93 protein-coding genes and 1 pseudogene (2 of these 94 running past the window's edge) are annotated in these 115,343 nt (G+C 63.0%); 53 read left to right on the top strand and 41 right to left on the bottom strand.

The features are described from left to right. From ACQKPZ_RS08445 to ACQKPZ_RS08425, 5 genes are all read left to right on the top strand, one after another. On the top strand, positions 1-120 hold the 3' portion of the coding sequence (locus ACQKPZ_RS08445; protein WP_427536887.1) for a hydroxymethylglutaryl-CoA lyase. Its footprint begins 780 nt before the window's first position; only the last 120 of its 900 coding nucleotides appear in the window; its start codon lies off the left edge, out of view; its stop codon occupies positions 118-120. Positions 121-756: 636 nt separating this feature from the next. After that, entirely contained in the window at positions 757-996 is a 240-nt protein-coding gene (locus ACQKPZ_RS08440; protein WP_427536885.1) for a DUF3203 family protein, read from the top strand. Positions 997-1,117: 121 nt separating this feature from the next. Continuing rightward, positions 1,118-2,521, top strand: a complete 1,404-nt coding sequence (gene ccoG / locus ACQKPZ_RS08435) for a cytochrome c oxidase accessory protein CcoG (RefSeq protein WP_427536883.1) — start codon at positions 1,118-1,120, stop codon at positions 2,519-2,521. A gap of 50 nt (positions 2,522-2,571) precedes the next feature. After that, positions 2,572-3,981, top strand: coding sequence for a GntR family transcriptional regulator MpaR (gene mapR / locus ACQKPZ_RS08430; protein ID WP_427536881.1), 1,410 nt, complete (start codon positions 2,572-2,574; stop codon positions 3,979-3,981). Positions 3,982-4,062: 81 nt separating this feature from the next. Then, complete coding sequence (locus ACQKPZ_RS08425) at positions 4,063-6,129, top strand: PAS domain-containing protein (RefSeq protein WP_427536879.1); 2,067 nt, start codon at positions 4,063-4,065, stop codon at positions 6,127-6,129. Between the two features lie 9 nt (positions 6,130-6,138). Here the strand turns inward: ACQKPZ_RS08425 and ACQKPZ_RS08420 are convergent, their stop codons facing one another. From ACQKPZ_RS08420 to ACQKPZ_RS08405, 4 genes are all read right to left on the bottom strand, one after another. Further along, the gene (locus tag ACQKPZ_RS08420; protein ID WP_427536877.1) at positions 6,139-6,885 is read right to left on the bottom strand and encodes an SDR family oxidoreductase; all 747 of its coding nucleotides are present in this window, start codon (positions 6,883-6,885) and stop codon (positions 6,139-6,141) included. A 497-nt stretch (positions 6,886-7,382) separates the two neighbouring features. Next, the gene (locus tag ACQKPZ_RS08415; RefSeq protein ID WP_427536875.1) at positions 7,383-8,918 is read right to left on the bottom strand and encodes a DHA2 family efflux MFS transporter permease subunit; all 1,536 of its coding nucleotides are present in this window, start codon (positions 8,916-8,918) and stop codon (positions 7,383-7,385) included. Beyond that, positions 8,915-10,108, bottom strand: a complete 1,194-nt coding sequence (locus ACQKPZ_RS08410) for an HlyD family efflux transporter periplasmic adaptor subunit (protein WP_427536873.1) — start codon at positions 10,106-10,108, stop codon at positions 8,915-8,917. Before ACQKPZ_RS08410 ends, ACQKPZ_RS08415 begins: the two co-directional genes overlap by 4 nt. 30 nt (positions 10,109-10,138) lie before the next feature. Beyond that, the gene (locus ACQKPZ_RS08405) at positions 10,139-10,612 is read right to left on the bottom strand and encodes a MarR family winged helix-turn-helix transcriptional regulator (protein ID WP_012272018.1); all 474 of its coding nucleotides are present in this window, start codon (positions 10,610-10,612) and stop codon (positions 10,139-10,141) included. Between the two features lie 314 nt (positions 10,613-10,926). On the opposite strand from ACQKPZ_RS08405, the gene ACQKPZ_RS08400 reads away from it, so the two are divergent. After that, the gene (locus ACQKPZ_RS08400; protein WP_427536871.1) at positions 10,927-11,934 is read left to right on the top strand and encodes a FecR family protein; all 1,008 of its coding nucleotides are present in this window, start codon (positions 10,927-10,929) and stop codon (positions 11,932-11,934) included. Between the two features lie 13 nt (positions 11,935-11,947). Here ACQKPZ_RS08400 and ACQKPZ_RS08395 read toward each other — a convergent pair whose 3' ends face one another. Then, entirely contained in the window at positions 11,948-13,267 is a 1,320-nt protein-coding gene (locus ACQKPZ_RS08395; RefSeq protein ID WP_391133877.1) for a Na+/H+ antiporter family protein, read from the bottom strand. 208 nt (positions 13,268-13,475) lie between these two features. Between ACQKPZ_RS08395 and ACQKPZ_RS08390 the strand changes: the two are divergent. The 7 genes and pseudogenes from ACQKPZ_RS08390 to ACQKPZ_RS08360 form a co-directional block, all read left to right on the top strand. Beyond that, positions 13,476-14,762 (top strand): annotated as a pseudogene (locus ACQKPZ_RS08390) (HAMP domain-containing protein); the annotation flags it as partial. A gap of 102 nt (positions 14,763-14,864) precedes the next feature. Continuing rightward, positions 14,865-15,620: a methyl-accepting chemotaxis protein gene (locus ACQKPZ_RS08385; protein WP_391134077.1), complete on the top strand. Its 756-nt coding sequence runs from the start codon at positions 14,865-14,867 to the stop codon at positions 15,618-15,620. A 96-nt stretch (positions 15,621-15,716) separates the two neighbouring features. Then, a complete protein-coding gene (locus tag ACQKPZ_RS08380; protein WP_427536869.1) occupies positions 15,717-16,733 on the top strand; it encodes an ABC transporter substrate-binding protein in 1,017 nt (338 codons plus the stop codon). Beyond that, entirely contained in the window at positions 16,730-17,584 is an 855-nt protein-coding gene (locus ACQKPZ_RS08375) for an ABC transporter permease (RefSeq protein WP_427536867.1), read from the top strand. The genes ACQKPZ_RS08380 and ACQKPZ_RS08375 overlap by 4 nt, the downstream gene beginning before the upstream one ends. 189 nt (positions 17,585-17,773) lie before the next feature. Continuing rightward, complete coding sequence (locus tag ACQKPZ_RS08370; RefSeq protein ID WP_427536865.1) at positions 17,774-18,637, top strand: LysR family transcriptional regulator; 864 nt, start codon at positions 17,774-17,776, stop codon at positions 18,635-18,637. Positions 18,638-18,870: 233 nt separating this feature from the next. Beyond that, the gene (locus ACQKPZ_RS08365; RefSeq protein ID WP_427536863.1) at positions 18,871-19,788 is read left to right on the top strand and encodes an AEC family transporter; all 918 of its coding nucleotides are present in this window, start codon (positions 18,871-18,873) and stop codon (positions 19,786-19,788) included. Between the two features lie 34 nt (positions 19,789-19,822). Further along, on the top strand, positions 19,823-20,434 hold the full coding sequence (locus ACQKPZ_RS08360; protein WP_427536861.1) for a cell wall hydrolase: 612 nt from the start codon (positions 19,823-19,825) through the stop codon (positions 20,432-20,434). Between the two features lies 1 nt (position 20,435). On the opposite strand, the gene ACQKPZ_RS08355 is transcribed toward ACQKPZ_RS08360, so the two are convergent. Further along, positions 20,436-22,604 (bottom strand): TonB-dependent receptor, encoded by a 2,169-nt coding sequence (locus ACQKPZ_RS08355; RefSeq protein ID WP_427536859.1) that lies wholly within the window; start codon positions 22,602-22,604, stop codon positions 20,436-20,438. A 260-nt stretch (positions 22,605-22,864) separates the two neighbouring features. On the opposite strand from ACQKPZ_RS08355, the gene ACQKPZ_RS08350 reads away from it, so the two are divergent. Further along, the gene (locus ACQKPZ_RS08350) at positions 22,865-23,716 is read left to right on the top strand and encodes a CAP domain-containing protein (RefSeq protein WP_427536857.1); all 852 of its coding nucleotides are present in this window, start codon (positions 22,865-22,867) and stop codon (positions 23,714-23,716) included. Here the strand turns inward: ACQKPZ_RS08350 and ACQKPZ_RS08345 are convergent. After that, positions 23,683-24,687 carry a GlxA family transcriptional regulator gene (locus tag ACQKPZ_RS08345; RefSeq protein ID WP_427536855.1) on the bottom strand — a complete coding sequence of 335 codons (1,005 nt, stop codon included), beginning with the start codon at positions 24,685-24,687 and terminating at the stop codon, positions 23,683-23,685. The genes ACQKPZ_RS08350 and ACQKPZ_RS08345 overlap by 34 nt on opposite strands. A 105-nt stretch (positions 24,688-24,792) precedes the next feature. Here ACQKPZ_RS08345 and ACQKPZ_RS08340 point away from each other — a divergent pair, with 105 nt between their 5' ends. Beyond that, on the top strand, positions 24,793-25,404 hold the full coding sequence (locus ACQKPZ_RS08340; protein ID WP_427536854.1) for a LysE family translocator: 612 nt from the start codon (positions 24,793-24,795) through the stop codon (positions 25,402-25,404). 155 nt (positions 25,405-25,559) lie between these two features. Here the strand turns inward: ACQKPZ_RS08340 and ACQKPZ_RS08335 are convergent, their stop codons facing one another. Both ACQKPZ_RS08335 and ACQKPZ_RS08330 read right to left on the bottom strand, forming a co-directional pair. After that, positions 25,560-26,759 (bottom strand): MFS transporter, encoded by a 1,200-nt coding sequence (locus ACQKPZ_RS08335; protein ID WP_427536852.1) that lies wholly within the window; start codon positions 26,757-26,759, stop codon positions 25,560-25,562. A 105-nt stretch (positions 26,760-26,864) separates the two neighbouring features. Further along, positions 26,865-27,770 (bottom strand): LysR family transcriptional regulator, encoded by a 906-nt coding sequence (locus tag ACQKPZ_RS08330; protein WP_427536850.1) that lies wholly within the window; start codon positions 27,768-27,770, stop codon positions 26,865-26,867. 117 nt (positions 27,771-27,887) lie between these two features. Between ACQKPZ_RS08330 and ACQKPZ_RS08325 the strand changes: the two genes are divergently transcribed. The 4 genes from ACQKPZ_RS08325 to ACQKPZ_RS08310 all read left to right on the top strand — a co-directional run bounded on the left by ACQKPZ_RS08325 (position 27,888) and on the right by ACQKPZ_RS08310 (position 33,924). Continuing rightward, positions 27,888-28,238, top strand: coding sequence for a cupin (locus ACQKPZ_RS08325; protein ID WP_427536848.1), 351 nt, complete (start codon positions 27,888-27,890; stop codon positions 28,236-28,238). Between the two features lie 211 nt (positions 28,239-28,449). Continuing rightward, positions 28,450-30,867 carry a glucose/quinate/shikimate family membrane-bound PQQ-dependent dehydrogenase gene (locus ACQKPZ_RS08320; RefSeq protein ID WP_427536846.1) on the top strand — a complete coding sequence of 806 codons (2,418 nt, stop codon included), beginning with the start codon at positions 28,450-28,452 and terminating at the stop codon, positions 30,865-30,867. Positions 30,868-30,975: 108 nt separating this feature from the next. Beyond that, positions 30,976-32,244, top strand: a complete 1,269-nt coding sequence (locus ACQKPZ_RS08315; protein WP_427536844.1) for a carbohydrate porin — start codon at positions 30,976-30,978, stop codon at positions 32,242-32,244. 177 nt (positions 32,245-32,421) lie between these two features. Next, a complete protein-coding gene (locus tag ACQKPZ_RS08310) occupies positions 32,422-33,924 on the top strand; it encodes an amino acid permease (RefSeq protein ID WP_427536842.1) in 1,503 nt (500 codons plus the stop codon). 114 nt (positions 33,925-34,038) lie between these two features. On the opposite strand, the gene argE is transcribed toward ACQKPZ_RS08310, so the two are convergent. Together argE and ACQKPZ_RS08300 are read right to left on the bottom strand one after the other, a co-directional pair. Continuing rightward, positions 34,039-35,199, bottom strand: coding sequence for an acetylornithine deacetylase (gene argE, locus ACQKPZ_RS08305; RefSeq protein WP_427536840.1), 1,161 nt, complete (start codon positions 35,197-35,199; stop codon positions 34,039-34,041). After that, positions 35,192-35,869 (bottom strand): DUF1028 domain-containing protein, encoded by a 678-nt coding sequence (locus tag ACQKPZ_RS08300; RefSeq protein WP_427536838.1) that lies wholly within the window; start codon positions 35,867-35,869, stop codon positions 35,192-35,194. The genes argE and ACQKPZ_RS08300 overlap by 8 nt, the downstream gene beginning before the upstream one ends. A gap of 337 nt (positions 35,870-36,206) precedes the next feature. On the opposite strand from ACQKPZ_RS08300, the gene ACQKPZ_RS08295 reads away from it, so the two are divergent. Then, a complete protein-coding gene (locus tag ACQKPZ_RS08295) occupies positions 36,207-37,526 on the top strand; it encodes a flavin-containing monooxygenase (protein WP_427536836.1) in 1,320 nt (439 codons plus the stop codon). Next, positions 37,526-37,942: a RidA family protein gene (locus ACQKPZ_RS08290; protein ID WP_016713864.1), complete on the top strand. Its 417-nt coding sequence runs from the start codon at positions 37,526-37,528 to the stop codon at positions 37,940-37,942. The genes ACQKPZ_RS08295 and ACQKPZ_RS08290 overlap by 1 nt, the downstream gene beginning before the upstream one ends. On the opposite strand, the gene ACQKPZ_RS08285 is transcribed toward ACQKPZ_RS08290, so the two are convergent. From ACQKPZ_RS08285 to ACQKPZ_RS08270, 4 genes are all read right to left on the bottom strand, one after another. Next, positions 37,933-38,763, bottom strand: coding sequence for a sugar phosphate isomerase/epimerase family protein (locus ACQKPZ_RS08285; RefSeq protein ID WP_427536834.1), 831 nt, complete (start codon positions 38,761-38,763; stop codon positions 37,933-37,935). The genes ACQKPZ_RS08290 and ACQKPZ_RS08285 overlap by 10 nt on opposite strands. Next, positions 38,760-39,500 carry an SDR family NAD(P)-dependent oxidoreductase gene (locus ACQKPZ_RS08280; RefSeq protein WP_427536832.1) on the bottom strand — a complete coding sequence of 247 codons (741 nt, stop codon included), beginning with the start codon at positions 39,498-39,500 and terminating at the stop codon, positions 38,760-38,762. The genes ACQKPZ_RS08285 and ACQKPZ_RS08280 overlap by 4 nt, the downstream gene beginning before the upstream one ends. Then, positions 39,497-40,846: an MFS transporter gene (locus tag ACQKPZ_RS08275; RefSeq protein ID WP_427536830.1), complete on the bottom strand. Its 1,350-nt coding sequence runs from the start codon at positions 40,844-40,846 to the stop codon at positions 39,497-39,499. The genes ACQKPZ_RS08280 and ACQKPZ_RS08275 overlap by 4 nt, the downstream gene beginning before the upstream one ends. 274 nt (positions 40,847-41,120) lie before the next feature. Beyond that, positions 41,121-41,948, bottom strand: a complete 828-nt coding sequence (locus tag ACQKPZ_RS08270) for an amidohydrolase family protein (RefSeq protein WP_427536828.1) — start codon at positions 41,946-41,948, stop codon at positions 41,121-41,123. Between the two features lie 147 nt (positions 41,949-42,095). Between ACQKPZ_RS08270 and ACQKPZ_RS08265 the strand changes: the two genes are divergently transcribed. Beyond that, positions 42,096-43,034: a LysR family transcriptional regulator gene (locus ACQKPZ_RS08265; protein WP_427536826.1), complete on the top strand. Its 939-nt coding sequence runs from the start codon at positions 42,096-42,098 to the stop codon at positions 43,032-43,034. 146 nt (positions 43,035-43,180) lie between these two features. On the opposite strand, the gene ACQKPZ_RS08260 is transcribed toward ACQKPZ_RS08265, so the two are convergent. The 4 genes from ACQKPZ_RS08260 to pgm form a co-directional block, all read right to left on the bottom strand. Next, positions 43,181-45,586: a TonB-dependent siderophore receptor gene (locus tag ACQKPZ_RS08260; RefSeq protein ID WP_427536824.1), complete on the bottom strand. Its 2,406-nt coding sequence runs from the start codon at positions 45,584-45,586 to the stop codon at positions 43,181-43,183. A 66-nt stretch (positions 45,587-45,652) separates the two neighbouring features. Further along, the gene (locus ACQKPZ_RS08255; protein WP_427536822.1) at positions 45,653-46,597 is read right to left on the bottom strand and encodes a FecR domain-containing protein; all 945 of its coding nucleotides are present in this window, start codon (positions 46,595-46,597) and stop codon (positions 45,653-45,655) included. Further along, positions 46,594-47,106, bottom strand: coding sequence for a sigma-70 family RNA polymerase sigma factor (locus ACQKPZ_RS08250; RefSeq protein WP_391133960.1), 513 nt, complete (start codon positions 47,104-47,106; stop codon positions 46,594-46,596). The genes ACQKPZ_RS08255 and ACQKPZ_RS08250 overlap by 4 nt, the downstream gene beginning before the upstream one ends. A gap of 78 nt (positions 47,107-47,184) precedes the next feature. Then, positions 47,185-48,822 carry a phosphoglucomutase (alpha-D-glucose-1,6-bisphosphate-dependent) gene (gene pgm / locus ACQKPZ_RS08245; protein ID WP_427536820.1) on the bottom strand — a complete coding sequence of 546 codons (1,638 nt, stop codon included), beginning with the start codon at positions 48,820-48,822 and terminating at the stop codon, positions 47,185-47,187. A gap of 318 nt (positions 48,823-49,140) precedes the next feature. On the opposite strand from pgm, the gene ACQKPZ_RS08240 reads away from it, so the two are divergent. After that, complete coding sequence (locus ACQKPZ_RS08240) at positions 49,141-49,788, top strand: DUF1345 domain-containing protein (RefSeq protein WP_427536818.1); 648 nt, start codon at positions 49,141-49,143, stop codon at positions 49,786-49,788. A gap of 273 nt (positions 49,789-50,061) precedes the next feature. Beyond that, entirely contained in the window at positions 50,062-50,322 is a 261-nt protein-coding gene (locus tag ACQKPZ_RS08235) for a DUF1652 domain-containing protein (RefSeq protein ID WP_391133969.1), read from the top strand. Here the strand turns inward: ACQKPZ_RS08235 and ACQKPZ_RS08230 are convergent. The 6 genes from ACQKPZ_RS08230 to tpx all read right to left on the bottom strand — a co-directional run bounded on the left by ACQKPZ_RS08230 (position 50,319) and on the right by tpx (position 62,522). Next, positions 50,319-52,406, bottom strand: a complete 2,088-nt coding sequence (locus tag ACQKPZ_RS08230) for a putative bifunctional diguanylate cyclase/phosphodiesterase (protein WP_427536816.1) — start codon at positions 52,404-52,406, stop codon at positions 50,319-50,321. The genes ACQKPZ_RS08235 and ACQKPZ_RS08230 overlap by 4 nt on opposite strands. Before the next feature lie 275 nt (positions 52,407-52,681). Beyond that, positions 52,682-54,172, bottom strand: a complete 1,491-nt coding sequence (locus ACQKPZ_RS08225; protein ID WP_427536814.1) for an efflux transporter outer membrane subunit — start codon at positions 54,170-54,172, stop codon at positions 52,682-52,684. Then, positions 54,169-57,276, bottom strand: coding sequence for an efflux RND transporter permease subunit (locus ACQKPZ_RS08220; protein WP_427536812.1), 3,108 nt, complete (start codon positions 57,274-57,276; stop codon positions 54,169-54,171). Before ACQKPZ_RS08220 ends, ACQKPZ_RS08225 begins: the two co-directional genes overlap by 4 nt. Then, on the bottom strand, positions 57,273-60,371 hold the full coding sequence (locus ACQKPZ_RS08215) for an MdtB/MuxB family multidrug efflux RND transporter permease subunit (RefSeq protein ID WP_391133980.1): 3,099 nt from the start codon (positions 60,369-60,371) through the stop codon (positions 57,273-57,275). Before ACQKPZ_RS08215 ends, ACQKPZ_RS08220 begins: the two co-directional genes overlap by 4 nt. After that, positions 60,368-61,678, bottom strand: coding sequence for an MdtA/MuxA family multidrug efflux RND transporter periplasmic adaptor subunit (locus tag ACQKPZ_RS08210; protein ID WP_427536810.1), 1,311 nt, complete (start codon positions 61,676-61,678; stop codon positions 60,368-60,370). Before ACQKPZ_RS08210 ends, ACQKPZ_RS08215 begins: the two co-directional genes overlap by 4 nt. Positions 61,679-62,021: 343 nt before the next feature. Then, on the bottom strand, positions 62,022-62,522 hold the full coding sequence (gene tpx / locus ACQKPZ_RS08205) for a thiol peroxidase (RefSeq protein WP_427536808.1): 501 nt from the start codon (positions 62,520-62,522) through the stop codon (positions 62,022-62,024). 538 nt (positions 62,523-63,060) lie between these two features. Between tpx and ACQKPZ_RS08200 the strand changes: the two genes are divergently transcribed. The 3 genes from ACQKPZ_RS08200 to ACQKPZ_RS08190 are packed head-to-tail and all read left to right on the top strand — an operon-like array spanning position 63,061 to position 66,234. Beyond that, entirely contained in the window at positions 63,061-64,110 is a 1,050-nt protein-coding gene (locus ACQKPZ_RS08200) for a SagB family peptide dehydrogenase (RefSeq protein ID WP_427536806.1), read from the top strand. 13 nt (positions 64,111-64,123) lie between these two features. Next, complete coding sequence (locus ACQKPZ_RS08195) at positions 64,124-65,050, top strand: diiron oxygenase (protein WP_427536804.1); 927 nt, start codon at positions 64,124-64,126, stop codon at positions 65,048-65,050. Continuing rightward, complete coding sequence (locus ACQKPZ_RS08190) at positions 65,047-66,234, top strand: Bcr/CflA family efflux MFS transporter (RefSeq protein ID WP_427536802.1); 1,188 nt, start codon at positions 65,047-65,049, stop codon at positions 66,232-66,234. The genes ACQKPZ_RS08195 and ACQKPZ_RS08190 overlap by 4 nt, the downstream gene beginning before the upstream one ends. A gap of 73 nt (positions 66,235-66,307) precedes the next feature. Here ACQKPZ_RS08190 and ACQKPZ_RS08185 read toward each other — a convergent pair whose 3' ends face one another. From ACQKPZ_RS08185 to ACQKPZ_RS08175, 3 genes are all read right to left on the bottom strand, one after another. Continuing rightward, the gene (locus ACQKPZ_RS08185; RefSeq protein ID WP_427536800.1) at positions 66,308-67,588 is read right to left on the bottom strand and encodes a serine/threonine transporter; all 1,281 of its coding nucleotides are present in this window, start codon (positions 67,586-67,588) and stop codon (positions 66,308-66,310) included. A 207-nt stretch (positions 67,589-67,795) separates the two neighbouring features. Then, positions 67,796-68,992, bottom strand: a complete 1,197-nt coding sequence (locus ACQKPZ_RS08180) for an aromatic amino acid transaminase (protein ID WP_427536798.1) — start codon at positions 68,990-68,992, stop codon at positions 67,796-67,798. A gap of 288 nt (positions 68,993-69,280) precedes the next feature. After that, positions 69,281-70,306 carry an Ldh family oxidoreductase gene (locus tag ACQKPZ_RS08175; RefSeq protein WP_427536796.1) on the bottom strand — a complete coding sequence of 342 codons (1,026 nt, stop codon included), beginning with the start codon at positions 70,304-70,306 and terminating at the stop codon, positions 69,281-69,283. Positions 70,307-70,450: 144 nt separating this feature from the next. On the opposite strand from ACQKPZ_RS08175, the gene ACQKPZ_RS08170 reads away from it, so the two are divergent. The 11 genes from ACQKPZ_RS08170 to ACQKPZ_RS08120 all read left to right on the top strand — a co-directional run bounded on the left by ACQKPZ_RS08170 (position 70,451) and on the right by ACQKPZ_RS08120 (position 83,228). Next, entirely contained in the window at positions 70,451-71,323 is an 873-nt protein-coding gene (locus tag ACQKPZ_RS08170) for a MurR/RpiR family transcriptional regulator (protein WP_391134009.1), read from the top strand. 22 nt (positions 71,324-71,345) lie between these two features. Continuing rightward, the gene (locus ACQKPZ_RS08165) at positions 71,346-72,098 is read left to right on the top strand and encodes a transporter substrate-binding domain-containing protein (protein ID WP_391134012.1); all 753 of its coding nucleotides are present in this window, start codon (positions 71,346-71,348) and stop codon (positions 72,096-72,098) included. Between the two features lie 171 nt (positions 72,099-72,269). Continuing rightward, positions 72,270-72,989 carry an ABC transporter permease gene (locus tag ACQKPZ_RS08160; protein WP_391134015.1) on the top strand — a complete coding sequence of 240 codons (720 nt, stop codon included), beginning with the start codon at positions 72,270-72,272 and terminating at the stop codon, positions 72,987-72,989. Beyond that, positions 72,986-73,696, top strand: coding sequence for an ABC transporter permease (locus ACQKPZ_RS08155; RefSeq protein WP_427536794.1), 711 nt, complete (start codon positions 72,986-72,988; stop codon positions 73,694-73,696). Before ACQKPZ_RS08160 ends, ACQKPZ_RS08155 begins: the two co-directional genes overlap by 4 nt. 16 nt (positions 73,697-73,712) lie before the next feature. Beyond that, positions 73,713-74,957 carry an FAD-dependent oxidoreductase gene (locus ACQKPZ_RS08150; RefSeq protein WP_427536792.1) on the top strand — a complete coding sequence of 415 codons (1,245 nt, stop codon included), beginning with the start codon at positions 73,713-73,715 and terminating at the stop codon, positions 74,955-74,957. Between the two features lie 22 nt (positions 74,958-74,979). Next, positions 74,980-75,762: an amino acid ABC transporter ATP-binding protein gene (locus ACQKPZ_RS08145; RefSeq protein ID WP_403197103.1), complete on the top strand. Its 783-nt coding sequence runs from the start codon at positions 74,980-74,982 to the stop codon at positions 75,760-75,762. A gap of 472 nt (positions 75,763-76,234) precedes the next feature. Continuing rightward, positions 76,235-77,044 (top strand): gamma-glutamyl-gamma-aminobutyrate hydrolase family protein, encoded by an 810-nt coding sequence (locus ACQKPZ_RS08140; protein WP_403197100.1) that lies wholly within the window; start codon positions 76,235-76,237, stop codon positions 77,042-77,044. A gap of 433 nt (positions 77,045-77,477) precedes the next feature. Further along, positions 77,478-78,389, top strand: coding sequence for a 5-dehydro-4-deoxyglucarate dehydratase (kdgD, locus tag ACQKPZ_RS08135; protein WP_427536790.1), 912 nt, complete (start codon positions 77,478-77,480; stop codon positions 78,387-78,389). A 105-nt stretch (positions 78,390-78,494) separates the two neighbouring features. Then, complete coding sequence (locus tag ACQKPZ_RS08130; protein ID WP_427536788.1) at positions 78,495-79,859, top strand: MFS transporter; 1,365 nt, start codon at positions 78,495-78,497, stop codon at positions 79,857-79,859. 78 nt (positions 79,860-79,937) lie between these two features. Further along, positions 79,938-81,491, top strand: coding sequence for a galactarate dehydratase (garD, locus tag ACQKPZ_RS08125; RefSeq protein WP_427536786.1), 1,554 nt, complete (start codon positions 79,938-79,940; stop codon positions 81,489-81,491). A 156-nt stretch (positions 81,492-81,647) separates the two neighbouring features. After that, positions 81,648-83,228 (top strand): aldehyde dehydrogenase (NADP(+)), encoded by a 1,581-nt coding sequence (locus ACQKPZ_RS08120; RefSeq protein ID WP_427536784.1) that lies wholly within the window; start codon positions 81,648-81,650, stop codon positions 83,226-83,228. 172 nt (positions 83,229-83,400) lie between these two features. Here ACQKPZ_RS08120 and ACQKPZ_RS08115 read toward each other — a convergent pair whose 3' ends face one another. After that, positions 83,401-84,150, bottom strand: coding sequence for a FadR/GntR family transcriptional regulator (locus tag ACQKPZ_RS08115; RefSeq protein ID WP_391134040.1), 750 nt, complete (start codon positions 84,148-84,150; stop codon positions 83,401-83,403). A gap of 198 nt (positions 84,151-84,348) precedes the next feature. On the opposite strand from ACQKPZ_RS08115, the gene ACQKPZ_RS08110 reads away from it, so the two are divergent. Continuing rightward, positions 84,349-84,999 carry a DUF998 domain-containing protein gene (locus ACQKPZ_RS08110; protein WP_427536782.1) on the top strand — a complete coding sequence of 217 codons (651 nt, stop codon included), beginning with the start codon at positions 84,349-84,351 and terminating at the stop codon, positions 84,997-84,999. A gap of 74 nt (positions 85,000-85,073) precedes the next feature. Beyond that, entirely contained in the window at positions 85,074-85,403 is a 330-nt protein-coding gene (locus ACQKPZ_RS08105; RefSeq protein ID WP_403197088.1) for a hypothetical protein, read from the top strand. 23 nt (positions 85,404-85,426) lie between these two features. Here the strand turns inward: ACQKPZ_RS08105 and ACQKPZ_RS08100 are convergent, their stop codons facing one another. The 3 genes from ACQKPZ_RS08100 to ACQKPZ_RS08090 all read right to left on the bottom strand — a co-directional run bounded on the left by ACQKPZ_RS08100 (position 85,427) and on the right by ACQKPZ_RS08090 (position 88,677). Next, positions 85,427-86,347 (bottom strand): LysR family transcriptional regulator, encoded by a 921-nt coding sequence (locus tag ACQKPZ_RS08100; protein WP_427536780.1) that lies wholly within the window; start codon positions 86,345-86,347, stop codon positions 85,427-85,429. A 27-nt stretch (positions 86,348-86,374) separates the two neighbouring features. Then, entirely contained in the window at positions 86,375-87,349 is a 975-nt protein-coding gene (locus ACQKPZ_RS08095; protein ID WP_427536778.1) for a quinone oxidoreductase family protein, read from the bottom strand. A gap of 113 nt (positions 87,350-87,462) precedes the next feature. Then, entirely contained in the window at positions 87,463-88,677 is a 1,215-nt protein-coding gene (locus tag ACQKPZ_RS08090) for a YeeE/YedE family protein (RefSeq protein WP_427536776.1), read from the bottom strand. 144 nt (positions 88,678-88,821) lie between these two features. On the opposite strand from ACQKPZ_RS08090, the gene ACQKPZ_RS08085 reads away from it, so the two are divergent. Beyond that, the gene (locus ACQKPZ_RS08085; RefSeq protein ID WP_427536774.1) at positions 88,822-89,730 is read left to right on the top strand and encodes a LysR family transcriptional regulator; all 909 of its coding nucleotides are present in this window, start codon (positions 88,822-88,824) and stop codon (positions 89,728-89,730) included. On the opposite strand, the gene ACQKPZ_RS08080 is transcribed toward ACQKPZ_RS08085, so the two are convergent. Then, on the bottom strand, positions 89,731-90,249 hold the full coding sequence (locus ACQKPZ_RS08080; RefSeq protein WP_427536772.1) for a DMT family transporter: 519 nt from the start codon (positions 90,247-90,249) through the stop codon (positions 89,731-89,733). Between the two features lie 215 nt (positions 90,250-90,464). On the opposite strand from ACQKPZ_RS08080, the gene ACQKPZ_RS08075 reads away from it, so the two are divergent. After that, positions 90,465-91,229: a hypothetical protein gene (locus ACQKPZ_RS08075; RefSeq protein WP_427536770.1), complete on the top strand. Its 765-nt coding sequence runs from the start codon at positions 90,465-90,467 to the stop codon at positions 91,227-91,229. 8 nt (positions 91,230-91,237) lie between these two features. On the opposite strand, the gene ACQKPZ_RS08070 is transcribed toward ACQKPZ_RS08075, so the two are convergent. Beyond that, positions 91,238-91,819 carry a hypothetical protein gene (locus ACQKPZ_RS08070; protein ID WP_427536768.1) on the bottom strand — a complete coding sequence of 194 codons (582 nt, stop codon included), beginning with the start codon at positions 91,817-91,819 and terminating at the stop codon, positions 91,238-91,240. Positions 91,820-92,042: 223 nt separating this feature from the next. Between ACQKPZ_RS08070 and ACQKPZ_RS08065 the strand changes: the two genes are divergently transcribed. After that, positions 92,043-94,175, top strand: a complete 2,133-nt coding sequence (locus tag ACQKPZ_RS08065) for a TonB-dependent receptor (protein WP_427536766.1) — start codon at positions 92,043-92,045, stop codon at positions 94,173-94,175. A gap of 275 nt (positions 94,176-94,450) precedes the next feature. Here the strand turns inward: ACQKPZ_RS08065 and ACQKPZ_RS08060 are convergent, their stop codons facing one another. After that, the gene (locus tag ACQKPZ_RS08060) at positions 94,451-95,743 is read right to left on the bottom strand and encodes a PQQ-dependent sugar dehydrogenase (protein ID WP_427536764.1); all 1,293 of its coding nucleotides are present in this window, start codon (positions 95,741-95,743) and stop codon (positions 94,451-94,453) included. After that, positions 95,740-96,168 carry a DUF2231 domain-containing protein gene (locus ACQKPZ_RS08055; protein ID WP_391134068.1) on the bottom strand — a complete coding sequence of 143 codons (429 nt, stop codon included), beginning with the start codon at positions 96,166-96,168 and terminating at the stop codon, positions 95,740-95,742. Before ACQKPZ_RS08055 ends, ACQKPZ_RS08060 begins: the two co-directional genes overlap by 4 nt. Before the next feature lie 162 nt (positions 96,169-96,330). On the opposite strand from ACQKPZ_RS08055, the gene ACQKPZ_RS08050 reads away from it, so the two are divergent. The 7 genes from ACQKPZ_RS08050 (at position 96,331) to ACQKPZ_RS08020 (ending at position 104,055) form a co-directional block, all read left to right on the top strand. Beyond that, positions 96,331-96,630 (top strand): hypothetical protein, encoded by a 300-nt coding sequence (locus ACQKPZ_RS08050; protein ID WP_391134071.1) that lies wholly within the window; start codon positions 96,331-96,333, stop codon positions 96,628-96,630. Between the two features lie 301 nt (positions 96,631-96,931). Next, complete coding sequence (locus tag ACQKPZ_RS08045) at positions 96,932-99,919, top strand: T6SS effector BTH_I2691 family protein (RefSeq protein WP_427536762.1); 2,988 nt, start codon at positions 96,932-96,934, stop codon at positions 99,917-99,919. Positions 99,920-99,921: 2 nt separating this feature from the next. Beyond that, complete coding sequence (locus tag ACQKPZ_RS08040; RefSeq protein ID WP_427536760.1) at positions 99,922-100,818, top strand: DUF6708 domain-containing protein; 897 nt, start codon at positions 99,922-99,924, stop codon at positions 100,816-100,818. Beyond that, complete coding sequence (locus tag ACQKPZ_RS08035) at positions 100,811-100,972, top strand: hypothetical protein (protein WP_427536758.1); 162 nt, start codon at positions 100,811-100,813, stop codon at positions 100,970-100,972. Before ACQKPZ_RS08040 ends, ACQKPZ_RS08035 begins: the two co-directional genes overlap by 8 nt. A 2-nt stretch (positions 100,973-100,974) precedes the next feature. Beyond that, on the top strand, positions 100,975-101,868 hold the full coding sequence (locus ACQKPZ_RS08030) for a hypothetical protein (RefSeq protein WP_427536756.1): 894 nt from the start codon (positions 100,975-100,977) through the stop codon (positions 101,866-101,868). A 208-nt stretch (positions 101,869-102,076) separates the two neighbouring features. After that, entirely contained in the window at positions 102,077-102,466 is a 390-nt protein-coding gene (locus ACQKPZ_RS08025; protein ID WP_427536754.1) for a histone-like nucleoid-structuring protein, MvaT/MvaU family, read from the top strand. A gap of 299 nt (positions 102,467-102,765) precedes the next feature. Continuing rightward, a complete protein-coding gene (locus ACQKPZ_RS08020; RefSeq protein WP_427536915.1) occupies positions 102,766-104,055 on the top strand; it encodes an MFS transporter in 1,290 nt (429 codons plus the stop codon). Positions 104,056-104,135: 80 nt separating this feature from the next. On the opposite strand, the gene ACQKPZ_RS08015 is transcribed toward ACQKPZ_RS08020, so the two are convergent. From ACQKPZ_RS08015 to ACQKPZ_RS08005, 3 genes are all read right to left on the bottom strand, one after another. After that, the gene (locus tag ACQKPZ_RS08015) at positions 104,136-104,951 is read right to left on the bottom strand and encodes a sugar phosphate isomerase/epimerase family protein (protein ID WP_427536752.1); all 816 of its coding nucleotides are present in this window, start codon (positions 104,949-104,951) and stop codon (positions 104,136-104,138) included. 27 nt (positions 104,952-104,978) lie between these two features. After that, positions 104,979-106,031, bottom strand: coding sequence for a Gfo/Idh/MocA family protein (locus tag ACQKPZ_RS08010; protein ID WP_427536750.1), 1,053 nt, complete (start codon positions 106,029-106,031; stop codon positions 104,979-104,981). Between the two features lie 140 nt (positions 106,032-106,171). After that, positions 106,172-106,948 (bottom strand): IclR family transcriptional regulator, encoded by a 777-nt coding sequence (locus ACQKPZ_RS08005; RefSeq protein WP_427536748.1) that lies wholly within the window; start codon positions 106,946-106,948, stop codon positions 106,172-106,174. Between the two features lie 195 nt (positions 106,949-107,143). Between ACQKPZ_RS08005 and ACQKPZ_RS08000 the strand changes: the two genes are divergently transcribed. Next, positions 107,144-108,856 (top strand): FAD-dependent oxidoreductase, encoded by a 1,713-nt coding sequence (locus ACQKPZ_RS08000; protein ID WP_427536746.1) that lies wholly within the window; start codon positions 107,144-107,146, stop codon positions 108,854-108,856. Positions 108,857-109,046: 190 nt separating this feature from the next. On the opposite strand, the gene ACQKPZ_RS07995 is transcribed toward ACQKPZ_RS08000, so the two are convergent. Together ACQKPZ_RS07995 and ACQKPZ_RS07990 are read right to left on the bottom strand one after the other, a co-directional pair. Next, on the bottom strand, positions 109,047-111,935 hold the full coding sequence (locus tag ACQKPZ_RS07995) for an HD domain-containing phosphohydrolase (RefSeq protein WP_427536744.1): 2,889 nt from the start codon (positions 111,933-111,935) through the stop codon (positions 109,047-109,049). 332 nt (positions 111,936-112,267) lie between these two features. Further along, on the bottom strand, positions 112,268-112,885 hold the full coding sequence (locus tag ACQKPZ_RS07990; protein WP_427536742.1) for a TetR/AcrR family transcriptional regulator: 618 nt from the start codon (positions 112,883-112,885) through the stop codon (positions 112,268-112,270). Positions 112,886-112,994: 109 nt separating this feature from the next. Here ACQKPZ_RS07990 and ACQKPZ_RS07985 point away from each other — a divergent pair, with 109 nt between their 5' ends. Further along, complete coding sequence (locus ACQKPZ_RS07985) at positions 112,995-114,785, top strand: ABC transporter ATP-binding protein (RefSeq protein ID WP_427536740.1); 1,791 nt, start codon at positions 112,995-112,997, stop codon at positions 114,783-114,785. Beyond that, on the top strand, positions 114,779-115,343 hold the 5' portion of the coding sequence (locus ACQKPZ_RS07980) for an ABC transporter ATP-binding protein (protein WP_427536738.1). Its footprint extends 1,193 nt past the window's final position; the window shows 565 of its 1,758 coding nt (coding positions 1-565); it begins with the start codon at positions 114,779-114,781; the stop codon falls past the right edge of the window. Before ACQKPZ_RS07985 ends, ACQKPZ_RS07980 begins: the two co-directional genes overlap by 7 nt.

Raw genomic sequence — 115,343 nt, 5'->3', positions numbered from 1 at the left:
GGGCTGGGGATTCACACCGGCATCGACCTGGACCGACTGATTGCCGCTGGCCAGCGGATCAGCAGCGTGCTGGGCCGCGGCAACGGGTCGCGGGTAGCACGAGCGCGTAGCGCGCAGTGAGTCACACGAGTGTCACAAAGGTGTGGGCGGAGTGTTACCGCCCCCCACGTTTCACAGCAAAAAATCGGGTAACAGGGAAACAAATCGACAGAATTTCAGGCCTGGCCATTTTGACTTCACAGGCTAAGTGCTTGATTTAAAATGATTTTCAAAAGTTGGCACGCACCCTGCTATATCTTTGGTACAAGAACAAAAAAAACAACGTGACACCCAATAAAAACAACATGTAACGGCTCTGACATAACAAGAACAACACGGCAGAGGCGCAGCAAGCAGATCTTTTTGGAGTCGACACGCTTTTCAGGGGTACGCCCCCGCGGTCTGGCACAGAACAATAAAACTACCTCAAGGTAGCAGCAGCCAGGTTCGGATCAGCAATGATGAAGGCAGGTCAGCGCTCAAAAAAATACGTTTGCTCTTGACCCCGCATGGGGGTCGCCCGCAACACCAAGGCAGGCTTACAAAAACAACAAAAAGCCCGTCTCAATAATAAAAAAGAGCAAGCAACAACGCTTTGGGGGGAGCTTCGGCTCCCCTTAGTGCTTCCTGTCTCCCCCTTCCCCTCCGTTCAGCCTGCTGATGCAGCAATCTGCCTTGTACTGCGGTCCACCCTGTAACCTACAGGAGGACAACGCCATGCCGGTTGAAATCGATGAAACCACTCGCCGCTGTACGCTGATCGGTGAAGACTCGCGCATCGAGGGTGATGGCCCTGATATTGAAATCATCACCGACGAACAGCTGCGCATGTCGGTGGCCTTGCTCGCGGGCCAACGCGTGCCCATCACCGAAGCCGAGGCCGATGCGCTGACCGTGGCGGGTGCGGTGGATAGCCGCAGGCATCTGAAGGCTAGCGTGCCAGGCTCGGTAATCTAAGGGCTGGCGGGGTGAGGCGAACAATCTGATACGGTTTTTATCGCGAAACCTGAGCCTGTGCTGATAACAGCCTCAGGGCCATAGTGCTCATGCCTGATAGAGGCCTGATGAGCACCTAGCCATGAACAATAGAATCCCTTTCACAGAGATCGCCACCGCCCCAGCCAGTTCTCAACCGCGACGCACCGACAGCGGCATCCACACCCGCAGCTTCACCGGGCTGTACCGCAGCCTGCGCATCGGCTTTGCCGGCGCCCTGTTCGTGCTGTTCTTCGGCACGGCCTGGCTGAACTGGAACGGCCGCCAGGCAGTGCTGTGGGATTTGGCCAACAGCAAATTCCATATCTTTGCTGCCACCTTCTGGCCGCAAGACTTCATCCTGCTGTCGGCGCTACTGATCATCTGCGCCTTCGGCCTGTTCGCCATCACCGTGTACGCTGGCCGCGTGTGGTGTGGCTACAGTTGCCCGCAGAGCACCTGGACCTGGCTGTACATGTGGTGCGAAAAGGTTACCGAGGGTGATCGCAACCAGCGTATCAAGCTGGCCGCCGCCCCCTGGAGCCTGAACAAACTGGCGCGTCGCGCCCTGAAGCACAGCCTGTGGCTGGCCATCGGTGTCGCCACTGCCCTCACCTTCGTTGGCTACTTCACGCCCATCCGCCCGCTGGCCGCGGAACTGTTCACCCTGCAACTGGGCGGCGTGGCGCTGTTCTGGGTGCTGTTCTTCACTGCCGCCACCTACATCAATGCCGGCCTGCTGCGTGAAGCGGTGTGCCTGCACATGTGCCCGTATGCGCGCTTCCAGAGCGTGATGTTCGACAAGGACACCCTGGCGGTTGCCTACGACCCGCGCCGCGGTGAGGCCCGCGGCCCGCGCAAGAAAGGCAGTGACGTACAAGCCCAAGGCCTCGGCGACTGCATCGACTGCACGCTGTGTGTGCAGGTATGCCCCACTGGCATCGATATCCGCGATGGCCTGCAAATGGCCTGCATCGGCTGCGCAGCGTGCATCGACGCCTGCGACGGGGTGATGGACAAGATGGGCTACGCCCGCGGCCTGATTGGCTACAAGTCCGAGCACAGCTTGCAGGGCGGTACTACCCACTGGCTGCGCCCACGCCTGATCGGCTACGCGGTCGCGCTGGTGGTGATGATCGGTGGGCTGGTGGTGGCCTTGCAACTGCGCCCGATGGTATCGCTGGACGTCATCAAGGACCGCGGCCTGTTCCGCGAGAATGCCCAGGGCCAGATCGAGAACATCTACCTGCTCAAGGTCATCAACAAGACCGAGCGTACCCAGCACTACGAACTGCGCCTGCTGGACGCAGAAGGTTTCACCTTGCAGGGCAACACCACCCTGGTGATCCCCGCTGGCGAAATGAGCGAACTGCCGGTGTCGGTCGCGATGCTGGCCGAACGCCCGGCCAGCAGCTCGCAAGCGCTGAGCTTCGAAATTCGCGAGCACGACGACCCCGCCATCCGCAGCGTTGCCCAAAGCCGCTTCGTCGCACCGATGAACCGCTGATCCCTTACACTGACTCCACCTTGCCTGCCAGGCTTCGACAGAAGGCCAGAATGAAACGCTACGAACGCTTCGCCGACGACATTGCCGAACTGATCCGCTCCGGGGTACTGGGCCCCGGCCAGCGCGTGCCTTCGGTGCGCTATGCCAGCCAGACCCACGGGGTCAGCCCGTCCACCGTGTTCCAGGCCTATTACCTGCTGGAGCGACGCGGGCTGATCCGCGCCCGGCCGCGCTCGGGTTATTTCGTCAACGCCCACGCCCCGCGCCAGTTCAGCGAGCCCCAGGCGTTGCAGCCCGTCAGCGAATCCACTGACGTGGACGTCAGCGCACTGGTGTTCTCGATCCTCGACTCGATCAAGGACCCCAACACCATCCCGTTCGGCTCAGCGTTCCCCAGCCCCGAGCTGTTCCCGCTACAGCGCCTGTCGCGCTCGCTGGCCAGCGCCAGCCGCAGCATGGACCCGCGCATGGTGGTGACCGACCTGTCGCCCGGCAACCCGCAGCTGCGCCGGCAAATTGCCCTGCGCTACATGGTCGGTGGGCTGATGCTGCCGATGGAGGAGTTGCTGATCACCAACGGTGCACTGGAAGCCCTGAACCTGTGCCTGCAGGCGGTGACCCAGCCAGGCGATCTGGTGGCCATCGAAGCCCCTGCCTTCTACGCCTGCCTGCAAGTACTGGAGCGTCTCAAGCTCAAGGCGGTGGAAATCCCGGTGCACCCGCGCGAAGGCATGGACCTCGGGGTACTGGCACAAACGCTGGAAAAGCATCCGGTGAAAGCCGTCTGGTGCATGACCAACTTCCAGAACCCGGTTGGCGCGAGCATGCCGGAGGCGAAGAAGCAGGCGCTGGTGGAGCTGCTGACGCGTCACCAGGTGCCGTTGATCGAGGACGATGTATACGCCGAGTTGTATTACGCGCAACAGGCACCCAAACCCGCCAAGGCCTTCGACACGCAAGGCCTGGTGATGCATTGCGGTTCGTTCGCCAAAAGCCTTGCGCCCGGTTACCGCATCGGCTGGGTGGCGGCCGGGCGCTTTGCGCAGAAAATCGAGCGGCTCAAGCTGATGACCTCGCTGTGCGCCTCGATGCCAGCCCAGGCAGCCATCGCCGACTACCTGCAGCATGGTGGTTACGACCGCCACCTGCGCAAGCTGCGCTATGCACTTGAAGGCCAACAGGCCAACATGCTGGCGGCCATCACCCGCTACTTCCCTGCACACACCCAGGTCAGCCAGCCGTCGGGTGGCTACTTCCTGTGGCTGGAGCTGCCCGAGCAGATGGACGCGCTGAAGTTGTTCCACATGGCCCTGGCCCAGGGCATCAGCATCGCCCCCGGGCCGATCTTCTCGCCTACCCGGCGCTTCGGCAATTGCATCCGCCTGAACTATGGCAGCCCCTGGCATGACGGCGCCGAACGGGCCATGGACACCCTCGGGCGGATCATTCGTTCGTTCTGATGGCTGATGGCCCGGCGGGCGGCTATTCGCTTGAAGGCGAACGCGATAAAGTCTGTGTCTCCCCTTTTGTCGGACGTCGGCATGCCCTCCCGCGACCTGCTTTCACTGCGCCAACAAGTCGAAGCCCTTCAGCGGCAGAACGCGCAATTGCAATCACAGCTTGCCGGCCATCAGGCCCACGACCAGAACTTTTATCGTTCGCTGTTCGACACCATGGACGAGGGCTTTTGCATCATCGAATTCTTCGACGGCCCACACGGCCCGTTGAGTGACTATGTGCATGTGCTGGCCAACGCAGCCTACGCCAAGCATGCCGGCATCCCCAACGTGGTCGGGCAGAAGCTGCGCGAAATGGTGCCCGATGAAGCCGATGACTGGGTGGCTCGTTATGGCGCGGTGTTGCGCACGGGAGAGCCGCTGCACTTCGAGCAGGAACTGGTTGCCACCGGCCATGTGCTGTCCGTTACCACGTTTCGCGTAGAACCTGCCGAAAAACGCCAGGTAGCCGTGCTGTTCAAGGACGTTACCGAACGCCGGCAGGCAGAGCAGGCCCTGCAGCGCCTGAACGAAGAGCTTGAACAGCGGGTGAGCGCCGCACTGGCAGAGCGCCGGCTGTTTGCCGAACTGGTCGACCATAGCATGGTGAATGTGCATGTGATCGACAAGGACATGCGCTGGCTGGCCATCAATCGCCAGGCCAAGCATGACTTTCAACTGCTGTTCGGGCATACGCCTGAAATCGGTGATTACTTGCCAGCGCTGATCGGTCATGAGCCCGAAGTCCAGGCGCTGAGCGTGGCCATGTGGCAGCGTGCCCTGGCAGGCGAGCAGTTCGTCGAGATCGGCACCTTCGGCAAGGGGCCCGGGCAACGCCACTATGAACTGCGCTTCAATGCCTTGCGCGACCATGAAGGGGAAATACAAGGCGCCTTCCTGTTCGCTTATGACATCAGCGAGCGGGTGCAGGAGCAAGACCGCCTGGCCAAAGCCGAAGAGGCCCTGCGCCAGGCCCAGAAAATGGAAGCGGTGGGCCAGCTCAGTGGCGGCATCGCCCACGACTTCAACAACCTGCTGGGCGGTATTCTGGGCGCTCAGGAGCTGATGCGCCAACGCCTGGACCAGTCTCGTTTCGACACCCTGGAACCCCTGCTGGAGCTGTCCAGCGGCTCGGCGCAACGTGCATCCTCACTGGTACACAGGCTGCTGGCGTTCTCTCGCCAGCAAACCTTGCAACCTTGCTCCACGCAGGTGGCCACGCTGGTGGCCGGCATGGAAGAGCTGCTACGCCGTACCATAGGCCCGGCCATTACCCTGGGCAGCCAGTTCCCCAGCCAGCTATGGCCGACCTTCATCGACCCGCCGCAGCTTGAAAGTGCGCTGCTCAACCTGTGCATCAACGCCCGCGATGCCATGCCGGCAGGCGGGGTGATCGAGATCATCGGCGACAACCTGCTGCTAGACGGGGTACAGGCTCAGGCGCTGGAACTGCCAGCCGGCGAGTACGTGCGCCTGAGCATCTCCGACAACGGCAATGGCATGTCGGCAGAGGTGGCCGAGCGTGCCGTCGACCCGTTCTTCACCACCAAACCCATGGGCCAGGGCACCGGCCTGGGTTTGTCGATGACCTACGGTTTCGTCCGCCAGTCGGGCGGCCAACTGCGCGTCCTGTCCACGCTGGGTGAAGGCACGCGCATCGAGTTGCTGCTCCCCCGCCACTACGAGCAACCCAAGGCACCTGACCCCAAGCCACAGCGCATGTTGCAGGAAAGAAGCGGTACGGCGACGCAGCGCATCCTCCTGATCGAGGACCAGACGGCGTTGCGCCTGGTGGTTTGCGAAGTGCTGGAGGAGCTGGGTTACCTGGTCGATGCGTTCGAGGACGGCCCCTCAGCCCTGGCCTACCTGCAAAACAGTGACCGGCCAGACCTGCTGTTAAGCGATATCGGCCTGCCCGGCGGGCTGAATGGTCGCCAGGTAGCCGAGCGTTGCCGCGAGCGCTACCCCGACCTCAAGGTGCTGTTCATTACCGGTTACGACGAAAGCGCGGCACTCAATGACGGCCAACTGCTGCAAGGCACCATGGTGCTGACCAAGCCGTTCGAACTGGAGGTGTTGGCCGAGTGGGTACGCACCCTGCTTGAGGCGTGACGGGCGCGTTCAGCGCCCACCGCCCAGGTCGATGAAGCTACCGGTGGAGTAGGACGCGTTGTCCGACAGCAGCCAGAGAATGGCCTGCGCCACTTCGTCGGGGCGCCCGCCGCGGCCCATGGGCAAGCCGGGCTCCAGCTTGCTGACCCGGTCGGGGTCGCCGGATAGCGCATGAAAACCGGTGTGGATGTAACCCGGCCTTACGCCATTGACCCGCACGCCTTCTCCTGCCACTTCCTTGGCCAGGCCGATGGTGAAGGTATCGAGTGCACCTTTGGAGGCGGCATAGTCGACATATTCGTTGGGTGAGCCCAGGCGTGCCGCTACCGAAGACACGTTGACGATGGCGCCGCCCTGCCCGCCATGCCGACGGGCCATGCGCAGCAGGGCGTGCTTGGCGCAGAGCATGGGGCCCACGACGTTGGTCTTCATGACCTTGAGCAGGCGGAACTCGGACATGTCCTCGACCCGGCTCTGCTGGCCGATGGTGCCGGCGTTGTTGACCAGTGCGGTAACCGGGCCGAGTGCTTCGTCGACGTGCTGGAACAGCTGGATGATTTCATCTTCGACGCTGGCGTCGGCGCGCACGGCAATGGCTTCGGCGCCCAGGGCGCGGACCTGGCCGAGGATGTCTTCGGCGGCCTGCTCGTCGGCGTGGTAGTTGATGCAGATGCGGTAGCCCTGGCGGGCGGCCAGCAACGCCGTGGCAGCGCCGATGCCACGGCTGCCGCCGGTGATGACGATGACTTTGTCCATGGCTTTGTCTATCGCATTTGGGAGGGAGAGCCGACAATAGGCGAATTATCTGTGCAGGGGAATGACCACGGTCAGCACAGACACTTCCTGGGTTTTGGGTTTTGGGTTTTGGTTTTGGTTTTGGGTGTGGGCATTCACATCGCGGAGATATTCATTGCCGAGGGTGGCGCTCAATCACCTTTCCGCCCTTACGGCGGGTCCCTTTTTGTCGTGGCAAAAAGGAACCAAAAACCGTCCGCTCCCATCATGCGGCCCCTACGCTGCGCTCCGGGGTTCCCTCGCTACGGGCTTGCTCCCGGGAGTACGCGCTGCAGGCCCCATCCATGGGGCCTCAGCGCTTGACGGGCATCCATGCCCGTCACCTCCCTCCGCAAGCCCTCCGCTCGGCCTCCTGAAGTCGCAATCGGCGGCGCCTGGACTATCGCGCGCTTAGAAGCAAAAGCCGAAGCAAGAGCAAGAGCAAGAGCAACACATGTGGTCTGGCCTCTCGGTTTGGCTCAATGGCCCGCCGACGCGGGCCCCGCCTTCGCGGTAAACGGCGGTTTGGCGAACCACACGAGCAGGATCAAGCCTGCAAACACCCAAGTCATCAGGGTGAAGTAGTCCACCGTCGACATCATGTACGCCTGCCCGTTGAGTATCTGCTCAAGCTGCGCATAGCTTTGCGGGTTGGCCCCGCCCAGCTGCTCAAGCGTGTGCCGCGTTGCCGGGTCGAACTGGCTGATGTTCTCGCTCAGGTAAGCATGGTGCTGGTCCGCCCGGCGAATCCAGATCCAGGTCGTCAACGACGCTGCAAAACTCCCGCCCAGGGTACGCAGGAAGGTCGCCAGCCCCGAGCCATCGGCAATCTGATGCGGCGGCAGGTCGGACAGCAGGATGCTCAAGGTCGGCATGAAGAACAGCGCCACGCCAATGCCCATGAACAACTGCACCAGGGCCACATGCTGGAAGTCCACCTCACTGGTGAAGCCCGCACGCATGTAGCAGCTGGTGCCAATCGCCAGAAACGCCAGCCCCGCCAGCACACGCAGGTCGAAGCGGTGCGCATACTTGCCCACGAACGGCGACATGACTACCGGCAACAGGCCGATCGGCGCCACCGCCAGGCCCGCCCAGGTGGCGGTGTAACCCATCTGTGTCTGCAACCACTGCGGCAGGATCAGGTTGATGCCGAAGAACCCGGCATAGCCCCCTACCAGCACAATGGTGCCGACGCGGAAGTTGCGATGCACGAACAGGCGCAGGTTCACCACCGGATGGCGGTCGGTCAGTTCCCAGATGACGAACACCGCCAGGAACACCACCGAGATCAGGCTACCGATGATGATGAACGACGACTCGAACCAGTCCAGGTCATTGCCTTTGTCCAGCACCACCTGCAACGCACCAACACCGATAATCAGCGTCAGCAGGCCAATGTAGTCCATTGGCTGGCGGCTGGTGACCACTGGCCGCGTGCGCATCTGCTGGCGCACCACGGCAGCGGCAAACAGGCCGATGGGTATGTTGATGAAGAAGATCCACGGCCAGCTGTAGCTGTCGGTTATCCAGCCGCCAAGAATCGGCCCGGCGATCGGCGCCACCACCGTGACCATCGCCAACAGCGCCAGGGCCATGCCTCGCTTGGCGGGCGGGTAGACAGCAATCAGCAACGTCTGCGTCATGGGGTATAGCGGCCCCGCTACAACGCCCTGCAACACGCGAAACCCGACCAGCTCAGGCATCGACTGGGCAATACCGCACAGGAACGAGGCCAGCACGAACAGCAGCGTGGCCCAGATGAACAGTTTCACTTCGCCAAACCGCCGGCTTAGCCAGCCCGTCAGCGGCAAGGCGATGGCGTTGCTCACTGCAAACGAGGTGATAACCCAGGTGCCCTGCTCGTAACTCACGCCGAGGTTGCCGGAAATGGTCGGCAACGCCACGTTGGCGATGGTGGTGTCGAGCACCTGCATGAATGTCGCCAGCGACAGGCCGATGGTGGTCAGCAGCAGGCTGGGCGGAGTGAACTGGGCTGCGGCACTGTTGCTCATCGCTGGGCCGTCTTGCCGGGCGCGCTGTTTTCGTGGATCAAGCGGGCGATCAGGTTATCGGCCTCGACCAGCTGACGGTCGTACACCTGCGTGGTGTAGCTGGCCTGTTGCGGGGGCTGTTGGGCCAGCGCCGGGCCGCTCTGGTCGTGAAGGTCCACTTCAACCACGGTGGAAAGGCCAATGCGCAGCGGGTGGTCCTTGAGCTGATCCGGGCTCAGGTGGATACGCACCGGGACCCGTTGCACGATCTTGATCCAGTTGCCAGTCGCGTTTTGTGCTGGCAGCAATGCAAAGGCGCTGCCGGTGCCGGCGCCAAGGCTGTCGACTGTACCGCTGTACTTGACCTCGCTGCCATACAGGTCGGCGCTGATCTGCACCGGCTGGCCGATGCGCATCTCGCGCAGCTGGGTTTCCTTGAAGTTGGCGTCGATCCATACCTGGTCCAGCGGGATCACCGCCATGGTCGCAGTGCCCGGCTGCAAGCGCTGGCCCAGTTGCACGGTACGTTTGGCAACGTAACCGGTCACCGGTGCCACCAAGGTGGTGCGGGCGTGGTCGAGGTAGGCCTGGCGCAGGTCGGCCGCAGCGGCCATCACCTCAGGGTGCGAGGACACCACGGTGTCGTCGACCAACGCACTGCTGGTACTGAGTTGCTGGCGGGCGCTGTTGACGGCGGCCTGGGCCACGCTCAGGTCATCGCGGGCATGGGACAGCTCTTCGGCAGCAATCGCACCGCTGTCGGCCAGCACCTTGCGCCGGTTGAAGTCCTGCTGGGCCTTGCGCAGCTCGGCCTGGCGGGTTTCCAGCTGGGCCTTGAGCGAGTCGACGTTGCTGTACAACCCACGCACCTGGCGCACACTGCGCGCCAGCTTGGCTTCGGCAGACTGCAAGGCCACCTCGCTGTCGGCCGGGTCGAATTGCAGCAACACCTGGCCGGCATGGACCAGGTCGCCGTCATCGGCGCCAATACTGGTGACCGTGCCGGTAACCAGCGGGGTGATCTCTACCACGTTGCCATTGACGTAGGCATCGTCAGTGCTTTCGTGCCAGCGCCCGACCAGGCTGTACCAGGCCCAGGTACACGCACCGGCAACAATCAGCAGCAACAGCAGGCCTAGCAGCCAGGCCTTGCGCTTGCGTGACGGCTCGGGCGTGGCGGAGGGAGTCGGGGTGTCTGCGGGGGTAGCCATGGCAATACCTTGGATAATTCGTGACAGGGTTCAACGGTCGCCAAAGCGGCGGATCGTCAACGGGTCGCCGGCACCGAGCAGGACCTTGGCCAGCAGGCCTTCCAAGGTCTTGAGCTCTTCGGGAGCCAGCACGCCGCACAACTCGTTCATGGCGGCGGCGCCAATTTCCGGCAGGCGGTCGGCCAGACGCTGGCCGTCGGCGGTAAGCGCCAGGCGCACCAGGCGGCGGTCGTCGGCGCAGCGGTTGCGCACGATCAGCTCCTTTTGCTCGAGGCGGTCGAGCATGCGGGTCATCGAACCGCTGTCCAGGCCCAGGTAGCGGCACAGCTCGGCCGGGGTGTCCACCTGGTACTGGGTGACGATGATCAGCACCTTGAACTGCGCGGCGGTGACACCCTCTGATTCCAGGTGCCAGTCGAGAATGCGGTCCTTCAGGATCGCCGCACGACCGAGCAGCATGCCGATGGCGCAGGTCTGGAAGTTTTCGGGAGAGAAATGGGCCATTGGGGACTGCTCGGGCAATTGTGTAGAAATATTACTGCTTAGGCAGTGAATGTCAAAGCTTTGATTAGCAAGCTATGCAAAATTTCATGATGATGAGGCCTGTGAGATCCCTGTGGGAGCCTGGCTTGCCGGCGATGGGCTGCAATGCAGCCCCCTACGATCTCAGCGGGTAAGTGCGCTCGCGAAGAGTTCTCAAACGCTGAAAAACCATTGCAAATCCGACGAAAAACCGTCACAACTGATAGTCATTCGCCATTACGTTGGTTCTCGGGAGCCCTCTAGCAAGGGTAGAATGCGCAAAACCCGGAGCCGCAATGAACCAAGACCGCCTCAACCCCAGCCCAGACGATGCCATCACCGACGCCGCCGCGCATTGGTGCATGCGCCTGCATGCCGAAGATTGCACGGCGGCCGAGCGCGAGGCGTTCGCTGGCTGGCTGGCGGCGGACCCGCGGCATGCCGAGGAATACCAGGCGATGCTGGAGATCTGGCAAACCGCCGACCTGTTGCCGCGTAACGCCACCGTCGTCGACTTCAACCCGCCCGCTCGCCTACCTGCGCGCCCGCGCAACTGGCGCCCGCTGGCATCCGCCGCCGCCATTGCCCTGGCGGTACTGCCGCTGGCCGGCTGGGTGGGCTGGGAGCAAGGCTGGCTGCCCAACCACTACCAGCACTTCGAAGCCGGCGACCGCATGCAGACCGTGGAGTTGAGCGACGGCAGCACGGTGCAACTCAACCTCAATACCGAACTGACCTACCTCAATTACAAGGACCAGCGCCAGGTCACCCTCAAGCGTGGCGAGGCATTCTTCAAGGTGCAGCACGACAGCAGCCACCCGTTCATCGTGCATGCCGGCCGTGGTCAGACCCGCGTTACCGGTACGCAATTCAACGTGTGGAAGTACCAGGATCAGGTCAAGGTCACCCTGGTGGAGGGCTCGGTGCTGGTGACCAGTGACGGCAGTGCCGGCGGCTACCGCCTGGGCCCAGGCATGCAGGCCAGCTACCACAAGGGCGACTTTGAGCCACAGCTGGAACAGAGCGATGACTATGGCAACAGCCTGGCCTGGCGCAGCGGCAAGCTGGTGCTCGACAACCTGAGCCTGGAACAGGCGCTGCCGGTGATCAACCGCTACCTCGACGCACCGCTGCTGCTGGCCGATGCCAGCACCGGCCGCATCCGTATCAGCGGCATCTACAACACCCGCGAGGTGGGTCGCCTGGTCAACAACCTGCCCAAGGTGCTGCCGGTCTACCTGACCCGCAGCAAGGACGGCAGCACCGTGCTGAACCGCATCTCGCCGCCGCCCGACAAGGGCTGACACCCTCCCCGCTTTACAAGGTCATTGCTGCCAGCCAGCCGAACGCCAGCAGCGGCAGGTTGTAGTGGATGAAGGTCGGCACCACGGTGTCCCAGATATGGTGGTGCTGGCCATCCACGTTCAGTCCCGAGGTCGGCCCCAGGGTCGAGTCCGAAGCCGGTGAACCTGCATCGCCCAACGCACCCGCAGTACCGACGATGCACACGGTGGCCACCGGGTCGAAGCCCAGTTGCACGCACAGCGGCACAAAGATCGCGGCCAGGATCGGCACCGTGGAGAACGACGAGCCGATGCCCATGGTCACCAGCAGGCCTACCAGCAGCATCAGCAAGGCACCGATGCCCTTGCTATGGTCGATCCACTGCGCCGAGGTTTCTACCAGGCTCTTCACCTCACCCGTGGCCTTCATCACATCGGCAAAGCCCGAGGCGGCAATCATGATGAAACCGATCATGGCCATCATTTTCATGCCTTCGGTGAACAGGTCGTCGGTGTCCTTCCACTTGACGATGCCCGACAGCGAGAAGATCAGGAAACCGACCATGGCACCGATGATCATCGAGTCGAGCAACAGTTGCACGATGAACGCCGCGGCAATGGCCAGCCCCGCCACCAGCAGTGTCAGCGGGTTGTACTGCACGCTCACCTGCTCCACCTGCTCGATGCGCGCCAGGTCGTAGTCGCGCTTCTTGCGGTAGCTGATGAACACCGCCAGCAGCAGGCCGACAAGCATGCCGGCAGCCGGGATGGCCATGGCGTGGGTGACATTGACACCACTCACATCGACACCGGCACGGGCCACGTTGGCCAGCAGGATTTCGTTGAGGAAAATGTTGCCAAAGCCTACCGGCAGGAACATGTACGGGGTAATCAGCCCGAACGTGATCACGCAGGCGATCAGCCGGCGGTCGATGCGCAGCCGTGTCAGCACGTACAGCAGCGGCGGCACCAGCAGCGGAATGAAGGCGATATGAATGGGCAGGATGTTCTGTGACGACACCGCCACCGTCAGCATCAGGCCGATCATCAGCCATTTCACCTTGCCGCCGTTGGCGTGGCCTTGGCGATCGATCATGGCCAGGGCGCGGTCAGCCAGCGCATGCGCCAGCCCGGACTTGGCGATGGCCACGGCAAAAGCACCCAGCAGCGCATAGGACAAGGCCACCGTAGCACCACCGCCCAGCCCGCCGTTGAAGGCCTTGAGCGTACCTTCGATACCCAGGCCTCCGACCAGCCCACCGACCAGGGCGCCAATGATCAGGGCGATGACCACGTGCACGCGGGACAGGCTGAGTATCAGCATGATGCCGACCGCGGCGATCACTGCATTCATGGTTGGCTTACCTCATTACGACAGAAAAAAAGCGCGAACTCTGAAGCAGTGGGGGGCAGATGTCAAAAATGCCATGTTGCGGCGCATTACCAATGTCCTACAACGGGACCACGCAGGCCTGAAATTAAATTGAACGTTTGAATAAAGAAAAAACCGCACCCGCCGACACAAACGCTAGCCACACTCTTATTACAAGGGATCCGCCCCCATGCCTTTGCGACAACTTTCCATCCAGTGGAAGATCACCCTGCTCGCCGGTCTCTGCCTGGCCGGCATCGTCACCTTGCTTGTCGGCCTGTCGCTGTACCGCATGGACCACAGCTCGGACCTGGTCAAAGCCAGCAGCATGCAGATGCTGACCGAAGCGGCGCAGTCGCGCATCGAGTCGCAGGGTGAGGTGCAAGCCCTGAATATCCGCCGCCAGTTCATGGACGCCTATCAATACGGTGCAGGCTTCGCCCGCCAGGTGTTGTTCCTGCGCGAGCAGGCGGAAAAGCGCTATCTCGATGCCTTCGACCTGCGCGAGGACATGACCCGCCAGGTGCGCGCCGCCCTGCAGGCCAACCCCGACCTGCTTGGCCTGTCGCTGGTGTTCGAACCCAACGCACTGGACAGCAAGGACAGCCTGTTCGCCGGCAAGGCAGAGCTTGGCAGCAACGAAACCGGGCGCTTTGCCCTGTACTGGTCGCAGCCGCGTGCCGGCCAACTGACCGCCATGGCGTTGCCCGAGCATGACATGGCCAACACCGAGATCGGCCCCAGCGGCCAGCCGGCCAACACCTGGTGGGTGTGCCCACGTACAACCGGCAAGGTGTGCGTGGTGGAGCCCTACTTCTACGAGATTGATGGCCAACAGGTGCTGATGACCAGCATCGTCTTCCCGCTGGCCGTCAACGGCAAGACCATTGCCACCCTGTCCATCGACATCAACCTAAACAGCCTGCAGGCCCTGAGCCAGGAAGCAAGCCGCAGCCTGTACGAAGGCCGCACGACGGTCGGCATCCTCAGCCCGGTCGGCCTGCTCGCCGGCTACAGCGCCGACGCCAGCAAGCTGGCCCAGCGCTTTGACCAGGTAGACACGGCCAAGGGTGCCGAGCTGGTGCGTAAGCTGGCCGATGGCAAGTTGACCATCCTGCACGACCAGCAGCGCCTGAAGGTGCTGGCCGCGTTCCACCCGATCCCCGACGCGCAACCCTGGGGTGTGCTGCTGGACGTGCCGGAAAACGCCCTGACCGGGCCTGCCGAAAAACTGAAGCAGGAACTGGACGCACTGAACACCAGCGGTACCCTGCTGGAGCTGGGCCTGGGCCTGGCGGCGGCCATTGCCGGCCTGCTTATGGTGTGGCTGATGGCCCGCGGGGTTACCCGGCCGATTCTTGGCGTGGCCGCCATGCTCAAGGACATTGCCAGTGGTGAAGGCGACCTCACCCGCCGCCTGACCTACCAGAAGCAGGACGAGCTGGGCGAGCTGGCCGGCTGGTTCAACCGCTTCCTCGACAAGTTGCAGCCGACCATCGCCGAAGTAAAGCGCTCGGTGCAGGCTGCCCGCGGCACCGCTGACCAGTCCTCGGCCATTGCCACGCAAACCAGCGCTGGTATGGAACAGCAGTACCGCCAGGTCGACCAGGTGGCCACCGCCTCGCACGAGATGAGTGCCACCGCACAGGACGTGGCCCGCAGCGCGGCCCAGGCTGCGCAGGCCGCCCGTGACGCCGACCAGGCCACCCGTGAGGGGCTGGCGGTGATCGACCGCACCACCACCAGCATCGATGCCCTGGCCGCCAACATGAGCGACGCCATGGCCGAAGTCGAAGGCCTGGCACAGAACAGCGAGAAGATCGGTTCGGTGCTGGAGGTGATTCGTTCGATTGCCGAACAGACCAACCTGCTGGCCCTCAACGCCGCCATCGAGGCGGCCCGCGCAGGTGAAGCCGGCCGAGGCTTTGCCGTGGTTGCCGACGAAGTACGCAACCTGGCCCGGCGCACCCAGGAGTCGGTGGAAGAAACCCGCCAGGTAATCGAGGCCTTGCAGGACGGCACCCGCGAAGTGGTCGGCGCCATGGACAACAGCCACCGCCAGGCCCAGGGCGGTGTCGAGCAGGTCGGCCAGGCCGTCACGGCGTTGCAGCGCATCGGCCAGGCAGTGACGGTGATCACCGACATGAACCTGCAAATCGCTTCTGCCGCCGAAGAGCAAAGTGCGGTGGCCGAGGAGATCAACAGCAACGTGGCGACCATCCGCGATGTCACCGAATCGCTGTCGGGGCAGGCCAACGAGTCTGCACGCGTCAGCCAGTCCTTGAACAGCCTGGCCAACCAGCAGCAGGCGCTGATGGACCAGTTCCGGGTGTGAGGCAAACAGGGCCCCCCCGTGCGGCCCTGAATCCGCCCCTACCTCGTCGTCTACACTTGCCCCCCCCCCCAAGGCGCGGCAAACGACGAGGTCTGGATGAAGACATTTCAAACACTGCTGGCCGGCCTTCTGCTGGCCGTAGGCTTGGCAAGTACCGACACTGCCGCTTCGGCAGAGCAACGCCCGCCCATCCATTTTGGCGCCATCGGCTGGGAAAGCGGCGCCCTCACCACCGAAATCCTGCGCCTGATCGTGGAACGTGGCTACGGCTACCCCACCGACACCCTGCCCGGTAGCACCGTCAGCATGGAAGTGGCCCTGGCCCGCAACGACCTGCAAGTGATTGCCGAAGAGTGGGCCGGACGCAGCCCTGCATGGGTCAAGGCCGAGCAGGCGGGCCAGGTGTTTGCGCTGGGTGACACGGTCAAGCATGCCGAAGAAGGCTGGTGGGTACCGGCGTATGTGATCGAAGGCGACGCTGCCCGCAAGCTCAAGCCCGTGGCGCCAGAGTTGCGCAGCGTCGACGACCTCAAGCGCTACCCGCAGGTGTTTCGTGACCCCGAGTCGCCCGACAAGGGCCGCTTCCTGAACAGCCCCAGCGGCTGGACATCGGAAACGGTCAACAGCCAGAAGCTCAAGGCGTATGGGCTGAACGACCTGTACACCAACTTCCGCAGCGGGTCCGGGGCGGCGATGGATGCCGAAATCAAATCGGCCATTCGCCGCGACCAGCCAGTGCTGTTCTACTACTGGAACCCGACTCCGTTGATGGGGCGCTACAAACTGATCCGCCTGGAAGAGCCAGCATTCGACCCCCAAGCCTGGGCCACGCTGACGGATGCCGGCAACCCCAACCCGAAGGGCAGCCGCTCGCTGCCAGCGAAGTTGTCGATTGGCGTGTCCAAGGCCTTCCGCGACGGCTACCCGGACCTGGTGGCGGCGTTCGAACAGGTCGACCTGCCGATCGACCGGCTTAACCAGGCGCTGGCCCAGATGAGCGAGGAACGCACGCCACCGCGCGAAGCCGCCCTCGCCTTCCTGCGTGACAACCGTGACGTCTGGAAGGCCTGGCTGCCCGGTGAGATAGCAGCCAAGGTCGAGGCCAGCCTGTGAGCGATGGTTTCCCGCAAGCTTTGCAGTTTTCCTTCGCCGACAGCGTCAACCGGCTGGTTGACTGGCTGGTAATGCATTACGGCGATCACCTGCGCTCCGTCTCGGACCAGTTGCTGCAACTGCTGGTCGGCCTGGAAAACCTGCTGCGCCTGCTGCCTTGGTGGCTGCTGTTGCTGCTGGTTGGCCTGCTGGCCTGGCACGCCAGCCGCAACCTGCTGCGCAGCGCGGGGCTGGTGGCGCTGCTGGCCCTGATCGGCATGCTCGGGCTGTGGGACAAACTGCTGCAGACCTTGGCCCTGGTGCTGGTGAGTACCGGCCTGTGCGTGCTGGTGGGTGTGCCGCTGGGCATCTTGCTGGCGTCCCGCCCCATGGCGAAGCGCCTGCTGTTGCCGGTGCTGGATGTGATGCAGACGCTGCCCGCCTTCGTGTACCTGATCCCGGTGCTGATGCTGTTCGGCCTGGGCAAGGTGCCTGCCGTGTTTGCCACACTGATCTATGCCCTGCCGCCACTGGTGCGGTTGACCGAGCTGGGCCTGAGCCAGATCGACCCCTCGTTGTTGCAGGCGGCGCACGGCCTGGGCGCCAGCCGCTGGCAGCGCTTGCGGCGTATTGCCCTGCCACTGGCGCTGCCGAGCATCATGGCCGGGCTGAACCAGTCGGTGATGATGGCCTTGTCGATGGTGGTGGTGGCGTCGATGATCGGCGCCCGCGGGCTGGGTGAGGATGTGCTGTCGGGGATCCAGACGCTGAACGTGGGCCAAGGTGTGGAGGCCGGTTTGGCGATTGTCGCGCTGGCCATGGTGATCGACCGCATCAGCCAGGCGTATGGGCGTAGCGGGCGCAACGGTTGACGCCACTCGTTGTAGGAGCGGCCTTGTGTCGCGATCGGGCTGCAAAGCAGCCCCGGCAATATCTGCTGCGATGCTGAAATCGTGGGGCCGCTGCGCGCCCCATCGCGACGCAAGGCCGCTCCTACAGGGTATAGCGCAAGCCATGATATTGGCCTGACAATACCGCTTTGTCAGCCGGACCTCATCCGCATGTCCCTCAAAGCCCTGCGCACCCTGGTGACCATTGCCCGCCACGGCACCTTCGCCCGCGCCGCCGACCTGCTCAGCCTCACGCCGTCGGCAGTGAGCCTGCACATCAAGACCCTTGAAGACGAGCTGCAGGTAACCTTGTTCGACCGTAGCCGCCGGCAGGTGGTGCTGACCGAAGCCGGCCAGCTGGCAGTAGCACGCGCCGAGACCATCCTGGGCGCCTATGACGAGCTGGCCGACGCGCTGGCCAGCGGCCCGAGCCTGCGCGGCCGCCTGCGGCTGGGGGCCATCCACACCGTGCTGGCGCGGCGCCTGCCCAGGGCGCTGGTGTGGATCAAGGCCAACCACCCGCAATTGCATATCAGCGTGGCCTCGGGCATGTCGGCAGAGCTTGCACGCCGTGTGGAAGACGGTGAGCTGGACGCCGCAATCACCACCGAACCGGTCAGCCCGTACCCACAGAGCCTGGATTTCACCCCATTGTTCGAAGACCGCTTCTGGGCTATCGCCAGCCCCGAACTCGCCGGGCGCAGCGTGCCAGAATTGCTGGCCAGTCAACCGTTCCTGCGCTTCGACAAACGCGCCTGGGCCGGGCGGCAGATCGAACAGGAACTGCGCCGGCAGCATTTGCAGGTGAGTGAGCAGATGGAACTGGACAGCCAGGAAGCCCTGGCAAGCATGGCGGTAATGGGCCTGGGCGTGGCGATCATCCCCATGGCGGACGACGACCTGCAACGCTTGCCACCCGCCACCTGCTTGCCATTTGGCGAACCGCAGCTGACCCGGCGGGTGGTGTTGCTGGAGCATGAGAAAAGCCAGCGCAGGCATTTGAGTGCGGTGCTGAAAACTGCGCTGCAGGCATGAGTCGCAAGCCCCAAAGCTGGTCGAATCTGTGTGGGAGCGGCTTCAGCCGCGAACACCGGCATAGCCGGTGCCATCCACCGCGTCAGCTTCTTCGCGGGTGAACCCGCTCCCACAAAGGTTGATACGGGTATCGATAGTGCATTTTTCCTCAACGGTCAGTGCAGAAAACAACGTTTTTACCGATCAGTCCTCAGCAGTAGTCTGTGCACGTACCCGACCACGGAACGTCGACCATGCTCCACTTGCTGCTGACCACCCTGCTACCGATCATCCTGCTGATTGCCCTGGGCACCTTCCTGCGCGTGCGCGGCTTCCTGGCCGAGAGCTTCTGGCCCGGCGCCGAGCGCCTGAGCTATTACGTACTGCTTCCCTCGCTGTTCCTGCACGGCCTGGCCACTGCCAACCTCGACGGCGTACCGGTAATGGGCATGGTCGGCGTGCTGATGCTCTCGACCTTGGCCGGGGCCGTGCTGCTGGTGCTGTACCAGGGTGCGATCAACCACGACGGCGCTGACTTCACCTCGGTGTTCCAGGGCGGCATCCGCTTCAACAACTACATTGGCGCCACCCTCGCCGCCGGCATCTACGGCAGCGCCGGCATCGCCCTGGCGGCGGTGGCCAATGCTGCCATCGTGCCCTTGGTCAACCTGCTGTGCGTGCTGGTGTTCGCCCGCTTCAGCGCCCGCCACAGCTCTGCGGCCACGGTGCTACGGGCAATCTTTGCCAACCCGCTGATCGTCGGCTGTGCGGGTGGGCTGGTGCTGCGGGTAACAGGGCTGGGCTTGCCGCCAGGCATCGAGCCCACGGTCAAGGCACTGGGCCAGGCCGCTCTGCCGCTGGGCCTGCTGTGTGTGGGCGCGGCGCTGGGAGGGGCCCGCCTGGGCCAGCAGGTGCGCCCGCTGATGGCAGCCTCGGCGTTCAAGTTCCTGGTCATGCCATTGACCACCTGGGGCCTGTGCCGCGTGCTTGGCCTGAGTGGCCAGGCAGCGGTGGTGGCGGTGCTGTTCCAGGCCTTGCCCACCGCTTCGTCGTCGTATGTGATGGCCAGGCAAATGGGTGGCAACGCCCCCCTGATGGCCACCATCATTGCCCTGCAGACTGTTGCCGCTGCTGCAACCCTGCCTTTGGTACTAATGCTTACGCTTGGCTAGACTGGGAAGCAGCCCCCCATTCGGAAGCTTTGCCATGCGCCTTGCCTGCATCGTGATCAGCTTGACCTCGGCCCTGCTCGCAGGCCCTTTGCACGCAGCCGACACAGCCAAGGCTGCGGTGGCTGAAGACAAAGCCGAAGTGCTGGAGGAAAAGGTGGTCAACGATGCCCCGCCGCCGAAAAAAACAGAAAAACTGACCTCAAGCGAAGCCCAGGCCGTGGACCCGGCCGGCCAGGCGCCACTGGACGACAGCATCACCTGCCTGGCCCGTACCATCTACTGGGAAGCCAAAGGTGCCGATGCCGAAGACATGTCGGCCGTGGCCAGTGTGGTGCTTAACCGCCTCGGCCATGACGGCTTCCCCGATACCATCTGCGGCGTGGTCAAGCAGGGCGTGGAAACCAAGGCCTGCCAGTTTTCCTGGTGGTGCGACGGGCGCCCCGACCAGGTCGAGGAAGCGCAGCGCTACGATGTCGCCAAGGAGATCGCCCGCAAGGCGCTCAACCAGCAATTGAAAGACCCAACCGGCGGTGCGCTGTACTTCCACGACCGCACGGTGCACCCCGACTGGGCCAAGGCCTACCGCAAAACTGCACAGACCACGCACTTTCTGTTCTACAAGCCGAACCAGGCACTGGCGCGGTGAATCAGAAATCGACCGTGCCCGAAAACTTGACCAGCCGTGGGTCACCCTGGGTCAGATAACCGCCATTGGCTGATGCCCAGTAGTTCTTGTCGGTCAGGTTTTCCACGTTCATGCGCAGGGTGACGGCTTTGTCTTGTACCTTGAAGCTATACCGTGCACCCACGTCGAAGCGGTTCCAGGTCGGCAGGCTGAGGGTATTGGACGGGTTGGCATACTGGCCGCCCGTGCGCAGCATGCGGGCGTTCACAGCCACGCCCTGCAGCCCCGGCACATCCCAATCGACACTGGCGTTGAGCTGGAAGGTGGGCACCCCGACGGCATGGTTGCCGTCGTCGGTGCCACCCTGGGTGTTCTTCAGCTCGGTGTCCATGCGCGTGCCACCCGCCATCAGGCGCAGCCCCTGCACCGGTTCGCCAAACACGCTCAGCTCGATGCCCTTGTTGACCTGCTCGCCATCCTGCACAAACACATTGCCCTGGACAAAGCCATCGGTGGGTCGCTCGATGCGGAACACTGCCAGGTTGGCGCCGAACGTCTGGTAGTCGAGTTTTACACCCGCTTCCACTTGCTTGGTCTTGGCCGGTGGAAACACCTCGCCCACATTGACGATACCCTGCCCGGAAGCCGTCGCACCCTGTGCCAGGCCTTCGATGCGGTTGGCATACAGCGAGATCGACGGGTTGACCTTGTAGACGATGCCATACACCGGCGTGGTGACCGACTCGTCGTAGAACGCGTTGCGCCCCAGATCCGGCCCTTCGCCGTCGTAAGCGTAGCCCTCCACCCGCAACTGTTGACGGCGCACGCCCACTGTTACCAGCAAGCTGTCATCGAACAGGCCCACCGTATCGGACACCGCGAGGCTGCGGTTGCGCGTTTTGCCGGTAACCCCTGGGTCGTCCAGCTTGCCGCCGGTGAAGGTCGGGGTGGTCGGCCTGGGCAATGGGTCGGTGTGGTAGATATTGGTGTCTTGCGAGTTGTAGAAGACGAAGGCGTTTTCCTGCTGGGTCCAGATGCTGGCCGCGCCCAGGTTGAGCTGGTGGCTGATCGGGCCAGTCTGGAAGCGCCCGTTGATGCCGCCCATCAACGTGGTGTTGTCTTCGTTGTGGGGGATCTCGGAGCCGGCGATGGTCGCATCGCCGGTGGCCGCATCGGTCAGGATCGGCGTGCCGTAGAAGCCGTTCTCGTGGGTGTGCTTGATGCCACCGGCCAGGTAGCCGCTCCAGTTGTCGTTGAAATCGTAGTCACCACGGACCATGCCGAAGGTGTCCTCGGTTTCGGTCCATGACCAGTCCTGACCGTAGTTATGGTCGGCAGCCGGTGCGCGTGGAATGTCGGTCAGGCCAGCCCCCAGGCGCACGCTGTTGCGCATGTGGTTGACGCGTTGCTTCTGGTAACCGATGTCGGTAGACAAGCGAAAGCTGTCACCGCGGTAATCGAACCCGACAATGAACAGCTTGCTGCGCTGATGCTGGTCGTCCACCGCGGTTTCACCTTCGCGCTGCGACAGGTTCAGGCGCACCCCAAAGCGGTTGTCCTCGCCGAAACGCTGGCCGAGGTCCAGGTGTTCGCCAAGGCGGCCATCGCTGCTGATGTCCTGGGTATACCGCCTTGTGGGTGTGTCCCCGGCACGTTTGGGTTGCAGGTTGACGTTGCCACCCAGGCCAGTGCCTGTGGGGCTGGCGCCGTTGAGGAAGGCATTGGGGCCTTTGAGCACCTCCACCCGCTCGATCGCATCGGTGGAGATCATCTGCCGTGGCAGTACGCCGTACAGGCCATTGAACGCCACATCGTCACCATTGAGCGGCAGGCCGCGAATGACGAACACTTGCGACTGGTTGCCGAAGCCAAACGACTGGCGCACGGAGGGGTCGTTGAGCAACACGTCACCGATGTCCTCGGCCTGCTGGTCCTCGATCAGCTGCGAGGTGTAGCTGGTCATGGTGAACGGTACGTCCATCATGTCCTGGTTACCCAGGATACCCATCTGGCCGCCCCGGGCTACCTGGCCGCCGGCAAATGGCTCCGGTGGCTCGCCCTTGGGCCTGGTGGCCTCGGCATTAACGGCGGTGGCATCCAGTTCGATGACACCCTCGGCGGCCTGGGCATTGACCGCAACGGAACAGCAGACAGCAAGAAAGGTCGATTGATACGGACGGACTCGTGCCATGGAAGGCTCCCGGTCTTGTGGGTACTGGCCTTCCTGGCAGGTTGGGAATAACTGGCGTTTGAGTATTGTTTCTAGTCGATGTTACGAATGATTACCAAGTGATCGCACTTTTCCGGCGACCAGTGGTCTACTCCCTCTTTTGCCGCCAGCAACGAATGCCGGCGTTTTCATTGCTTTGCACCCGCCAGGGGCCAAAAGCCCCGGGCTTGTGTAGGATGAGCAGCGCATACCACGACGCTGCCAGTCATAGGGAGATCCACATGCGCGTCCTGTCATCCGTTGCCGCCTTGTCGCTGGGCCTGGTCGTCTCGACCGGGGCGCTGGCTGTCACCGGCGAAGAGGCGCAACTGATCGATTCGATCAATGTCTACCGCAGCCAGGCCCAGCCCTGCGGTGGCGAAGCGTCGCTGGAGCTGCCGCCGCTCAACAGCGACACCCGCCTGGCGCTGTCGCCAGAGGGCACCCGTGACCTGCAGCAGGCCATGACCCGCGCCGCCTACCCCATGGTCAACGTACAGGCCATCAGCCTGTCGGGGCCACGCGATGCGCGCGCGGCCATGCATGCCATCGAAGAAAGCTTCTGCCAGGTGGTGCTCGACCCGCAGTTCGTCGATATCGGTGTCAGCCAGGAGGGCCGCGATTGGCGCATCGTGCTGGCCCGGCCGCTGCTCAGCGGCCGCCTGGGCGACTGGCAGGCCGAGGGGCAGAAGGTTTTGCAAGAAATCAACGCTGCGCGCAAGGTACCGCGCCAATGCGGTGGCCAGCCGTTCGCTGCAGCCCCCGCACTGAGCTGGAGCACGGTACTGGCCGGGGTCGCCGCCAACCACACACGGGCCATGGCCAACCAGAACTTCTTCGACCACATCGACAAGGATGGCCGCACCCCCGGTGACCGGGCGGAACTGGCCGGCTACCTGTACCAGCAAGTGGGCGAAAATATCGCCGCCGGGCGTGACACCGCACATAAGGTGGTCGATGGCTGGCTGCAGAGCCCCGGGCATTGCGCCACGCTCATGAACCCGGAGTTCCGTGAGCTGGGCGCCGCCTATGCCGTGGACCCGAAAAGCGATGCAGGTATCTACTGGACAGGGTTGTTCGGGACGCCGCAGTAAGCCGGGTGTCTGGCTGCCCGCAACGCCAAGGCTGTGCAGCCAAACCGCCGCCGTACCCATTTGCCCAGGTTACTGGCATCGCCCAACCCTGTTTCGTCGGCAATCTGCGCCAGGCTGTGGCTGGAATTCTGCAAGCGCCAGCGCGCCTGCTGCAAGCGCATCTCCAGCCACCAGGCCTTGGCACTCATGCCGTGGCTGGCCTGGAACTGCCGGTCCAGCTGGCGTCGGCTGATACCCAGCTCTGCAGCCAGTTGCTCCACCGCCAGCGGGGTGCCCAAGTGGTGACGCATCAAAGCCTGCGCCCGCTGCACCTGGCGCCCCTGGCCCACGCCCAGCTCCAGCGAGCGCAAGGCGTGGCGGCTGTCGCGGGTTTCGTCCACCAGCATGTCCGCCAGCCCTTTGAGCGCCCGGGTGCGCCCACAGGCTTGTGACAACAGCGCCACCGCCAGGTCGATGGCTGCCGTGCCGCCAGCGCAGGTAATACGGCCTGCGTCGATGCAATACAGTTGATCGCGCAGCACCTGCAACTGTGGGAAGGCTGCACGAAACTCGGCTTCGTGACGCCAGTGCACGACCACCTTGTGGCCCCGTAACAACCCGCACGCTGCCAACAGGAAGGCGCCGTTGTCGACCCCCACCAGCTTGACCCCGGCTTTGCCGGCCTGCCTGAGCAAGCTCTGGTAGTGCGGCGCCAAAGCAGCTGTAGCCATGGCGTTGCGCCCGCCGAACACCACCAGGTAGTCGAAACTGGCCAGATCAAGCTGGCCGGCCACCGCTTCGACCTGCACCACCGCCCCACTGCTCGACGGTACCGGGTCGAGGGTGAGCCCTGCCACGGTCCAGCTGCAATAACGTTGCTGGCTGTAGTCTTCGTCGTCCGCGCTGAAGCGCAACTTGTCGAGAAAACCGCCGAATGGCAGCAGGGCGAAGTCCGGTAATGGCAGGATCAGCAGGCGGATATCAGGCAGCATGGGATTGTGTCCAGAAACGACTATTCAATGTCCAGATCATACGCTTGCTGACAGGGCATCGCGCCATAGACTGGCACCCTCTCCATCACCAAGGCTGCAACCCCCATGGCACTCGACACCTGGCTCATCTACCTGCTGGCCAGCATCGGCCTGTCGCTGACACCAGGCCCGAACAGCCTGCTGGCCCTGACCCATGGCGCCCTGTATGGCGCGCGCCGCACGTTGTTCACCATTGTGGGCGGCGTGTTCGGCTTCAGCGCACTCATTGCCCTGGCCATGTTTGGCCTCAGCGCGCTGCTGCAAACCTCGGCCTCGGTGTTGAGCGTGCTGAAGTGGGTGGGCGGCGCCTACCTGGTCTGGCTGGGTATCCAGTTGTGGCGCAGCCCGGGCCTGCACCTGGAATTGACCGAACGCAGCGCGCGGCTTGGCAATGCTGGCTTGTTCCGCCAAGGCTTGTTGTCGGCCATGGCCAACCCCAAGGTGCTGCTGTTTTATGGCGCTTTTCTGCCGCAGTTCATCGACCCGCAGCGCGGGCTGATGCTGCAGTTCGTGGTGATGGCGGCGACCTTTGCCAGCGTCGAGTTTGTGGTTGAGTACCTGCTGGCGCGCCTGGCGTTTCGTATCAGGCCGTGGCTGGCCAAGGGTGGCAAAGGTTTCAACCGCTGCTGCGGCAGCCTGTTCGCCTTGATTGGCGTGGCGCTGCCGCTTAGCCGCTAACACTTGGTCAGATATGCACGGTTTTTGTAGGAGCGGCCTTGCGTCGCGAAAGGGCCGCAACGCGGCCCCGGCGATTGTGCATGATTCCAATAACATGGGGGCGCTTCGCACCCCTATCGCGACGCAAGGCCGCTCCTACAGGGACCGCATGCCATTCAAGATCGGGGAGCTTTGGCCAGAAAAGCGATCAACGCCAGCCCCGGCAACCCCGCCCCCACCAGCGCCACCCCCTGCCAGCCAAACTGGCTGAACAGCGCACTGGCCACGGCCGACCCCAGCGCCCCACCCAGGAAGATGCTGGTCATGTACACCGCGTTCAGCCGACCGCGGCTGGCCGGATCCAGTGCATACACTTCGCGCTGGCCGATGACCATGTTCATCTGCACCGCAAAGTCCAGCAGCACGCCGGTCAGGCCCAAGCCAATCACGCTGTAGCCCGGCACCGTCAGGCCCAGCAACAAGGCAGCCGGTGCCAGCAACAGCGCCAGCAGCGATCCGGCCCGCGCATGCCCGGCGTCTGCCAGGCGCCCAGCCAACGGCGCAGCAACGGCCCCCACCGCGCCCACCAGGGCGAACACGGCAATCTGGCTCTGCGACAGGCCATGCTCACCCGCCAGTGCCATGGGCACCGCAGTCCAGTAAAGGCTGAACGCCGCGAACATCAGTGCCTGGTACAACGAACGCTGGCGCAGCAGCGGATAGCGGCGCAACAAGGTGAGCAACGACAGCATCAAACCGGCATAGCTGGCTTTGTGTTCGGGCCGCCGCTGCGGCAGGGTCAGGGCCAGCAGCAGGATGATCGCCAGCATCACCCCGGCAGCGCCAATGAACACCGCGCGCCAGCCAAAGTGGTCGGCCACCAGGCTGGACAACGGCCGCGCCAGCAGGATACCCAGCAACAACCCGCCCATGATGTTACCGACCACGCGGCCACGTTGCTGCTCCGGCGCCAGGTGCGCCGCCAGTGGAATGAGCATCTGCACCGCCACCGAACTGAACCCGATCAACAGCGCGTAGCCCAGGAACAGCTGGCCCTGGCCGCTGCTGCTGGTCCCCGCCAGCAGCAGGCTGACGCAGGCCAGCACCGCAGTGGCGACCATCAGGCGGCGGTTTTCCAGCAGGTCAGCCAGCGGAACCAGCAACAGCAGGCCCAGGGCATAACCCAACTGGGTGAGCGAAACGATCAGGCTGGCATGCTCGGTGGACAGCCCCAGGTCCGGGGCGATCAAACCGACGATAGGCTGGGCGTAGTAGATGTTGGCAACGATCGCGCCGCAGCAGAACGCCAGCAGCACGACCAGCGCCCGGCTCAGGCTGGTGGCTGCGGGCTGCGTGGCAGCAAGGGAGGGATTCATGCGTGGTTCCTCGACAAGGGGTGGTCTATGTCGGCTACGTTACCCATCTACGTCGTTGGCGAGAATCCGGCCTGGGCGCAATGCGGCTTTGCGCGCTGCGCAACGCTAAGCGCCGTGCTTCAGCAAATTTTCGCAAAAGTCTATGAAAGCATTCACCCGCCGTGAACCGCGGTGGTTGGGCAGGTACAGGGCGTTGATGCTGTCATTGGCCGTGCCAGGGCTGGCTCGCCAGTCGGGGAACACCCGCAGCAGGTGCCCGGCCAGCACGTCTTCGCGCACCAGCCAGTCGGCCAACAGGGCGATGCCGCTGCCCGCCAGTGCGGTTTCGCGCAACATGTCGGCATTGGCGCTGCGCAACGGCCCGGTTACGTCCAGCTCCAGGCTGTCCTGCCCACGCGCCAGGCGCCAGGGCCGGGCTTTTTGCCCATAGCGAAAGCGCAGGCAGGCGTGTTCCAGCAGTTGCCGAGGGTGCTGCAGCGGGTCACGCCCGGCCAGATAGACCGGGCTGGCCACCAACCAACGCTCAAAGCGACCAAGTTGGCGGCACACCAGTTCGTCATTGGGCGAAGGGTCGCCCAGGCGGATCGACAGGTCATAACGCCCGTCCAGCAGGTCATCCAGCCGGTCACTGAGGTCGATGTCCAGTTCCAGCGCCGGGTGCCGCGCCAAAAAGGGCCCCAGGTACGGTGCAATGACCCGCCTGCCGAACTCCACCGGCAGGCACAGCCGCAAGACACCAACCGGCTCCTCGCCACGGTCGGCAACACTGGCATCGGCTTCGTCCAGCGCCTCGAAAATGCCCCGGGCGCGCTCATAGTAACGGGCGCCGGCTTCGGTCAGGCTGACCTGGCGCGTCGAGCGGTTGAGCAACGTGGCACCCAACGTGGTTTCCAGTGCGTCGACCAAGCGGGTTACCGACGATGTCGCCAGCCCAAGCCTGCGCGCAGCGGCTGAAAAGCCCTGGGCATCGACGGTGGTCACGAACATCTTCATCGCCAGGAGTTTGTCCATCTGCTGCCCGTTTTCCAAATCTCAGAAAGTTCTTACAAACCGCAGGGTGGGTCAAGAAGCGCGCTACCCAGTAATCACGTCCATAGTGGAACAACTCCTGTTCACGCGAGGCTTCCCATGACACCGAACAACCTGCTGACTGCCCTGCCCCCCTGCGATCCCACCAGTGCCGAATGCGTAGACGAATTGCTTAGCCGCCCTGGCGTGCGGGTGGAGCGCATCGTTTCCAGCGGCCAAGCCAGCCCGCCCGGGTTCTGGTACGACCAGGCCGAAGGCGAATGGATCGTGCTACTCAGTGGGGCTGCCGGCCTGCGCTTCGAACACGAGCAGTACACCCGCTTGCTGGTACCGGGCGATTACCTCGACATTCCGCCGCACTACCGCCACCGCGTGGAGTGGACCGCGCCCGGCACAGCCACCGTCTGGCTCGCCGTATTTTACAGCAACAGCGCGCCATGGCCGGTGTAGGACAGCACAGTCGACGAAAGTATGAATGCAGGTTGACTAGCCTGCATGAACACCTCGTTTGATGCATTTTTAAGGACATGATCTAGACTTTTAGCCACACCTTCGCAAGTTCAGCCCTGCGACAATCAGCCTCACAAAATTATGTACCAACTTGTTAATTAGCAAGCTAAGGGCTTAGACTGCGCGCATTCCACCTGCTGAGATCCCTGGCATGAACGAAACACCGCGCGCCTCTGGCGCCACAAACATCATCCTGATCGGCCTGGGCGTGATCATCGCCCTGCTCGGTCTTCTCCTGGCTGCCGGCGGCGTCAAGCTCGCCGGCCTGGGCGGTTCCTGGTACTTCCTGATCGGCGGCCTGGCCATGGCCATCGCCGGTGTCCTCATCGCCCGCCGCAAGGCGGCTGGTGCCTGGCTGTACGCTGCATTCCTGGTCGGCACTGCGGTCTGGGCGCTGATCGATACTGGCCTGGTGTTCTGGCCGCTGTTCTCGCGTCTGTTCATGTTTGCCGCGATCGGCATGGTGGTGGCGCTGGTCTACCCGCTGCTGGCGCGTGCCAACGGCGCCAGCGCTGGCCGTGGTGCCTACGGCGTTGCCGGGGTGATGGCCGTGGCACTGGTGATCGCCGCCGGCAACATGTTCGTTGCCCACCCAAGCGTCGCCCCTACCGGCAAAGGGCCTGGCATGACCCCGGTTGAAGCCGGCAAAGAGCAGAAAGACTGGGCCCACTACGGCAACACCGAAGGTGGCAGCCGCTTCGCCGCGCTGGACCAGATCAACCGCGACAACGTCAACAAGCTGAAAGTGGCCTGGACCTACCACACCGGTGACGTGGCCATCAGCGATGGCAACGGTGCAGAAGATCAGCTGACCCCGCTTCAGATCGGCAACAAGGTGTTCATCTGCACCCCGCACAACAACCTGATCGCCCTCGATGCCGACACCGGCAAAGAGCTGTGGAAGAACGAAATCAACGCCCAGTCCAAGGTCTGGCAGCGTTGCCGCGGCATGGCCTATTTCGACGCCACTGCCGCCATCGCCCAGCCGACTCAGCCGAACAGCTCCCCGGTCGCCGGCGGCAGCGTACCGGCCGGTGCCAACTGCCAGCGTCGCCTGCTGACCAACACCATCGACGGCCGCCTGATTGCTGTCGACGCCGACAACGGCGAGTTCTGCCAAGGCTTTGGCAACAACGGCCAGGTCAACCTGATGGCCGGCCTGGGCAATGTGCCGGACTCCTACTACCAGCTGTCCTCCGCGCCGTTGATGGCCGGTACCACCGTGGTGGTTGGCGGCCGTGTTGCCGACAACGTCCAGACCGACATGCCAGGCGGCGTGATCCGTGGTTTCGACGTGATCACCGGTCAAATGCGCTGGGCCTTCGACCCGGGCAACCCGGAAGACCGCCAGGCACCGCAGGGCGACAGCACCTACGTACGCAGCACCCCGAACAGCTGGGCGCCAATGTCCTACGACCCGGCGATGAACACCGTGTTCCTGCCGATGGGCTCTTCGTCCACCGACATCTACGGCGTAGAACGCAACAAGCTGGACCACACCTATGGCGCTTCGGTGCTGGCCCTGGACGCCACCACCGGCAACCAGAAGTGGGTTTACCAGACCGTTCACAACGACCTGTGGGACTTCGACCTGCCGATGCAGCCAAGCCTGATCGACTTCACCAAGGACGACGGCCAGTCGGTACCTGCGGTGGTGATCGGCACCAAGGCCGGGCAGATCTATGTGCTCGACCGCGCCACCGGCAAGCCGCTGACCCAGGTCGACGAAGTACCGGTCAAGCCAAGCAACATCCCGAACGAGCCGTACTCCCCAACCCAGCCGAAGTCGGTGGGCATGCCGCAGATCGGCGCGCAGACCCTGACCGAATCGGACATGTGGGGCGCCACCCCGTATGACCAGCTGCTGTGCCGCATCGACTTCAAGAAAATGCGCTACGACGGCCTGTACACCGCGCCGGGCACCGACCTGTCGCTGAGCTTCCCGGGTTCGCTGGGCGGCATGAACTGGGGCAGCATTTCCACCGACCCGGTACATGGCTTCATCTTCGTCAACGACATGCGCCTGGGCCTGTGGATCCAGATGATTCCGTCGCAGAACAAAGGCGGTGCATCTTCCGGTGGCGAAGCGCTGAACACTGGCATGGGCGCAGTGCCGCTCAAGGGCACCCCGTATGCCGTGAACAAGAACCGCTTCCTGTCGGTAGCCGGCATTCCGTGCCAGGCACCGCCGTTCGGCACCCTGACCGCCATCGACATGAAGACCCGCCAGGTTGCCTGGCAGGTACCTGTCGGCACCGTTGAAGACACCGGCCCGCTCGGCATCCGCATGCACCTGCCGATCAAGATTGGCCTGCCAACCCTGGGCGGCACCCTGTCGACCCAAGGCGGCCTGGTGTTCATCGCCGGCACCCAGGACTTCTACCTGCGCGCCTACGACAGCAGCAACGGCAACGAAATCTGGAAGGCCCGCCTGCCAGTGGGCAGCCAGGGTGGCCCAATGACCTACGTCTCGCCGAAGACCGGCAAGCAGTACGTGGTGATCACCGCTGGCGGTGCACGCCAGTCGACTGACCGTGGCGACTACGTGATTTCTTACGCTCTGCCGTAAGACCGCGTCGCCTGCTTCGCGGGCAAGCCCGCTCCCACAGGTTCTGCCTTGATCCTTGTGGGAGCGGGCGCGCCCGCGAATGGCCCATAGACAATTCGAGACAACGCAATGCCATCCGCAATCCGCATCACCCCTACCCTGCTGCTGGCCCTGGCCAGCACCACCGCCTTCGCCAACGACGACCTGCTGACCCGCAGCACCCTGACCGGTGACTGGGGCGGTCTGCGCCACCAGTTGGAAGAAGACGGCGTGAAAATCACCGGCGACTACAGCGGCGAAACCGCCTACAACGCCCACGGCGGCCTGCACCGCTCGGCGCGTTACTCGCAGAACGTCAAGCTGGGCGTACAGTTCGACTTGTCGAAACTGTATGGCCTGGAGAACGGCGGCAAGGTCCAGCTCACCATCAACGACCGCCGCGGCAACAGCGCTTCGGAAGACCTGGTAGGCAACCGCCTGCCGATCCAGGAAAACTTCGGTGGCCTGTACACCCGCCTGACCGAACTGAGCTACGAGCGAACCCTGTTCACCCCGGCACTCAACGTCAAGCTGGGCTACATGGCCATGGGTAACGACCTGGGCGGCCTGGACAGCGGCATCCTGTGCAACTTCATGAACGCCGGCTTCTGCGGCCACCCGCTGAACATGTCCGGTGGCAGCGGCTGGACCAACTACCCCAACGCCCACCTGGGCGTGCGGGTGAAGTACGACCTGTCGCCTGCCTGGCAGCTGCGCGTGGCGGCATTCAACGTCGACCCCGAGAGCAATGGCAACTCCAGCCGCGCGTGGCACCTGGGGCCCAAGCACACTACTGGCACCGTGGTACCGGTGGAACTGGTGTACAAGCTGCAGGGTGAACTGCCGGGCGAGTACAAGCTGGGCTACTACTACGACAGCTCCGATGTGAAACGCATCGGCAGCGATGATGAAGTGTCCGGCCGCGGCGGCCACTACCTGCTGGTCGACCAGGCCGTGTGGAACGACCCAAGCTCGCCAGGCCGCAGCCTGCATGCCTTCGGCCAGTACTCGGCGTCGAGCAAGGCCGCCTCGCCGTTCACCAAGTGGTATGGCGCGGGCGTGGTGCTGTACAAGCCGTTCGAAGGCCGGCCGAAAGACACCGTGGCGCTGGGTTACGGCCGTGCCGTGCCCAACCCGCGTAGCCGCGATGTGCTGGAAGATGCCGCCTTCAATGCTGGCCAGCAGTTCCCCGACATCGACAGCGCCGAGCAGTTGATCGAGCTGAGCTACGGTTACCAGGCCACGCCATGGCTGAACCTGCGCCCGGATGTGCAATACATCATCGAGCCAGGGGCGTTCTCTGGGAAAGACATCGACAACGCGCTGGTGGTTGGCCTGCAGGTCAAGGCAACCTTCTGAATCGCCGGGGCCGCGCTGCGGCCCATTCGCGGGTGAACCCGCTCCCACAGGAACGGCGCTGGACTCAAGGGCTGCGCCGTTCCTGTGGGATCGCCGCCATTGAAAGAACGCTGTAACTGGCACACCCCCTCTCCCCGGTCTTTACTCAACCCTTCACTGCAAGGGAGAGCGAAGCCAATGAGCAGCGCAACGGAAGGCAAACTCAACGTCTGGTCGCTCACCGCCCTGGTGGTCGGCTCCATGGTCGGTGCCGGCATCTTCTCGCTGCCGGCCACCTTCGGCCGTGCCACCGGGGGCCTTGGCGCCATCATTGCCTGGTGCATCGCCGGCCTGGGCATGCTGATGCTGGCCTTCGTTTTCCAGACCCTTGCCCGCCGCCGCCCGGACCTTGACTCGGGCATCTATGCCTACGCCAGCGCCGGGTTCGGCAGCTACCTGGGCTTTGCCTCGGCCTTTGGCTTCTGGGCCGGCACCTGCATCGGCAACGTGTCCTACTTCATCCTGATCAAATCCACACTCGGCGCATTCTTCCCGGTCTTTGGCGAAGGTAACACCGTGGCTGCCATCGCCGTTTCATCAGTATTGTTGTGGGCCTTCCACTTCCTGGTCTTGCGCGGGGTACAACAGGCGGCAGTCATCAACACCATTGCCACGGTGGCGAAGATGATCCCGATCCTGGTGTTCATCGTGGTCATCATCGCCGCGTTCGACGGTGGGTTGTTCAACCAGAACTTCTGGGGCACCCCCATGGCCGGGCCGGCAGCCGACCTGGAGCACCTCGATGACTTTGGCCGGGTCGGGCATGCTGCGGCCGAACTGCTGCCGCCGGGCGAGTCGCTGTTCGAGCAGGTGCGCAGCACCATGCTGGTAACGGTGTTCGTGTTCCTGGGTATCGAAGGCGCCAGTGTTTATTCACGCTACGCGCGCAACCGCCGTGACGTAGGCATTGCCACGGTGCTCGGCTTTGTCGGCGTGCTGTGCCTGCTGGTGCTGATCACCCTGCTCAGCTATGGCGTGATGCTTCGCCCGGAGCTGGCCGGCCTGCGGCAGCCGTCGATGGCCGGGGTGCTGGAAGCGATTGTCGGGCGCTGGGGCGCGATCTTCATCAGCATCGGCCTGATCATCTCGGTACTGGGTGCGTACCTGTCATGGACCCTGCTGGCCGCCGAGGTGTTGTACTCGGCCGCCCACGACCAGGCCATGCCGGCCTTTCTTACCCGGCAGAACCCGCAACAGGTGCCCTCGGCGGCGCTGTGGCTGACCACTTTGTTCGTACAATTGTTCCTGTTGCTGACGTGGTTCACCGAGTATGCATTCACCTTGGCGCTGGAGCTGACAAGCTCACTGACCTTGATCCCGTATCTGTTGGTGGCGGCTTATGCGCTGAAGTTGGCGGTAAGCCGGGAGACCTATGAAAACGACACGGCCGAACGCGGCAAGGACCTGCTGGTGGCGTTGCTGGCAACCGCCTATGCGGTGCTGATGGTTTGGGCGGGCGGGATGAAGTACCTGCTGCTGTCGGCGGTGATCTATGGGCCGGGGACGGTGCTGTACATCATGGCGCGGGTGGAGCAGCAGCGGCAGGTGTTCAACGGGCTGGAGCGGGTGGTTTTTGCGGTGGTGGTGCTGGGGGCGGTGATTGCCGTTTATGGGTTGGTCAGTGGAGCAATCGAGATCTGAGTTTCAAGCTGATGGCCTCTTCGCGGGCTTGCCCGCTCCCACAGGGATCCCACTGGTCTCACGGACTGCGCAGTACCTGTGGGAGCGGGCAAGCCCGCGAAGAAGCCAACCCGATCAACCCTGCTTAAGGTAATCCACCAGCCTGAGCAGCATGGCATCACAGCCCTGCAACTGTTCGACACTGACAAACTCATCCGGCTTGTGCCCTTGGTCCATGCTCCCAGGCCCGCACACCACAGTCGGGATCCCCGCCTGATCGAACAAGCCACCTTCGGTACCAAACGCCACCGTACCGAATTCATCGGTACCACTGAGCAAAGCCACAAGCTGTGCCGCTTCGCTGTCGGCCGGTGTCGCCAGACCCGGATACGCACTCAACGGCTCCAGGCGAATGTCGCTGTCAGCGTGGACCTTGCGCATACGCGGCAGCAACTCCGCCTCGGCATACGTCTGTAACTGGTCGGCCACCGCCTGTGCTTCAAACCCCGGCAAGGCGCGCACTTCGAAATCGAACTCGCACTCGGCCGGCACAATGTTAAGCGCCCTGCCGCCTTTGATCACCCCGGTCTGCACCGTGGAGAACGGCGGGTCGAAGCGCTCGTCGTGATGCTGTGGCAAGGCCAGTGCATCACCGATATCACCCAACTTGCCGATCAGCTTCGCCGCATACTCGATGGCATTCACCCCATACGGCGCATACGCCGAATGGCAGGCCGCGCCATGCACCTGGCAGCGCATTGCCAGCTTGCCCTTGTGCCCCAGCACCGGCTTCAGTTCGGTGGGTTCGCCAATCAGGCACAGACGCGGCTTGTGCGGGCGCTGTTCCAGCGCGGCGAGCATCGAGCGTACGCCCAGGCAACCGACCTCTTCGTCGTAGGAGAACGCCAGGTGCACCGGCATGCGCAACGGCTGGGCGAGAAACGCCGGCACCGCTGCCAGCACCGATGCAATGAAGCCTTTCATGTCGGCCGTGCCGCGGCCATACAGGCGCCCGTCACGTTCGCTGAGCGCAAACGGCTCGACCGTCCAGGCCTGGCCGTCCACCGGTACTACATCGGTGTGTCCCGACAGCACCACCCCACCTACGTCACGAGGGCCGATGGTGGCGAACAGGTTGGCCTTGGTGCCCTCCGGGTTATGGAACAGTTCACTTTCCACGCCCAACCCGGCCAGGTAATCAAGGATGAAGCCAATCAGCTCAAGGTTGGAGTCGCGGCTGACCGTGGCAAAGCCCACCAGCCGGGCCAGCAGCGTACGGCTGGCAAAATCACTCATCGCCTGGCACCCCGTAGCTTGGCGCTGCGGTCGGGTTGAGGGCGCGGGTTACGTAATCCTGCATCTGCGGGCGGTACGCCTGCCACAGGCCATCGAGCACGCCGATCGGGTCTGCCTCGGCCCAGTCCACGCGCAGGTCCACCAGCGGCCAGGTCAGTTCACCCGCGATCTTCAATGCCGCCGAGTGCACCGGCCCCGCCTCACCACCAGCAGCCATCGCCGCGTGCATGGCGGCCAGCAAGCGGTCAGCCAGGTGCCCACCGGTCTGTTCAAAGGCCGCTACCATCGCTTCGATCACCTGGGTCGAAGACAACAGGTTACCCGCCGCCGCGCATTGCTCACCGGCCACGGCATTGTGCGTGCCCAGGGCCTCGCGACCGGTGAACAGCGCCACCTGACCATGGCTGTCGATCACTGTGACCTGGCGGTACTCGCTCCAGCCATTGGCGCTCAGCACCCGGTCCAGCACAGCAGCGGGCGGCAACTGCCCCTGCTCCAGCGCATCGAGAATCTGCGGCCCCAGCGCCGGCAAGGTGATGTTCTGCGTGGCAACAGCGCCAACCCCCGCACGTACCCAAGGGCAACGGGCGCCCACGGCGATGCTCGAAGAACTGATGGCGATGCCGACCTGGCCGGTTTCCTGGCAGCGGCCGATGATGGAGAAGGTCATGGTAAAGCTCCTGTTGTCCTGTGCTTTGCAGGCCATTCTGGGCGCAACCTTCTACCCCACGAAACCAACATTTTCCGAGGGGTTAGGCAGGAAAAAACTGTGCTGTGGCAGAGATCGCGCGCCGCCCGCGCGGCGCATCGCGAGCAAGCTCGCTCCACATTTGTTTCGGGCCAGTTTCTCCTGTGCGAGGCCACAGAATTCGAGGCCTTCGCCGTTTTATCGGCAAGCACCAGCTAAATACTATTTTCGTCATTTGTGCCGCATCCCTAGTCTGGCTCCAGGCAACGGCGGTCCTCCAAACCGACCTCACAAAAACCGCCTGAACAAGGGCTCGGACATGACACTGAACAACCTCGAAATCGACACCCTCGTCGTCGGCGCCGGCCAGGCCGGCGTGGCCATGAGCGAACACCTGAACAAGCTTGGCGTGCCGCACCTGGTGCTGGAGCGCAACCGCATCGCCGAGGCCTGGCGCACAGGCCGCTGGGACTCGCTGGTGGCCAACGGCCCGGTCTGGCACGACCGCTTCCCGGGCCTGGAATTCAACCTCGACGCCGACGCCTTCGCTGGCAAGGACCAGGTGGCCGACTACTTCGAGCAGTACGTACGCAAGTACAACCTGCCAGTACGCACCGGCATCGAAGTGAAGCGCGTGGTGCGCAACAGCGACCGCCCCGGCTTCACCATCGAGACCAACGAAGGCGTGATTCGCGCCAACCGCGTGGTCGCCGCCACTGGCCCGTTCCAGAGGCCGGTGATCCCGGCCATCGCACCGCAAGACAGCGACCTGCATCAGATCCACTCCGCCGCCTACTTCAACCCTGAGCAGCTGCCCGAAGGCGCGGTGCTGGTGGTGGGTGCCGGTTCTTCCGGCGTGCAGATCGCTGAAGAACTGATGCGCGCAGGCCGCCAGGTGTACCTGTCGGTCGGTGCCCATGACCGCCCGCCACGGGCCTACCGCAACCGCGACTTCTGCTGGTGGCTGGGTGTGCTGGGTGAATGGGACGCAGAAATCGCCAAGCCCGGCCGCGAGCACGTGACCATCGCCGTCAGCGGCGCCCGAGGCGGCCACACCGTGGACTTCCGTGCCCTCGCCCACCAAGGCATGACCCTGGTCGGCCTGACCCAGTCGTTCGAGAACGGCGTGGCGCGCTTCCAGGACAACCTGGTCGAGAACATCAACCGCGGCGATGAAAACTACCTGGCCTTGCTGGACGCCGCCGATGCCTACATTGAAAGCAACGGCCTGGACCTGCCGCAAGAGCCTGAAGCCCGCACACGCCTGGCCGACCCGGCCTGCATGAGCAACCCGCTGCGTGAGCTGGATCTGGCCAAGGCCGGCGTTACCAGCATCATCTGGGCCACCGGTTACGGCGTGGACTTCAGTTGGTTGCAGGTGGACACCTTCGATGCCAATGGCAAGCCCCAGCACCAACGCGGCGTGGCCCGCGAGCCTGGCGTGTACTTCCTTGGCCTGCCGTGGTTGTCGCGCCGAGGCTCGTCGTTCATCTGGGGGGTATGGCACGACGCCAAGCACGTCGCCGGCCACATCGCCACCCAACGCACATACCTGGCCTACCGCGACCGCGAGCAGCGCGAAGCGGATGAGCAGCAAGCCAACACGATCAGCAACGTCAGCACCCTCGGAGCCCACTGATGCCTACCCATACCCGCATCCGCATGTTCAACACCAAGGAAACCTACCCCAACCAGACCCTGGACAATGACCTGTGCCAGGCAGTGCGGGCCGGCAACACCATTTATGTGCGCGGCCAGGTCGGCACCGACTTCGAAGGCAAGCTGGTGGGCCTGGGTGACCCCCGCGCACAGACCGAGCAGGCGATGAAAAACGTCAAGCAGTTGCTTGAAGAAGCAGGCTCGGACCTGTCGCACATCGTCAAGACCACCACCTACATCACCGACCCGCGTTTCCGCGAGCCGGTGTACAAGGAAGTGGGCAAGTGGCTGAAGGGCGTGTTCCCGATCTCCACCGGGCTGGTGGTGGCCGGGTTGGCCCAGGCCGAGTGGCTGATGGAGATCGACGTGATCGCCGTGGTACCGGATCAGGCGTGACCGGCAACCTGCACGGCAGGTGACGACAGTCGCCTGTCGTGCAGCCAGGCGTGGGTCACCTGCGCCGCCGCTTGCAGCCGCTGCACTGCGGGCAAGCCGGCGGACGGCACCTCCACGCTGATGCACACATCCCCCGGCAACGCCGCCAGCAACGCTGCCAACGGCAGTTGCCCTTGGCCCGGCAGCAAGCGGCCCTCGCGGGCCTCCGGAATGATCAGCTCGTGCGCAGGTGCCAGCAGCGGTGCATCGCACAGCTGCACGGCACGCAGCAGGTGCGGGTTGATTGCGGCGATATCCGCCACCTGGCCACCAGAGCGGAACAGGTGCAAGGCATCGACCAGCACACCACCGTTGTGCTGCCCGGCCCCCGTCACCACCGCACACGCCTGTTGCAACGTCGCCACCGGCCGCCAGCGCATGAACTCCAGGTCCACCCGCAAGCCATGGCCATGCGCCATTTCACAAAGCGCTGCAAAGTTGCCGGTCAGCCGTGCAACATCGTCATCGTCACCGGACACCGTCAGGCTTGCCGCACCCAGTTCGGCACCGGCGGCTAACAGGGCCTGGTAATCCGCTACCCGGGTTTGCGGGGTAAGCGAGACAAACTCGATGTCCGTCACACGTACCCCTTCCCCTGCCAACACTGCCCGCAGCTCACGCATCGCCTGGCTACCGGCCGCAACCGGGTAGCCCAGCGCGCCCGGCATCACCGGGTGCAGCCGCAACCCCACCGCGCTGAAGCCGGCGCAGCGCGCCTGGCGTACCAACACTGACGGTGGCAGTTCCAGCGCCGTCAGGTGCGCCACGCCCAGGCCATTCAATAGGTCGCCCTCCCACCACTGAGGTCGAATACAAAGCCGGTGGTAAAGCTGCACTCGGGCCCGGCAATCCAGCTGACCATGTTGGCGATCTCCTCGGCCTTGAGGAAGCGCCCCATGGGGATCTTGGCCTTGCTCGCGGCAATATGCTCCGCTGTCATTTCGGCCATCAGCGGCGTCTCGACCATGGCCGGTGCCACGCAGTTGAGCAGCACGCCATCCTGCGCCAGCTCCTTGGCTGCTGCCTTGGTGAAGGCGATGACCCCGGCCTTGGCTGCCGAATAGGCCGAGATGTACTGCACGCCGTCCTTGCCGGCCATGGAGGCGATGTTGACGATACGCCCGTAGCCACGTTCACGCATGTGCGGGATGGCGGTGCGGCAGCAATAGAACACACCGTTCAGGTCGATGGCGATGACTTTGTCCCAAGCCTCTGGCGGGTAATCCCACGAGGCCACCACCGGGCCGTTAATGCCGGCATTGTTGACCAGGATGTGCACTTGCCCCACGCGCACCAGCGCCTCGGCGAAAGCCGCTTCCACAGAGGCCAGCGACGACACGTCCACCGCCTGGCGCAGCACTGGTTCAAAGCCGTTTTCTGCACTGTCCCAGCCGTCGACGGCGAGGTCCCAGATCACCACCTGGGCGCCTGCGCCATGCAGGCGCCGGGCGATCGCCAGGCCGATGCCACGCATGCCCCCGGTCACGATTGCGGTCTGGCCTTGCAGGTACTGGCTCATTGTTTTGCTCCATTTTCGACAGAAGGAATTTCCGGCAAGCGACGCAGGTCGCTGACCATGAACAGGTAGCACAGCGCACCCAGCACGGTGATCGACGACACGAACGCCAGGGCCCAGACGAACGAGCCGGTGAGCGACACGATGATGCCGATGGTCAAGGGGGTGACGATGCCAGCCGCATTGGCAAACAGGTTGAAGAGGCCGCCACTGAGGCCCAGCAGGCCCTTGGGGGCGATATCGGACACGATCATCCAGGCCAGCGCCGACATGCCCTGGGCGAAATAGGCGATGCACAGGATGGTGATGACCAGTGCATCGGACTCGACGTAGTTGGCCAGCACGATCACCGAAGCGGTCAGCAACCCGGCGATCACCGGCAGCTTGCGCGCCACGTTCAGCGAGTAGCCACGGCGCAGCAAGGCGTCCGACAACCAGCCACCCACCAGCGTACCCAGCGAGGCGGCAATGAACGGCAGCACCGCCACCCAGCCGACCTTGAGCCAGGGCATGTGCCGCTCGGTGACCAGGTAGGTAGGGAACCAGGTGAGGAAGAACACGTTGGTGGAGTTGCAGGCGAACTGCCCCAGGCAGATGCCCAGCATGTTGCGGTGCTTGAGCAGCGCTGGAATCTGCGACCAGCGGAATACCGTGGCTTTCTGCCCGCCATCGACCACCCCGCCACCGGCGGCGATGTAGTCCAGTTCAGCCTGGTTGGCCGTGGTCGACTCGTGCGGCTCGTGGTATTTGCGCCACCACACCAGGCCATAGAGGATGCCCATCAGGCCTACGGCCATCAGCAGGAAGCGCCAGCCGTAGGCGTGCAGCACCCAGAACAGCAGCGGCGTCAGGAACGCCAGCCCGGTGTATTCGGCAAAGGTGTAGATACCCGTCGCCCTTGCCCGCTCGCTCTGCGGGAACCAGGTAGCCACCACCCGGCTGTTGGTAGGGAAGCACGGTGCCTCGGTCACCCCCACCAGAAAGCGCATGCCCAGTAACGACAGGAAGCCCTGCGCCAGCCCTTGCAGGCCGGTGAACAGCGACCACAGTGTCAGCGCCAGCCAGTAAGTGAGTTTGGTGCCCAGCCGGTCGATGAGGATGCCACCCGGGATCTGCGCGGCAGCGTAGGTCCATGAGAAGGCAGAAAAAATCACCCCCATCATCGCCGCGTTCAGGCCCAGGTCGGCGCTGATGCTGGGCGCGGCAATACCCATCACGCTGCGGTCGAGGTAGTTGATCATGGTGCCACCGGAAATCAGCGCCAGGATCATGAAGCGGGTGCGGGTGCGTTGTTGCGCGCGTGCCGGGGTGTCGAACATCCCGAGGCTGGCGTTCTGTTCTGTGTTCATGACGATTGCTCTCTTGTTATTGGAATGGCAAAACCGGGCGCTTGAGGCAGTGCCTGCCCGTTTTCGTCCTTGGGGCCGCTTTGCGGCCCATCGCCGGCAAGCCGGGCTCCCACAGGTCCAGTGCAGAGCTCAGGCATTGCGCAGTCCCTGTGGGAGGTCCAGCGCAGTGCTCAGGCATTGCGCAGTCCCTGTGGGAGGTCCAGCGCAGTGCTCAGGCATTGCGCAGTCCCTGTGGGAGCTGGCTTGCCGGCGATGGGCTGCAAGGCAGCCCCAATCAGGCAAACCCGAACAGACGGCGCGGGGTATCCCACATCACCGCACGGCGCTGCCGGGCGTCGGGCATCAGTTGTTCGGCCAGCTTCAGCAGCGGGCCATAATCCACACGCGAGCGCTGGCGAATGAACGGCCAGTCCGAGCCCCACACGCAGGCTTCGGCACCAAACGCTTCAAGCAGGGCATGGACGTAGGCACGGCTCTGCTCCAGCAACGCATCGGCCGCAGCGAACTTTTGCATGCCTGACAACTTGACGCTGGCGCGGCCACTGTCCGCCAGTTGCAACAACGCCTGGAAGCCAGGCTGCCGTACGCCAGCCGCCACGTCCGGTCGGCCGCAATGGTCGATCAGCAGGCGTGCACGCGAGCCCTGAACCAGGCTGCGCAGTTCAAGCAACTGGTCTTCGCAGACCTGCACCTGGGCGAACAGGTCAAGCTCGGCGAGCTTGCCGAACAGGCCGCCAACGTCCTTGAGGCTGGCCACCCCGTACAGCGCGGGGTTGAAGGCGATACCGACCACCCCCTGCGCCTGCAGCGCAGCCAGTGCATCGAGGTGTATGTCCGCCTCGACCACCGCCACACCCTTGAACCGCCCCTGCCCGGTAGCCAGGGCATGCAGCAGGCAGCGGTTGTCGGTGTGATAGCCGCTGTTGGGGCCCACCAGCAAGGCATGCTGCACACCGTAGGTGTCCATTACCCGGCTGAACTGCTCCTGGGTGGCGACTTCCTGGCCGGAGGGCGCATAGGGTGCGTCGGGGTGATAAGGGAAACGGGCAGGATCAAACAAATGGTTATGGCAATCGATCTTCGGTTCGTCAAAGATGCTCACATGGCACTCCCGGCAAGCACCGCTGCGCTTGCCTGCAGATCTTGTTATTGTGCGCCGCAAGGGCGATTTGGCTGGGTTCAAGATACTGCGTGGCCAGGTTTGACGCTCATACCCAGATGGCAAAGACCATAACCGAAGGTAATACACATGCAGCTTGGCAACGAAGGCGCAGACGCAAGCCCCATGGTGTTCAAACTGCGCCACATGGAAGTGTTCCGCGCCGTGATGCTGACCGGCTCGATCAGCGCGGCGGCCAAGCTGCTGTATGTGTCGCAGCCAGCCGTCAGCAAGTTGATCCAGTACATCGAAGGGCGTTTGAACTACCGCCTGTTCGAGCGCATCAACAACCGCCTGGCGCCTACGGCCGAGGCGCAGGTGCTGTTCCGTGAAGTCGAGCGGGTGTATCAGGCAGCGCTGGAAGTCAACGAGTGCGCCCTGTCACTGGGCGCAGGCGGCCACCGCAAGCTGCGCATCTCGTGCAGCGCTTCGCTGTCGACTGTGGTCATCCCGATTGCCCTGGCCCAGCTCAAGCGGGAGGCGCCGTCGCTTAACATCGAATGGCAAACCTCGCTGATGGGCGAAATGCCCAACCAGATCCTGTCGAAAAAGGTCGACCTGTCGATTGCCGCCCTGCCCGTGCAGCACGACCACCTGCATTCACAGGCCTTCATGCGTGGGCACATGGTGGTGGTGCTGCCACCCGATCACGCGTTGGCCGGGCACACCTCGCTGAGCTTGCAGCAACTGGAAGGCCACGCGCTGCTGCTGTTCAGGCCAGACATGCCGTTTGGCAAGTTGCTGGCCGGGCACATCGAACGGTGCGGAGCGCAGTTGGTGTCACTGTTGTCGTTCACCAATGCCAACGAGGCAGTGGCATTGGTAAAGCAGGGCATGGGCATTAGCGTGATCGACGAATTCGTGGCGCAGGACAGTGGGCTGGCGGTGGTGCCGCTGGCCGATGAGATTCACTTCGACATCAGCTTTGTCTACTCGCGCTTCGAGCCGCCTTCGCATGCGGCGATGCATTTGATGCGGGTGTTGCAGGGGCAGGCGCAGAAGCTTGGGCGGGCGATTGCGCCAACCTGATCGTCTACAAGAGCGACTGTCTTGCACGAGCCCCTGTGGGAGCGGGCATGCCCGCGAACACCGGCGGAGCCGGTGCCATCCACCGAGTCGCCTGATTCGCGGGCACGCCCGCTCCCACAGGGTATGCAGAAGGCTTGCGGGACGGCTTAGAAGCCCACTGTGGCCGAGAGCAGGTAAGTACGCGGCGTGGAAAGGGTCAACCCCGGCTCACTGTCATCCGAAGCCCCCGCCGAGCTCCAGTAGCGATCATCCAGCACGTTCTCCACACTGGCCCGCAACGTCACCTCGGTGGCATCCACCTTGAACGCATAACGCGCCCCCAGGTCGTAACGCTCCCAGCCATCGATCTGCTTGCTGTTGTTCTGGTCCAGGTACTGCGAGCTGGAGTGAATGCCCCGCGCCGTCAGGGTCAGGCCAGTCACGCCCGGCACGTCCCATTCGGCACCGAGGTTGACGTTGTATTCGGGTGTGGCCGGTGCGCGGTTGCCGTCAAAGGCGCCACCCACGGTGTCGGTCAGTTCGCTGTCGATGTACATCACCCCACCCAGCACACGCACGCCTTGCACGGGCTCACCGAACACGCTCAACTCGATACCCCGGTTGTCACGCTTGCCATTGGGGCCGAACACCCGCGAGGTGGCGTTGGTCTCGTAAGCCGGCTGGCGAATGCGGAAGGCGCTGGCGGTGAAGGCCACCTTGCCCAAATCATATTTGGCCCCAACCTCGACCTGGCGGCTGGTGAACGGTGGGAAGATCTGGTCTTCGTTGACCGACGTCGAAGGCGCGATCTTGCCCTGGCTCAGGCCCTCCATGTAGTTGGCGTACAACGACAGCTGGTCGGTGACCTTGAGCAACACGCCGCCAGAAGGCGACACCTTTTCTTCGTCGTAGGCAGTGTCGCCCTTGACCCCGTCGCTCCAGTCATCCACTTGCACCCGCTGCCAGCGCGCGCCCAATGTCAGCAGCAGGCGGTCGTCGAAAAAGCCGAGCGTGTCGGCCAGCGCCACACCGGAGAAACGGTTTTCCGTGTAGACCTCGGGGTCGATTCGGGTGGGCGTACCCGGAGTCGGCGTGGCTACCGGGTTGTACAGGTTGCTCGGCGCCGAAGCATAGCGAGCACCGCCGTTGGTGAAGTCCATGTAGAAGTAGGTGGCCGCCAGATTCAGCTCATGGCTGACCGGCCCGGTATGGAACCAGTTGCGCAGGCCGGCCAAGGCAGTACGCACCGATTCGTCCCGGGTGAAGTCGCGCGGCTGCACGGTAAAGTCACCGGCGTCGTTGGTGATCGATACGTTGTGCCGCAGGAAGTCATGGTTGCTCTTGCGCGCGCCAACCGCACCATAAGCCAGCAGCGACTCACTGATGTCGTACTCGGCATGCAGTGCGCCAAACGTGTCATTGGTGCGCGCCTTGCTCCAGGCCTGGGCGTAGTTGTGGCGAACATCGTTGGCATCCGGCACCTTGGCGTTGGCGCCGATCAGCACGCGTTCCTGCGGGGCATCGGTGTCACGCTCGGTGTGGCCGAGGTCTGCCGACAGGCGCAGGCGCTCGCCGCGAAAGTCCAGGCCCAGCACTGCCATTTCACGCTCGACGCGCTGGTGGTCCCATTCGGTGTCGCCGGCCTGCTTCACGCCATTGAAGCGCACGCCAAACTGCTGGCCTTCGCCAAAGCGCCGGCCAACATCCACCGCCCCGCCCGCCTGGCCAGCCGAGGCATAGCTGCCGGTAAACTCGGTGATTGGCTTGTCGCCAGCGCGCTTGGGCTGCACATTGATGCCGCCGCCCACGCTGCCACGCGGCGAAATGCCGTTGATCAACTGGCTGGGGCCTTTGATGATATCGACCCGGTCAGCCATTTCCATGTCGATCGAGTAGGTTGGCAAGATGCCGTACAAACCGTTGTAGGCCACATCACTGTTGAACAGGCTGAAGCCGCGAATGGTGAATTGCTCGAAGCGCCCGCCTGCCGGATTGGTGGCCCGAACCGAAGGGTCGGTGGCGATCAGTTCGCCCAAGGTTCGCGCTTGCTGGTTCTTCACCAGTTCGCTGGTATAGCTGGTGATGCTGAACGGGGTTTCCATGAAGTCACGCGACCCCAGCAGGCCTTGTGCGCCCTGCCGAGCCACCTGGCCGCCAGCATACGGCTGCGTTTCGTTGCTTGCGGCCAGCCCGCCAACGATGCTGGTCGGGGCGATTTCCAGAGCATCACCGGCCTCGGGTGCTGGCATCAGGGTGAAGGCCCCCTCACCCACCGGCAGCAACTGCAGGCCGCTGCCGCGTAGCAGCTGCATGAAACCTTCTTCGACACTGTAGCTACCAGACAGGCCGTTACTCTGCCGGCCCTGAACCAGTGCCGGGTCCAGCGAAAGGCTGACGCCGGCCTGGTCGGCAAACCGGGTGAGCACAGCGCCCAGGCTGGCGGCCGGCACCTGATAGGCACGCCGCACCGGCTCATCAGCCCAGGCGGGTGCAGACAACAACAGGCTCATGGCGAACAACGGGCGCACTGCGCGCGCCAGTGGGCGCAGGCGGCAAGACATTACTACTGACATTGAACAAGGCTCCCCTTTATTTTCTTCTACCGGTAATGACCGGCGAGTGAAAAAAAGGGGACAGCCTCAAGCACGGTTTTCTCGTGCCGCCAGGCTGACCCAGTAACGCGTGCGTGCGTGCACCTGCAACGGCAGGCTGGCGGCGAGCAAGGCAAGAATCCGGTCGGTATCGTCAAGGCGGAAAGTGCCAGTCACCCGCAGGCGCTCCAGTTCGGGCGCCCAGCGCAGCACCCCGGGGCGGTACCTGCGCAACTCGTGCAACAGCTCGCCCAAGGGGCGGTCGTCCAGCCGCAGCACGCCCTCACGCCAGCCCAGGCGCCATTCATCCAGGCCTGTGACCGGGCCGACGCCTGCCACCTGCAGGTTGGCCTGCTGCCCGGCGTGCAGCACGTGTGCCGGACCTCGCAGTGGCTGCAGGCTGGCTACCCCATCGGCCACCGATACCCGGCAGGCCTGGTCGACCAGCCGCAGGCACACTTCACCACCGCCGAGCACCACCTGGCCGTAAGGCACCTGCAACGTCAGGTTCAGGTTGGCGGGCACCTTCACCGCCACTTCTCCGCGAAGCAATGTCAGGCGACGTGCATTCATGTCGATATCCACCGCACTGTCGGTGTTCAGCTGCACGAATGTGCCATCGCTCAACAGCACCTGCCGACGCTCGCCTACCGAAGTGCGCATGTCGGCGGTCCAGGCCTCCAGTGGTAGCTCTCGGCTGACCAGCCAGGCCGTGGGCAACAGCACCGCGATACCCAGGGCTTGCTTGAGCAATGCGCGACGCCCGGTATCCGGGCGGTCCAGGGTGGCCATGGCCAGCGCGCCGGGTAGCGCGGTAAACCGCTGGCGCAGCAATGATGCCTTCTGCCATGCGTCTTCGTGCAGGCTGCTGCTGGCCCGCCATTTCGCCAGGCGCAGCAGGTCGCTCTCACTGGCGTCACCAGAGTCCAGCAGCGCCAGCCAGCGGGCGGCAGCACGCACGGCTTCACGGGTTTCAGGCGAGTGGGTGGTCATTGCAACTCGGCCAGCAGGCAATGTTCGTATGCCTGCGCCATATAGCGCTTTACCGAACGCTCGCAAACGCCCAGGCGCTTGCCGATTTCGGCGTAACCCAGGCCTTCAAGCTGGCTCCAGAGAAAGGCCTTGCGTACCGGGGCCTTGAGGCCGTCGAGCAACTCGTCGAGTGCTTGCAGGGTTTCCAGCAATATCCAGCGTTTTTCTGGCGAGGGCACATGCTGCTCGGGCAAGGTGGCCAAAGCATCGAGGTAAGCCTGTTCCAGGCTGCGCCGTTGGTGGAAGTTGCTCAGCAGGCGTTTGCCCACTGTCAGCAGGTAGGCCCTTGGCTCGCGAATGTCAGCCAGGGGTTGGGCGCTGGTCAGTACCCGTAGAAAAGTATCCTGGCTGAGGTCGGCGGCATCCCAGGCATTGCCCAGGCGCCGACGTAGCCAGGTTTCGAGCCAGCCGCGATGCTCCCGGTACAGGGCAGGCAGGCTAGGCTCCGGTGGCGGCGCGGCGTCGATCATGGGAATGGCCCTGCGGCGGCGTAAATAGGATTAATTCTAATTTACGTTGCGCCGCAGCACCAAGTGGTTTGTTACCGATCAGGCAATCGCCGCATCCACCAGCACTTGTGCTTCCTGTACCAGGCGCTGCAGGTGCGCTTCGTCGATGAAGCTTTCGGCGTAGATCTTGTAGATGTCTTCGGTACCCGATGGGCGCGCAGCGAACCAGCCATTGGCGGTCATCACCTTCAGCCCGCCAATCGCCTGGCCGTTGCCCGGCGCGTGGCTGAGGATCTGCACGATCGGCTCGCCGGCCAGTTCGGTCGACTTGACCTGCTCTGGAGCCAGCTTGCTCAGCAACGCCTTCTGGCGCACATCGGCCTTGGCCTCGACACGAGTGGCGAACGGCTTGCCCAGTGCCTCGGTCAGGTCGGCATAGGCCTGGCTCGGGTTGCGCCCGGTACGGGCAGTCATTTCGGCAGCCAGCAAGGCCGGGATCAGCCCGTCCTTGTCGGTGGCCCAGACCGAACCATCGCGGCGCAGGAACGACGCACCGGCACTCTCTTCGCCACCAAAGCCAAGCGTACCGTCGAACAGCCCTTGGGCGAAGAACTTGAAGCCCACTGGAACTTCGTACAACTCACGGCCCAGGCGCTGGGTGACGCGGTCGATCATGCCGCTGGACACCACGGTCTTGCCCACGGCGGCGTCACTGCGCCACTGCGGACGGTGGCGGTACAGGTAGTCGATGGCCACGGCCAGGTAGTTGTTCGGCTGCAGCAGGCCGTCGGAGGTCACGATACCGTGGCGGTCGTGGTCCGGGTCGCAGGCGAAGGCCACGTCGAACCGCTCGCGCAGACCAATCAGGCCCTGCATGGCGTAGGGCGAGGATGGGTCCATGCGGATCTGGCCATCCCAGTCGACGGTCATGAAGCGGAAGGTGGGGTCCACCTCGGTGTTCACCACTTCCAGGTCGAGCTTGTAGTGTTCGGCAATGGCCGACCAGTAGCGCACCCCTGCCCCGCCCAGCGGGTCGACGCCCAAGCGCAGCTTGGCGTTACGGATGACGTCGAAGTCGATGACGTTTTCCAGGTCCGCCACATAGCTGCTCACATAGTCGTGGCGCTGGGTGGTCGGGGCCTGCAGCGCCTGGGCATGGTCCATGCGCTTCACGCCCGCAAGGTTGGCTGCCAGCAACTCGTTGGCCTTGGCCTCGACCCACTTGGTCACGTCGCTGTCGGCCGGGCCGCCATTGGGTGGGTTGTACTTGAAACCCCCGCTTTGCGGCGGGTTGTGCGACGGAGTGATGACGATGCCATCGGCCAGGCCCTGCTCACGGCCACGGTTGTGGCAGAGGATGGCGTGGGACACGGCTGGCGTCGGCGTGTATTCGTCGTCCTTGGACAGCCTGACCTGCACGCCGTTGGCCGCCAGCACTTCCAGGGCGCTGGCAGTGGCCGGCGCTGACAGGGCGTGGGTGTCGGCACCGATGAACAACGGGCCATCGATGCCCTTTTCCTGGCGGTACAGGCAGATGGCCTGGGTAATGGCCAGCACGTGGTATTCGTTGAAACTCAATTCAAGCGAAGTCCCCCGGTGCCCCGAGGTGCCGAAGGCCACCCGCTGGGCCGCCACGGCAGCGTCTGGGCGGCCGGTGTAGTAGGCGGTGAGCAGTCGGGGAATATCGACCAGCACGCTGGCCGGAGCCGGCTTGCCTGCCAAAGGACTGAGCGTCATGCAAAAACCTCGAGTTCAACAGATGTTGGTGTTGGAGCGTGCAGTGTACTGAGAGTTGCAATGCCGTGCGATGGGCGACATCAAAGAAAACAACAGCCCACATGGCCCACTTTGACGGGTATAGCTGTCTTGATGAAAACCTGAGTCATGCGCGATCCCTGTGGGAGCGGGCGAGCCCGCGAACACGGGCGCAGCCCGTGCCAACCACCGTGGTGTCTGCTTCGCGGGCTCGCCCGCTCCCACAATGGACGGAGCATACCGCTCATGTGTCTTATCACAGTCTAGAGTGGTAGCCATACCCACCGAAAAAGAGGCCCCATGGCTTTCCACCGCCTGACCCGTACCCACCCCCGCCTGAGCTTCGCCGCCGCAGTCGGCCTTGTCGGCGCCTGGCTGGTCCCCGCCGGTGACACCGTTCAGCACATCCTCGCCGGCTGGAACCTTGGCGTGTGGCTGTACCTGCTGCTGGTGCTGTACCTGACCTGGGGCGCCAGCCCCGAAAAGGTCCGCAAGGTTGCCCGCGTCGAAGACGAAAACGCAGGCGTGGTGTTGCTTACGGTGTGTATCGCCGCCATCGCCAGCCTCGCCGCGGTCACCTTGCAACTGGTGTCCAGCCGGGGCCTGCAAGGCTCGGCACTGGCCCTGCATTACCTCTACACCGGCCTGACCGTGGCGGGCTCCTGGCTGCTGATCGGCTGCATCTTCAGCCTGCATTACGCCCGGCTGTTCTATACCGGGCAAAACCACGAACCACCGCTGCGCTTCGCCGATGGCGAGCGCAACCCGGACTATTGGGACTTTCACTACTTCTCGTTCACCATCAGCGTGGCGGTGCAGACGTCAGATATAGGCGTCGCCGGCAGGCAGTTACGGCGGATTGTGTTGGCACATTCGCTGGTGGGCTTCGTGTTCAATACGGCGATCCTCGGGTTCACCATCAACATCGCCGCCGGTTTGCTGGGCTGATTACACCGCTCGTCTGAAACTAAGTGTGCCGAAGACCACTGAAAACGGGCTGAACGGCGCAGAGAACTACCGCAATCGTGCCCGGAAAACGTTTGCCCTGCCGGCTACGGCCACAGGGGCTTCGTGACAAGTATGTGACCTCTGTCATGCATTGGTACATTTGTCTTATTTGCAACCGAGAATCGTGCGTGGCAGCTGCTATGTTTACCTTCCCGGTGGCGCACACGCGCAGCCAACCGATCACCGCGTCCAGGCACGGACAAGGAGGCTGGCATGAACAAGATGACGTTTCCCAACGCCTGCCAGGTGATGCGTTGGCATTTCCACCCGCTGGGCTTCGAGGCCATCATGGATGCGCCCCGCAGCATGGTCGCACGGCTGTTTGACCGTGCCACCGGCGAAACCCTGCTGGCCATCGCCGGTATCCCCTGCATGGCCATCATGGCGGCAGCCGACGTTGAACGCATCATCGAGGCCGTCGAAGCGGAAATGGATGCGTTCATCCCCGCCTTCACCTTGCGCGACGCCGTTTAACCCGTAGCGGCATCCTGCTGACGCAAGGCCTGCAACTTGCCCATGAACTGCTCGGCCGGTACCGGCTGGCCCAGCAGGTAACCTTGTAGCGAATCACAACCCAGACGGGTCAGGAAATCCTGCTGCCTGTCGGTTTCCACGCCTTCGGCAACGATACGCAGGCCCAGCGCCTGGCCCAGGGCGACGATGGCTGAGACAATCGCCGCATCGTCACTGTCCTGTTCCAGGTCACGCACAAAGCCGCGGTCGATCTTCAGCTCGTTGGCGGGCAGGCGCTTGAGGTACATCAAGCTGGAATAACCGGTGCCAAAGTCATCGATGGACAGGTCCACGCCCATGTCGGACAACCGTTGCAGCACGGTAAGGCTGGCATCGGCGTCGTGCATGGCTGTGGTTTCGGTAATTTCGAGGGTCAGGCAGTTGGCTGGTAGGCCGTGCTGCTGCAGGGCCCTGGCCACACTGTCGACCAGCCCGGCATGGCAGAACTGGATGGCCGACAGGTTCACGGCCATGCGCCAGCCCTGATGCCCTTGATCCAGCCACTGGCGCATCTGCCGGCAGGCTTCGTCCAGCACCCACTCGCCAATCGGGATGATCAAACCGGTCTTCTCCGCCAGGCCGATGAAGCGGTCGGGCAGCAACAGCCCCTGCTGCGGGTGCTCCCAGCGCAGCAAGGCTTCGGCACCAATAGGCTGGCATGCCTGGGCGTCGAACTTGGGCTGGTAGTGCAAGCGGAACTGGCGTTGCTCCAGCGCCTGGCGCAGGTCTTGCAAAAGCTGCAATTGCTGGCGGGCGTTACTGTTCATCGACACATCAAAGAAGCTGTAGCCGTTCTTGCCGGCGCTCTTGGCGTGGTACATGGCGGCGTCGGCATTGCGCAGCAGCTCGTGCTGGTCCTGGCCGTTGCCGGGGTACAGGACGATACCCAGGCTCGCGGACAGTTGCAGGTCGTGTTCGGCTACCCGGAATGGCCGTGACACCAGGTTCACCTGCTTCACCGCCACATCCATGGCATCGTCAGGCTCCTGCAACTCCACCAATAGCACGAATTCGTCGCCACCGATGCGCGCCAGGGTGTCCTGGCTGTGCAGGTGGCCGCGCAGGCGCGCTGCCACGGCCTTGAGCAGCAGGTCGCCGATATGGTGGCCGAAAGCATCGTTGACCGGCTTGAAGCCGTCCAGGTCGATAAACATCAAGGCGAAGCAACCACCCTGCTCCGCCACTTTGGCAATAGCCTGCTCGATACGATCTGCCAGCAAGGTACGGTTGGGCAGGTCGGTGAGCGTGTCGTGAAGCGCCAACTGGGTAAGCTCCTGGTTGGCCAGGGTCAGCGAACGGGCCAGCTCGGCGGTGCGTGCCTCCAGGCGAGCGTCCAGCACCGAGGTCAGCAAAGCCACGGCCAGTACCGCCAGGGTGGTGATCAGCACCAGGTAGACCAGGCTATCGCCTTGCAATCCACCGCCCAGCGCACCACAGAAGCTGCCTTCGGGGAAATTCGCCGCCGCCATGCCGGTGTAGTGCATGCCGACGATGGCAAAACCCATCACCACCGCCGCCAGGCCGCGGATCTGCCGCACGTAGGGGGTGTGCTTGCGCAGGCGGAAGGCAATCCACAACGCCGCCGCAGAAGCACCCACGGCAATCAGCAGCGAGGCACCGAACAGCGTGGGGTCATAGTCGATACCTGGCAGCATGCGCAGCGCAGCCATGCCGGTGTAGTGCATGCAGGCGATGCCGGCGCCCATGATCAGCGCGCCAAAGCCCAGTTGCAGGCACGGCAGGCGCGGCTGGCTCACCAGCCACAGGGCAAAGCCCGAGGACAGCACGGCGATCAGCAGCGAGAACGCGGTAAGCGTCAGGTCATAGCCCAGGTCGATGGGCAGGCTGAAGGCGAGCATGCCGATGAAGTGCATCGACCACACGCCAATGCCCATGGCCAACGCGCCTCCCCCCATCCACAGGTAGGCAGCCCGGCCCTTGGCCGTGGCAATGCGGCCGGTCAGATCAAGGGCGGTATAAGACGCCAGGATCGCCACGCACAGCGAAATCAACACCAGCGAAGAGGAGTAGCTACCGGTCAGCATTGGGAATTCCAGCGACGGGACAGGGGGCCCGACAAAAGCTGACGATTGTACTCAAGCTTTGGCGAAACGCACGGGGTTTTTGCGAATGGGAATGGATCCAATACCTGGACAACTATTGGCCATCACGCGGTCCTTCTAGGAGCGGCCTTGCGTCGCGATCGGGCCGCGAAGCGGCCCCAGCGATTCATGCCTGTACGCCGACTTCTGGGGCTGCTGCGCAGCCCGATCGCGACGCAAGGCCGCTCCTACAGGGGGGGTCGCAGTTGCAGGTTGGGTCAGTCCTGCTCGGCAAACGCCTGTTCGGCGTCCCAACCCCCGCCCAGCGCAGCCACCAGTTGCACACTGGCCACCAAGCGCCCTTGCAGCAGGTTCAACACACTGCGCTCGTTACTCAGCGCCGTAGTCTGCACGTTGACCACATCCAGGTAGCCGATCAACCCGGCACGATACTGGTTCTCGGTCAGGCGCAACGACTCTCGGGCCGCATCCAGCGCCTCTTGGCGCACCACGGCTTCATCGCCGTAGACCTTCAACTGCACCAGCAGGTTTTCCACTTCCTTGAACCCATCGAGCACGGTCTGGCGGTATTGCGCCACGGTCTGGTCGTACACCGCCACCGTGCGGTCCACCTCGGCGCTGCGCTTGCCGGCGTCGAACAGGGTCAGTGCCAACTGCGGGCCCACCGACCAATAGCGGTTGGGCAGCTCGATCCAGTTATTGAAACTGCTGCTGGAATAACCTCCACTCATGCTCAGGCTGAGGTCCGGGAAGTACGCGGCCCGGGACACGCCAATGTTGGCGTTGGCAGCCATCACGTTGCGCTCCGCCGCAGCAATGTCCGGGCGCCGCTCCAGCAATTGCGAAGGCAGCGAAACCGGAATCTGCGGCAGCGCCGGAATGTCCTTGCTGTCGGCCAGGCTAAAGGTGGCCGGGGTCTTGCCCATCAGCACGGCTATGGCGTTCTCGAACTGGGCACGCTGCCAAATCAGGTCGATCAGGTCGGCCTGGGTGCTTTTCAGCTGGGTACGCGCCTGGGCAACTGCATCCGGGCCAGCGACACCGGCGCGGTACTGGTTTTCGTTCATCCGCAGCGAGCGTTCATACGCCGCCACAGTGGCTTCCAGCAGGCGCTTCTGCTCATCGATCACCCGCAGTTGCAGGTAGTTCTGCACCAGCTCCGACTGCTGGCTCAAGCGGATCGAAGCGAGGTCGGCGAGGCTGGCTTCGGCACTGGCCTCGTTGGCATTCATTGTTTCCCGCAGCTTGCCCCACAGGTCGATCTCCCAGCTGACACCCAGCTGAGCGTTGTAGGTGTCGCGGATGCCGCTGCTGTTATTGGACAGGCTAGAGCTGGAGCTGCCGGTACCTTGGGCAGAGCGGTTTTTGCCGACCGTCAGGTCCAGGCTTGGGAACAATCCTGCACGGCTGCTGCGCACCAGTGCCTGGGCCTGGCGATACTGCGCTTCGGACTGGGCTACAGTCTGGTTGCTGCGGTTCAGCTCCTCGACCAGCGCGTTAAGCCCGGCATCGCCGTAGATCTCCCACCAGGCGCCACGGGCGATTGCGTCCGATGGCGTGGCCTGGGTCCAGCCTTGGGCGTGCTTGAACTGCGCCGCCGTGCTGGTCAGTTCCGGGCGGTGGTAGTCCGGGCTCAGGGTACAGGCACTGAGCAAGGCCACGCACAAACCGGCGCCGAGCAGGCGCGAGCCACGCCCACGGGTCAGCGTTTGCAGGGCACGGTGCAGTGGGGTCTGGGCAAAAGTCATAGCGGGTTTTCCAGGGCGGCGTCGGTGCGCACGCCGCGCCAATGATTGAAACGGTGGCGTAGGCGGTCCAGGTACAGGTAGACCACCGGCGTCGTATAAAGGGTAAGGACCTGGCTGAACACCAGGCCACCGATGATGGTCAGGCCCAGCGGCTGGCGCATTTCTGCACCTTCGGCGTGGCTCAGCAGCAGCGGCAAGGCGCCGAGGATGGCCGCCAGGGTGGTCATCAGGATAGGCCGCAGGCGCAGCAGGCAGGCCCGGCGGATCGACTCTTCCGGCGACAGCCCCTGGTGACGCTCCAGCTGCAAGGCCAGGTCGATCATCAGGATGGCGTTTTTCTTCACCACGCCAATCAGCAGGAACAGCCCCAGCAGCGAGATCAGGCTGAACTCGCCCCCTGTGACGTACAGCGTGAGCAACGCACCAACGCCGGCCGACGGCAGTGTCGAAAGAATGGTCAAGGGGTGGATGTAGCTTTCGTACAGGATGCCCAGCACCAGGTACACCAGCACCAATGCCCCCAGGATCATCAACGGCTGGCCCTGCTGGGTCTTGGCAAAGGCGTCCGCAGTACCGCCCAGCTTGGCGATCACTTCTTCGGGCAGCCCCAGCTTGGCCACCTCACGTTCCAGCGCTGCCATGGCCTGGTCGGGGCTGTAGCCTTCGGCAACGTCAAAGGCGATGTCTTCCGAGGCGAACTGGCCTTCGTGGCTGACGCGGTCGTTGGCCAGGCTGTTCTCGTAGTGGGCAATGGTGGACAGCGGCACACGGGCGCCGTCTGCGGTAATCACCTGCACCTGCTCCAGGGTACTCGGGTCCCAGGCATATTTGGGGTTGATCTCCAGCACCACCTGGTACTGGTTGAGGCTGTCATAGATGGTGGAGATTTGCCGCTGGCTGTAGGCGTTGTTCAGCACGGCGGTGACCATGTCCATGTCGATGCCCAGGCGCTTGGCCTGGTCGCGGTCGACTACCAGGGTCACCTGCTGGGTGCCGGCACCGTCGCGGGCGTCGATTGCGGTCAGCTCCGGCAGCGCACGCAGGGCAGCAACTACCTTGGGGAACCACTCACGCAACGCCGCGAGGTCGCCGCTTTGCAACGTGTACAGGTATTGCGACGACGTCTGGTCACGACCGCCGCCGCCCAGTTGCAGGTCCTGGTCGGCCATCAGGAACAGGCGCCCGCCCGGTACTTTTGGCATTTCCTTGCGCAGGCGCTCAATCACTTTCTGCGCATCGAGCTTACGCTCGCTGATCGGCTTCAGGCGCACCAGCACCATGGCGTTGTTGGTACCGCTGTTGCCACCGATGAACCCGGCAACACTCTGCACCGCCGGGTCGGCGAGCAAGGCGCGGCGGTAGATTTCCATCTTTGGCTGCATCACGCTGAACGACAAGCCGTCATCCCCACGGATGAAACCCATCAACTGGCCGGTGTCCTGCTGCGGCATCAACGTCTTGGGCACCACCACGTAAAGGGCAATGTTCACAGCGATGGTCGCCAGCAGGCTGATCAGGGTCAGGCGCTTGTGGCGCAAGGCCCAACCCAGGCTGCGGTCATAGGCGTTGACCATGCGCTGGTGTTGCTTGTCGCTCCAGCGCTGCAAGCGGGTCTGCTCGGCCTGGTGCGGCTTGAGCCAGCGGGCGCAGAGCATCGGCGTAAGGGTCAGCGACACCACCAGCGACACGATGATCGCCGCTGCCAGGGTGATCGAGAACTCCTGGAACAGGTTGCGCACGATGCCGCCCATGAACAGGATCGAGACAAACACTGCCACCAGCGACACGTTCATCGACAGCAAGGTGAAGCCGACTTCCTTGGCCCCCAGGAAGGCCGCCTTCATCGGCGGCTGGCCGTCTTCGATGTGCCGCGAGATGTTCTCCAACACCACGATGGCATCGTCGACCACCAGGCCGGTGGCCAGAATCAGCGCCATCAGCGACAGGTTGTTGAGCGAAAAACCACACAGGTACATGACCGCGAAGGTGCCCACCAGCGAAACCGGCACCGCCAGGCTGGGGATCAGCGAGGCGCGCAGGCTGCCGAGGAACAGGTACACCACCAGGATCACCAGTACCACCGCGATCAACAGGGTGTGTTCGGCCTCTTTCAGGGTGGCCTTGATCACCGGGGAACGGTCCATGGCCACGTTCAGTTGCACACTGGCCGGCAGCAGTGACTGCAGGGCTGGCAACTGCGCCTTGATCTGGTCGACCGTTTCGATGATGTTGGCGCCGGTCTGGCGGTTGACTACCAGCAGCACCGCCGCCTGGTCATTGAAGAAACCGCTGTTGTAGCGGTTCTCGACGCCATCGGTAATGGTCGCCACGTCGGACAGGCGCAGGATGGTGCCATTCTGCTGGCGGATCACCACCGGCTGATAATCCTTGGCGCTTTCCAGTTGGTCGTTGGCCCGCACCTGCCAGTTGCGCTCGGCATCCTCGACAAAGCCCATGGGCCGGCGCTGGTTGGCGTTGGACACGGCTGTGCGCACATCGTCCAGCGACAGGCCATACTGGTTGAGCAGTTGCGGTTCGACGGCAATGCGCACCGCAGGCAGCGAACTGCCGCCGATCTGCACCTCCCCTACCCCTGGTACCTGGGCCAGGCTCTGCGACAGGATGGTGTCGGCCAGGTCGTACAGCTGGCCTTTCTGCAGCACGTCCGAGGTCAGCGACAGCACCATGATCGGCGCCTGCGACGGGTTGATCTTCTTGTAGGTGGGCATGCTGCGCATGCCGCTGGGCAGCAGGTTGCGGGTGGCGTTGATCGCCGCCTGCACCTCACGCGCCGCGCCGTCGATATCACGCCCCATCTCGAAGCCGATCACCACCCGCGTGGAGCCCTGGTTGGAGCTGCTGGTCAGCGTGGTCACGCCGGCAATGCTGCCCAGCTTGCGCTCCAGCGGCGTGGCCACGGTGGAGGCCATGACCTCGGGGCTGGCACCAGACAGGTTGGCCGATACCACGATTACCGGAAAGTCCATTTGCGGCAGCGGTGCCACCGGCAGCAGGCCGAAGCTGACCCCGCCCAGCAGCATGATCGCCAGGCTCAGCAGCATGGTCGCCACCGGGCGACGGATAAAAGGACCGGACAGGTTCATGCCTCGGCCTGCTTCACGTCAGTGGCCGGGCGCCAGCGGCGGGCCAAGCGGTCGAAGTACAGGTAGATGACCGGGGTGGTGAACAGTGTCAGCACCTGGCTGACCAGCAACCCGCCCACCATCACCAGCCCCAGGGGCTGACGCAGCTCGGCGCCGGAACCGGTGGCGAGCATCAGCGGCACCGCGCCGAACAGCGCGGCCAGGGTGGTCATCAGGATTGGCCGGAAGCGCAGCAGCGCAGCCTGGTAGATGGCATCACGCGGGCTCATGCCCTGGTGGCGCTCGGCCTCCAGGGCAAAGTCGATCATCATGATGGCGTTTTTCTTGACGATACCGATCAGCAGGATGATGCCGATGATGGCGATCATGCCCAGGTCATTGCCGCTGATGAGCAGGGCCAGCAAGGCCCCCACCGCCGCCGACGGCAGGGTCGAGAGGATGGTCACCGGGTGGATGTAGCTTTCGTACAGCACGCCCAGCACGATGTACATGGTCACCACGGCGGCCAGAATCAGCAGCAAGGTGCTCGACAGCGACGCCTGGAAGGCCTCTGCCGCACCCTGGAAGCGGGTTTGTACCCCCAGCGGCATGCCGATGTCCTTCTGCACCTGCTCGATCACCTGCACCGCTTCGCCCAGCGAGGCACCGTGGGCTAGGTTGAACGACAGGGTCACCGCCGGGAACTGGCCGATATGGGAAATGGCCAGCTGGGCTTGGCGCTGCTCGATGCGTGCCAATGCCGACAGGCGCACCTGGCCGCCATCGGTGGCCTTGACGTGGATCGACTCCAGCGCCTGCGGGCCGATGACCGCCGCGTCCTGCGACTGCAATACCACGCGGTACTGGCTGGCCTGGGTGTAGATGGTCGAGATCTGCCGCTGGCCGAATGCGTCGTAAAGGGCGTTGGTAATCTGCGATACCGTGATGCCCAGGCGGCTGGCCATGTCCCGGTCGATCACCAGGTAAACCTGCAGGCCTTTGTCCTGCAGGTCACTGGCCACGTCTGCCAGCTCCGGGCGCTGCTGCAGTGCCTGCACCAGCTTGCCGCTCCACTGCGCCAGCAGGTCGGCGTCTGGCGACGACAGGCTGAACTGGTACTGGGTACGGCTGACCCGGTCTTCGATGCTCAGGTCCTGCACCGGCTGCATGAACAGGCGGATGCCCACCAACCTGTCGAGTTGTGGTTGCAGGCGGCTGATCACTTCGCTGGCGGTGACATCGCGCTCGCCGTGGGGCTTGAGGTTGATCAGCAGGCGGCCGCTGTTGAGCGTGGCGTTATCACCGTCGACGCCAATGTAGGACGACAGGCTCTGCACCGCAGGGTCCTGCAGGATCACCTTGCTCAGGGCCTGCTGGCGCTCGCTCATGGCGGCGAACGAAGTGGACTGCGGCGCTTCGGAAATGCCCTGGATCACCCCGGTATCCTGCACCGGGAAGAAGCCCTTGGGCACCACCATGTACAGGAACACCGTCAGCACCAGGCTCGCCACCGCCACCAGCAGGGTCAGCGGCTGGTGCTTCAGCACCCACTGCAAGGCGCTGCCGTAGTGTTTGATCAGCCAGTCGATCCAGGCGCCACTGGCGCGGTAGAAGCGGCTTTGCTCTTCTTCCTTGGGCTCACGCTTGAGCAGGCGTGCACACATCATCGGCGTGAGGGTCAGCGACACCACCAGGGAGATCAGGATGGCCACCGCCAGGGTGATGGCGAACTCGCGGAACAGCCGGCCAACCACGTCGGCCATGAACAGCAGAGGGATCAACACCGCGATCAGCGAGAAGGTCAACGAAATCAGGGTGAAGCCGATTTGCCGGGCGCCCTTGAGCGCCGCCTGCATAGGTGTTTCGCCCTCTTCGATATGCCGGGAAATATTCTCCAGCATGACGATGGCATCGTCGACCACAAAGCCGGTGGCGATGGTCAGGGCCATCAGCGTGAGGTTGTTGACCGAGAAACCGGCCAGGTACATCACGCCGAAGGTGCCGATCAGCGACAGGGGTACGGCAATCGACGGAATAAGGGTGGCGCTGAAGCGGCGCAGGAACACGAAGGTGACCATCACCACCAGCACGATGGCGATCAACAGTTCGTGCTGTACGTCCTTGACCGCCGCACGAATGGTCTGGGTGCGGTCGGTCAGTACCGACACATCCAGGCCGGCCGGCAGGTTGTCGGTAATCGACGGCAGCAGGTCCTTGATGCGGTCGACCACTTCGATCACGTTGGCGCCCGGCTGGCGCTGGATGTTCAGCAGTACCGCGTGGTTTTCGTTGGCCCAGGCGGCCAGGCGCTCGTTCTCCGCGCCATCGACGATTTCGGCCACGTCCTTGAGGCGCAGCGGCGCACCGTTGTTGTAGGCCAGGATCAGGTTGGCGTATTCCTCGGGGGAACGTAGCTGGTCGTTGGCGTCGAGCATCGACACCCGGGTCGGGCCGTCGAAGTTGCCCTTTGGCTGGTTGACGTTGGACGCGCCGATGAGCGTGCGCACGTCATCGAGGTTCAGGCCGTTGGCGGCCAGGGCATCGACGTTGACCTTGATGCGTACCGCCTGGCGCTGGCCGCCAGCGATACTGACCATGCCCACGCCGCTGATCTGCGCGAGCTTTTGCGCCACGCGGGTATCGACCAGGTCGTTGAGTTTGGGCAGCGGCATGGTCTTGCTGGAGATGGCCAGGGTCAGCACCGGGGTGTCGGCCGGGTTGACCTTGTTGTACACCGGCGGCGCCGGCAGGTCGCTGGGCAGCAAGTTGCTGGCGGCGTTGATCGCAGCTTGCACCTGTTGTTCGGCAACGTCCATGTTCATGTCGAGGTTGAAGCGCAGGGTCAGCACCGAAGCGCCCCCGGAGCTGGTCGACGCCATCTGCTCCAGGCCGGGCATCTGGCCGAACTGGCGCTCTAGCGGTGCGGTGACCGCGCTGGTCATGACTTGTGGGCTGGCGCCGGGGTACAGGGTCATGACGCGGATGGTCGGGTAATCCACCTGCGGCAGGGCGGAAACCGGCAGCAGCTTGTAGGCGATCAGGCCGGCCAAAACGATGGCCAGCATGCTCAGCGTGGTAGCGACCGGCCGCAGGATGAACAGACGCGAGAGGTTCATGCGCCCGCCTTGCCTGCTGCTTTGCCAGGCTGGGCTTCACCTGTGTGCGCCGAGCCTTTGGCTTCCTGGCCTTGCAGGTGCTGGCCCGGGGTAGTCGGCACTTGCGAGCTGTCTTCGACCACTTCCACCTTGGTACCTTCGCGCAGGCGGTCGGTACCTTCCAGCACCAGGCGGTCGCCTGCCTTGAGGCCGTCGAGAATCACGCTGTTCTCGCCATCGCTGGCGCCTACCTTGAGCTTGCGCACGTTCACCGTGCTTTCGGCGTTGACCACGTAGGCAAAGGTGCCGTCGTTGCCAAACTGGATAGCCGCAGCCGGGGCCATGACCACCTGCTTGAGGGTGTCGGCCAGCAGGCGCACGTTGACGAACTGGTTGGGGAACAGGGCCAGGTCCTTGTTCTCGAAGCGGCCCTTGAACTTGAGGGTGCCGGTGGTGGTGTCGATCTGGTTGTCGATGCTGCCCAGCACGCCGGTGGACTGCAGCTTGCTGTCACTGCGGTCCCAGGCCTCGACCGGCAGGCTGGCGCCATTGCGGTAGCGCTCCAGCACGGTGCTCAGTTCGGTTTCCGGCAGGGTGAAGGCGACGCTGATTGGCTCGGTCTGGGTGATCACCACCAGTGCGGTGGCATCGTTGGCGGCCACCAGGTTGCCCAGGTCGAGCTGGCGCAGGCCGACACGGCCGTTGATCGGCGCACGGATCTGGGTGAAATCGAGGTTCAGCCGGGCATCGTTAACCTGTGCCTGATTGGTCTTGACCAGCCCCTGGAACTGCGCCACCTGTGCTTCGGCAGTATCCAGGGTTTGCTTGGCGATGCTGTCTTCGGCGTACAGGCCTTTATAGCGGGCCAGGTCGACCTGGGCGTTTTTCAACTGCGCCTGGTTTTGCGCCAGGGTGCCTTCGGCTTGCTGCAGGGCAATGCGGTACGAACGCGGGTCGATTTCAGCGAGCAGGTCGCCGGCCTTGACCTGCTGGCCTTCCTTGAAATGGACCTTCACCAGTTCGCCCGCCACGCGGCTGCGCACATTGACCGTGTTAGTCGCGGTGACCGTGCCCAGGGCCTTGTAGTAAAGCGGGAAGTCGCCAACCCGCACCGGTTCGACGCGCACCGGCACCGGGTCGCTGGAGCCACCGAAGCCCGGGCGCCCGCCCATCATGCCCACGCCCTTGCCGCCGCGCCCGCCGCCTGCGGCTTCTTTATGCGCGGGCGTTGCTGCGGGCCACAGCCACCAGGCCAGCGCAGCCACCAGCAGCAGGATCAGCAGGCCGACGAACCAGCGACGGGGGGAACGGGAATTGGACGCTTGCATGGGTTGAACGAACCTTGTTCGGAATGGCGGCTTGGGGAGGGTGAACGATAAGCAATGGCATCGTTTTAGCAAAGGGCCTTTACCAGAGGTTTACCTTTGGCTGACGTTGCCAAGACGCTGAACTTTAAATGAAAACGGCCCGGAACGCGTTCCGGGCCGTTACAGGGTGTTGCTTGGAGCGGTGGCGGGCTGAAAGGTTTCAATAGCCTGAGGTGGCCCTTTCGCGGGTGAACCCGCTCCCACAGGGATAGCACTGCTTTCGAAATCTGTGCCGTACCTGTGGGAGCGGGTTCACCCGCGAAGGGGCCGACACAGGACTCCGCCGCCCTGCCCTACGCAATCCTTACTTCAGTACTGCCAGCGCCGCCTCGTAGTTCGGCTCGTCAGCGATTTCGCCAACCAGCTCGCTGTGCAGCACATTGTCGTTCTCGTCCAGCACCACAACAGCGCGGGCAGCCAGGCCGGCCAGCGGGCCGTCGGCGATGGCTACGCCGTAGTTTTCAAGGAACTCGCGGCCACGCAGGGTCGACAGGTTTTTCACGTTCTCCAGGCCTTCGGCACCGCAGAAGCGCGCTTGGGCGAACGGCAGGTCGGCGGAGATGCACAGCACGACAGTGTTGGCGACATCGTTGGCCTGGGCATTGAACTTGCGCACGGAGGTAGCGCAGGTTGGGGTGTCGACGCTCGGGAAGATGTTCAGCACCTTGCGCTTGCCGGCGAAGTCTTTCAGCGACTTGTCAGCCAGGCCTTCACCGACCAGGGAGAAAGCCGGAGCCTGGGCGCCGGCCTGTGGCAGGTTGCCGTTAACCTGAACCGGGCCACCTTTGAGAGTCACTTGAGCCATGACGAAATCCTTATGCTGGGTTTGAAAAGGACACTGAGTTAAGCATGAAGCCGGCCGGGTGCCTATGGGTGCAGGTGAAATTGTTCTAAATACCAGACTATTTTTGTGGACAAAATGCCTAAACCCGCGGTCACGACCAGTTGCCGAGCCTCAGGCCGACCGCCCACTACGAGTCTGTTACGAAGTTTTTTAGATTGACATGAACTGCACAATGCTACTTTCAAAGCGGCTACATGGCTTGCACTAGAGGCCTTACGGTCAAGTTGGACTGCGCCCTGATAAATATCGAGGTAAAAAATCCTACAACTTCATCGGAAATTTCGGCGCCCCGTTAATCTTGTACATCTTCAAAGAGCCGCTACCATCAGGTGTGTCGCAATAACGCGGCGCTTATATGGAGATTCAAATATGAAACCTATCAAGATGGAATCTACAAAACTGGCCAATCTGGCACTTCTGGTCAAAAAGGGCCAGTAAGCCTTAGCCAATGAATACTAAAGCGCAGTGCCGGCCTGCGCTTTAGTCAAGGGAGAAGACAATGGTAAGTAGAGACTGCTTCTTTTTCGTCATGGGTGACGCCCTCATCTGCTGGGACTTCAAGAATCACAAGCAGTACCAACTGTCAGCCGAGCACGCAAAGAGACTGGTATCGATTGTTTATGATCGCACTTGCAACGATTCGAATGATACCCTACTCAAGGATTTGAAACACTGCAAGGTTGTCGTGGACGCGACCAGGGATGAAAGCACTTGGGGGTGGGATATTCTTTCTCGAATCTTTCATCTTGGAACAAAAGATGTAGCGCTAGAAAACCAGCCGAATAACGCGCATGAGTGGGCTACTCAGTACCTTGAACATTGCACCGACGTATTGTCTGAAACAACTCCTACCGAGACCCTTGGGCCAAATGGGCATGGCATTCAACTGCCGACCTCGAACACCACTGACGAATTCGATAGAATTCTAAGGCAACGCGCAACTGTAAGAACCTTCCATCACTCACCGATTCCAATGGAAGAGCTAGGGCGGATCTTGCAGCAAACGCTAGGCTTTGTTGACGGTCGAACACTATCTAGTGCAGAAGGAGGAGTTGAGCAGTTCGCCAAGCGCCGCAGCAGTCCATCAGCGGGTGGACTAAATGCTACAGAAGGCTATGTATATGTAGCCAATGTCGAAGGCGTAGAGCCCGGAGTCTACCTCTACGACCCTCATATGCATCAATTGCACTGGCGCAATCAGTTGGCGCCAAGATTGGGTGATCTGCTCTCCGGACAGCACTTTGCGAACGATATACCAGCAGGACTATTCCTCACTTCCAGATTCGACAAGTTGTGGTGGAAATATGAGCACTCACGTGCATATCGGATGGCGCTGGTAGAGGTTGGCCACGTGGCCCAGACGTTTCAACTGGCTGCTACTGCCAGCGGCATGAACACATGGCTAACTGGCGCATTGAATGAGTGCTCAATCGAGGCTCTATTAGAGCTCGAAAACGCTAGTGAACAGGTCCTTTTCTTTGTCGGCTGCGGCTACAGTGACGGCTCCGCGATTCCCGACTGCCTAAAATCGCTCTTGAAAAACAACTGATGCGAACTTACATATGAATGAGGCAACCTACCGCAGCATCACCTTGTTTCGGAACTGGGACTCATCCAGTGCCGTGCGCTCGCGACCTTACGCATATCAATTCACACAGGAGGATTTTGCTCAGACCGAACCCAGTTTATGGTTTCCTGCCGCGCTTAGCTCAGCCCTGACTCATGACTCGGTAAAATCGCTTCCCAAGAAAGAGCTATTGCTCGTACACGCGCATCATCTAGTGCACTTCATGGACTATACGACAACCCTGGAAATGGCTCACGTCAATGAGGCCGTGCGTTGCATTGTGGCTGGCAACTTGAACAAATACTTTGAAAACGAAGAGCATCATGTTGCTCTTAAACTCTATGCTGACGAGGCGTATCACGCGCTGTTTTCAAAGGATATCGCAGATCAGGTGGCGAAGCATTTCAACTTGATGCGCACCAAGTCTACCCGCATAGAGGGGTTGGATTTTATCTTGGAACAAAGCCCGCCAGACCTGAAGTGCTTAACCCGCTTCTGTATCGGCTTCGCCTCGGAAACGTTGATCACCCGCGAGTTGCTCAAGTTGTCTACCGGCGCGCTTGTTGCTCCAGTCACGAATATGCTACGGGATCACTTATACGATGAAGGTCGTCATGCAATCTTCTTTTCCGAGTGCTTCTCGCAGCTGTGGCGACAAATTTCCAAGATCGAAAGAGACTATGTCGCCAAAATACTGCCTAAGGTACTCGCTGCCTTCTGCCAACCCGACCTGCCCTTCTTACGAATGGTTTTCAAAACTCGGCCAGCCCTCGGAGACGAAGTTTCGGCTTTTGCACTGGCGAACCAGGCGGTACGAATGATGGAAATTTGCAAGCCGACGCTTCTGGCAATTCAGCGCACTGATTTACTGGATGACGAAAGCTATTTCGTGCATTTCCAATCGGCGGGGCTAGTAGCATGAACCGCCCGCCGGATTCGCTCCGACGCCATCTGTGCTCGACGCTGCTGATTTTGTTGTGTCTGTTAGGTGTATTTCCGCTGGATGTGATCCTCCCATCATTCCCTGCGCTCTCAGATGAGTTTCGGGTTGACCCAAAACAGATAGCCTATTCAGTAAGCTTTTTTGCTGTGGGTGTCGCCCTGGCGCAAATAGTGATCGGTCCACTGTCGGATGGCATCGGGCGCAAGCGTTTGCTGCTCGCCGGGCTGGGAGTGTCCATTGCAGGCGCGCTCGGTTGTATAATTTCAACCAACTATGAAACGTTCATGGCGTTTCGTTTAGTGCAGGCCCTGGGCTGCGGCAGCCTCGTCCTGGGCCAGGCACTTGTGCAGGACCTCTACAGGGGTAAACAGCGCAATGCGATGCGAATCCTGTTAACCAGCGCAAGTGGGCTGTTCATCTCCCTGTCACCGCTAGCAGGTGCCCTTCTCCAGCAATACTTTGGCTGGGAGGCAAGCTTTACAATATTCGCGATCATCGCTGCGATCGTTTCACTTTTATCGTATGTGCTGCTTCATGACACACCTGCCCTGCGCCACCGGGCGCCAGGCATGTCCAGTTATCGGGTGATGCTGCGAGACTCGACCTATCTCGCGCATTCCCTGCAGTCCAGCCTCGCCTTTGCCTGCCATTTTTCATTCATAGTCATAGCGCCATTGCTGCTGATGGGCAGGCTGGAGCTGACGACCTATCAATTCTCCATTATTTTTATCGGCTATGGGTTGGCATATATCGCCGGCGGAGTAGCTGCGACCTACATGAACCATCGGGTAAGCCCGCAGGTTCAAATAAAAGCGGGCTTCGTGCTTATAAGTGCAGCAGGCATCACCCTTTTGATTTGGGAGCGGGTGGCAGGGTTATCTGTGGTGGGTGTACTGCTACCGATGATTGTCTGTACCACCGGGACAACCCTGGTGCGCCCAGCTGCAACGACCCAAGCCTTGTCGCGGTATTCGCATCAGGCAGGGGCCGCAGCATCGCTCAACACGACGTTGCTGTTCGCTGGTGCTGGTTTGACCAGCAGTGTGGTCGCAGGCTTCGAAAGTATGCTTCCGACAGGCTTGGGACTGCTGTTCGTGGCGGCCAGCCTCTGTGGATGGTGGCTGCTGGCATACAGCAAGGACGATGAAATGCAACGCTGTTGAAACCTTGGCCAGGCTTAAAAGAATGCCCGGGTGGCGATTGCCGACCCGGGCACTCTTTATTGCAAGCGGCAAATCAGCTCAGCAAGCCGTACACCACCGAGGTCAGCGCAACCAGGCCAACCACTACCACGAACACGTTGGACGCCGCACCGCTGTACTTGCGCATCGACGGTACACGACGAATGGCATACATCGGCATCAGGAACAGCAGTACCGCGAGAATCGGGCCGCCGAGCGACTCGATCATGCCGAGGATGCTCGGGTTGAGGGTAGCAACGATCCAGCACACCACCAGCATCAGCGCAGCAACCATGCGGTCCAGGGCCTTGGCACCCGGGCGCGCGCCGGTCTTGGTGATGATGCCCTTCAGGCCTTCGCTGGCGCCGATGTAGTGGCCCAGGAACGACTTGGCGATGGCCACGAAGGCGATCAGCGGTGCCGCGAATGCGATGGTCGGGTTGCTGAAGTGGTTGGCCAGGTACGACAGGATCGACAGGTTCTGTGCCTTGGCTTCGGCCAGTTGGGCGCTGCTGAGGGTGAGCACGCAGCTGAACACGAAGAACAGCACCATCACCACCATCAGCAGGTGGGCACGGCGCAGGATCTGGCCGCTGCGCTCATCGGCGTGCTCGCCGTAGCGGCGCTTCTGGTCCACCGCAAAGGCCGAGATGATCGGCGAGTGGTTGAACGAGAACACCATCACCGGGATGGCCAGCCACAGGGTGTGCAGGAAGGCCGAAGCCGGCGGCACCTGGGTGGCGCTGTCGAGGATGCCACCGGTCCAGTGCGGCACCAGGTACAGGCCCAGCAATGCCAGGGCGACGATGAACGGGTACACCAGCAGGCTCATGACCTTGACCGTGGCCTGTTCACCGCAGCGCACGATGGCCAGCAGCCCGAGGATCAGCACGAACGACAGGATGGCCCGTGGCGGTGGCTCCATGTGCAACTGGTGCTCCATGAAACTGGAGACCGTGTTGGTCAGCGCCACGCTGTAGATAAGCAGGATGGGGAAGATCGCGAAGAAGTACAGCACGGTGATCGCGGTACCGGCGGAGCTGCCGAAGTGCTCCTTGACCACCTCGGTGATGTCGCCATCGTTGCGCCCGGAAAGCACGAAACGGGTCAGCCCGCGGTGCGCAAAGTACGTCATCGGGAAGGCCAGGATGGCCAGGATCAGCAGCGGCCAGAAACCACCAAGGCCGGCGTTGATCGGCAGGAACAGGGTTCCGGCGCCGATGGCTGTGCCAAACAGGCCCAGCATCCAGGTAGTGTCGTGACGCGCCCAGCTGCCAAGGGTGGCGGGGGTCGATTCTGCAAAGCGTTGTTCAACGCTTGGGGCCTGCTCATTCATTCCGGGTGAAGCTCCACTCGCAAGACTGCAACAGGCTGAGAATGGCGAAATAGACGTTTCGCCCAACTCAACCGGGGAAGAGGGGCGCGATTGTGCACGGAAAGGTTGCACTTGCGAAGCCCTTTTCCGAGGAGCGGTTGCACTTGTCTTTACAAGCGGGTTGGAGGGGCAGGCACTGTAAGGGGCCGCGAAGGCCCCTTGCAGGTGTTACTTCTGAACAGCAGCGAACGCTTCGGCAACCTGCTGCAGGTTGGCTGGGCGCAAGCCGGACATGCACACCCGGCCGCTGTCGATAAGGTAGACACCGAACTCGTCACGCAGGCGGCGCACTTGCTCGACGCTGAAGCCGGTGTAGCTGAACATGCCACGCTGGCGCAGGAAGAACTGGAAGTCCTGGCCTGGCAGCAGCACCGCCAGGGCATCGACCAGCGCCTGGCGCATGTCGAGGATACGCTTGCGCATCACTTCGACCTCTTCGGCCCACTGGGCATTGAGGCCGGCATCGCCGAGCACGCCTGCAACCAGCTGGGCGCCGAAGGCTGGCGGGCTGGAGTAGTTGCGACGTACGGTGGCCTTGAGCTGGCCAAGTACGCTCTGGGCAGTGGCGTCGTCATCACACACCACCGACAGGCCGCCGACCCGCTCGCCGTACAGCGAGAAGATTTTCGAGAACGAGTTGCTGACCAGGCACGGCACGCCGGCACGGGCCATTTCGCGGATGGCGTAGGCGTCTTCCACCAGGCCTTCGGCAAAGCCCTGGTAGGCGATGTCGAGGAACGGGATCAGCTGGCGCGCCTTGACCACTTCGACCACCTGTTGCCACTGGTGTTGTTCCAGGTCGGCGCCGGTGGGGTTGTGGCAGCAGGGGTGCAGCAGTACCACGCTGTTGGCTGGCAGGCTTTGCAGGGTGGCCAGCATGCCGTCGAAGTCCACGCCACGGGTGGCCTGGTCGAAGTACGGATAGGTGTGCACCTTGAACCCGGCACCTTCGAAGATGGCGCGGTGGTTGTCCCAGGTCGGGTTGCTGACCCAGACTTCGGACTGCGGGAAATAGCGCTTGAGGAAGTCGGCACCGACTTTCAGGGCACCGGAGCCACCCACGGTCTGCACCGTGGCCACGCGGCCGCCGGTCACGGCGGGGTGATCGGCACCGAACAGCAGCGCCTGGATGGCCTGGCGGTAGCTGGCCAGGCCTTCCATCGGCAGGTAAAGGGAGGCTTCGTGGTCTTGGCCGGCGATGCGTTTTTCCACCGCATCCACAGCCGCCAGTTGCGGCACTACGCCAGCCTCATCGTAGTACAGGCCGATACTCAGGTTGACCTTGTCGGCGCGCGGGTCGGCCTTGAAGGTTTCCATCAGCGAGAGGATCGGGTCGCCGGCATAGGCATCGACATGTTTGAACACAGCGTGCAGCTCCTTGGATCAGGACAGTTCGAAAAGGCAGACCTGAGCATACCCGGAGTGCGGGCTCAGGAACATCCACCATTGTGCAAGGTTGTCTATGCAACATTGCATGGCCAGGTTATCTGTCGCTCGCACGGCCCTGTAGGAGCGGCCTTGTGTCGCGAAAGGGCTGCGCAGCAGCCCCGGCAATATGTGCACCTGCGCTGAAACCCTGGGGCCGCTTTGCGGCCCATCGCGACACAAGGCCGCTCCTACACAGACCGCACAGCCCCCTACAGCGCGCGGCAGTCAGCCAAGCAAGTCTTTCAGGCCCTGCAATTCCTGCTCAGTCACCGCCACCCCCTCCTCCTCGGCCACCTCACGCTCGCGATAACGCCGCTCACCCGGCATGCGCGTCAGCCCCACCGCCTGCATCTGTTCCACCAACTCGCGGCTGCGCAGGGCAAACCGCTCGCCCTCGGCCTTGTGCGGGTCGATGACGATGATCAGCTGCCCCGTCCATGGGGTTTTCGCCCCCGGGTGCCCGGACCAGTCGAACTCCCAGGAGAAATTACCGCCGGTCAGCGCCGCCGCCAGCAGCTCGACCATCATCGACAGCGCCGAGCCCTTGTGCCCGCCAAACGGCAACAAGGCGCCGCCCTCCAGGATCGCCAGCGGGTCGGTGGTCGGCTCGCCATTGGCATTCACCCCCATGCCTTCCGGCAGTTGCTGGCCGGCACGCGCGGCAATCTGTACATCGCCGTGCGCCATGGCGCTGGTAGCCATGTCGAAGACGATCGGGTCGTGTTCGGCGCAAGGCGCAGCAAACGCAATGGGGTTGGTGCCGAACAGTGGCTTGCGGGCGCCATGCGGCACCACGCAGGTCATGCTGTTGACCACGCTCAGGGCCACCAGGCCCTCTTCGGCAAACGGTTCAACATCTGGCCACAGTGCCGCGAAGTGGTGCGAGTTGTGGATAGCCAGCACGGCAATGCCGGCATTGCGCGCCTTGGCCACCAACAGCTCGCGGGCTGCAGCCAGCGCCGGCTGGGCGAAGCCGCCAGCGGCATCGACACTGACATAGCCGGCAGCCACATCACTGACCTTTGGCGTGGCCTGGCCATCGACCCAGCCACTGGCCAGGGTCGACACATACCCAGGCATGCGGAACACCCCATGGCTGTGCGCGCCGTCACGCTGGGCACTGGCGCAGTTGTGAGCCAGCACCCCGGCCACGCGTTCGCTGCAGCCATGGCGCTGGAACACAGCCTGCAACAGGCCCTGCAGTTCGGTAAAAGGCACACGCACAACGGTGCTGGTGGAAGGTGCGGACATCTGAAGCTCCTTGTTGGTATTGGAATGGCTACAGCGTTGCAACGACAAAAACTTTCCTGCATGTGACAGCAATCTGTCAAATGTTGACTTGATGACAGAAAACATTCATTTTCTCCCCCAAGCCTTACCCCCTGGAGCCACAGCATGAGCCAACCGATCAAGCAACGCCTGGAAAACAGCCTCGAAGGGGCCGCTGCTTCGGGCCGCAAGATCGCTACCTACATGCTTGCCAACCTGCACGAACTGCCGTTTCAGACCTCGGCCAGCATCGCGGCCAAGCTGGGTGTCAGCGAATCCAGCGTCGGGCGCTTTTGCCGTTCATTGGGTTATGCCCACCTCAAGGCATTAAAACAAGACCTGCAAAACGATCTGGGCGATGGCCCGTGGCTGGTGGGCGACCGCCTGCAAGATTACCGCCAGAACCAGGACGCCAGTGACAACGCCGGCAGCCTGGAGCTGGAAATCGCCGCGTTGATGCGCGTGCACGAGTACCGCCAAAGCCCCACCTGGCACAGCGTGGCGCAACGCCTGGCGAGCAAGCCACGGGTGTTTGTTGCCGGTTTCCAGACCGAGCGCGGCGTCGCCATGTGCATGAGCCACTTGCTGCAATACCTGCGCGATGGTGTGCAGCTGGTGGATATCAGCGCCGGGCACTTTGGCGACGTGCTGCTGGGCCGCGCCGAAGACAGTGCCCTGGTGGTGTTCGAAGCGCGCCGTTATTCCCGCCACGCCCTGTTGCTGTGCCAGAAGGCACGCGAGGCAGGCATTGCGGTCACCCTGGTGACCGACACCTTCTGTGACTGGGCCGATGCCAACGCCGATGAGGTGTTCCGCATCCCCACCGAGTTCAACCTGTTCTGGGAATCCACCTCGACGATGCTGTCGTGGGTACACCTGATGGTCAACGAGGTCTGCAAGAAACTCGGGCCTGATGTTGAAAAACGCTTGGAAGCGACTGCCGCTCTACATAACGAGTTCGTCGGCTACACCTCGTGGTCGACGGGCAAACAACAATAGCAAGAGTGCAATGAGGTGCGAGATGAACAAGACCATGGCCTTGGTGGGTGCGTGCGCCCTGCTGCTGACGGGTGCCGCCAGTGCCGAAACCCTGCGCTTCGCCACCGAGGGCGCCTACCCGCCCTTCAACTATGTCGACGCCAATAATCAGTTGCACGGTTTCGACATCGACATCACCCATGCCCTGTGCGAGCAGATGAAAGTCGAGTGCACACTGGTGGCCCAGGACTGGGAAGGCATCATCCCCGCCCTGATGGCGCGCAAGTACGACGCCGTTGTCGCTTCGATGATCAATACCGAAGAACGGCGCAAGAAAATCGCCTTCACCGACCACTACTACCGCACCCCGCTGACAGTTGCGGTAGCCAAGGACAGCAAGATCGACAGCGCCCAGACCGACTTTGTCGGCTACACCGTCGGCGCCCAGTCATCGTCCACCCAGGCCATCTACGCCGAAGACGTGTATGGCAAGGCCGGTGCCGATGTGAAGTTGTACCCGACCATGGACGAAGCCAACGCCGACCTGGCTGCCGGGCGCCTGGACGGGGTGATTGCCGACAAGTTCCCGCTGCATGAGTGGATGACCAAGAACGGCGGGGACTGCTGCAAGATCCTCGGCGACGTGGCCGACACCAAGGCCGATGCCGCCATTGCCGTGCGCAAGGACGACGAGGCCCTGCGCCAGCGCCTGAACACCGCGCTACAACAGATCGTGGCCAACGGCACCTACCAGAAGATCGCCAGCAAGTACTTTGCTTTCGATATCTACAACTGATCTTCAGGAAACTGCGCAATCCCTGTAGGAGCGGCCTTGTGTCGCGATCGGGCCGCACAGCGGCCCCGACATTCTGTGCCGCAGCATGAATCATGGGGCCGCCTTGCGGCCCGATCGCGACACAAGGCCGCTCCTACAAAGAGACCGCGTTGCCACGCTTAGGGGTTCGTCATGCTCGATCAATTGTCCTTGCTGTCCTTCGCCAGCGGAGGCTGGGGCCAGGCGCTGCTGGCCGGCGCGCTGGTTACCGTTTCGCTGGCCCTGGCCTGCCTGCCCATCGGCCTGCCGCTGGGCCTGCTGGTCGCCCTGGCGGCACGCTCGCGCAAGCGCCTGCCACGGGCCTGGGCCACCACGTTCTCTACCGTGTTCCGCGGCCTGCCCGAGCTGCTCACACTGCTGATCATCTATTACGGCTGCCAGATCGCCGCACAGAAAATCCTCGCGGCCATGGGCTATGAGGGTGAGTTCCTGATCAACACCTTCCTCGCCGCGATGATCGCCTTCAGCCTGGTGTTCGCCGCGTTCTCCAGCGAGATCTGGCTGGCGGCGTTCAAGACACTGCCCAAGGGCCAACTGGAAGCCTGCTCGGCACTAGGCCTGAGCAAACGTACCGGGTTCTTCAAGGTGCTGCTGCCGCAACTTACCCGCATCGCCCTGCCCGGCTTGTCCAACAACTGGCTGTCGCTGCTCAAGGACACTTCGCTGGTATCGACCATTTCGCTGGTCGACCTGATGCGTCAGACCAACCTGGCCGTCAGCGTGACCAAAGAGCCGATGTTCTTCTATGGCGTCGCTTGCCTGGGTTACCTGCTGTTCGCGGCGCTTTCCGGGCGAGTGTTTGCCTTCATCGAACGGCGCAGCAACCGCCACCTGCAAGGAGCACGCGCATGAGCTTCGATCAACTGCTGGCACTGGTGCTCGACCCGGACCTGCTGGAACGTTACGGCCCGCGCTTTCTCGATGGCCTGCTGGTCACCGCCAAACTGGTGGCGATCTCGTTCAGCCTGGGCGCGGTGCTTGGCTTGTTGCTGGCGCTGGCGCGCCTGTCACGTAGCCTGGTACTGCAACGTATGGCGGCCGGCTACGTGTACTTCTTCCGCGGCTCGCCACTGCTGGCTCAACTGTTCCTGCTTTATTACGGCCTGGGCTCGCTCAAGGGCTTCTGGCAGGACGTAGGCCTGTGGTGGTTCTTCCGCGAGGCGTGGTTCTGCACCTTGTTGGCCTTCACCCTGAACACCGCCGCCTACCAGGCCGAGATCTTCCGCGGCAGCCTGCTGGCTGTCGCCCCCGGCCAGCATGAGGCGGCGCGGGCGCTGAACCTGAAACGCTCGACCACCTTCTTCAAGGTGATCCTGCCGCAATCGCTGCTGGTGGCCATCGGCCCGCTGGGCAACGAACTGATTCTGATGATCAAGGCCAGCGCCATTGCCTCGCTGGTGACCATCTACGACCTGATGGGCGTGACCAAACTGGCCTTCTCGCGCAGTTTCGACTTCCAGATCTACCTGTGGGCCGCTGTGCTCTACCTGGTGATCGTCGAACTGGTGCGGCGCCTGCTGAAACACCTGGAAGGCCGCCTGGGCCGCCACCTGAACTGACCGAAGGATACGTTCCATGCATTGCCAGACCCTTGTCCTCGGCGCCGGCATCGTCGGCGTCAGCACTGCCCTGCACTTGCAGGCCCGCGGGCGCCAGGTCGTCTTGATCGACCGCGACGAACCGGGCAGCGGCACCAGCCACGGCAACGCCGGGCTGATCGAGCGCTCCAGCGTCATCCCCTACGCATTCCCCAGGCAGCTTGGCGCACTGCTACGCTACGGCCTGAACCGCCAGCCCGACGTGCGCTACAACCTGGCGCACCTGCCCAAAGCCGCACCGTGGCTGTGGCGCTACTGGCGCCAGTCGGCCCCGGGGCGCCTGGCCGGGGCCGCCGCAGACATGTTGCCGCTGGTGCAGCGCTGTGTCGAAGAGCACGACGCGCTGATCAAGGCCGGCGGCCTTGAAGGCCTGGTGCAGGCCAAAGGCTGGATCGAAGTGTTCCGCGACTCGGCGCTGTTCGAGCAAGCCAAGGCCGACGCCAAGGGCCTGAGCCGCTATGGCCTGCAATTCGAGATCCTGGAATGCGGCCAGCTGCAGGCCCGCGAGCACCAGCTGGACGCCACCGTGGTGGGCGGCATCCACTGGCTCGACCCCAAGACCGTGAACAACCCCGGCGCCCTCACCCGGGGCTATGCGGCGCTGTTCCTGCAACGTGGTGGGCAGTTCCTGCATGGAGATGCGCGCAGCCTGCGGCAGGCCAATGGCCAATGGCGGATAGACAGCCGTCGCGGCCCGATCACCGCCGACGAGGTGGTCGCCTGCCTCGGCCCGCAGTCAGCCGACCTGTTCAGTGGCCTGGGCTACCAGATTCCGCTGGCGATCAAGCGCGGCTACCACATGCACTACGGCACACGTGACGGCGCTGTGCTTGAGCACTCCATCTGTGACACCCAGGGCGGCTACGTGCTGGCACCGATGGCGCGCGGCGTGCGCCTGACCACCGGCATCGAGTTCGACGCCCCCACTGCGCCTGGCAACCAGATTCAGCTGGGCCGCTGCGAGGCCCTGGCGCGCAAGCTGTTCCCGGCCTTGGGCGAACGGCTGGACGACACGCCGTGGCTGGGCCGCCGCCCGTGCCTGCCCGACATGCGGCCGGTGATCGGCCCTGCGCCGCGCCACCCGGGGCTGTGGTTCAACTTCGGCCACGCCCACCACGGCCTCACCCTGGGCCCGGTCAGCGGCCGGCTGCTGGCCGAGCTGGTCACTGGCGAACGCCCCTTCACCGACCCTGCGCCCTACAGCGCGACCCGTTTCGACTGAACCCACGCGGGAGAAAAACAACATGACCGCATCACTGAGCCTTGCCAGCCTTGCCCCCGAGCCCGACCCACGCCAGGTGCTTATCCGCATCGAAGGCCTGAACAAGCACTACGGCGAATTCCACGTACTGCGCAACATTGACCTGCAGGTGCGTGAGGGCGAACGCATTGTGCTGTGCGGGCCGTCCGGCTCGGGCAAGTCGACGCTGATCCGCTGCATCAACCGCCTGGAAGTGGCCCAGCAGGGCAGCATCCAGGTAGGCGGCATCGACCTGGCCGCCACCACCCGTGAGGCGGCGCAAGTGCGCAGCGACATCGGCATGGTGTTCCAGCACTTCAACCTGTTTCCGCACATGAGCGTGCTCGACAACTGCCTGCTGGCCCCCACCAGCGTGCGCGGGCTGTCGCGCAAGGACGCCGAAGAGCGGGCGCGCATGTACCTGAGCAAGGTCGGTATCGAAAGCCAGGCGCACAAGTACCCCAGCCAATTGTCCGGCGGCCAGCAGCAGCGGGTGGCAATTGCACGCGCGCTGTGCATGAAGCCGCGGATCATGCTGTTTGACGAACCTACCTCGGCCCTGGACCCGGAAATGGTCGCCGAGGTGCTGGATGTGCTGGTGCAGCTGGCCGGCACGGGCATGACCATGCTGTGTGTCACCCATGAAATGGGTTTCGCCCGGCAGGTAGCCGAGCGGGTGCTGTTCCTTGAGGGCGGGCAGATCATTGAAGACAGCCCGCCACAGGTGTTCTTCAACCAGCCGCGCACCGAACGGGCCAAGGCGTTTCTGGCGCAGATACTGCACTGAGCCAACATCGATCAGGGCTTTCCCGCTCCCCTGTAGGAGCGGCCTTGTGTCGCGATGGGCTGCGCAGCAGCCCCAAGATCTCGGAACATGCACAAATCGCCGGGGCTGCTGCGCAGCCCATCGCGACACAAGGCCGCTCCTACAGGGACCGCGCTTGCCTGAAGCTTCTTGTTTATTGCACCGCTGCAAAGACCCAACTGCGTCGTTAAATATTATTGACCAGCACCCCCGCCAAACCCACGCCGCCACAGGCCCGCATCGGTTTAGGCCCCCAAAAACCGGCGTATTCCCCGCGTTGAAGCCCTCTTCAGTCGTTTGACATATCGAACGGCTCTGGCAAGCTATCTACATGCCCCGACCGGAATCGTCGCCTCTGACGAGCCGGCAGTGCTCGGAGCTACAGGCTGCACCCAGGGCCCCGCGCCGTGCACCTGCACAACAACGACAGGCCGAACCTGTCCCAAGGTGACATATGTCCAACAGCAACATTGGCAACAAGCAACCTTCCCTGCGCAAACCCGTCGTCCTGATGACCATGGGCAGCCAAGAGCGCAAAGGCCATGACTATCAGGTCATGACCCACAAATACATCACCCCGCTGGTCGAGTTCTCCGATTGCGTCCCGGTACTGGTGCCCACCTGCTGCGGCACTGAAGACCTCGAGACCTACCTGGACATGGCCGACGGCGTGTACCTGACCGGTGCCGGCAGCAACATCGACCCGGCCCTGTACGGCCAGGAAAACCAGACCCCAGGCAAAGGCCAGGACCAGAACCGCGATTTGTTCGACATCCCGCTGGTCAAGGCGGCGATCAAGCGTGGTCTGCCAATTTTCGGCATCTGCCGTGGCATGCAAGAAATCAACGTGGCCTTGGGCGGCGACATTTACCAAAAGGTTTACGCCGAGCCTGGCTTCAATGATCACCGGGAAAACCCGGAAGACCCGGTTGAAGTACAGTACGCTCAGGTGCATGGGGTGAAGATCAAGCCGGGCAGCTGGCTGCAAGACACCCTGGGTACCGACGAGATTCGCGTGAACTCGCTGCATGGCCAAGGGCTGCACAAGCTCGGCGCCGGTATCGAAGCCATCGCCCACGCCGAAGATGGCCTGGTCGAAGCCATTCACGCCCCGAGCATTTCGCCGTTTCTGTTCGCCGTGCAGTGGCACCCTGAGTGGCAAGCCGCGAAGAACCCTGATTCGATCAAGATTTTCCAGGCGTTCGGCGATGCTTGCCGCGCCCAGGTACGCAAGGCGCAGATCAAGCGCCAGCAAGCTGCCTGACCTTCAGTTTCCTCTGCTTTGATCGCGGGGCGGCGCAAGGCCGCCCCCGTTTCCCCGGTCACCCTCTGCTGGTCCCAGAACACTTCCCGTGGAATCGGGCGGCGGCCTTGTGCCTGTCTCCGCGATCATTTTTTCCCTCCTCCGCCAAGAGATACGATGACTGATTGCAGGTAGTCTGCTAGCGGTATCTTTTCGTTCCATACATTTCGCCTGTACCGGCCTCTTCGCGGGCGCGCCCGCTCCCACAGGTATCTCCAAGACCCCTGTGGGAGCGGGTTCACCCGCGAAGAGGCCAGTACAGGCGATAACCCCCTCCTTCCTGTCTCCCATAAAAAATCTCGAGAAAGGGCTAGTCATCTCGCTAGTTGTACGATAACTTATCTCTAACGCAGAACAACACCCTTCACCCAAGCGCCACAGGATGCCTACAACAATGACTCCACAAGAACTGAAATCCATCCTCTCCCACGGCCTGCTGTCTTTCCCGGTCACCGACTTCAACGCCCAGGGCGATTTCAACCAGGCTGGCTACATCAAACGCCTGGAATGGCTGGCCCCGTATGGCGCCAGCGCCTTGTTCGCTGCCGGCGGCACCGGTGAGTTCTTCTCCCTGGCCGCCAGCGAATACAGCCAGGTGATCAAGACCGCCGTCGACACCTGCGCTACTTCGGTACCTATCCTCGCCGGCGTGGGTGGTTCTACCCGCCAGGCCATCGAGTACGCGCAAGAAGCCGAACGCCTGGGTGCCAAGGGCCTGCTGCTGCTGCCTCACTACCTGACCGAAGCCAGCCAGGACGGCGTTGCCGCCCACGTTGAAGCGGTGTGCAAATCGGTAAAAATCGGCGTGGTGGTGTACAACCGTAACGTCTGCCGCCTGAATGCCGACCTGCTGGAAAAACTGGCCGAGCGCTGCCCGAACCTGATCGGCTACAAAGACGGCCTGGGTGACATCGAACTGATGGTCTCGATCCGTCGCCGCCTGGGCGACCGCTTCAGCTACCTGGGTGGCCTGCCAACCGCCGAAGTGTATGCTGCTGCCTACAAGGCCCTGGGCGTGCCGGTGTACTCCTCCGCAGTGTTCAACTTCGTGCCGAAGACCGCCATGGACTTCTACAACGCCATCGCCCGTGACGACCACGCCGCCGTGGCCAAGCTGATCGACGATTTCTTCCTGCCGTACCTGGACATCCGCAACCGCAAGGCCGGCTACGCCGTGAGCATCGTCAAGGCTGGCGCCAAGATCGCCGGTTACGACGCAGGCCCGGTCCGCACGCCGCTGACCGACCTGACGCCCGAAGAATACGAAATGCTCGCAGCCCTGATGGACAAGATGGGTCCGCAATAAGCGTACCCCTGCGGCCTGCCCTTGCCGCCCCCGGAGTGGGAAGCCCCCACTCCGGTTACAATTCGTGAGCCCCGCACAAAAATAACTAGTGGGAGTATTACCAGCATGCAAGCGACTAAGAAGACGCATGTGCGCTACCTGATCCTGTTCATGCTGTTCCTGGTGACCACGATCAACTATGCCGACCGCGCTACCATTGCAATCGCAGGTTCCAGCCTGCAGAAAGACCTCGGCATTGACGCCGTTACCCTCGGTTATATCTTCTCTGCCTTCGGATGGGCTTACGTGGCTGGCCAGATACCTGGTGGCTGGCTGCTCGATCGTTTCGGCTCCAAGAACGTCTACGCCTTCAGCATCTTCACCTGGTCGCTGTTCACCCTGCTGCAGGGCTTTGTCGGTGGCCTGCCGGTGGCCTGGGCCGTCGTGACCCTGTTCACCCTGCGCTTTCTGGTTGGCTTCGCCGAAGCCCCGTCGTTCCCAGGTAACGCACGCATCGTCGCCGCCTGGTTCCCGACCCAGGAACGCGGCACAGCCTCGGCCATCTTCAACTCGGCGCAGTACTTCGCCACTGCACTGTTCGCCCCGATCATGGGCTGGATCGTGTTCAGCTTCGGCTGGGAGCACGTATTCGTGGTCATGGGTGCACTGGGCATCGTGTTCTCCATGATATGGCTGAAGACCATCCACAACCCGCGCCAACACCCACGCATCAGCCAAAGCGAGCTCGAACACATCGAGCAGAACGGCGGCCTGGTGGACATGGACCAGAAGCGCGGCAACGACGGCCCGAAATGGGGCTACATCAAGCAACTGCTGACCAGCCGCATGCTGCTGGGCGTGTACCTGGGCCAGTACTGCATCAACGCCATCACCTACTTCTTCCTCACCTGGTTCCCGGTGTACCTGGTGCAGGAACGCGGCATGACCATCCTCAAGGCGGGCTTCATCGCCTCGCTGCCAGCGGTCTGCGGCTTCATTGGCGGTGTGCTGGGTGGGGTAATCTCGGACTGGCTGCTGCGCCGGGGCAACTCGCTGACCTTCTCGCGCAAACTGCCGATCGTGTGTGGCCTGCTGCTGTCCACCACCATGGTGTTCTGCAACTACGTCGACGCCGAGTGGATGGTGGTTGGCTTCATGACCCTGGCGTTCTTCGGCAAGGGCATTGGCGCACTGGGCTGGGCAGTGGTCGCAGACACCTCGCCCAAACAGATCGCCGGGCTGTCCGGTGGCCTGTTCAACACCTTTGGCAACATCGCCTCGATCACCACCCCCATCGTGATCGGCTACATCATCAGTGCCACCGGTTCGTTCAAGTGGGCGCTGGTGTACGTGGGTGCCAACGCCTTGGTGGCAGTGTTCAGCTACCTGGTGATTGTCGGCCCGATCAAACGTATCGAGTTGCGTGACGATGCCCCAAAGCCACAGCCTGAGCCCGCCGCCAACGGAGAACTGGCCAGCTCGCGCCACTGAGTGAACACGCCCGCGCCGGGCTACCCGGTGCGGGCGGATGTACAAAAAGCCTGAGAACCTGACAAGTAGGGCCCCAACATGCAGTTGATCGAACATTCCGACTCGCCCCGCTACGTCCGCCTGCACGACGACGATAACGTCGTGGTGGTCGTCAACGACGGCGGCCTGGGCGAAGGCGCCCGTTTCGCCGACGGCCTGACCTTGGTCGAAGGTGTGCCGCAAAGCCACAAGGTGGCCACCGTCGCCATCGCCAAGGGTGAACCTGTGCGCCGTTACGGGCAAATCATCGGCTATGCGCTGGAAGACCTGCGCCAAGGCAGCTGGGTGCAGGAAAGCCAACTGGCCATGCCGAGCGCCCCGGAACTGGACAGCCTGCCGCGCTGCGACGCTGTCCCGCAGCCCTTGCCGCCGCTGGAAGGCTTCACATTCGAAGGCTACCGCAACGCTGACGGCACCGTCGGTACACGCAACATCCTTGGCATCACCACGACCGTGCAATGCGTGACCGGCGTGCTGGAGCACGCGGTAAAGCGTATCCGCAGCGAACTGCTGCCCAAATACCCCAACGTCGATGACGTGGTGGCCATCACCCACAGCTACGGCTGCGGCGTGGCGATCAACGCACGCGATGCCTACATCCCGATCCGCACCGTGCGCAACCTGGCCCGCAACCCCAACCTGGGCGGCGAGGCACTGGTCATCAGCCTGGGCTGCGAAAAGCTGCAGGCCGGCCAGGTGATGCACGACAACGACCCTTCGGTGGACCTCAGCGACCCGTGGCTGTACCGCCTGCAGGACGCCAGCCTGGGCTTTGTGGAAATGATCGGGCAGATCATGGAACTGGCCGAAACCCGCTTGAAGAAGCTCGACCAGCGCCGCCGCGAAACAGTGCCAGCCAGTGAACTGATACTCGGCATGCAGTGTGGCGGTAGCGACGCCTTCTCGGGCATTACTGCCAACCCGGCACTGGGCTATGCCTCCGACCTGCTGGTGCGCGCTGGCGCCACCGTGCTGTTCTCGGAAGTAACCGAGGTGCGCGATGCCATCTACATGCTGACCTCACGCGCCGAAAACCAGGAGGTCGCCGGTGCACTGATACGGGAAATGGACTGGTACGACCGCTACCTCGAGCAAGGCGCCGCCGACCGCAGTGCCAACACCACGCCGGGCAACAAGAAAGGTGGCCTGTCCAATATCGTCGAGAAGTCGCTGGGTTCGATCGTGAAGTCCGGCAGCGGCGCCATTCAAGGCGTACTTGGCCCGGGCGAGCGGGTTACGCGCAAGGGCCTGATGTTCTGCGCCACCCCGGCCAGCGACTTCGTCTGCGGCACCCTGCAACTGGCCGCTGGCATGAACCTGCATGTGTTCACTACCGGCCGTGGCACCCCGTATGGCCTGGCCATGGCGCCAGTGGTCAAGGTGTGCACCCGCAGCGAACTGGCGCAACGTTGGCCCGACCTGATCGACATCGACGCCGGGCGTATCGCCACAGGCCGTTCGACTATCGAAGAACTGGGCTGGGAGCTGTTCCATTACTACCTGGACGTGGCCAGCGGCCGCAAGCAGACCTGGGCCGAGCAGCACCGTTTGCACAACGACATCACCCTGTTCAACCCGGCACCGATTACCTGATGCCAAGGCCTTGCCCGATTCAACGTTGCCACGCGGTCATTGTGGGAGCGGGCATGCCCGCGAACACCGGCGAAGCCGGTGCCCTGCACCGAGTCGGCTGCTTCGCGGGCGCGCCCGCTCCCACACAGATTTCCTCTCAACCTACAGGAGCACCCCATGCCTGAAATCCTCGGCCACAACTTCATCGCCGGCCAGCGCAGCGCCGCTGGCGCCCAGCGCCTGCAGAGCCTGGACGCCAGCACTGGCGAAGCCCTGCCTTACAGCTTTGCCCAGGCCACCGAAAGCGAAGTGGACCAGGCCGCCAAGGCCGCAGCCGCAGCCTTCGCCGAATTCCGCCTACTCGCCCCGGCCCGCCGCGCCGAGTTCCTCGATGCCATCGCCGCCGAACTGGATGAACTGGACGACGCCTTCGTCGCCATCGTCTGCCGCGAAACCGCCCTGCCGGCGGCCCGCATCCAGGGCGAGCGCGGCCGCACCAGTGGCCAGATGCGCCTGTTCGCCCAGGTGCTTCGCCGTGGTGATTACCTGGGTGCCCGCATCGACCTGGCCTTGCCGGAGCGCCAGCCGCTGCCACGCGTAGACCTGCGCCAGATGCGCATCGGCGTCGGCCCGGTTGCCGTGTTCGGCGCCAGCAACTTCCCGCTGGCCTTCTCCACCGCCGGGGGTGATACCGCCGCCGCCCTGGCTGCCGGGTGCCCGGTGGTATTCAAGGCCCACAGCGGCCACATGGCCACCGCCGACCTGGTCGGTTGCGCGATCGTGCGCGCTGCCGAGCGTACCGGCATGCCCAAGGGCGTATTCAACATGGTATTCGGTGGCGGCGTGGGTGAGTGGCTGGTCAAGCACCCGGCCATTCAGGCCGTCGGCTTTACCGGTTCGCTCAAAGGCGGCGACGCCCTGTGCCGCATGGCCGCGCAACGCCCGCAGCCGATCCCGGTGTTTGCCGAGATGTCCAGCATCAACCCGGTCATCATCCTGCCGGGTGCCCTGGCCAAGCGTGGCGAGGCCATCGCCCGCGAACTGGCCGGCTCCGTGTGCATGGGCGCAGGCCAGTTCTGCACCAACCCGGGCATGGTCATCGGCTTGCAATCGCCACAGCTCAGCCAACTGCTGGCCGACCTCGGCCAACACCTGGACGCTCAGGCTGGCCAGACCATGCTCAACGCCGGCGGCCTGCGCAGCTACATCGGCGGCCTGGAGCACCTGCACGCCCACGCCGGTATCCAGCACTTGGCCGGCCAGGCTCAGCAAGGCAGCCAGGCCCGCGCCCAGCTGTTCAAGGCCGACGCCAGCCTGCTGGTAAATGCCGACCCGCTGCTGCAGGAAGAAGTGTTCGGCCCCACCACCGTGGCCGTCGAAGTGCAGGATAACGAGCAACTGCGCACTGCCCTGCTCGGCCTGCGTGGTCAGCTGACCGCCACGCTGATCGGCGAAGCGGAAGACTTCGAGGCCTATGCCTGGCTGGTACCGCTGCTGGAAGAGAAAGTCGGTCGCATCCTGATCAATGGTTACCCGACCGGCGTCGAAGTGTGCGACGCCATGGTCCATGGCGGCCCTTACCCGGCCACTTCCGACGCCCGCGGCACCTCGGTCGGCACCTTGGCCATCGACCGCTTCCTGCGCCCGGTGTGCTACCAGAACTACCCGCAGGCATTGCTGCCTGAGGCGCTGCGTGACGGTAACCCGCTGGGGCTGCGCCGCCTGGTGAACGGGCAGTGGAGTGACGGGGCGATCTGACCGATTGCCTGAAACAGGAAAGCCCCGCGCATGGCGGGGCTTTTCTTTATGGCTGTACCGGCCTCTTCGCGGGCAAGCCCGCTCCCACAGAGATCGCACCAGTGTTGAATTTTTCGCAGTACCTGTGGGAGCGGGCTTGCCCGCGAAGAGGCCGGTGCTGCTTGCGAAGGCCTCAGGCCCCCTGCGCCTCAGCCTCTTGATGAGCCTGACGCAGGCGCTCACGGCTATTGCTCAGGTGCATGCGCATGGCCATCTTTGCCCCTTCGCTGTCACGCCGGGCAATGGCTTCATAAATCGCCTCGTGCTCATGCATCAACCGGCTCATGTAATGTGCCTGGTCATCATGGGCCAGGCGCGCCGAATTCAGCCGGGTACGCGGGATGATGCTGGTGCCCAGGTGGTTGATGATATCGGCGAAGTAATGGTTGCCACTGGCCTGGGCAATACGCAGGTGGAACTGGAAATCCGCCGACACCGCATCATTGGCATGCGCCGCCCCTTCGTTGAGTTCGTCCAGCGCGGCACGCATGCCTGCCAGCTCTTCATCGCTACGCCGCTGCGCGGCCAGGCCTGCGGATTCGATCTCCAGGGCAATGCGCAATTCCAGCACCGCCAGCACTTCACGCAGGGTAACCACGGTGGCCGGGTCGATACGGAAACCGCCCGAAGCCGGGGCGTCCAGCACGAAGGTGCCGATGCCGTGGCGAGTCTCGACCTGCCCGGCGGCCTGCAGCCGCGAGATCGCCTCACGCACCACGGTGCGGCTGACGCCCTCCTCGGCCATGATCTGCGATTCGGTGGGCAGCTTGTCGCCGCGCTTGAGTTGGCCGCTGCGAATGCGTTCGGTCAGCACTGTGACCAGTTCCTGGGCCAGACTACGCGGCTTGCGCCGGGTCCTTGCCTGTACCTGCTGCTCTGTCATTGCCCTGTGTTTCACCTTGAAAGACAGCGCTCATCATAGCGCAAGCGGTTGTACGATCACATACACCCGGTGCGGTATTTATTCCTGCCCGCTGTTGACCAACCCCCTCGAAAAAACGGCACAAGTGCTGGCCCAGAGCCTGCCCTGGCCTGTAATGTGCGCCTTCACGCTCATTCATCCATGGAAGGAAAACGCAGCATGAAACGTCTCGACCGCTTGTTGCTCGCCTGCGGGTGGCTGATACCGCTCTGGTTGCTGGCAGGTGTGTGGCTCACCGCCCAGGCCTACCCCGGCTACGACCACCTGCAACAGGCCATGAGCCAGCTTGGCGCCATAGGCTCGCCCACCCACAGCTGGTCGCCCCTGCTCAACAACTTCCCCCTGGCCGGCTTGTTCGCACTGTTTGCCTGGGGCCTGGCGCGGCGCTGGCGTGGCTCGAAACTGGCCTTGCTGAGTGCGGGCCTGGTGTTGCTGCATGGTGTCGGCAGCCTGGGTACCGGCTGGTTCCCTTGCGACCAGGGTTGCGCCCCCGTACAGCCTTCCGCCTCGCAGCAGCTGCATAACCTGTTCGGCCTGCTGATGTTCCTCTCGCTTACCCTGGCCAGCGCACTCTGGGCCTGGCTGGGCAATCGCATTGCCGGGTCGCGCGCCCTCGCGCTTTTCTCCCTGACCTGTGTGGTACTGGCGATCGTAACGGTTGCGCTGATGGGCCAAGCCGTGCAAAGCGGCCAGCTGTTCGGCCTGTATCAACGCCTGAACTACGGCGTGTCGGTGATCTGGGTTGCCAGCCTGGCCTGGGCCAGCCTCCGCAGGCCTGCCGTCAGCCCGCTGCGTATGGCAGTGAACTGACGGCAATTTGCTGGCCCCCAGCCGCTGAAATGGAAGGCAAACTCCCTTTTTCTTCAGATGCTTAGGACAGCAACATGCGAGTACTTCTAGCTACGATGGCCGGCTGTGTGCTGGCCACGCTCGCTTTTGGCGCCCAGGCCCGCGCGCTGAACCAGAACGATCGCCACACCTGCGGCTGGGGTGCACAGATAGCCGCCGAGGCCCAGCAGGCCAAGCTTTCCGGGGTGACTCTGTATGCCACGCGCAAGAAGCTACAGGTACGCAAGTTCCCCAAACCGTGGATGCGCATGACCGCCTTTGGCATTACCGAGCAGACCTACAACAGCCGCTCGCGGCTCAAGCCCGCAGCGATCAAGCAGACGTACTACGAGCAGTGCGTTCAGCATGCTGTTGCCAGACGATAAGCTGGAGCACCACGCAGCCCGCCTCAGCCTCGCCACGGCGCGCCGGCTTCGAAGTGTGCCTCCAGCCAGGTTTTGAAGGCACCCAGGGCGGCTGTATTGAGGCGCGCGGTCGGCCGCACCAGGTAGATCCCCGCAGCCACATCCAGCTGCCACTGCGCCAGCACCCTCACCAGCCGTCCGCTGGCTATGTCTTCACCCATCAGCCAGTCGCCCCCGGCAAGAATGCCCACACCACGCCGCGCCGCTTCCAGCAGCGCTTCGTTGTCATTGCTTCGCAAGTTGCCTGCCACCTTGACGCTCACCTGCTGCCCGGCATTCATTAGCCGCCATTCGGGAAATGAACGTAAGCCACTGAACCCCAAGCAATTATGGTCGACCAAGTGCTCCGGTCGGTCTGGCGTGCCCTGCCGAGCGATGTACTCCGGCGACGCACACAGGATGCGCACGTGATCGCAGAGTTTGCTGGCCACCAGGCGATTGTCCGCCAGCTCACCAATGCGAATGGCGGCGTCAAACCCCTCACCGATCAGGTCGACGAAACGGTCGGCATACTCGGCTTCCACCGTTACCTGCGGATAGGCCAGTACAAAGTCAGCCAGCATCCCGCTCAACCAGCGCCGGCCCATGGCCGCCGGCAGCGCCAGGCGCAAGCGCCCGCGAATCGTTGCAGCACCTTCGGCAGCTTCCTGTTCCGCTTCGGCGATCAGGCGGTTGGCCTCGCGCACCCTGGCTACCAACCGCTCGCCCTCATCGGTAAAACGCAGCTGCCGCGTGCTGCGCTCCACCAGGCGAATGCCCAGGCGTGCCTCCAGTGCACTCAGGCGCTTGGACAGCACCGTGGGGTGGCGCTCCAACTGCCGCCCGGCAGCCGCAAACGACCCCTGCTCGTGCAGGGCCAGCAAGGTGGCAAGTTCATCGGCGCGGCGGCTGTCAAAGGCATCCATGGCAAGGCTCGGTGGCAAGGTCGGGTATCAGGCGGTCAAGACCAGCGCGCCCTCCGACAGCCCTTGCTCCAGGTCCCGGTGAGCCCTGGCCACTTCGGCCAACGGGTAGCTGCGCCAGACCCGAGGCTGGATGATACCCTCGGCGACGGCGGCCAGCACATCGGCGGCGCGCTGCTGGTACTCGCCAACCGTGCGCGTATGTGCTGCCAGCGACGGCCGGGTCAGGTACAACGAGCCTTTGGTATTCAGCGTGGCAACCTCGATTGCCGCCGGGGCACCGGAGGTACCGCCAAACGACACCAGCAGGCCGCGCACCCGCAGGCTGTCCAGCGATGCCTCCAGCGACACCTTGCCGACGCAGTCATAGGCCACGTCCACACCCTGCCCCTTGGTCAGCTCGCGCACTTGACCTGCCAGTGTGGCCGCATCGAACACCAGCACATGGTGGCAGCCAGCCGCCTGCGCCCTGGCCACACTCTGCGGGCGCGATACCACGCCAATCACCGTCGCCCCAAGGTGCCGAGCCCACGGCGCCATCAGCTGGCCCAAGGCACCGGCAGCGCCATACAACAGCACTTGGGTACCGGGGCCCACGGCATAGGTGGTTTTCAGCAGATACTGCGCCGTAATGCCTTTAAACAGCACCGCGGCGCCAGCCTCGTCCTCCAGCTGCGGCGGCAGCTTGACCAGCCGCTCGGCCGGGAACAGCCGGCCGCTGGCGTAGGCCCCGACCGGCCCCATGGCATAGGCGACCCGGTCACCTACCTGCACGTTGTGCACGCCATCACCCACGGCCGTGACCCTGCCTGCGCCTTCCAACCCGAGGCCGGAGGGCAAGGCCAAGGGTGCACCGCCCTTGCGCTGCAACAGGTCGAGCGGGTTCACACCCATGGCGGTCTGCTCCAGCCAGACCTGTCCGGGCCCTGGGGCTGGTGCTTGAAAGTGTTCAATCTGCATGACATCGGCGCTGCCGGTGCGGTCAAGCATAATGCGGGTAGCCATGATCGAATCCTGTTGGTTGGGAGAAGGATTCAGGCTAATCAGGCAGGTGATATTGAACAATCAGGCGAGGTGCAGATGATTCCTGCACCCCTTGCAGCAATTCACAGAGTGTTTCAGCAGCCCGTCAGCACTGCAGGGCGCCGCTCACCGGCGAAAAACAGCGGGCGCAAGCGCACACCGATCAGGTTGCCGGCATAGGCAGCAACCAACCACAGCCAGCCATGTACGCTGCCCGATGCAATGCCACTGAAGTACGCCCCGATATTGCAGCCATAGGCCAGGCGCGAACCGTAACCCAGCAGCAGGCCGCCAATCACTGCGGCCACCAGCGACGGTAGCGGGATCTTCAGGCTTGGCGCAAAGCGCCCGGCCAGGCCAGCTGCCAGCAGCGCCCCCAGCACGATGCCCAGGTCCATCACCGTGGTGATGTCTTGCCACAGCGGCGAGGCCAAGGCCTTGGCATTGGCCGGCGCCTGCCAGAACACCCAGCTGCCGACATCCACGCCCAGCCCGTTGAGGACCTTGGCCCCCCACAAGGCAAAGGCCGAGGTAATGCCCCAAGGCCGCCCCGCCAGCGCCAGGGTGGCGTAGTTCAGCAGGGCCAGGGCAATGGCACCCCACAGCAGCGGCCATGGGCCGCGCAGGAAGCGACGCAGGCCCTGATGCTCGCTGGCAAGCGGCGCCTCCAGCGCACCGTGACGGCGTTTTTCCAGCATCACGGTGGCCCAGGCGATCAGCCCGAACACCGCCAGGCTTACCAGCAGTGCCGGCCCCACGCCCCAGGCCTGCACGATCGAGGTTGCCGGGAACGACGGCAAGGCAAACCACCAATCGGCATGATGTGTGGCGCTCACCGAGCCGATGATGAAGAACAGCAAAGTCACCAGCATGCGCGCATTGCCACCGCCCACGGTGAACAGCGTGCCCGACGCGCAGCCGCCACCCAGTTGCATGCCGATGCCGAAGATGAATGCACCGAACACCACCGACACGCCCGCAGGTGCTACCAGGCCATTGACCGGGTTACCGAACAGGCTGCCGGCCGACAGCGCCGGGAAAAACAACAGCACCGCGAGGCTCAGCATGACCATCTGCGCACGCAGGCCCGCGCCACGGCGCTCGTTGATGAACACCCGCCAGGCCGAGGTGAAGCCGAAGGCGGCGTGGTACAGGGTCAGGCCCAGTGCCGCGCCAACGAGCAGCAGCAATACCTGCTTGAAACCGGCATTGAGGTTGAGAAACCACGCGCCGGCCAGCAGCAGGGCCATGGCTACCAACGGAGCGCCCAGGCGGCGCGGTTCGGGTGTTGCAGTTGCAGAAAGACCCATCGGAATACTCGGATAACAGTGAAACGGAGGGGGAGTATAACCCCGGATAGCGCACCCGCCATGCCTTACAGCATGAGGGCGTTACTGCTAGATCATTTGTTAAGCTGATCATGACCGCCAGAAACAACCAAGGCCATTCACCCCATGGATGAACTGCGCAAGATTGATCTCAACCTGCTGCTCGCCCTGCACGCGCTGCTCAGCGAGAAACACGTGACCCGCGCCGCCTTGCGCCTGCACCGCAGCCAACCCGCGGTAAGCCATGCGTTGGCGCAGTTGCGCAAGCACTTCGACGACCCCTTGCTGGTGCGCCAGAACGGCCGCATGGCCCTCACCACCCTCGCCCAGTCGCTGGCCAGCCCGTTGCAGGACGCCCTGGGTAGCCTCAACGGCCTGCTGGCAACCCCCCAGTTCGAACCCGCCAAGGCCCAGCGGCGCTTCAGGCTGTCGTTATCGGATTACTCCTCGCGCATCATCCTGCCTCCCCTGATGCGCTATCTACGTCAGGTCGCGCCCGGGGTAGACCTGGCCATCAGCCAGGCCAGCCGCGAAACCATGCAGGCCCAACTGCTCGACGGCGAACTGGACCTGGCGCTGGGGATCTTCCCGGACCTGCCACAGGACATCACTGCCCAACCGCTGTTTGCCGATCGTTTCATCAGCGTTGCCGACCGCCAGGTGCTGCCCGCCAGCGGCGACCTGGCACTGGAAGACTGGCTGTCACGCCCGCATGTGCTCATGGCCATGCGCCCCGATGCCTTCGATGAAATAGAACGTGCGCTGGCGGCCCAAGGACTGCACCGCCGAATCGCCCTGGCCTTGCCGCACTGGAGCGCGGCGGTCGAGGTATTGGCCGGTACCGACCTGATCCTTACCGTAGCCAGCCGGGCGGCCGGCTCGTTGCAGCAGCACAAGGCGTTACGCCAGTTCGAACCGCCACTGCCAATTCCCTGTTTCGACTACCAGCAAGCCTGGCACAGCCGCAAGGACAACGACCCCGGGCATCGATGGCTGCGCGAAGCCGTGTGGGCCTGCAGCCAACCGACGCGCTGATCAGCCCTCGGGCTGCTTCACCACGGCCGAGGCACTGGCCGGCGCTGCGGGCGCCCAAGTGCCCTGCACCAGCAATACACCGCACAGAATCAACACCACACCCGCCAACCTGGCTAGGTTGAGGGGTTTGCCACCCAGGCCCATCACGCCGAAATGGTCGGCAAGCACGGCCGTGATGATTTGCCCGGCCACAACCAGCACCAGGAACCCTGCCGCGCCCAGTTTCGGTGTGAGCGCTGCCGCACCCGCCACATACATGGCGCCCAGCACGCCGCCGATCCACAACCACCAAGGCCCTTGCAGGGCCTTGCCCATGTCCGGTGCCGGCACCCGCAAGATCAGCAACGCGGCGATCACCACCAACGAACTCACCGTCAACGACGTGAACGCACCCCACAGCCAATGCCCCAACGCCCGGCCTACGGCGGCGTTACTCGCGGCCTGGAACGGCAGCACGGCACCGGCGAGCAACGCCAGGGCAAAAGGTAATGCCACAAGGCACAGGGCTTTACTGAACATGGCAGACCTCATTCTCGAAAAACAGGAGGCCATCATCTGAAAATTCACTACATCTATGGAAATCGAATACATGCACGAAGCTCATTCGCTAAATGGATATGCCTTGCGATGCCTGTCGATTGTGCGAGGATGCTCCCCGGCCACGGCAAACAGCGCCCAGACCGGCGCAGCCATGGCAGAGACGAGATGAAACCGTATGTGATGGAGCACATTCGATGACAGATGAACGCACAATGCGGATCAATACCGGGCAGTTGCCAACCCGCAACCTTGCCGAATGCCTGGCAGTGGACCAAAGCGCCCTGGTCGGGGCTTTGGCAGACAAGCTACCCGCCGGACTGATTGAGCTTTTGGCAGCCTGCGCCGAACAAACCCGGCCTCTTGGCCTCTCGAAGAAAATTGCCGCCATTGGGCAAACCTTGGGGCAGTGGCTGGAGCAAGCACCTTCGCCAGCAAGCCAGCACGTGTTCGAGCAGTGCAGCGTGCACACCAGCGATACCGTACGCAGTTGGGCAAGCTTCGCCCAGGCGCACCTGTCACGCACGCAGGACCTGGGGGCGGCGCTGCGGGCGCAACTGCGGTTCGCCCGCGATGCACATTTCGGCGTGCGCGAATGGGCCTGGATGGCGCTACGGCCACGCCTGAGCCGGGAGCTGGAGCATGCCCTTGCGGTGCTCGGCCAACATGCCGGCGACCCAGACCCGCTGGTACGTCGCTTCTGCATCGAGGTACTGCGCCCCCGTGGCGTGTGGTGCGAGCACATCGCCACACTCAAGCAAACACCGGAAGTGGCCGAGCCCTTGCTGATACCCCGGCTGGCCGAAGCCGACAAGTACGCCCAGGACTCGGTTGCCAACTGGCTCAACGATGCCAGCAAAACCCGGCCCGACTGGGTGACCCGGCTGTTCGACGAGCATCCGCCGTCGTGCAAGGCCTCACGGCGGATCCATACGCGGGCAACCCGTAGCTTGCCTCGATAACAGGGGCGTTAGCGCGAGGTCTCGATGCGCAGCACTTCGGTGAAGATCGCATCGACCGTCTGACCGACCTTGAGGTTCTTCATGCGCGCCTGCAGGTCCGGGCTTTCGACCTTGACCACCTGCAACTTGCCTTCCGGCGGCAGCAGGCTCACTTCATGCTTCCCAAGGTCGATCTTCTTGATCTGCGAGGTAACCCGAACCTGGCGGAACGCCTCCCCGCCCGGGTTGGGGTTTTGCGCCGTGGCGCGAATGGTACCCGACTCCTCGCTGGCCTTCGGCGCCCCACCCACCTCGGTATTGAGCACATAGGCCACGGCGCGGGTCACGTAGATATCGACCTTGTCACCCACCTTGAGGTTAGGCAGGGCCTTGGCCTTTTCCGTGAGCTGGAACGTCACATCCTTCTTGTTATCGGGGCCTTTTACCGTGACCTGGCGGTTGGCCAGGTCGATGGCGGTAACCTGCGTGGTGATGTGGCTTTCCAGCGCCTCGCTGGCGATCGGGATATCGGCAGCCTGCACCGAGAGGCTGGCAGCGCAAACCAGCGTGGCCAGGGCAACAGCACGAGCAAGAGAGCAAATCGGGTTCATAGGCCTGCTTCCATGTGATCAAGACCGGATAGGGGCGCGAAGTGTTCACGCGCCAACAAGCATAGACCCTGCCCGCCACCGCGCTGGCCCGGCCAGTGCGACGCATTTCGTCCTGCTTGCCACTTCCAAAGCTTGTAATAGCAAATGGGAACTCTTTACACTTGCTTTACATTTACAAATCATTACTATTCGTGACCTTCAAAACAACAATGAGTCACCTGTAATGGCAAATATGTCTGTTGTCCCAGCATCCCTCTCCGTGCTGGGCCTTCTAGTTGTGCCTGCTGTTCACGCTGCCGCTCAAAACGAGTCGCAGGGCTCCCTTGCCCTGCCCGCCACCGCCGTCACCAGCGCCTACGAGCAGCAAAGCTACAAGGCCAGTGAAAGCCGCAGTGCGATGAAGATCGACGCACCGCTGCGCGACATTCCGCAAACCGTCAACGTCGTACCCGAAAGCGTGATCAAGGACCAGGGCGCGCAATCCATGGAGGACGTGCTGAAGAACGTGCCCGGTATCGGCCTGTCCAACGGCGACGGCCAGCGCGACCAGGTGACCATTCGTGGCTTCAGCGCCATTGGTGACATGTACATCGACGGGGTGCGCGACGACGCCCTGTACTTCCGCGACCTGTCCAACATCGAGCGCGTCGAGGTCATCAAGGGCCCGGCTGCCGTACTTTACGGCCGTGGTTCTTCGGGTGGCCTGATCAACAGCATCAGCAAGAAACCGAGCTTCACGCCCAAGCGCGAGGTCGGCATGAGCTTCGACAGCGAAGGCAAGCGCCGCACCCAGTTCGACACCGGCTGGGCCGACCCGCAAAGCAACCAGGCCTACCGCGTGACCGGCGCCTTCGAAGACAGCGACACCTTCCGCGACGATGGCTATATCGACCGCAAGGCCATTGCGCCGTCGGCCTACTTCCGCCTGTCCGACGACCTGGAACTGAACCTGGGTGCGACCTACCTGTACGACAAGCGCCTGATCGACTTTGGTATCCCGGCGCTGGGCAACCGCCCGGTGGACGTGGACCGCGACAAGCGCTTCGGCTCCGGCGATGCCGACCAGGACTACGCCCGTAGCGAAGTGTTCTCGTTGACTGCCAGCCTGGACTACCGCATCAACGACAACTTCACGCTGACCAATACCAGCCGTTACTACCGCTACGACCTGGACCGCAACAACACCCTGGCCGACAGCAGCCCGACACGCTTCGTTACTGCGCCCAACGGCGAACTGCTGGTGAAGCTCAACCGCGGCAACGTGGCCCGCGACGAGTACGGTGTGTTCAACCAGACCGAACTCAAGCAACAGGCGCAGCTGGCCGGCATGCAGCACAACTTGCTGTATGGTGTGGAAGTAGGCTTCCAGGACAAGTATCAGCGAGTGCTGAGCCAGAACAACGTGGCCCAGGTGCCGGTGTACCGCGACGCGCTGGTGCCGGTACCTGATCACGCTGCCAACCTTTCTTCCAAAGGCACCAACTTCCAGCAGACCACCGGCCTGTACCTGCAGGACATGATCGAGCTGAGCGAGCACTGGAAAGCCCTGGTCGGCGTGCGCTATGACATCTTCGGCCAGGAGTACGACGATGACCGCGTGCAGAACGTCGACCTCGACCGTACCGACAAGACCTGGAGCCCACGCGCCGGCCTGGTCTACCAGCCGGACGCCATCCAGTCCTACTACGTGTCGGTCAGCCGCAGCTACCAGCCTTCGGGTGAGGTGTTCGCGGTCAGCCCGACCAACCAGCACCTGGAACCGGAAGAAACCACCAACTATGAAGTCGGTGCCAAGTGGGACCTGCTCGACAGCCGCCTGTCGCTGACCGCAGCCGTGTTCCGCCTTGAGCGCACCAACATGAAGACCGCCGACCCGGCCAACCCCAACCTGACCGTGCTGGCCGGCGAACAGCGTACCGACGGTTTCGAGGCCACTGTCAGCGGGCAGCTCACGGACAAATGGCAGATCTACGCGGGCTACGCCTACCTGGATGCCGAGATCACCAAGTCCAACAGCAAGACCAACGGGGTGGCCAACGAAGGCCAGACCCCTACCCTGACGCCGCGCAACAGCGCCAACGTCTGGCTGGTGCGCACCCTGACCCCAGCATGGCGCGTGGCCGCCGGTGCCAACTACGTTGACGAACGCTACACCGCGCTCGACAACGTGGTGGTGATGCCAGGCTACACCACCTTCGATGCCGCGCTGTTGTACAGCGTGCCGCAGTGGGATGCCGCCCTGCGCCTGAAGAACGTGTTCGACCGGGACTACTATGCCTCGGCGCACGGCTCGGTGGACCTGGTTACACCAGGGGCACCGCGCACGTTGGAGGCCAGCTTCAACTACCGCTTCTGATAGCGACCGGGGCATCGCCAAGCCCATTGGGCTGCGCTGTCGCGCAGGGAATTGATGCCGGGCGCACCGCGTACCCTGTGGGAGCGGGCGTGCCCGCGAAGAATCCAACACGGTGCATGGCACCGGCTGCGCCGGTGTTCGCGGGCATGCCCGCTCCCACAGGGTCCCTGCTAAATCAGTAGGAGATGTGCAGTTCTATGGGAGCCCGGCTTGCCGGCGATGGGCTGCTGCGCAGCCCCAAAGTGCTCAGCATGGTGGCTGGGGGCAGGTAGTTGTCAGCGATTACGCGTCACCCGCCACACCGTGTTCGCCAGGTCATCGGCAATAATCAACGCCCCACGCGGGTCCACCGTAACCCCCACCGGTCGCCCACGTGTCTTGCCATCCTCACCCCGGAAGCCCGTGGCGAAGTCGACGGGCTCCCCCGCCGGCCTGCCATTGCTGAACGGCACGAAGATCACTTTGTACCCCACCGGGTCGGGGCGGTTCCAGCTGCCGTGCTCACCCACGAACACACCATTGGCGAAACGCTCGCCCATGGCCGGGATCGAGAAATCGACACCCAACGCAGCCACATGCGAACCCAGGCTGTAGTCCGGCTTGATCGCCGCCGCCACCTTGTCCGGGTTCTGTGGCCGCACCCGCTCATCCACGTTCTGCCCCCAGTAGCTGTAGGGCCACCCATAGAACCCACCCTCACGCACCGACGTCAGGTAATCCGGCACCAGATCGGGGCCTAGCTCATCGCGCTCGTTGACCACCGCCCACAGCTGCCCGGTCTGCGGCTGGATGGTCAATGCCGTCGGGTTGCGCAAGCCGGTGGCATAAGGCCGGTGGGCGCCGGTTTCGGCATCGACCTGCCAGACCATGGCGCGGTCGACCTCTGCCTCCAGGCCACGCTCGGTGATGTTGCTGTTCGAACCGATGCCCACATACAGGTAACGACCGTCCGGGCTGACCGTCAGCGCCTTGGTCCAGTGGTGGTTGATCTCGGCTGGAAGATCAGTGACCTTGGTGGGCGGCCCGTCGGCCCTGGTCTGGTTGGCCCGGTAGTCGAAACGAACCAACGCATCCTGGTTGGCCACATACAGCTTGCCGTTGGCAAAGGCCAGGCCGTAGGGCGCATTGAGGTTTTCCGCGAACACCGTCTGCACCTCGTAGGTGCCATCGCCGTCGGCATCGCGCAGCAAGGTCAACCGGTTGCCACCTTTGACCTGGGTGTTACCCTTGGCCTTGATCTGGCTGGCGATCACATCCTTGGGCTTGAGCTTGGCCGCACTCCCGCCCCGCCCCTCGGCTACCAGAATGTCGCCATTGGGCAGTACCAGGCTCTGCCGCGGAATCTTCAGGTCGGTGGCGATGGCTGTGATGCTGAAGCCTTCCGGCACCGTCGGCTTCTGTTCACCCCAGGCAACCGGCTCGGCGATCTTCATGCTCGGCAGCAGACCACGCTGAGGCGCTGGCAACTTCGGGTCCGGGCCCAGGGCCTGGGTCGCCTCGCCATCACCGCCGCAGGCATTCAGTAGCAACGCCACGCTCAACAGGCTCAACGCATGCAAAGGCCTCATACCGCACCTCCCGAGCGCAGATTGCTCAAACCGGTCCAGGCAGCGATCAACGCAAGCACCGTGACGATTACCGACAGCACCAACCCCGCCGGCATCACTGCCCAAGCGTCCTTGGCATGTTCGAAGGCGTTGATCAAGCCAAGCACCCAGGTCACCAATAACAGCACAAAGCACAACGTCGGCCGCCCACTTTTGCGCTCTGCACGGACCAGGTTGGCGAGTGCGAACAATAGTGCCAGCCCGCAGAACACCAAGCCTCCGGCGATCAGCCAGGCGGCGAAGTTACTCCATTGGATCTGGTAGCTGTTGAAGTAAGCTATGTCGCTTAGCAACCCACCGAGAAACAACGGCACACTGCCTGCCAGCAACAGGGCGTGGAGCGGGCTTGGTGTATGGCGATGGAAGGTTTGGTCAGGTGTGGTCACAGTGCCTCCTTTTCATTCAGTGACCCAAGGGCTGATGAGCTTGTGCCACCAGATGCGCACGGTCTGCGCTATGCAAAGGAGCCCCTTGTCATCGCGATAGTTCACCGTTTCGCTTCAATGAAATATCCTGCAAGGTATTCGGGATGTGCCTCAGGAGCAGACATGAACGGCAAAGTGAACGGCGCGCACGCCTCCATTGCACTGACCACCCTGCTCGCCCTGTGCCTGGCACTCACTGCGGGCTGCTCCAGCAAAAACAGCAAGACACGCTACGCGGCTTCCACGGTCGGCTCCAACTGCTTTGCCAAAGCCGTGCCCACAACCGGTGAAGGCGGCCTGGCATGGGGTAATACGCTGAGCATCGCGCGGCAAAAATCGCTAAACAACTGCGTGCGTTATGCCAGCCGGTCAGGGGGCACCCCAAGGACTTGCCAAGTAGTGATGGCCAAGTGCAAGAACTAGACGTTTATATATCAACAATAAAAAAAGAAACTTCCTACAAATACAAACAACACTTCCCGCCGCTAACTTACCGCGACAAACTCATCAGCTCTTGAACCCCAACATATTATTACACTTCTCGGCTCGACTCTGCGTGCAGAATCAAGGCAGTGTTTTGCACTCCAATATTAGCTAAATCATTATCAGCCCCACGTCACACACCCATCAAGCTCAACTCATTTATCACTTCCCGGATACTGGAACAGGCCGCCTTACGCATACTTCGTGACCTGCAAAGGCAGCCCCTGAGCAAGGAGTTCATATGACTAACGCCTCCGTCAGCAGCGCCACTTCCGGCCCGGCGTGCAGCGCCCGCGTCCCCATCCTGCCTATCCGCTACGCCATCGTACCGCGCATCGATAATGCCCCCGCCTGCCGCTACGCTGACGCGGGCTTCAACCTCGAACAAGGCTTCGCTGCCCTGCAACACTCGGCCTATACCCTCCGTGCGCTGCGCCCAGGCTACGTCTATGTGTTCATGACGGGCCCGCTGGGCGAAAAGCTGGTCATTCATGAACACAAAGGCGCAGGCCGTTACCAGGAACTGCGCTACCAGGGCCTGGCGTGTTATCACCGCTGCGACCGCTACCTGTCCGGCCAGACCCAGGGCTGGGTCTGGGCCGACACCTGCCAGGACACCGCCAGGGAAGTGTGGATCGGCTACAGCCCGCACCTGTGGACCAATGCCGTCACCGCCCGCATCACCGCTTCCCCGGCCTTGCGCAAACGGCACATGCGCCGACTGGACATGGCCGAGCTGATAGCGGGTAACCAGGCCCCCTCAACCCAGCCCCATGTGCTGCCCGTCAGTGCCCTGCAAACCTGGGTCGAAGACTTCAAGCCTGTTGACCGGCGCATGCCGCTGGCCTGGAGCAGCGCCCCGATTACCGAAACCTTGCCCATCGGCAACCTCGCCGCCGTGGCACGGCACTATCCCTGGAGCCAACCGAAAATCCCGGTGGTGGTGGCACTGGCCGACGCCGAAGGCATGGCCCTGGACCTCAGCCTGTCGGTCTCGGCCTACCAGCACCAGTTGCGCGACCTGATGCCCGCCGAGCAACTGCCACACACCCAACCCGCCCAACCGCCCGAGCAGGAACGCGTGCCGGCGTGCTTCCGGCTGAATGCCGAACAGCTGAGCCCGCAGAGCCGCGATTTTCACCACCGCAACCTGGTGGGCATGCTGCTGAACAAGACCCTGGAAAGCCTGTACCCGAGCGATGCTCCTTCACCGGAACTAGCCGCGTTCCGGCTCGGCACGGAACGCCGGGGGCCCGCCCTGTCGCCCGCCGAGTCACATTTCCAGGCCCTCACCCACAAGGACTACTCCCCCAGCGGCGCACGCCTGGCACAGCGCCTGGACCTGGACAAATACCGGCGCTTTCTCGCCGAACGCGATGAGCTGGGGCGACGCCTTGCAGCACTGCGCAACCAGGCCTTGCAAGCCAGCAACGATCATGACGCCTGGCTGGCAACGGCTGAACCCGCGCATCTCGATAACCCCTACAGCCTGGCTGCGGCCTTGGCCTGCTACGACCGCGACGAAATCGTGTCGTCCCGCGGGCTGGAAATTTCCCTGGCGCTGCTGATTCACCCGATGGGCCAACCGACGCCGGGCGCCGAAGACCAGGACCGGCGACTCAAGCGCCTGGAACAGTGGCTGGACCAGCACGACAGCCCGCTGTACACCGCCCTGGCACCGTTCAACCCGTTCAAGGACAAGGCGGATTCGGTCGGCAGTGTGTTTGGCGCCAGCGACAACGTGATCGAGGGGTTGGCCGGTCGCTTCCCGGCCATGGCCGACATCACCGACCTCACGGCGCAAACGGTGAATACTGTGGTGCTCAAGCGCCTGCGCGGGAAAACCCGCTGGGATGCCAGCCACGGCCTGCAGCAGGTGTTGCTGGCGGCGCGTGAGGCGAATGCCGAGAAGGCGCTGGGGCTGTTGGCGGCACGCTACCGGATCACCGAACAGGCCATTGCGGAAAACCCGTTCAGCCAGGAGGTGGAGAAGTACCTGAAGAATGGCATGGCGCAGGTTGAAGAGATGAAGCAACTGCGCATTTCGGGAAGCCGGACGGTATCGATCGAACTGACTACCACTGCGCGGGTGAAACCCAGCTTGCTCGGGTTGCTGACCTCGGGCGGTGGCGGTGGTTTGAACGCAGGCATGCTGTGGTTCAACGTGATTTCGCTGAAGACGGCCTACAACAGCCTGCAGAAGAGCAATGCACCGGAATACACCTTGGGCTTTGCTTCATCGGTTTTCGGGGTGATCGGTGCAGCGGCGGCGACGCTGGTTAGCACGCGGGCAACGCAGAAGGCGGTGATGCTGCGATTGAGTGCCACCGCGCCGGGCATGGCCTTTGGCAATGGAATCATCAAGTTCTTGAGTAGCAATTTGTTTGCAAGGTTAGCCGGTTACCCGGCAATAGTATTCAGCTTGTTTTCTGATCTCGCCAAGGCAGGGCGTCAGAGAGCGAATGGGAATCAAGCGGCAGCCGACTACACGGTGACTGGTAGCTTAACCATGGCCGTTGGTTCCGCTGTCGTCCTTGAGGCTGGTCTTGCCATCGCTGGCGCTACGTCAGTAGTGCCTTTTGCAGGCTGGGCCGCGGCTGCCCTCGTCTTGGTAGGCGTAGCCATCATTGCGGGGGGGCTTTACCTGCACGCCAAGGCCCATGAGCACCTTCACAGCCCAATTGAGTTGTGGGCCGCACGCAGCATCTTCGGTAATCGCATCAATGATGGAGAAATACGTCCTGACATCACGTTGGATTATGAGAAAAAACTCCCTGATTACACCTCGCTACAAGCCGAGGTCAAAGCCTGGCACACCGAGCATTACGGACCAAAACTACTGTCCGCCGAACAGGCTCTGCTATTCGGTATAAAGAATGTCGATAGCCGATGGCATCAGAACAATCACTGGTCTCCGCCCAACTGGACGGCTATCACACATAACGAAGTCGCCACGCCTCAACCAACCGTTGAGTTCACGGTGCTGCTGCCAGGCTTCGTGCTTGGGATAAGCGAATGGTCAGGAAGTTTAAGTACCCTACGTGACAACCAAGGAGTGCAAGTATTCCCGATAGCCCCGACCGTCCGCATCGTAGGTGCTGGTTTGGTTCTGCATTTCGAGAACACACTGACTAACGCAAACCATGTCTCACTGCAATTATCTTACAGCGCCAATCAGGGGTTGGACGAAGACAATGAGATTCAATCAATATTTCGCCTGGAGCGCTGACCATGGCAACCATCTGGATATTCAATTCATCGTCAGACTCTGGACACAAACCTGCAATTGGGGGGCAACTATTAAATCTATCCGACAATATTTTATGCCTGAGAAACCCATGGGTCACGGACTCGGTATTCATGGGGAAACTGTACTGCGCGATGATTACCATACCAATGATCGGCTTCTACCCTTATCTATTCGACGGGGAGTTCATGACGTATTTTAAATCCACCCCAGTTTTAATGACCAGCTTCGCACTCTCGCCCTTCACCTTCCTCCCGTTCCTAATTTACCGAATATACTTCATAAAGCGCTTATCGAGCATATGCTTCAACCGATCAACTCAGAAGATTTACTACCAACGACTGAGTAAAGTATTCGTCTTCGAGTGGAGCAACACCGGCGGTGGCCTTTTCAAACGCACCGAATCCGGCGGTTCATCCTTCAGCACCAGCTACGCCCTCGCCTTCGCCCCCCGCCGAGCCGACGGCAGCCTCCACCAAAAAGACTGCCTCTGGGTCGACAGCAACGAGCCCACCGAGTCCGGGGTCAGGCACGTTGCCGAAGTCTGGGAATACTTGCGCCACTTCATGGCCCACGGCCCGGACAAACTCCCCCCACCCGGCGAGCCCAACTGGTGGCACAAACCGCTGCACGCCATCTGCCTGACCCCGGCAGAAGCCTGGCGCCACTACGCCCCGTGGCGAACCGGCGAGCCCGGTGAAATGCAAGGCAAGAAGAACTGGCAACTACCCTTCTGGGCCGTGTTGTTCCCGTACAACCTCACCGTCGCGATCTGCTGGTATGGCATCTGCCGCCTGTTCAATGTGAGGGCCGCACCGCCGCCCCCCGAAGCGTTCGAGGAACTTCCGGTGCGCTCAAGCAAAAGGAGCCTGCATGACTAACGCCTCCATCAACAACGCTACTTCCCGCCCACGTGAAGCCACAGTGCTGCTGCCTGGCTTTGTGCTAGGCGTAAGCAACTGCTCAGGAACCCTGAACACCTTGCGTGACGATCAAAGAATGGACGTATTCCCAATCTTTCGACTGGAGCGCTGATTATGGCAACCATCTGGATATTCAATTCAAAGTCAGACTCCGGGCATCAGCCCGCTATCGCCGGGCAACTTTTACGCGTATCTGAGAATACTTTGCTCTTGAGGAACCCATGGGTAACTGACTCCGTATTCATGGGGAAATTGTACTGTGCAATGACTATCGTATTGATGATCGGTTTTTACCCTTACTTAATATCCAGCGAAACCTGGAATCCACACATTTTCAGCCCAATTTTCGTAATCAGCATAGCAGTTGGACCCTTTATATTTCTCCCTTTTTTATTTTATCGAATATATTTTATAAAAGGTCTATCAAGCTTCTGCCTCAACCGCTCAACCCAAAAAATCTACTACCAACGCCTGAGTAAAGTATTCGTCTTCGAGTGGAGCAACACCGGCGGTGGCCTTTTCAAACGCACCGAATCCGGCGGATCATCCTTCAGCACCAGCTACGCCCTCGCCTTTGCCCCCCGCCGAGCCGACGGCAGCCTCCACCAAAAAGACTGCCTCTGGGTCGACAGCAACGAACCCACCGAGTCCGGTGTCAGGCATGTCGCCGAAGTCTGGGAATACTTACGCCACTTCATGGCCCACGGCCCGGCCAAGCTCCCCCCACCCGGCGAGCCCAACTGGTGGCACAAACCGCTGCACGCCATCTGCCTTACCCCCGCAGAAGCCTGGCGACACTATGCCCCCTGGCGAACCGGCGAGCCCGGTGAAATGCAGGGCAAAAAAAACTGGCAACTGCCCTTCTGGGCCGTGCTGTTCCCGTACAATCTTACGGTCGCGATCTGCTGGTATGGCATCTGCCGCCTGTTCAATGTGAGGGCCGCACAGCCGCCTCCTGAAGCCTTCGAGGAGGCACCTGTCAAACCTGGCAAAAGGAAGCGCAAATGAAACCTGTCGTACTCGGAGATCATCGCCATCAATAAAATCTCTTGCACCTGTACTCACGTGTAGGAAGTTACTGACAAAACAGAGCCAAGTACTCAACAAAATAATACCTTGCAACAACGAAATCAGTTAATTAGATCTCAAAATATTTCTCCACTTGCTTTTCCCGCCGGGCACTCCTGACACTACCTATCAACTGATGGAGAATGGCATGTCCCGACTTGAAGAGTTTCGAGCAATCCAAAGGCTGATCGCCGTAAAAAAATCCCGACTGGCCCAGATCGAGAGTGACCCAAGGTTCATACTTGATTATGCGTTTGAAGAAAAACTTCAAGCCTTGCTGGCCGAATACCCATTCGGCCTTGAGCACATAATGAAAATGGCAGTAAGCGAGGCCGGCCAACCCTTCGACTTCTGCCCACCCGGATGGCTACGACCACGGCAGCATGCTTTCAGCCACGGGCGCCCCATGAAATCCTACAGAAACCCCCACACGCTCGAGGTAGTCGAAGCCAGAAGCATCGGGCACAAAACCCTGCAAATGTGGATTCAGCAGTATGGCCGCCCTGAAGTCGAAACCTGGGCAAGCCTTTGGCCTTGACGCCGCCGCAAGGTGCTTTGAACAACCCTGCCATAGAGCGGCGAACACAAAATGGCGCACTTTGCCGCCAAGTCCGGCCGCCCGTGCCACCCACCGCAGCCTGCTCCGCTACTGTTCGGTAACCGAACAATAGCCCCTCCTCCGAATTGACGCTGCCGCCTTCACTGCGCACCATGCACCGGCCTTGCGTGCCCTCCTGCCTGGGACTTGGTCACGTACCTGTAGCACCGCAGCTGAATACAATTTCAAGAAACGAGCAGTTTATGAACCACACCAAGACCACCCCCGCCGCGCCCCGGATGCCCCAGGGTTCGATTGGCGACAAGCTCCGCGGCGCCTTCGGCGTCGGCAAGACCCGTTGGGGCATGCTTGCCCTGGTGTTCTTCGCCACCACCCTGAACTACATCGACCGCGCCGCCCTCGGCATCATGCAACCCGTGCTGGCCAAGGAAATGAGCTGGACGGCGATGGACTACGCCAACATCAACTTCTGGTTCCAGGTCGGCTATGCGATCGGCTTTTTGCTTCAGGGCCGGTTGATCGACAAGGTTGGGGTAAAACGCGCCTTCTTCTTTGCCGTGCTGCTGTGGAGCCTGGCTACCGGCGCCCACGGCTTGGCCACTTCTGCGGCCGGTTTCATGGTCTGCCGCTTCATCCTTGGCCTGACCGAGGCCGCCAACTACCCGGCTTGTGTGAAGACCGTGCGGTTGTGGTTCCCGGCAGGCGAGCGGGCCATCGCTACCGGCCTGTTCAATGCCGGCACCAACGTCGGCGCCATGGTCACGCCGGCCCTGCTGCCGCTGATCCTCGCCGTGTGGGGCTGGCAGGCTGCATTCATCGCGATGGGCAGCCTGGGCCTGGTGTGGGTGCTGCTGTGGCTGCTGAAATACTACAACCCTGAAGACCACCCCAGCGTGCGCCAGAGCGAGGTGCAGTACATCCAGCAGGATGACGAGCCCGAGCCGACCCGCGTGCCGTTCAGCCGTATCCTGCGCTTGCGCGGTACCTGGGCATTCGCGGTGGCCTATGCGATTACCGCGCCGGTGTTCTGGTTCTACCTGTACTGGCTGCCGCCGTTTCTCAACCAGCAGTACAGCCTGGGCATCAATGTGACCCAGATGGGCATCCCGCTGATCATCATCTGGCTGACCGCAGACTTCGGCAGCATCGGTGGCGGCATCCTGTCGTCCTGGCTGATCGGCCGTGGCGTGCGCGCCACCACCGCGCGGCTAGTGTCGATGCTGATCTTCGCCTGCACCATGGTCAGCGTCGTCTTTGCCGCCAACGCCAGCGGCCTGTGGGTCGCAGTGGCGGCCATTTCACTGGCGGTGGGTGCGCACCAGGCGTGGACGGCGAACATCTGGAGCCTGGTGATGGACTACACGCCCAAGCACCTGGTGAGCACGGTGTTCGGCTTCGGCAGCATGTGCGCGGCAATTGGCGGGATGTTCATGACGCAGATTGTCGGCAGCGTGCTGACCGCCACGAACAACAACTATGCGGTGTTGTTCACCATGATTCCGGCCATGTACTTCCTGGCACTGGTGTGGATGTACTTCATGGCACCGCGCAAGGTCGAGAGCGCCTGAAGTGCGCTAGCCAGTTACCTCTACGGGGCCCTTGCGGGCCCTTTTTTTCGGATGGTATTTCTTCGTGTGCGGATAACCGGTCAGACCCTGGCCAGCACAGCCAGGGCTTTCTCCAGCGCCATGCGCGCACGCTGTTCACCGCTGATGCCCTGCTCCAGCAACTGCCGGGTGGGAATTTCCAGGCTCAGCGGCACGGTTGCCGGCAAGGCGCGCAACAAGGCAACCAGGTCGGCATCGCCGTCGCCCGGGAAACGCCGCTCATTGCGCGCCTGGCGCAGGATCTCGTCCATGTCGGCCGGCACCGGACCGGCAACGTCGCACAGCTGGGCATAGCGCATGCGCTGCGGCGCCAGTTTCCGTAGGTCATCCAAAGAAGACCTGGAGCGATTGAAGTGGAAAGCATCCACCAGCACACAGCCGTTGGCGCGGTTGGCGTTGGCCACCACTCGCATGGCCTGGTCGAGGTTGCGCACATCGGTCCAGGGCATGAACTCCAGGTGAGGATGAATACCGAACCCCGCCGCCAGTTCGCACAACGCGGCAAAGCGCTCGGTCAGACGGGCTTCATCCGGGTCGTTGCCTGCCACCAGCAACTCAGTCCCCCCTAGCTCGGCGCCTATCGCCAGAATCGGTTCGAAATCGGCTACGCAGGTTTCCGGTTTCAGCCGCAGGATCTCCAGGTCGAGCACCTTGATACCCGTGTCGCGCAGGCGCGCCTGGGTCTGCTGGCGCAGGTTGGCGTCGGCCACCAGCGGGAAGTGCAACTCCTGCTCGGTAGCCGGTACCAAGCGAAGGCCTACGTGGCTGTAGCCGGCGCGGGCAGCCGCCTCGACCATGTCCGGCGGGGACAGTTCGAGCACCGTGAGGGCCGCGAGGGAGAAAATTCGATCAGTCATTTATCGTCACCAGAAAATAAGGTTGCGTCAGGCAATGCTTTCGGGGGCGCAGGCGCGGCCCGTTTCCGCTGCCTGGCGGATTGCTTCGATCAGCGCCAGGGTGCGGCCACCGTCGGCAGCATCGATCAGTGGTGCCTGCTCACCCCGCGCAACCCGCACAAAATGCTGCAATTGCAGGGTCAGCGCCTCACCCGCCGGGATGCTTTCTTCGCTTTGCAGCAGCGGCGTATGCCATCCCGAGCCTGTCTCGGCGTAGTGCCAGCGCTTGAGCTGGGGAATGCTCAGCGCCCCCTGTGTGCCAGCCAGCAGGTAGCATGGCTGACCCTCCTGGCGCGGATAGATCGGGCTTTCGCCGGAGTCCAGCTCCCAGCTCCACGGCGCAGCCACGGCGTCGGAACCGGTCAGGCTGCCCAACGCGCCGTTGGCAAACTGCAGCAGCACCGCCGCGCTGTCTTCGTTGGCAAAGCCGCGCACGTCGTTGCGGGTGAACGCCTGCACCTGCACCACCTCGCCGCACAGGTGGCGCAGCAGGTCGAGGTCGTGGATCAGGTTGGTCAGCAAGAAGCCGGCGCCCTGCTCACGCCGCCAAGCCGTTTCAAAGTAACTGTCGGGTTTTTGCAGTTGCCACAGCGCGGTGACATTGATCAGCCGGCCCAGCTTGCCGTCGGTGATCACCTGGTGCGCCTTGACGATCAGCGGATTGTGCCGCCGGTGGTGCCCTACCAGTACAGGTACGCCATGGCGGCGCGATGCTTCTACCAACGCGCGCACCTCATCCAGGTGCACACCCACCGGCTTCTCGACCAGCACCGGCACACCGGCCTCGACGCAATCCAGGGCGCAAGCCACATGCAGGTTGTTCGGGTTGGCAACGATTACGGCTTCGGGGCGTGCGTGCTCCAGCATTTGCCGGTGGTCGGCAAAACAGGGTACGCCACATTCGGCGGCAAAGGCTTCAGCCTGCGGGCCAGGGTCGGCCACCGCGCACAGCTGGGCTTGCGGCACATTGCGCAAGTGTTGGTAATGCTGGCGGCCCATGATGCCGGCGCCGATCAAGGCAATACGAAGGGGTGCGTTCAACAGCCTGTCCTCTTGTCATTGTTGTTTTGTAGATTCTGAAATTCAGTTCCACAATCCACGGAAGACAATCTAGAACCTGGTTCTGCTTTTATGAAGAACCGGCAGAACAGACTGTGCGGTAATCGACCGGAAAAGTGCCGTCAGGCAAACAACTCGCTTGCCCGGCTGGCCGCCGACAGTTCTTGCGCCGCAGCCAGCAACAACGGCGCCAGCTCTGCCAGGCGGCTTTTCGTCATGCGAGCACTGGGCCCTGCGACGCTCAACACGCCGATCACTTCCTCCGTGAACGGGCGTCGCACCACGGCAGCCAACGCCGAGGTACCAATGGCCGAGGTTTCTTCAACCCAGGCATAACCACGCTCACGGGCACGGTGCAGGTAAGCGAGCAGTTCGTCTGTGGAACGTGGTGCGTTCGGGCCGAACTGCGCGGGGTCGGCGATGCCTTGGCGCAATACCATCTGTAGCGCCTGCTCATCGTCCAGGCTGGCCAGCCAGGCATGCCCGGAGGCGGTGTAGAACAGCGGTGCGTCGCGGCCCATGTCCGGGTCGTAACGCAGCCCGGAACGGGCGCCCTGGGATTTGGCGATCCAGGTCTGGCGGGCACCGTCAATCACGCCAAGGCGCACCAGTTCACCACTGTCCTGGGCCAGGCGGTCGAGGATCGGCTGGATGATGTCGGCACCGTTGCTCGACAGGTAGCGAAACCCCAGGGCCACTAGCTTGGCCGACAGCTGGTAGCGGCTATTGTCGCGGTTCTGCCGCACATAGCCCAACCGCACCAACTCGGTGAGCATGCGGTGGGCAGCGCTTTTGGGGATGTCCAGGCGCTCGGCCAGGGTTTGCAGTGGCAACCCCTGCGGTTCGCCGGTAAGGCTTTCTACAAGACTGAAGGCGCGTTCGATCTGACTACCAGCCATGACTACAGGTCCCTGATTTTTTTGCGAATTCTAGAAGATGATTCCACACCGGCGATAGGTACCGAAGCCAGCGACCAATGAAATGTCCGGTTATCGCCCAGTACTTGCCATGTGCAGGCACCTCGCGCTTGCGGGTAGAATCGTTGATGATGAGAATATGGAACCTTGTTCCAATAACAATACAGGAATACAGCGATGCCTTCTGCGCCCTTCGATACCGAATGCGATGTACTGGTCATAGGCTCCGGCGCCGCCGGGCTGGCCGCGGCGGTGACAGCTGCCTGGCATGGGCAGAAGGTGATCGTGGTCGAGAAGGAGCCGGTGTTTGGCGGCGCCACCGCCTGGTCCGGGGGCTGGGCCTGGGTGCCGCGCAACCCGCTGGCACGGCGCGCTGGCATCGAGGAGGACATCGAACAGCCGCGCACTTACCTGCGCAATGAATTGGGCGCGTATTACAACGCTGAGCGCGTCGATGCATTCCTTGAGGCGTGCCCACATATGGTGGCGTTCTTCGAGAAGCACACAGCCCTGCAATTTGCCGACGGTAACGGAATTCCTGACATGCATGGGGACACACCGGGCGCCGCCCAGGGGGGCCACCAGGTGATCGCCGCGCCTTATGACGCCCGCGAGGTGGGCGCCTTGCTACCACGTTTGCGCAAAACCATGCGCGAAACCTCGTTCATGGGCATGCCGATCATGGCGGGCGCAGACCTTGCCGCGTTCCTCAACATGACCCGCTCGCCCAAGGCTTTGCTGCATGTCTGCAAGCGCTTTGGCCGCCACCTGTATCACCTGGCCCGGCACGGGCGGGCGATGCATCTGGTCAATGGTGTGGCGCTGGTGGCACGCCTGGCCAAGTCGGCACAAGCGCTTGGCGTGCACCTGCAAGAATCCGCGCCAGCCAAACGCCTGCTGGTAGAAGATGGCCAGGTACGGGGCGCCTTGGTCGCAACGCCGCAGGGCGAACACATGATTCGGGCAAAGGCCGTGGTACTGGCGGCAGGTGGCTTCCCCAACGACAGCGCCCGGCGTCGGCAACTGTTCCCGCGCGATGTCAGCGGCAAAGACAACCTGGCCCTGCCACCGCAAGGTTGTTCAGGTGACGGGCTGCGCCTGGGCGAGTCGGCCGGCGGCGTGGTGGCCACCGACCTGAAGTCGCCAGTGGCCTGGGCCCCGGTTTCGCAGGTGCCGCACCGCGATGGCAGTATCGGCCACTTTCCACACATCATCGAGCGCGGCAAGCCGGGCATCATTGGCGTGCTGGCCAACGGCAAGCGTTTCGTCAACGAAGCGCACGGCTATTACGACTATGTATCGGCCATGGTCGCGGCAGTGCCGCAGGGTGAGGACGTGTGCTCGTGGCTGGTTTGCGACCACCGCTTCCTGCGCCGCTACGGCCTGGGCCATGCCCGCCCCGCGCCGCTGCCGGTGTGGCCACATGTACGCAGCGGCTACCTCAAGCGCGGCGCCACGCTCGAACAGCTCGCCCAGGCCTGCGGCATCGACCCTTGCGGGTTGCGAGCCACGGTCGACGCGTTCAACGCCCATGCCCGCAAAGGGCAGGACCCGGCGTTTGGCCGTGGCTCCACGCCGTTCAACCGCAAGCAGGGTGACCCACAGCACAAGGGGCCGAACCCTTGTGTAGCGCCCATCGAGCACGGGCCGTTCTATGCGGTGAAGGTAAAGCCCGGCTGCTTTGGCACCTTCGCCGGGCTACGTACCGATGGCAGTGCCCGCGTGCTGGATGAGGCCGGGCAGCCGATTGCCGGGCTGTATGCGGCGGGTACCGACATGGCCAGTGTTTTCGGTGGCTGGTACCCGTCGGGTGGCATCAACCTGGGGCCGGCGTTGACATTTGGCTATGTGGCCGGGCGGCATATTGCCGGAGTGCGAGGATATGAGTGAGCGCCGCGATGTATCCCCTGAAGTTTTTCGGCTGCCTGGACGGGCCTCTTCGCGGGCGCGCCCGCTCCCACAGGAACTCTGCAAGCCATGAACCTATGGTGACCCTGTGGGAGCGGGCAAGCCCGCGAAAGGGCCAGCCCTAACGCCGACTCAAGCAAAGCCCGCAAAGAAGGGTCTACATCCGATTTTTTTAAGTAATTTGATTGATCTGCGCCAGCCAGTACGGCACATCCACCTCATCGATCTGCTCCGCACGCAGGAAGCGCTCGGCATACTGGCGGTACACCCCGCTGCTCAAGAACAGTTGCAGCAGCTGCCCGTCGATGTGCCGGTCGCGGGCCATGAACACCATGATCCTGACCGACTCGGATAACGTCTTCGGGGGTTTGTATGGCCGGTCGGCCGCCGTCAGCGCCTCGAAAATGTCGGCAATGGCCATGACCCGCTCGGCAATACCCAGGTCTTGCTCACCCAGCCGGCGGGGATAGCCGCTGCCATCCAGTTTTTCGTGGTGGTTGCCGGCAATGTCAGGCACCCGCTTGAGCTGGCGGGGGAATGGCAACGCGCTGAGCAGGATGATGGTCTGCACGATGTGTTCGTTGATCTTGAAGCGTTCCTCGTCGTTCAGCGTACCGCGCCGGATCGACAGGTTGTACAGCTCGCCGTGGTTGCTGGCATAGGGCGGCAGGCGCATGTCGAAGCCCCAGTGGTTGCGCGGGTCACCCTTGACCACCGGTGGCTTACGTTCGCCCCAGGGCACACGGTGCTCGGCACGGTCGGCCAGCAGGGGCTCGTCTACAGGAAGTGCCGGTTGCAGGGCACCGGCGAAGCGCTCGGCCTCGTCGCGGGAAATGCCCAGGCGGTTGTCGAAGTGACGCCGCCAGCGGCGCTGGCCGATTTGCTGCAGGCGCTCGATATCGGCGTCCTGCATGAACTCGCCGCCAATATTGGCCTGGGCGACGAAGGCGAAGTCTTCGTGCAGCTGGGCTTGGCTACAGGCCAGGGCGGCTTGCAGCACCTGCGGGTCGCCACCGCTGGCCAGGCCTTGCCAGTACGCCAGCTCGGCATCGCGCCACAGCACTTCAAAACGCATGCGTACTTCGTGGATGCGGTTGTAGAGGGTTTCCAGCTTGGTCGCCTTGTCCACCACGTACTCGGGGCTGGTGACCTTCCCACAATCGTGCAACCAGGCCGCCACGCGGAATTCGTAGCGCTCGGCGTCGGTCATGCTGAAGCTGGCATACGGGCCGCTGTCAGTGGCCGTTACCTGGTCCAGCAGCATCTGCGCCAGTTGCGGCACCCGCTCGCAGTGGCCGCCGGTATAGGGGCTTTTGGCATCGATGGCATCGGCCAGCAGCTTGATCATGGCGTCCATCAGGCGTTGCTGGGCTTCGGCCATCTGGCGCGTCTCGATGGCCACCGCCGCCACACCCGATAGCTCCTCGACAAACCGCTGGAACGGTTGGCCCAGCTGGCCCCGCGCCTGCGCCTCATCCAGTTGCAACAGCAGAATGCCCAACAGCGCCTGGCTGCGGTCATTCAACACCACGGCCAGGCTGCGCTCGTGCAGGCCCAAGGTTTGGGTAACTTGCGCAGCCAGCGTGTGGCGCGCGCCCTCGTCCACCGCCAACTCGGCCGGGTATTGCTCGCCGCGGCATGAGGCTGCCAGGCGCAGCAAGCCGTGGTCGGCGTCAAACAGGTACACCACGCCGGCCTCGACCCCGGCAGCGTGCACCAGATGAGTCAGTACACCATCAAGCATGCGATCCAGGTCGCGCTCCCGGCTAAGCGCCAGGGTGATGGCCTGGAAGCCCTGGATGGTGCCCGACATCCGGCCAAGCACCTGGCTCAGCTCGCGCACTTCAGACACCCTCGACTTCACCCCGACTTCGCGGCTGAAATCGAAGCCGGCCAGACCTTGCACCTGCACGGCCAGCTGCTTCAGCGGGCGACCGATGCGCCGGCCGAGCACGCCCCCCAGTACCAGCAGCACCGCCATCAGCACAGCGGTCCAGAGCAACTGCTCGAACAACACCTGGCGCGCACCGGCCAGCAGCTCGTGGCCTGGCACGGCCATCAGCACTTGCAGGTCCTGCCCGGCGAGCGTAGTCAGCGGGATGCGCATGCCGTACCAGGTCTGGCCGTCCACCTGATAGGGCTTTGACTGGGGGCCTTGTGGCGGGTCAGCGTACAGGTGCTGCAGGCTTGCCACACCGAGCTCGTCGATGCGCGACAGGCGCACGCCTTGGCGTTCGTGCACGATTACCCGCTGCAAGTCCGGGTAGGCCACAACGTTGCCCTGCTCGTCCAGCACGGCAATTTCAGTACCGGGCGTGATACGCAGGCCCTGGGTTTCGCTGGCCAGGTCATTCACTGAAACGTCCATGCCAATCACTGCCCCGCCGTCGACGCTGCGCTGGGCCAGGGTCAGGCCAATTTCGCCAGTGGTGAAAAACACATAGGGCGGGGTCAGCACCGTGGTGGGTTGCGCGCTGGCTTCGGCGAACCATGCGCGGGTGCGCGGGTCGTAGCGGTATTCGGGTTTGGCCTGGGCGTGTAACAGGTTCAGCGCCCGGTCGTAGTAGCGCCACTCACCCTGCACTCGCCCGCCTTCATCCCGGTTTACGCTCTGCAGCAGAAATGCCGTGCCCGGTGGCGCTGCAAACCGTTCCAGCAGCTGCGGGTCACGCAACCGGCGGACCAACAGGAAATCGCCGTTGGCGTAGCCCATGTAGGCGGCGCTGAGCATGCGGTTGGCGTCCAGAGTCTCGACCAGTTGCGGCAACCTCTCCAGGCGCTGTGCCTGGGTGTGCGCAGTAGGGTTGTGCGCCAGCAGGCGGATGCTGCTCTGTACCGGGTCGATCAGGCGCCGGGCGCGTTCGTCGATGGTCTTGCCGACCTGCTGGGCAGCATCTGCGGCAGCGGCGACCAGGGTCTGGCGGATACCGCGGTAGCCCTGCCAGGCCAGCGCGGCACCGAGCAGCAGCATGCCCAACACAATGGCCAGCGCCACCAGCCATTGCAGCGAGATGCCACGCCTGGCTTTGTCAGCAACACGACCCGTCGACACGCAGCCCATTCCAGGTACTCCATGTGATGCAAATTGAGGGAGCAGCCAGGACGATCATGCGGGCCGAAGCCATTCGCAGGCAGCGTGACAGGCCCAATGGTGGCAATTAGCCCTGGCCCATCCTGGCAGGAGTGTAGAGTGCGGCTGGCGGTTTTGCCGGGACGAACGAAGAAATCCAGGTAACAATTTCAGCGCTTGTCAGGGCCTCTTCGCGGGCAAGCCCGCTCCCACAGGATTGCGCAAAGCGCAGGCCAAGCGCGAACCCTGTGGGAGCGGGCTTGCACCGCGAAGGGCCGCAAAGCGGCCCACATCTGTCAGTACCCTGCCACCCAGTAGGCTGATCACGTGCAAGCCCGTTGTTCCAACATCACCAGCACGCCAACAATCAATGCCTGCATCCCTTCATTCAACTCCACCTCCATCTCCGACTCCTCCCCTGCCCGGTCGGCATCCAGCAGCGGCTCACGCCCCGACACGGTGTACACCGTATCGGCCACCGCAAAACCATGGAACGCCACCGTGGACAGCAACCAGCGCGCCTGCTCCAGGCTCAGGCCATATGCTTGGGCGATGTGCGCCTGGTGGTCGTTGATCTTGTCGATCATCGCGTCGGTTGCCGCCAGCCTGCGGATCACATAGGGCGTCAACCCGGGGTGAGCCTTGACAAACGCCTGCACCGACGTGGCAAAGCGCATCAGGTAGGCCTGCAACCCTTCTGCACAATCACCCTGCGGCCTGGGGATCTGCCAACGCTGGAAGATCTCCTCGGCCACCAGGCACTTGAGCGCTTCAATGTTTGCCACGTGCTTGTACAACGCCATGTGACTCACCCCCAACGCAGCCGCCACGCCAACGAAGGTCAGGCCGGGCAGGCCAATGGCGATGCTGACGTCAGCAATGCGTTCACGGGTAATGGTGCGCGGGCGACCGCGTCCAGACGTACGTTCAGGTGGTTGCATCGGGTCCTCCGGGCTTCTTGAAGACAGTCTTGTAGCCGTCTTGTCGGGTTTTCGCAAATTAGTTTATAGTCATGCAACTAATTCGTTTTCAGCTTCCCAGGCCCGTTTCATGTCTGACTCATCCTCCCCCCTCGACGCCGCCCCTGTCGGCAGCAAGGTGCGTAGCCCTCTGCGCCGTGTGCTCTATCCCATTCGCGGGCGGTTGGCCCTGGCGGCATTGTTGTCCGCCGCGGGAGCGATGCTGGCCCTGGTCCCTCTGGCAGGTGTTGCGCACCTCGCACAGCTGGCCCTGAGCGAACCTGGCTCAACGGGCGCCATTGGCTGGGCGATCGCGGCCAGCGTCGCCAGCCTGTTCACAGGGATGACCTTGATAACCGCCGCCGAGCTGTTGGCGCACCAGGCCGACAACCACATCACCCATCACTTGCGCGTCGCCATTGGCCAGCGCCTGGTGCAAGTGCCGCTCGGCTGGTTCAGCGAACGAGCGTCGAGCGAGGTTAAACGTGCCATGCAGGACGACATCGGCACCTTGCATAGCCTGACCGCGCACTTTTTCACTACCTTGGGCCGCGCCGTCGGCGCCGTGGCAGTGTCGGTGGCCTACCTGTTCGCCATGGACTGGGGCCTGGCACTGGTCGTGCTGCTGCCCTTCCCCGTGTTCTTCCTGTTTCTGCACCGGGCCATCAAGGCCAGCGCAGCGCATATGGGTGACGTGGTCACGGGTATGGCACGCATCGACAATGCAGTGGTCGAGTTCATCAATGGCATGCCGCTGGTCAAAGCGTTCGGCGATCACGGCAATGCCCAGGACCGCTACCGTGCGGCGGTCGATGCCTTCGCCGACACCTTCACCGGCTTCACCCGCCCACTGGTTGCGGCGATGGCCCGGGCCAATGCCTTGATCGCGCCTGTGACAGTACTGGGCGTGGTGCTGCTGGCCGGCATGCTGTTCGTGGCCCTGGGCCGGATCGAGCCGCTTCAGATCCTGCCCTTCGCCCTGGTCACGCCGGGGCTGTGCGCGCCGTTGCAGTTGTTGCACTACATCACCCATGACCTGAACAACGCGGTGGCAGCAGCCCAGCGGGTGCAGGCTCTGCTGGCTACGCCGGTGCTGCCGGCTCCTGCCGCTGGCAGCCTGCCCAACGGCAGCGAAATACGCGTGGAACGGGTGAGCCATGCCTACGTGCCTGGCACCCCTGTGCTGAACAACGTCAGCTTCAACCTGGCCCCCGGCACCACCACCGCCATCGTCGGCCCCTCCGGCGCCGGCAAGTCGACCTTGGCGCGCCTGCTTCTGCGCTTCTTCGACCCCGATGCCGGGCGCATCACCTTGGGCGGTGTCGACCTGCGGCAGGTCGAGAGCCGCGAGCTGTACCGGCGCATCGGTTTCGTGCTGCAAGACGTGCGGCTGATCCATGCCAGCGTGGCCGAAAACATCGCCCTGGGCCAACCGGCTGCAACCCGTGAGCAGATCGAAACGGCGGCGCGCCTGGCCAACATTCATGCACGCATCCTGCAGCTGCCGCGTGGCTATGACTCGGTGATAGGCGAAGACGCGCAATTGTCAGGTGGCGAACAGCAACGCCTGAGCATCGCCCGCGCCGTGCTACTCGACCCGCCTGTGCTGGTACTGGACGAGGCCACCGCAGCCGCCGACGCCGAAAGCGAGTCGGCGATCCAGGATGCCCTGTCGCGCTTTGCCAAGGGTCGCACCCTGCTGGTCATCGCCCACCGGCTGGACACCGTGATGAACGCCGACCAGATCCTGGTGATCGACCAGGGCGCCCTCTGCGAACAAGGCCGACACGCCGGATTGCTCGCGCGCCAAGGCCTGTATGCCCGGTTGTGGGAACAGGGCCGCTATCAGAACACCGTGGAGAAGGCACTGCCAGCATGCTGAAAACCTTCGTTCGACTGCTGGGCGACAGCGCCCCGGCATGGCGTCGCTATTGGCTGATGACCGTGTTGTATGGGGTGTTCAGTGGGCTGACCATCAGTGCTCTGGCGCCGATCATGCTGCACCTGCTGAACAACGAAGTACGTGCTGCCAGTGCCTGGCTGGCCGTACTGGCAGCCGGCTTGGTGCTGTGCTGGGCCTGGCGACGCCGCGTGGAGCAGGCAGGTATCAGCCTGGCCGTGGCAGTGTTGCAAGGTGGCCGCCATTACATCGGCGCGCACGTGGCTCAGCTGCCGCTGGGCTGGTTCACCCCGCAGAACACGGCACGGCTTGGCCACGTGATCACCCAAGGCACGATGGCCGTGGCCCAGTTGCCGGCCCATGTGCTTACACCCTTGATCAGCGGCAGCGTCACGCCACTGGTGTTGCTGCTTGCGTTGTTCGCCCTGCACCCGCCGCTGGGGCTGATCGCTCTACTGGCATTGCCGGCGTTGGCAGCCGTGTTGTTGCTCAGTGCCCGCCTGGGGCGCAGCGCCGACCAGGCCTTTAACCAGCACTTCG

Origin of the sequence: Pseudomonas sp. NPDC089547 (assembly GCF_050280665.1) — a bacterium.
Classification (GTDB): Bacteria; Pseudomonadota; Gammaproteobacteria; order Pseudomonadales; family Pseudomonadaceae; genus Aquipseudomonas.
This window is presented reverse-complemented; position numbering and strand designations above follow the sequence as displayed.

Coding starts and splice junctions, on each gene's coding strand:
- ACQKPZ_RS08035 (WP_427536758.1), top strand. CDS start 100,811: ATGACTAACGCCTCCATCAACAACGCTACTTCCCGCCCACGTGAAGCC.
- ACQKPZ_RS08175 (WP_427536796.1), bottom strand. CDS start 70,306: ATGTCCGCACCTTCCACCAGCACCGTTGTGCGTGTGCCTTTTACCGAA.
- ACQKPZ_RS08155 (WP_427536794.1), top strand. CDS start 72,986: ATGAGCTTCGATCAACTGCTGGCACTGGTGCTCGACCCGGACCTGCTG.
- ACQKPZ_RS07995 (WP_427536744.1), bottom strand. CDS start 111,935: ATGGGCTGCGTGTCGACGGGTCGTGTTGCTGACAAAGCCAGGCGTGGC.
- ACQKPZ_RS08140 (WP_403197100.1), top strand. CDS start 76,235: ATGTCCAACAGCAACATTGGCAACAAGCAACCTTCCCTGCGCAAACCC.
- ACQKPZ_RS08190 (WP_427536802.1), top strand. CDS start 65,047: ATGAACCGCCCGCCGGATTCGCTCCGACGCCATCTGTGCTCGACGCTG.
- ACQKPZ_RS08380 (WP_427536869.1), top strand. CDS start 15,717: ATGAAGACATTTCAAACACTGCTGGCCGGCCTTCTGCTGGCCGTAGGC.
- ACQKPZ_RS08075 (WP_427536770.1), top strand. CDS start 90,465: ATGACAGATGAACGCACAATGCGGATCAATACCGGGCAGTTGCCAACC.
- ACQKPZ_RS08335 (WP_427536852.1), bottom strand. CDS start 26,759: ATGAATCCCTCCCTTGCTGCCACGCAGCCCGCAGCCACCAGCCTGAGC.
- ACQKPZ_RS08080 (WP_427536772.1), bottom strand. CDS start 90,249: ATGTTCAGTAAAGCCCTGTGCCTTGTGGCATTACCTTTTGCCCTGGCG.
- ACQKPZ_RS08025 (WP_427536754.1), top strand. CDS start 102,077: ATGTCCCGACTTGAAGAGTTTCGAGCAATCCAAAGGCTGATCGCCGTA.
- ACQKPZ_RS08275 (WP_427536830.1), bottom strand. CDS start 40,846: ATGAACACAGAACAGAACGCCAGCCTCGGGATGTTCGACACCCCGGCA.
- ACQKPZ_RS08220 (WP_427536812.1), bottom strand. CDS start 57,276: ATGAACCTGTCCGGTCCTTTTATCCGTCGCCCGGTGGCGACCATGCTG.
- mapR (WP_427536881.1), top strand. CDS start 2,572: ATGAAACGCTACGAACGCTTCGCCGACGACATTGCCGAACTGATCCGC.
- ACQKPZ_RS08045 (WP_427536762.1), top strand. CDS start 96,932: ATGACTAACGCCTCCGTCAGCAGCGCCACTTCCGGCCCGGCGTGCAGC.
- ACQKPZ_RS08295 (WP_427536836.1), top strand. CDS start 36,207: ATGACACTGAACAACCTCGAAATCGACACCCTCGTCGTCGGCGCCGGC.
- ACQKPZ_RS08005 (WP_427536748.1), bottom strand. CDS start 106,948: ATGGCTGGTAGTCAGATCGAACGCGCCTTCAGTCTTGTAGAAAGCCTT.
- ACQKPZ_RS08410 (WP_427536873.1), bottom strand. CDS start 10,108: ATGGCTACCCCCGCAGACACCCCGACTCCCTCCGCCACGCCCGAGCCG.
- ccoG (WP_427536883.1), top strand. CDS start 1,118: ATGAACAATAGAATCCCTTTCACAGAGATCGCCACCGCCCCAGCCAGT.
- ACQKPZ_RS08145 (WP_403197103.1), top strand. CDS start 74,980: ATGACCGCATCACTGAGCCTTGCCAGCCTTGCCCCCGAGCCCGACCCA.
- ACQKPZ_RS07990 (WP_427536742.1), bottom strand. CDS start 112,885: ATGCAACCACCTGAACGTACGTCTGGACGCGGTCGCCCGCGCACCATT.
- ACQKPZ_RS08290 (WP_016713864.1), top strand. CDS start 37,526: ATGCCTACCCATACCCGCATCCGCATGTTCAACACCAAGGAAACCTAC.
- ACQKPZ_RS08170 (WP_391134009.1), top strand. CDS start 70,451: ATGAGCCAACCGATCAAGCAACGCCTGGAAAACAGCCTCGAAGGGGCC.
- ACQKPZ_RS08105 (WP_403197088.1), top strand. CDS start 85,074: ATGCGAGTACTTCTAGCTACGATGGCCGGCTGTGTGCTGGCCACGCTC.
- ACQKPZ_RS08320 (WP_427536846.1), top strand. CDS start 28,450: ATGAACGAAACACCGCGCGCCTCTGGCGCCACAAACATCATCCTGATC.
- ACQKPZ_RS08315 (WP_427536844.1), top strand. CDS start 30,976: ATGCCATCCGCAATCCGCATCACCCCTACCCTGCTGCTGGCCCTGGCC.
- ACQKPZ_RS08310 (WP_427536842.1), top strand. CDS start 32,422: ATGAGCAGCGCAACGGAAGGCAAACTCAACGTCTGGTCGCTCACCGCC.
- ACQKPZ_RS08350 (WP_427536857.1), top strand. CDS start 22,865: ATGCGCGTCCTGTCATCCGTTGCCGCCTTGTCGCTGGGCCTGGTCGTC.
- kdgD (WP_427536790.1), top strand. CDS start 77,478: ATGACTCCACAAGAACTGAAATCCATCCTCTCCCACGGCCTGCTGTCT.
- ACQKPZ_RS08345 (WP_427536855.1), bottom strand. CDS start 24,687: ATGCTGCCTGATATCCGCCTGCTGATCCTGCCATTACCGGACTTCGCC.
- ACQKPZ_RS08050 (WP_391134071.1), top strand. CDS start 96,331: ATGAACGGCAAAGTGAACGGCGCGCACGCCTCCATTGCACTGACCACC.
- ACQKPZ_RS08355 (WP_427536859.1), bottom strand. CDS start 22,604: ATGGCACGAGTCCGTCCGTATCAATCGACCTTTCTTGCTGTCTGCTGT.
- ACQKPZ_RS08225 (WP_427536814.1), bottom strand. CDS start 54,172: ATGACTTTTGCCCAGACCCCACTGCACCGTGCCCTGCAAACGCTGACC.
- ACQKPZ_RS08240 (WP_427536818.1), top strand. CDS start 49,141: ATGGCTTTCCACCGCCTGACCCGTACCCACCCCCGCCTGAGCTTCGCC.
- ACQKPZ_RS08195 (WP_427536804.1), top strand. CDS start 64,124: ATGAATGAGGCAACCTACCGCAGCATCACCTTGTTTCGGAACTGGGAC.
- ACQKPZ_RS08020 (WP_427536915.1), top strand. CDS start 102,766: ATGCCCCAGGGTTCGATTGGCGACAAGCTCCGCGGCGCCTTCGGCGTC.
- ACQKPZ_RS08030 (WP_427536756.1), top strand. CDS start 100,975: ATGGCAACCATCTGGATATTCAATTCAAAGTCAGACTCCGGGCATCAG.
- ACQKPZ_RS08200 (WP_427536806.1), top strand. CDS start 63,061: ATGGTAAGTAGAGACTGCTTCTTTTTCGTCATGGGTGACGCCCTCATC.
- ACQKPZ_RS08040 (WP_427536760.1), top strand. CDS start 99,922: ATGGCAACCATCTGGATATTCAATTCATCGTCAGACTCTGGACACAAA.
- ACQKPZ_RS08085 (WP_427536774.1), top strand. CDS start 88,822: ATGGATGAACTGCGCAAGATTGATCTCAACCTGCTGCTCGCCCTGCAC.
- ACQKPZ_RS08370 (WP_427536865.1), top strand. CDS start 17,774: ATGTCCCTCAAAGCCCTGCGCACCCTGGTGACCATTGCCCGCCACGGC.
- ACQKPZ_RS08340 (WP_427536854.1), top strand. CDS start 24,793: ATGGCACTCGACACCTGGCTCATCTACCTGCTGGCCAGCATCGGCCTG.
- ACQKPZ_RS08120 (WP_427536784.1), top strand. CDS start 81,648: ATGCCTGAAATCCTCGGCCACAACTTCATCGCCGGCCAGCGCAGCGCC.
- ACQKPZ_RS08150 (WP_427536792.1), top strand. CDS start 73,713: ATGCATTGCCAGACCCTTGTCCTCGGCGCCGGCATCGTCGGCGTCAGC.
- ACQKPZ_RS08360 (WP_427536861.1), top strand. CDS start 19,823: ATGCGCCTTGCCTGCATCGTGATCAGCTTGACCTCGGCCCTGCTCGCA.
- ACQKPZ_RS08330 (WP_427536850.1), bottom strand. CDS start 27,770: ATGGACAAACTCCTGGCGATGAAGATGTTCGTGACCACCGTCGATGCC.
- ACQKPZ_RS08265 (WP_427536826.1), top strand. CDS start 42,096: ATGCAGCTTGGCAACGAAGGCGCAGACGCAAGCCCCATGGTGTTCAAA.
- ACQKPZ_RS08160 (WP_391134015.1), top strand. CDS start 72,270: ATGCTCGATCAATTGTCCTTGCTGTCCTTCGCCAGCGGAGGCTGGGGC.
- ACQKPZ_RS08000 (WP_427536746.1), top strand. CDS start 107,144: ATGCCTTCTGCGCCCTTCGATACCGAATGCGATGTACTGGTCATAGGC.
- ACQKPZ_RS08280 (WP_427536832.1), bottom strand. CDS start 39,500: ATGAGCCAGTACCTGCAAGGCCAGACCGCAATCGTGACCGGGGGCATG.
- ACQKPZ_RS08065 (WP_427536766.1), top strand. CDS start 92,043: ATGGCAAATATGTCTGTTGTCCCAGCATCCCTCTCCGTGCTGGGCCTT.
- ACQKPZ_RS08015 (WP_427536752.1), bottom strand. CDS start 104,951: ATGACTGATCGAATTTTCTCCCTCGCGGCCCTCACGGTGCTCGAACTG.
- ACQKPZ_RS07985 (WP_427536740.1), top strand. CDS start 112,995: ATGTCTGACTCATCCTCCCCCCTCGACGCCGCCCCTGTCGGCAGCAAG.
- ACQKPZ_RS08235 (WP_391133969.1), top strand. CDS start 50,062: ATGAACAAGATGACGTTTCCCAACGCCTGCCAGGTGATGCGTTGGCAT.
- ACQKPZ_RS08115 (WP_391134040.1), bottom strand. CDS start 84,150: ATGACAGAGCAGCAGGTACAGGCAAGGACCCGGCGCAAGCCGCGTAGT.
- ACQKPZ_RS08365 (WP_427536863.1), top strand. CDS start 18,871: ATGCTCCACTTGCTGCTGACCACCCTGCTACCGATCATCCTGCTGATT.
- ACQKPZ_RS08405 (WP_012272018.1), bottom strand. CDS start 10,612: ATGGCCCATTTCTCTCCCGAAAACTTCCAGACCTGCGCCATCGGCATG.
- garD (WP_427536786.1), top strand. CDS start 79,938: ATGCAGTTGATCGAACATTCCGACTCGCCCCGCTACGTCCGCCTGCAC.
- argE (WP_427536840.1), bottom strand. CDS start 35,199: ATGAGTGATTTTGCCAGCCGTACGCTGCTGGCCCGGCTGGTGGGCTTT.
- ACQKPZ_RS08070 (WP_427536768.1), bottom strand. CDS start 91,819: ATGAACCCGATTTGCTCTCTTGCTCGTGCTGTTGCCCTGGCCACGCTG.
- ACQKPZ_RS08300 (WP_427536838.1), bottom strand. CDS start 35,869: ATGACCTTCTCCATCATCGGCCGCTGCCAGGAAACCGGCCAGGTCGGC.
- ACQKPZ_RS08420 (WP_427536877.1), bottom strand. CDS start 6,885: ATGGACAAAGTCATCGTCATCACCGGCGGCAGCCGTGGCATCGGCGCT.
- ACQKPZ_RS08325 (WP_427536848.1), top strand. CDS start 27,888: ATGACACCGAACAACCTGCTGACTGCCCTGCCCCCCTGCGATCCCACC.
- ACQKPZ_RS08255 (WP_427536822.1), bottom strand. CDS start 46,597: ATGACCACCCACTCGCCTGAAACCCGTGAAGCCGTGCGTGCTGCCGCC.
- ACQKPZ_RS08100 (WP_427536780.1), bottom strand. CDS start 86,347: ATGGATGCCTTTGACAGCCGCCGCGCCGATGAACTTGCCACCTTGCTG.
- ACQKPZ_RS08250 (WP_391133960.1), bottom strand. CDS start 47,106: ATGATCGACGCCGCGCCGCCACCGGAGCCTAGCCTGCCTGCCCTGTAC.
- ACQKPZ_RS08415 (WP_427536875.1), bottom strand. CDS start 8,918: ATGAGCAACAGTGCCGCAGCCCAGTTCACTCCGCCCAGCCTGCTGCTG.
- ACQKPZ_RS08060 (WP_427536764.1), bottom strand. CDS start 95,743: ATGAGGCCTTTGCATGCGTTGAGCCTGTTGAGCGTGGCGTTGCTACTG.
- ACQKPZ_RS08095 (WP_427536778.1), bottom strand. CDS start 87,349: ATGGCTACCCGCATTATGCTTGACCGCACCGGCAGCGCCGATGTCATG.
- ACQKPZ_RS08165 (WP_391134012.1), top strand. CDS start 71,346: ATGAACAAGACCATGGCCTTGGTGGGTGCGTGCGCCCTGCTGCTGACG.
- ACQKPZ_RS08400 (WP_427536871.1), top strand. CDS start 10,927: ATGAACCAAGACCGCCTCAACCCCAGCCCAGACGATGCCATCACCGAC.
- ACQKPZ_RS08260 (WP_427536824.1), bottom strand. CDS start 45,586: ATGTCAGTAGTAATGTCTTGCCGCCTGCGCCCACTGGCGCGCGCAGTG.
- ACQKPZ_RS08215 (WP_391133980.1), bottom strand. CDS start 60,371: ATGAACCTCTCGCGTCTGTTCATCCTGCGGCCGGTCGCTACCACGCTG.
- ACQKPZ_RS08395 (WP_391133877.1), bottom strand. CDS start 13,267: ATGAATGCAGTGATCGCCGCGGTCGGCATCATGCTGATACTCAGCCTG.
- ACQKPZ_RS08385 (WP_391134077.1), top strand. CDS start 14,865: ATGGAACAGCAGTACCGCCAGGTCGACCAGGTGGCCACCGCCTCGCAC.
- ACQKPZ_RS08130 (WP_427536788.1), top strand. CDS start 78,495: ATGCAAGCGACTAAGAAGACGCATGTGCGCTACCTGATCCTGTTCATG.
- ACQKPZ_RS08210 (WP_427536810.1), bottom strand. CDS start 61,678: ATGCAAGCGTCCAATTCCCGTTCCCCCCGTCGCTGGTTCGTCGGCCTG.
- ACQKPZ_RS08185 (WP_427536800.1), bottom strand. CDS start 67,588: ATGAATGAGCAGGCCCCAAGCGTTGAACAACGCTTTGCAGAATCGACC.
- ACQKPZ_RS08425 (WP_427536879.1), top strand. CDS start 4,063: ATGCCCTCCCGCGACCTGCTTTCACTGCGCCAACAAGTCGAAGCCCTT.
- tpx (WP_427536808.1), bottom strand. CDS start 62,522: ATGGCTCAAGTGACTCTCAAAGGTGGCCCGGTTCAGGTTAACGGCAAC.
- pgm (WP_427536820.1), bottom strand. CDS start 48,822: ATGACGCTCAGTCCTTTGGCAGGCAAGCCGGCTCCGGCCAGCGTGCTG.
- ACQKPZ_RS08440 (WP_427536885.1), top strand. CDS start 757: ATGCCGGTTGAAATCGATGAAACCACTCGCCGCTGTACGCTGATCGGT.
- ACQKPZ_RS08230 (WP_427536816.1), bottom strand. CDS start 52,406: ATGCTGACCGGTAGCTACTCCTCTTCGCTGGTGTTGATTTCGCTGTGC.
- ACQKPZ_RS08090 (WP_427536776.1), bottom strand. CDS start 88,677: ATGGGTCTTTCTGCAACTGCAACACCCGAACCGCGCCGCCTGGGCGCT.
- ACQKPZ_RS08110 (WP_427536782.1), top strand. CDS start 84,349: ATGAAACGTCTCGACCGCTTGTTGCTCGCCTGCGGGTGGCTGATACCG.